Source organism: Cryobacterium sp. MP_3.1 (assembly GCF_035984795.1).
Classification (GTDB): domain Bacteria; phylum Actinomycetota; class Actinomycetes; order Actinomycetales; family Microbacteriaceae; genus Cryobacterium; species Cryobacterium zongtaii.
Genome location: NZ_JAXCHV010000003.1, coordinates 56292 through 166562, shown reverse-complemented (window position 1 = coordinate 166562; position 110271 = coordinate 56292). Strand labels below are relative to the sequence as shown.

Sequence of the window (110271 nt, the reverse complement as noted above, 5' to 3'; positions counted from 1 at the left end):
TGCCGGCGAGTGTCGCCCGTGCGGCCGGCTCGGTCATCGAGGCGGCCTGGCGGGTGTTCCCGGGCGAGGATGAACCGCCGATGACCCGGTTCCTCGCCGAGCAGCTCTCCACCGCGCACTGGTTCGATCAGCGCCGCACCCGCGCTGACCTGCACTGGACCCCGGCGGTCTCCCTTGACGAGGGCCTGGCCCGCCTCGCCGAGTCCTACCGCACCGCCTGAGCCCTCGACTAACGGCGCCTCACCCGCACTGCGGCGCGTGGCCCGCATAGCGGCGCGTGGCCCGCATAGCTCGGCGGGCGGGGTAGGCGCCGCTGCGCGGGTGGCACGCCACCCGCCTAGCGGCGCTTTACCCGCATATCGCTCTCAAAGCCCCGGATGCCCCCGGCGCTACACCCGCACAGCGGCGCCTCACCCGCACAGCGGCGCCTGACCCGCACAGCGCGCGCGAGCGGGGAGGCCGTGAGTCGCGCCAAGGTGCCCCTTCGGGCGTGCTGAAGGGGCGCAACGCCGCAATTCGCAAGCGATGCGCGCAGCGTGCTTGTCGACATCCGACCGACGGCGGCATACTCGCACCATGGACTTTCGCACCGTCATCGAGCAATCCGGTGCCACCGCCACGGGCATCCCCGTGCCAGAGGAGGTGGTCGCGGCGCTCGGCCCCGGCAAGCGGCACGCCATCACCGTCACCCTCAACGGGCACAGCTACCGCAGCTCGGTGGCACCGTACCGGGGCGCCTACATGATCCCCCTCAGCGCCGAGAACCGCATCAAGGCCGGGGTGGCGGGCGGCGATGAGGTGGACGTGACCATCGAACTCGACGATCAACCGCGCACCGTCGATGAGCCCGACGTGCTGCGGGCCGCGCTCGCCGCGGACACGGCAGCACGCACCGCCTTCGACGCCCTCTCCTACAGCAACCAGCGCAAGCACGTGCTCGCGCTCGAAAGCGCCAAGACCGACGCCACCCGTCAGCGCCGTCTCGACGCGCTTCTCGCTGAGCTGCGCGGTGCCTGACCTCAGCTACGCGGTGCCGGACCTCGCCCGCCCGGTCGGCTCAGCCCGGCAGCCCCAACGCCCCGCGCACGATGGTCAGTGCCTCACCGGGGTCGACCCCGAGCGATTTCGCCCGGTCGGCGTAGGCCACCGCGGCGAGCTGCATCTGCCGCTGCGTCGCATCCCCGGTGGCAGCCACGAAGGAACCCAGCCGCCCGCGCGTCTCGATCACCTCGTCCTGCTCCAGCGCACGGTAGCTGCGCGCCACGGTGTTGGGGGCGAGGCCCAGGTCTTCGGCCAGACGGCGCACCGTGGGCAGCTTGTCGCCGGGCGTCAGGGTGCCGGTGCGCACGGCCTCGATCACCTGGATGCGGATCTGCTCGAATGGGGGCGTGGTTGAGCGTGGGTCGACGACCAGTCTCACGGGCGGCCGCTCTCGACCGGGGCGGCTACTCCGTGTGTGCCGCGGCGCAGCTCCGCGGCCACGTCCGGCCAGAGCCGGGTGAGGTAGTGCGGCGGACGGCGTGACCCCATCGAGAGTAGAGCCACACCCACCGAGCCCATGACCAGTGGCACGATGGAAAAGGCCACAGATATGGCGGTTCCGGTTCCCGACGAGGGTGTCACCGCCGAGCTGACGGAGGTCAGCACCACGACCACACTGCAGAGCGCCCCCAGCGCGGGAGTCTGCACCAGTGCACGCAGCGTCCAACTGCGGAGAGCGTCGGACCGCGCCAACTCCATGTCGTTGCCGGCGGGCTGGCCCCGCCCCACCAAGCGAGTCGACAGGATGCGGCCGACTCCGGCCGATGCGAGCGAGATGATCCACAGCACAAAGCCGGGCCACCACAGGGAAGGGATGCTCGCGTCACTGAGCGCGTCGTCGGGATCGACCAGGATCAGCGCGGCCACGGCGGCCAGTGCCACTCCGCTGACGCCGATGGCAACGGGACCGCACCAGAGGTCGACGGTGGAGAGATAGTCCGCACGGCGCGGCGTGGGCGCCCGCGCCACGCGAGGACGATCGCCGAGCGAGACGAACGCCGACCTGAACTCCGCAACGCACAGCCCGACGGCGCCACCCAGGCCGGTCAGAACGATGAGCATCAGCCCGGACCATATGCCGCCGTCCGGTGATTCCGGTAGCGCGATAAGAGAAGCTGTCGAAACGAGCAGAGCGATCAGGGTGCCGACCAACACGCCGCGGGTCCGCGAACGGATGCGCGCGATCAGGACAGGCTCGACCTCCGGTGTGATGGCCAGGCCGGCGCGTCGGGCGGTATCTCGCAGCGCATCCGGGCGAATGACGGCACCTGGCCGAAGCTGCCACGCGAAGACGACCGTCAGCAGTCCGGCCACGACCAGCAGGGTGATCTCGTACGTGTCCACGGGCATCCTCGTTTGTTTGGTATTTGTACCAAGCTAACAAGCCGGGGTGCGCCCGTCAAGGGCCGTGCGGCTACTCAGCGCTGCGGTGGATCAGCCGGGTGAGCACGATTGCGCTGCGGGTGTGGTCGACGTTGGGGGCCAGCCGAACTTTCTCCAGCGCCGCCTCGAGGCCGGGGATGTCGCGGGCCCGGATGTGCACGATGGCGTCGGCACTGCCGGTCACGGTCCCGGCATCCACGACCTCGGGCACGCCGGAGAGGATGCGCAACAACTCGTCGGGGGCGACGGTGCCCCGGCAGAAGAGCTCGACATAGGCCTCGGTGCTCATGCCGTCGATCGACGGGTCGACCTGGATGGTGAAGCCGCGGATGACCTTGTCGGCGACCAGTCGGTCAACACGCCGTTTCACCGCGGAGGCAGACAGGCCCACGATGGAACCGATGTCTCCGTAGCCCGCCCGGGCGTTCTGGCGGAGGAGGTCGAGGATGCCGCGATCGAGGTTGTCCATTCGACCAGTGTACGCGCCGAAGTTGCGTGTGTGCCGCTCGCAACGCGCATTACATGCGCCGATTCGCACGAAACGTTGATTCATGCTGTGTGAGACTAGAACCGGCGTCCCTGTGTCATCGGCCTCACCGTTGTACAGGGCTCACGAGAGCGACCTGGTCCGCCACCCACCCGCGTTCCGCCAACGCCCTGGCAGGCGGACCGCCAACAGAGGAGCTCCAGTGTCAATAGATGTCGCATCCGCTACCCCGAACGAGTCGGTCGCGCCAGCCGCGGTGACTCGTACGCCGGTCAAACGCACAATCCTGATGTGCAAACCGGAGTTCTTCACCGTGGTCTACCGGATCAACCCGTGGATGGACCCGGCCCTTCCGACCGACACGAGCCTGGCCGTCGCCCAGTGGCAGACGCTGTACGACACCTATATCTGCCTCGGCTTCGATGTCCACCTGATCGACCCCATCGACGGTCTGCCCGACATGGTCTACGCCGCCAACGGCGGTTTCGTCATCGACGGCATCGCCTACGGCGCCAAATTCACCTACCCGCAGCGCCAGCCCGAGGGCCCCGCCTACATGGACTGGTTCGGCGCCAACGACTTCGACGTGCGCGAGCCCGTCGAGATCAATGAGGGCGAGGGCGACTTCCTGCTCGTCGGCGACGTGATCCTGGCCGGCACCGGCTTCCGCAGCGCGTCGAACAGCCACGAAGAGGTCTCGGCCATCTACGATCGCCCGGTGATAACCCTCACCCTGGTGAACCCCAGCTTTTACCACCTCGACACCGCCATCGCCGTGCTTGACGCCTCCCCGACATCGGGGAACGGCGAGATCGCTTACCTGCCCAGCGCGTTCGACGAACCCAGCCTGGCCATCCTGCGCGAACGCTTCCCGGATGCCATTCTCGTCACCGAGGAAGACGCCGCGATCCTCGGCCTCAACTCCTACTCCGACGGTTACAACGTCGTGATCGCCGCCAAAGCGAAGGACTTCGAACGCCAATTGCGTGCACGCGGCTTCAACCCGATCGGCGTGGACCTGTCCGAGCTCTTGCTCGGCGGAGGAGGAGTCAAATGCTGCACTCTGGAGCTGCGCCGATGAGCGCCCTGACCGATGCGACCGGCCTCACCGCTCAGGTGGGCCTGACCGACCAGAGCGCGGCGATCGCGCTTGAGAACCAGCACGCCGCGCACAACTACCACCCGCTGGCCGTCGTGGTCGCGTCCGGCGACGGCGCCTGGGTCACCGATATCAACGGCAAGCGGTACCTCGACTGCCTCGCCGCATACTCCGCCGTCAACTTCGGTCACTCCAACCCGGTGCTGCTGGATGCCGCGCGCGCGCAGCTGGGCCGGATCACCCTCACCAGCCGCGCCTTCCACAACGATCAGCTCGGCCCGTTTGTGACCGCCCTGGCCAAGCTGGCCGGCAAGGACATGGTGCTGCCGATGAACACCGGCGCGGAGGCCGTGGAATCCGGTGTCAAGGTAGCCCGCGCCTGGGGCTATCGGGTGAAGGGCGTCGCGGCAGGGATGGCGAACATCATCGTCGCCGGCGGCAACTTCCACGGCCGCACCACGACCATCATCAGCTTTTCCGACGACGAATCGGCGCGCGCCGACTTCGGCCCGTTCACGCCGGGCTTCCGCACGGTGCCCTACGGGGATGCCGCCGCGCTGGAGGCGGCCATCGACGAGAACACCGTGGCGGTGCTGCTGGAGCCCATCCAGGGTGAGGCCGGCATCGTGGTACCGCCGGCGGAGTACCTGCCCGCCGTGCGGGAGATCACCTCCCGGCACAACGTGCTCTTCATCGCCGATGAGATCCAGTCCGGCCTCGGCCGCACCGGCGCCACCTTCGCGGTGGAGCAGGCCGGTGTGGTGCCCGACCTGTACCTGCTCGGCAAGGCCCTCGGCGGCGGCATCGTGCCCGTCTCCGCGGTCGTCGGCAACACCGACATCCTGGGCGTGCTGCGCCCGGGTGAGCACGGGTCCACCTTCGGGGGCAACCCGCTGGCCGCCGCCGTGGGGCTGGCGGTGGTGAACATGCTCGCCACCGGCGAGTATCAGCAGCGAGCCAGGGACCTCGGCGCCCACCTGCACGAGAGGCTGCTCGGCCTGGTCGGCCACGGTGTGCTCGAGGTGCGCGGTGCGGGTCTATGGGCAGGCATCGACATCGACCCGGCGCTGGCCTCAGGGCGCGCGGTCTGCGAGGCCCTGATGGAGCGCGGTGTGCTGGCGAAGGACACCCACGGCTCCACCATCCGGCTCGCCCCACCCCTGGTGGTGTCGGCCGAAGACCTGGACTGGGCGGTGGACCAGCTCACCGCGGTGCTCGAGGAGTTCGGCGCCTCCGTTCGTTAGGCCACCTAGCTCGGAGAGAATCCGGCTGGCCCGGTCGACGCCGGGTCAGCTCAGCGGGATTGGCGGCGCTTGCCGGGCGCGGCCTGGCCCTTGACGGCGGGCGCGCGACCGCGGCCCTTGGACGCCTTGGCCTTGCCGCCGCCGGATCCGCTGCTGTTGCCCGATCCCTGGGACGGGCCGCCGGCCGGCGGCATGTGAGCGATCAGCCCCTTCGCTTCGGCGAGCAGGGCGATGCCGGCCTCGGTGAGATACGGGTTGTCGGCGGCGGGCTCGAAGAGGGGAACGCCGAGCTCGGCTTCCAGGGCGGCGACCGATTTCATCAGCGTCGTGCGCGACACGTTGAGGTTCTTGGCGGCGCGCGCGATGTCCAGTTCCTCGGCGACGGCGACAAAACGCCGGAGCAGTGTGGTGTCCACGGGCATCCTCTCTGCCGCACGCGCGGGTCGCGTGCCTCAGTACAGGCTACGCGGTCGTGACGGCCTTCACTCTTCGGGTCAGACGAAGAGCAGCACGATCCCTAGAACCGCCGAGCCGAGGCCGAGGCTGGTCAGGATCAAGCCGGTCAGCCGCAGGGCCTTGCCGTCGTGGTCCGGCGAATGCGTGCGGCATCGTTCAGGGGCCCTGGCGTTGAACCACAGGGTCACGTCGTCGCCGGGCTCCAGGTGCACGGTCTCGTGGCTGTCGGCGCGGGCCTCGTGCACCTCGCCGGTGGTGTCGAACCAGCGGATCACCGGGCCGGACGTGGTGGCCGCCACGACGCCATCCGCCTCGACCCACCGGCCGCCGAAGCCGCGCACCGAGAGGCCGATGATGTAGAGCGGAACGCCCACCAGGAGCCCGACGATGGTGAAGATCTCGCTGAGCATCGAGACGATGTCGTGAAGGTCCACCCGTGCCGCCGTTTCCCGTCGTCTGCCTAGGGTGAAATGTTAGCGCGTGGCACGCCCCTGGGTCAGCGTGGAGCGGTCGCCTCGACGATCGCGATCTCGCGGGTGGCCGTCTCCCGGTCGCGGTCCTGCCGTGCCGCGTCGGCCTTCACCGTGACGACGCGGATGGCCGAGGTGAGCGGATGGCCGTCGCCGCGGTGCCGCACGTGCAGCCGCGCGGTGCGGGGTGAGGTGCGGGGGCGGATGCGGACCCGCAGGCGCTGGTACCTGATCATCCAGAACAGCACCGCCGCCGCCGCGAGCAGGCCGGAGACCGCGGCGACGCCGATGGCCCAGCGCGGGCCGTACTGGTCGGCGACCCAACCGACCAGTGGGGCGCCGAGCGGGGTGCCGCCGGCGAAGATGGCCATGTACAGTGCCATCACCCGGCCGCGCATGGCCGGCTCTGTGGTGGTCTGCACGTAGGCGTTCGCGGTGGTCATCAGGGTCAGCGAGGTGAGGCCCACGAAGGCGAGCGAAATCGCGAAGGTGATGTAGCTGGGCATCACGGCGGCGATGGCGCAGGTGAGGCCGAAGAAGAACGCGCCGCCCACCACCAGGCGCATCCGGGGTCGGCTGCGCCGGGCCGAGAGCAGGGCGCCGACCACGCTGCCCACCGCCATGATCGAGCTGAGCATGCCGAACTCGCTGGCGCCCATGCCGAACTCCACGGTGGCCATGGTGGAGGTGAAGATGGCGAAGTTGAAGCCGAACGTGCCCACCAGGAACACCGTGATCAGCACCGCGACAATGTCGGGCCGATCCCAGACATAGCGGAAGCCGGCCATGAGTTGGCCCCGTTCCCGCGGTGCGCGGGGCTGCTTGCGGAGCTGCTTGGTGCGCAGCAGCGTCATGGCGGCGACGGTGAAGGCGAAGGTGACGGCGTTGATCATGAAGACCCAGCCGGCGCCGACGGCGACGGTGAGGAGGCCGGCCGCGGCGGGGCCGATCAGACGGGCGCCGTTGAACGAGGCCGAGTTCAGCGCCACGGCGTTCGAGAGGTTGTCGTCCGGCACCAGCTCGGAGACGAACGTCTGCCGGGCGGGCGCATCGATGGCGGCAACGACACCGAGGCCGAGGGCAAAGAGGTAGACGTGCCAGAGCTCGACGACGCCGGTGATGGTGATCAGGCCGAGGCCCAGGGCGAGAGCGCCCATCAGGGCCTGGGTGAGCGTCAGCAGCTTGCGGCGGTCGAATCTGTCGGCGATGAGGCCCGACCACGGCATCAGCACCAGCTGCGGCCCGAATTGCAGGGCCATCACGATGCCCACTGCGGTGGCGTTGTAGTCGGTGAGCTGGGTCAGCACGATCCAGTCCTGGGCCGTGCGCTGCATCCAGGTGCCCACATTGGACACCAGGGCGCCGACGAACCAGATCCGGTAATTGACCACGCTCAGGGAGCGGAACATTGCACTCAACTGTTGGCGAGCTCCTTCATGATTTCGGTGGCGGACGCCAGGACCTGGCGTTGTTCGGGGGTGAGCCGCAGGATGCGCGTGGCTATCCAGTCGTCTCGGCGGCGGCGGGTCTCGCGTACCAGGGTCATCCCGGTGTCGGTGACGGTGAGCACCACCTTGCGGCCGTCCTCTGCGGAGCCGGCGCGGTTGACCAGACCGGCCTCGACGAGGGCGTTCACGGTGCGGTTCATCGAGGGCGGGGTGACCCGTTCCTCCTCGCTGAGCGCGCTCAGGGTCATCGGGCCGAGTCTGAACACCGCACCGAGGGCCGAGAACTGGCCGCTGGTGAGTTCGTTGTCGGCCTGCTCCTGGCGCACCCGGCGGGCGAGCCGGCCGTTGGCGAGTCTGAAGTCGTGGCTCAACTCGGCGACGGAGCGGCGTTTGGTATGGGCGTGCGCGGGTGCTGGCGCTGGCGCTGGCGCTGGCGCTGGCGCTGGCGCTGGCGCGTGGGCGGTTGCGGGTGCCGGGGGACTGGGCGCAATGGGACTCTCTGACATGATTACTTAGCCTAACAAATTAGCCATGCTAATGATTCCCAGTTCACGGAATCGCCACCGATTCGCCGCAACTGTTCCCGAAGCGGACAATTGCGCCCGGTGCGCCGGGCGCAAATGTCCGCACGGGCAACAGTTACGGCAGAATAAGCCCGTGCCCACCTTCATCGATGAACACGGCGTCCCGATCGTCTACTACGCCTGGCCGGTCGACAACCCGCGCGCGATCGTGCAGCTCGTGCACGGGGTCGGCGAACACTCCCTGCGCTACCGGGAGGTGGCCCGCGCGCTCAACGCGGCCGGCTACTCCGTCTACGCCGACGACCACCGCGGGCACGGCCAGACCGGGATGCTGCAGCACGGTGGCGACGCCGGCCAGCTCGGTCGGCTCGGTGTCGGCGGGCTGCGCGCGACCGTCGCCGCCGTGCACGCCTTCACCGGCGTGATCCGGCAGGCCACCCGCCACCAGACCGTTGCGCAGGGCGAGGGACCGGCTGCGCAGACGCAGACGCAGGCACAGCCGGTGCCTCTGGTGCTGCTCGGGCACAGTTGGGGATCCTTCATGGCGCAGATGATCCTCAACCGGTATCCCCAGGACTACCAGGCGGTCGTGCTCACCGGCACCGCCTACCGCTGGCCCGGCTACCTCAACAGCGGGGATCTCAACGCCAGGCACAAGCACCTCGGCTCGACCGGTGCCGAGTGGCTCAGCCGTGACCCGGCGGTCGCGGCGGCTTTTGTGGCCGACCCGCTCACCACGAGCGTGCCGCTCGCCAAGCTGTTCGGCCTGCGCGACGCCGCCCGCATCCTCGGCCGCCCCGCCCGGCGGCTGCCCGCGGACCTGCCCGTGCTCATCCAGGTCGGCGGCGACGACCCCGTGGGCGGGGAACGCAGCGCCCGCAAGCTTGTGGACGCCTTCCGGCGCCGGTCCGGCCTGCGGGATGTGCGCCTAGTCGTGTACCCTGGCGCCCGGCACGAGGTCTTCAACGAGATCAACCGCGACGAGGTGCTGGCGGACCTGGTCGCCTGGCTCGACGCACATCTCCCGGCCGCCGTCTCCGAGTCCGCTGCCGACGATTAGGCTGATCACATGCATGGTGAATACAAGGTTCCAGGCGGCAAACTCGTTGTGGTCGATCTGAATGTCGTCGACAATCTCATCACCGATTTTCGCCTGGCCGGTGATTTTTTCCTCGAGCCGGACGACGCGCTGGAGGACATCAACGCCGCGGTGAACGGCCTCGCCGCCGACAGTGACGCCGCCACCATCGCGGCCGCGGTGCGGGCCGCGTTGCCGCCCCAGGCCACCCTGCTCGGGTTTTCCCCGGAGTCGGTCGCCGTCGCCATCCGTCGTTCGCTCGCCCACGCCAGCGGTTGGCGGGACTACGAGTGGCAGATCATCCACACCAAGGCCGTGCCCCCGGTCATGCAGATGGCGCTCGACGAGGTGCTCGCGGTCGAGGTCGGCGAGGGCCGCCGCAGCCCCACCCTGCGCATCTGGGAGTGGAATGAACCGGCCGTCGTGATCGGCAGCTTCCAGTCGCTGAAGAACGAGGTCGACCCCGTCAACGCCGAAAAGCACGGCTTCACGGTGGTGCGCCGGGTCTCCGGCGGCGGCGCCATGTTCATGGAGGCCGGTTCGGTGATCACGTATTCGATCTACGCTCCCACCGAGCTGGTGCACGGCATGAGCTTCGCCGACTCCTACGCCTTCCTCGACGAGTGGGTCATCACGGCGCTCAAGTCCCTGGGCATCGACGCGCACTACCAGCCGCTCAACGACATCACGAGCCCGACCGGAAAGATCGGCGGTGCCGCCCAGAAGCGCCTCGGCAGCGGCGCCGTGCTGCACCACGTCACCATGAGCTACGACATGGACGGCGAGAAGATGGTGCAGGTGCTGCGCATCGGCCGGGAGAAGCTCAGCGACAAGGGCATCACCAGCGCCGCCAAGCGGGTGGATCCGCTCCGCAGCCAGACCGGCCTCAGCCGCGCCGAGATCATCGACCGCATGAAGCAGACGTTCACGAGTCTGTACGGGGCGAAGCCCGGCGACATCACCGACGAGGAATACGCCAAGGCGGCCGACCTGGTGGAGAGCAAGTTCAGCACCGACGCCTGGATCGGCCGCGTGCCCTAACCAGGACGGCCCTGGCCAGCACAGCGCGTGGCGAGCACAGGATCAGGTGCCGCGGATGAGCAGGTCCTGGTATTCGGCGTGCTGGTCGATCCAGTCCGCGACGAACGGGCAGGCCGCCACCACGGTGAGGTCGGTGCGGGTGCGCACGTCGTCGAGCGCCTGCTCGATGAGGATGCCCGCGAGCCCGTGCGCGCGCTTGGCCGGGTCGACCTCGGTGTGGGTGAAGGTCAGTGCCTGGCCAGTCAACCTGTAGTCGGCCAGACCCACCGGCTCGCCGTCCTGCCACAGCGTGTAGCGCGAGAGGTCCGGTTCGTGCTTGACGTGCGCGGTGCTGTCGGTACGCGTCATCTCTTCACTTGTCATCGGATCAGCGTAAGCCGACTGACAGAATGAGGGAATGCCAAACGCGTGGACTCAGTCCTCTCCCAGCAGGGTCATCGAGGCAGACAACCTGGTTGTGCTGCCGACGCTGCCCGACGGCGCGTTCACCCTCATCTATCTCGACCCGCCGTTCAACACCGGCCGCAGCCAGAAACGGCAGTCGACCACCTCGGTGCGGACCACCCTGGCCAGCGGTGCCCACGCCACCGGAACCATCACCGGGTTCAAGGGCCAGCGCTACGAGCGCATCAAGGGCGATCTACTCGGCTACGACGACCAGTTCGAGGACTACTGGGCGTTCCTGGAGCCCAGATTGATCGAGGCCTGGCGCCTGCTGGCCGATGACGGCACCCTCTACCTGCACCTGGACTACCGCGAGGCGCACTACGCCAAGGTGCTCCTCGACGCTCTCTTCGGCCGGGACTGCTTCCTCAACGAGCTGATCTGGGCCTACGACTACGGCGCCAAATCGAAGAACCGCTGGCCTACCAAGCACGACACGATCCTGGTCTATGTGAAGAACCCCAAGGGCTACTACTTCGACTCCAGCACCGTGGATCGGGAGCCCTACATGGCGCCGGGCCTGGTCACCCCCGAGAAGGTTGCCAAGGGCAAACTGCCCACGGATGTCTGGTGGCACACCATCGTCTCGCCCACGGGCAAGGAGAAAACTGGCTACCCCACCCAGAAGCCGGTCGGCATCCTGCGGCGAATGATCCAAGCCTCCAGCCGGGAGGGCGACTGGGTGCTGGACTTCTTCGCCGGCAGCGGCACGACGGGTGCCGTCGCGGCTGCCCTGGGGCGCAAGTTCCTGCTCATCGACCAGAACCCGGAGTCGCTCGCGGTGATGCACGAGAGGCTTGGCGCACTGCCCGGCGTGGATTTCGTCGACGCGGAGCTGGCGACAAGACTGGGAGCATGAGACTCCGCATTTTCACCGAGCCCCAGCAGGGCGCCAGCTACGACGACCTCCTCGCGGTCGCGCAGGCCACCGAGACTCTCGGCTTCGACGCCTTCTTCCGGTCAGACCATTACCTCGCCATGGGCGATCACGTCTCCGGGCTGCCCGGGCCGACGGATGCCTGGACCACCCTGGCCGGGCTGGCGCGCGAGACGCAGCGCATCCGCCTCGGCACCCTGGTGTCCTCGGTCACCTACCGTCCGCCGGGGGTCCTGGCGATCCAGGTCGCCCAGGTCGACCAGATGTCGGGCGGCCGCGTGGAACTGGGCCTGGGTACCGGCTGGTTCGAACAGGAACACCTGGCCTACGGCATCCCCTTCCCGGCCAAGCGGTTCGGCATGCTCGAGGAGCAGCTCGAAGTGATCACCGGCCTGTGGGAAACGCCCATCGGCGAGACTTACAGTTTCGCCGGCGAGCACTACACCCTCGTCGACTCTCCCGCCCTGCCCAAGCCCACGCAGGCCCGTGTGCCCGTGATCGTGGGCGGTGGCGGAGCCAAGCGCACCCCGGCGATGGCCGCGCGGTTCGCCACCGAATTCAACCTGCCCTTCCCTGACTTCGCCGACATCCCCGGCAAGTTCGCCGGGGTGCGCTCAGCCTGCGAGGCCATCGGCCGCAACCCGCAGGAACTGGTCTACTCGACGGCACTGATCGCGGTGGCCGGCGCCGACGAGGCCGAGTTCGCCCGCCGCGCTGCCGCCGTGGGCCGGGAGCCCGCCGAACTCCGCGAGCACGGGATCGCCGGGACCACCGGGGAGGTCGTCGACAGGCTGGGAGCCCTCGCTGCCGACGGCGTGGAGTGCGTCTACCTGCAGATCATGGACCTGGCCGACCTCGAGCATCTTGATTTTCTGGCCAGAGAGGTTATGCCGCAGCTCGACTGAACGGATGACCTGGGCGACTCAGGCCGAGTCGCGAAACACCAAGCGCGTCGGCATGAAGTTATGGTGCGGCACGGTCTCGTCGCCGGCGAGCAGCCGCAAGAGCAGGTCCGCCATCGCGAAGCCCATCTCCATCGATGGCTGGCTTACCGTGGTCAGCGAGATCGGACCGGAGGTTGCGGCTGGGCTGTCGTCGAACGAGACCACGGCGATATCACCGGGCACCGAGCGGCCCTGTTCGGCCAAGACCCCCATCGTGCCCACAGCCATGAGGTCGCTGGCGACGAACAAAGCATCCACGTGCGGGCTGTGTTCAAGCAGACGGCGAGTTGCCGCGGCGGCGCCCGCGGCCGTGAAGTCGGCGTGCTCCACGGCATCTGACTCGAGCCCGGCGGCCGCGAGTGCGTGCCGGAAGCCATTGAGTCGGTCGATGCCGGCGGGCATGTCGACCGGTCCGGTGATGGTGCCGATCCGGTGCCGGCCGAGGTTGATGAGATGCTGCACGCCGCTGATGGCGCCGGCCACGTTGTCGACGTCCACGAAGTAATTGTCCGGGCCGGAGTGGTTCGTGGGTCGGCCACCGAAGACCACGGGCATGGTGGTCTCCAGGTTCGCCACGAAATCATCTCCGGTGTGGTGCGAGATGACGATGGCGCCATCGACGTTACCCGAGCGCAGATAGCGCATGGTCTTGTGCCGGGGGTCGCTCGACGCGACGAGGAGGTTGAGCGTGTAGTCACTCTCGTCCAGGCGCTTAGTGATGCCCTGCACGACAGCGGCGAAGTACGGGTCGCCGAAGAACTTGGTCATGTCTTCCGGCACGACCAGGGCGACCGACTGGGTGTGGTGGCTGGCCAGTGACCTGGCGGCGCGGTTGGGTACATAGTTGAGCTGTTCGATCGCGGCGTTGACGGAATCGACGACCTCCTGCCTAACCTTGGGGGAGCCGTTGACAACCCGGCTGACCGTTGCTCTGGAGACTCCGGCCGCCGCGGCGACCATCTCGAGGGTCGGCTGGGGCGGACGCGCACTCCGGATTCCCATTGTCATGGGGTCAGTCTATTTGCGCTCGGGCCATTGGTCCCGCGTGAATCCGGTGCGCCCGTGCCCGGGCCGCCCTTCAGTGCCCCCGTTCGAGGTCCCGACGCGCCGTCAAATCACCGGTACGTCGCGGTCGTATTGACAAGCCTGCTTCTCCTGCTCTATGGTGACGGTGATTGATGAGAGCGCTCTCACGTTCAAATGAGAGCGCTCTCATTCCCGCACGTATGTCTTGCAATCGCACAAGCACACGCACACAAAGGAGTGAAAGTGAAGTTCTCACAACGCACCAAGGTTGGCGCCGCAGTAGCCTGCGCCGCATCCTTCGCCCTCATCGCCACAGGCTGTTCGTCGGCGGGCACCGACGGCGCCTCCGGCGGTGACATCGAGCTGACCGTCACCACGTTCGGCAGCATGGGTATGGCTGACCTGTACGCCGAGTATGAGGCAGCCAACCCCGGCATCACCATCAAGGCGAACAACATCGACACGGGTGGCAACGCTCGCACGGATGCCTTCACCAAAATTGCCGCCGGCAGCGGCCTCTCGGACGTTGTCGCCGTCGAGGAAGGCTGGCTGGGTTCGATCATGGCCGTCTCCGACCAGTTCGTCGACCTGTCGGAATACGGTGCCGACGACATCAAGGACCGCTGGGTTCCGTGGAAGCTCGAACAGGGCACCGACGCTGAAGGCCGCATCATCGGTTACGGCACCGACATCGGCCCGGAGGGACTCTGCTACAACAGCGCAGCCTTCGAAGCCGCCGGGCTGCCCACCGACCGTGCCGAAGTAGCCACGCTTCTCGGCGGCGACGACGCAAGCTGGGAAAGCTACTTCGCCCTGGGCAAGAAGTACCAGGAGGCCACCGGCAAGGCGTGGTTCGACCAGTCCGGCTTCATCTGGAACTCCATGGTGAACCAGATGGACGAGGGCTACTACACCGCCGACGGCGAGCTCAACGTTGTTGACAACGCCGAGCTGAAGGCGGCCTGGACGCAGCTGGCCGACGCCAACGCGGCCGGCCTTTCCGGCAAGCAGGCTCAGTGGGACTGGAACAAGGGCTCGTCGTTCACCGACGGAACCTTCGCGACCTTCATGTGCCCGGGCTGGATGCTCGGAGTCGTTCAGGGCCAGGTCGAGACCGCCGGCGGCGACGCCACCGGCGCGACGGCCGGCTGGGACTTCGCCGACGTGTTCCCCGGCGGAGCGACCAACTGGGGCGGAACCTTCCTGACCGTCCCGACGCAGTCCAAGCACCCGCAGGAAGCCGCGGACCTGGCTGCCTGGTTGACCGAGGCCGACCAGCAGGTCGCCGAGTTCAAGGCCGAGGGCCCGTTCCCCAGCGTCACCGCTGCACAGACGGACCCCGCGCTGTCTGAGGCAACCGGAGTCTCCGCGTTCTTCAACGACGCGCCGATCGCTGAAATCCTCACCAAGCGTGCCGACGGCGTGAAGGCCCAGTTCAAGGGTCCCGATGACTCCACGATCCAGGAGCAGGTCTTCGGCCCGTCCGCGATCGCGCTCGACCAGGGTGTCGCGGGTGACAAGGCATGGGACGACGCCATGACCCTGTTCGACCAGCTCATCGTCAACAAGTAGTAGCAGCACCAATCCGCTCTTGCCGGGCTTCCGGCGCCGCGACGCGGCACCGGAAGCCCGGCTCGAAGGCAGAAAGTCACCATGACACGCACACTTGAACCAGAGACCAGCGCTCCCGCGCCTCTCAAGCGTCCCGGCCGCGCGAGCGCCCTCACCTACAAGCACCGGCTGAGCCGCCTGGATGTGAAAGTCTCGCCCTACCTGTACGTCGCACCGTTCTTCGTGCTGTTCGGCCTGGTGGGCCTGTTCCCTCTCGTCTACACCTTTGTGGTGTCCCTGAACAACTGGAATCTGCTGAGCGGACCGGGGGAGTGGGTCGGCTTCGACAACTACGCCGCAGAGCTCAGTGACCCCTTGTTCTGGAATTCACTGTTCAACACCATGAGTATCTTCCTGCTCTCGAGCATTCCGCAGCTCGTGGTGGCCACGGCCATCGCCGCGATCCTCGACCAGAACCTGCGCGCCAAGACCTTCTGGCGCATGAGTATCCTCATCCCTTACGTCGTGACCCCTGTCGCGGTCGCCCTCATCTTCTCCAGCATGTTCAGCGAGCAGAGCGGTCTGGTGAACCACCTGCTCAGCTTCGTCGGCGTGGACCCGATCCTTTGGAAAACCGATGTGTTGCCCAGCCACCTGGCCATCGCCGGCATGGTGAACTGGCGCTGGACCGGCTACAACGCCCTGATCCTGCTCGCCGCCATGCAGTCGGTGCCGCGGGACATCCACGAGTCCGCCGCCCTGGACGGCGCCGGGTTTGTCCGCCGCTTCTTCTCCATCACCCTGCCGAGCATCCGCCCCACCATGATCTTCGTCATCATCACGGCGACCATCGGTGGGCTGCAGATCTTCACCGAGCCGCGCCTGTACGACGCGACCAGCTCCACGGCCGGTGGTGCGCACCGACAGTTCCAGACCACGGTGCTCTACCTGTGGGAGATGGCCTTCCAGCGCCAGAACTTCGGCAAGGCCTCGGCGATCGCCCTGATCCTGTTCGTCATCATCGTGGCGTTCGGAGTGCTCAACTACCTGATCTCGCAACGGATCGCCACGGCAGACAGCCGGTCCGACGCCAAGAACAACAAACGCGCGGTTCGCCGCACGCTCCGAAACGGCGCGAAGGAGCCCCGAGCATGACCGACACCATCGCCCGCCCAGAAACCACCCCGGAGGTACCGGGCCAGACGGTCACCGTCAAGCGGGGCAAGACCAAGCACAAGGGCCTCGGCATCGACCGCCGTCCAGGCTTCCTTACCTACGGCATCCTGATCGCGCTCTTCGCCGGCGGAACCTACCCGCTCTGGTGGTCGGTTGTCGTCGGTGCGAGCCCGTCGTCCGTGCTGTCCCAGGACTGGCCGCCACTTCTTCCTGGCGGGCAGTTCTGGACCAACGTCGCCGCGGTCTTCGACACCATTCCGTTTTGGCAGGCCCTGCTCAACAGCGTGATCGTGTCGACGATCATCACCGTGTCCGTCGTGTCGTTCTCGACTCTCGCCGGGTACGCGTTCGCCAAGCTCAAGTTCCGTGGCAGCAACGGGCTGATGGTCTTCGTCGTCGCGACGATGGCGATCCCCACCCAGCTGGGCATCATTCCCCTGTTCATCCTGATGCGCGAGTTCGGCTGGACCGGCTCCATCGGTGCGATCATCGTCCCGACCCTGGTGACGGCCTTCGGCGTGTTCTTCATGCGCCAGTACCTCGTCGACGTGATTCCGGACGAGCTCATTGAGGCGGCCCGCGTCGACGGCGCGAACATGATCACCACGTTCTGGAACGTCGCGGTTCCCGCCGCCCGTCCGGCGATGGCGATCCTGTCGCTCTTCACCTTCATGATGGCGTGGACGGACTTTCTCTGGCCGATGATCGTTTCGCCGCAGAACCCGACACTGCAGGTGGCTCTCAGCCAGCTGCAGTCCGCACGGTACATCGACTACTCGGTCGTACTCGCAGGTGCCGTGCTGGCAACACTGCCGCTGCTCGTGCTCTTCGTGCTTGCGGGCAAGCAGCTTATCTCCGGCATCATGGCGGGCGCCGTCAAGGGCTGATCCAGCCGCCTCACGTCGCTCCCCTGAATCGGTCAGGGGAGCGACGTGTGTAGTGCCTCAGGCGAAGACGGCCACGGCCTTCGCCACCGGCGTCGGGCCGGAAATGAGGTGCAGCACCGTGTGGCTGCCTGCTCCGGTGCGGAGCAGCTCGGCCAGTACCGCTGCCACATCGGCCCGGGGCACGCTGCCCTGGGTCTCCGGCTGCACGGTTCCGCTCTCGTCAGGTCCCGTGCGCTCAAGCCGAACCGAGCCGATGGGGTCGTGATCAGTCAGGGTGCCCGGCCGCACGATGGTCCAGTCGAGGTCTCTGCCCGCGAGGTCTTCCTCTGCGCCGAGCTTGGCCTGGAGGTAGGCGACGAAGTCGGCGGGGACGCTGTCGGGGGTGGCTCCGTCACGCACCAGATCCGCTCCGGTGGAGGAGATCTGAACGAACCGGCGCACCCCGGCGGATTCGGCGGCATCCGCCAACAACACCGAAGCCCCCAGATCGACCGAGTTCTTACGTGCGTCGCCGCTGACCGCACCCGCGCCGGCCGCGAATACCGCGGCGTCAGCGTCGGCCATGACCTCGGCGACGGCGTCGACGGAGCTGTTCTCGAGATCGAGGACAACCGGTTGGGCTCCATCGAGGAGGAGGTCTTCCTTCTGCTCAGCGTTCCTGATCAGCCCGATCACAGTGTGTCCGTCGAGGGTCAACTCCCGGGTGAGGGACCGTGCAATTTTTCCGTGTGCTCCTGCTATAACAATTCGCATACGGGGTGAAACAGACTACGGGGCGCTGGAATTCCCCGGCGGCGATGATACCGATGCCGGGGAGTGGCGTCGGCGCAGGATATGCTCGGCAGCGTGTCAGTTCAATCGCGCCGGGGGGCGTCGCCGCGCGTACGCCGTCGACGCGCACTCGTCGCGGCCGCCGCCGCACTGCTGCTGGTCGCCGGAGGTGGAGCCGTCATCCTGGGCCAGCACACCGGCCGAGCCGCATCAAGCGAGACCACGCCGACCGCATCCGCATCGCCCGGCCCGTCGGCCAGTACGCCGACCGAACCACCTCGCCCCTCTCCCTCCGCCTCACCCGACCCGGCGCCGGCCCCCACCTTCGACCGCGCGGCCCGGTCGATCGACGACCCGAACAGCATCTGGGTGGTCGTCGACAAGCTCCGTCCGCTCAACCCCACCGACTACACCCCCGACGACCTCGTCGATGTGCCGATCCCGTTCGCGAACCCCCCGCAGTTGCGGCAGGAGGCCTCCGACGCCGTCGTGGCCCTGTTCTCCGCCTTCACGGCCGAAACCGGCCTGGCCTTGCAATCGCAGAGCGCGTACCGCAGCTTCGAAGCGCAGACCCGGGTCTACAACAACGATCTCGCGAACCTCGGTCAGGCCGGTGCCGACCTGAGCACCGCGCGACCGGGTACGAGTGAACACCAGACCGGTCTCACGATCGACATCAGCGCCCAACCCGGACAGTGCTCCCTCAACGCCTGCTTCGCCGACACCCCACACGGCCAGTGGCTCGCCGCACACGCCTGGCGTTTCGGCTTCCTGCTGCGCTACCCCGCCGACAAGACCCCGGTGACCGGCTACGAGTTCGAGCCCTGGCACTTCCGGTACATCGGGATCGACCTGGCCACGGAAATGCACGACCAGGGCGTCACCACGCTCGAAGAGTTCTTCGGCCTACCGGCCGCACCGTCCTACGGCTGAAGCCCTGGGCTGAATTCACTCCCACGCGACCCCCACAGTCTCGGCGGATCGAGAAGACCCTGCCGGTGATGGGGTCTACTATGCCCTGGCACGCTCACGACCCCGCCCGAAGATCGGTGGCCGTTCCGGTCCCAGACTCTTCACCAAATAGTGTGGTTGGCTTGTGGTTTTCACCCCCCGAATAGAGGTAGTTGTGGCTGTAGCTCGACCAGCACGGATCGGCGTCATCGCCCTGATCCTCGGCGGACTCGTCGTGGGAACCGTGGCCCTGGCGACGTCCGGCGCGGATCGAACCGGTTCGGCTCAACGCGGGTCCACTGCGGCGGATGCCGCTGCCACGGCCGAGACCGCGCCACGCGAGACTCCGGCGATAACGGCCGCGCCCGTCGACGTTGACCCCGCCGTGCAGGCTCAGCTGAGTTACGCACTGGCGCACTGGAAGGATTACAACACCGACGAGTACGGTGTGGTCACCGGAAACGACTGCGTGAACTTCACCAGTCAGTCCCTGGTGGCCAGGGGCTGGGCCATGGACGAGACCTGGTGGACCAGCGGAACCGGCTCCGACTTCGAATTCTCCTCACCGTGGGTGAGTTCGACCGCTTTCATGAACTACCTCGCGGACTCCGGCCGTGCCACCGCCCTGACCGACGACCAGCGCGATCAGGTGAAGCTCGGTGATGTCGTCCAGTTCGACTGGGACAACACGGGTGACCGTGACCACACGGCCGTCGTCTCCCGCATCGAGGGAACCGGCGACGACATCGTGATCTACTACGCCGGGCACACCGACGACACCGACTACCTCTCGGTGGACTTCGCGATCACCGAGAAGCACCCGGGCGGAACCGCGTACTACTGGAGCATCCCGTAGCCCACCGAGCCCGGTGACCGGTCGAGGCTAGCTGATCGCCGCGTCGACGATGGCCTTGGCCTCGATCTGCACGAGCTTGAGGTGCTCCGGACCCTTGAACGACTCGGCGTAGATCTTGTAGACGTCTTCGGTGCCGCTCGGGCGGGCGGCGAACCAGGCGTATTCGGTGAAGACCTTCACCCCGCCGATGGCGGCGCCGTTGCCCGGGGCGTTGCTGAGCGCGCCGATGATCTTGTCGCCGGCGAGCTCGGAGGCGGTGATTGCGGCGCCGTCGAGCTTGCCCAGGGCGGTCTTCTGCGCCGGCGTCGCGACGGCGTCGATGCGCTCGTACGCCGGGGCGCCGAAGTGCTCGGCCAGTTCGGCGTACCGCACGCTGGGCGACTTGCCGGTCACGGCGACGATCTCCGCGGCGAGCAGGGCCAGCAGGATGCCGTCCTTGTCGGTGGTCCAGACCGTGCCGTCGAAGCGCACGAAGCTCGCGCCGGCGCTCTCCTCGCCACCGAAGGCGACCGAGCCGTCAATCAGGCCGGGAACGAACCACTTGAAACCTACCGGGACCTCCCACAGCTCACGGCCGAGGAACCCGGCGACGCGGTCGATCATGGTGGAGGAGACCAGGGTCTTGCCGATCGCGGCATCCGCCCGCCAGCCGTCGCGGTGGCTGTAGAGGTATTCGATGGCCACGGCCAGGAAGTGGTTCGGGTTCATCAGGCCGGCGTCCGGCGTGACAATGCCGTGCCGGTCGGCGTCGGCGTCGTTGCCGGTGAGGATGTCGAAGTCGTCCTTGTGCGCCAGCACCGACGCCATCGCCGAGGGGCTGGACGGGTCCATCCGGATCTTGCCGTCCCAGTCCAGCGTCATGAAGGCCCAGGTCGGGTCGACCAGCGGGTTGACCACGGTGAGGTTGAGCTCGTAGCGGTCGCGGATGGCGCCCCAGTAGCCGACGCTCGCGCCGCCCAGCGGATCGGCGCCGATACGGATGCCGCTCTTCTTGATGGCCGCCATGTCGATGATGTTCTCGAGGTCGTCGACGTACTGGCCGCGGAAGTCGTAGGTCTCCACAGCGCTGGGCTCGGCCATGAGCACAGCCCGCATCTCGTCGGCGATGATCTCATTGGCGCGATTGGCGATCCAGGAGGTGGCGTCGCTGTCGGCCGGTCCCCCGTGCGGCGGGTTGTACTTGAAGCCGCCGTCCATGGGCGGGTTGTGGCTCGGGGTGACGACGATGCCGTCGGCCTGGTCGTCGTGTCCGGCCCGGTTGTAGGCGAGGATCGCGTGCGACAGCGCCGGGGTGGGCACGAAGTCGTCGAACTCGTCGACCAGCACCCGCACGCCGTTGCCCACCAGAACCTCGAGGGCCGTGGTGGTGGCCGGGGCGCTGAGGGCGTGGGTGTCGGCGCCGATGAACAGCGGCCCGGTGATGCCCTGGGCGGCGCGGTACTCCACGATCGCCTGCGTTGTGGCCAGGATGTGGTTCTCGTTGAACGCGGTGTTCAGCGAACTGCCGCGGTGCCCGGAGGTGCCGAAGACGACCCGCTGGGCGGGCACCGACACATCCGGCTTGAGGTCGTAATACGCCCTGATGAGGGCCTCAACGTCGATCAGATCGGATTTCTGGGCCGGGGTGCCTGCGCGTGCGTTCATAGTGCCCAGTCTTGCACTCCAACTAGGCTGTGAGCCATGCCAGAGACTCCCGATGTGCACTACAGCTTCCTGGGACCGGCGGGAACCTTCACCGAGGCCGCCCTCGCCCAGGTTCCCCAGGCCAGGGGCTTGCCGTGGCGCGCGGTCAACAATGTGGGAGAGGCCTTCGCCGACGTCGTGAGCGGGCGCAGCGTCGCCGCCATGATCGCCATCGAGAATTCGGTCGACGGCGGGGTGAGTGCCACCCAGGACGCCCTGGCCAGCGTGCCGAACCTGCGGATCATCGGCGAATACCTGGTACCGGTCAACTTTGTGCTCGTCGCCAGGCCCGGAACCGCCCTCGAGGACGTCAAGATCGTCAACGCGCATCCGGTGGCCTACGCGCAGTGCCGCAGCTGGCTCGAAACAACGCTGCCCCGGCACGGGCACATCCCCTCGTCGAGCAATGTCTCCGCCGCCGCCGCCCTGTTCGAGCCGGGACCAGCGGATGCCGCCGTCGCGCCGCCCGGCATCGAGAAGCACCACGACCTGGTCGTGCTCGCCCGCAACATCGGTGACAACCCCAACGCCGTCACCCGGTTCGTGCTCGTCGGACGCACCACCGTGATCCCGGAGCCGACCGGCGCCGACAAGACCAGTGTGATCGTGGAGCTCCCGGAGGACCGGGCCGGCGCCCTGCTGGAGATGCTCGAGCAGTTCGCCACCCGCGGCGTCAACCTCAGCCTGATCCAGTCCCGGCCGATCGGTGACGCCCTCGGCCGGTACCGGTTCGTCATCGACGCCGACGGGCACATCCTCGACGAACGGGTGGCGGACGCCCTGCTGGGGTTGCGACGGTTCAGCCCCAAGGTGATCTTCCTCGGTTCGTATCCACGAGCCGACAAAGCGGCCAACGTGTTCACCGACCGGTACGACGACGGTGTCTTCATCGAAGCCAGGGACTGGCTGCGCGGTCTGGTCTCGGGGGAGCCGACAGCGTGACCGCGCCTGGGGGGCCCGACCGGCCGGCGTTCGACCCGCGGCACGACGCCAGGTTCCAACGCGGCTACCAGCCCGGTGACGCACCCCGGCCGGCCGCTCACCCCGGGCTGATCGGCGCGCCGCCGGCGAGACCTGCCGCCGCGGCCGGCGAAGCCGCAGCGCCGTTCGATGACCTCGTCGTCGGCACCGACGACGCATTCGACGATCTCGACCCCCTGGCCTTTGACGGCGACAGCTTCCAGGACGAGCTGGAGCCCTCGGGGTGGAACCCATTCATCGCGCTGCTCTGGGTGGTGGCCCTCGCGCTTCCGGCGGGTGGCATGGTGTTGCAATGGCAGGCCGTGAGCGGAATGTTCGGGAACAATTCGTATTCGGGAAACGGGGAACCGCCGGTCGCGTTCGTCCTCCAGCAGTTCAGCTACCTGGTCGCGCCGCCGCTGATCTCGAGCGGGATCGTGATTCTCGGTGGACTGCTGTTCTGGCACGCCTGGGGCTGGCGGGCTCGCCGGCGCCGAAGCGCCCAGGGCCTCTGACGGTTCACCGGACTCCGGCCGATCCGTCCGTCGGCATCGGCCGTCCGGCCGGTACCCGCACCAGCAGGGCGCCGGCATCCGCCCGGAGGAACACGCTTATCACCAGCCCGAATTCGTCGCCGTCCAGCTCGAATTGCTGCGGGTGGTCCGGCACGATCCGGATGTCGGTGCCGACCAGCGTCGTCATCGCACGTTCGCTGTCGGTATCGGTGAGCTCGATGATCCGCCGGCCCACGGCGGAGCGCCGCAGGACCCCGTTCTGCCAGGTCACCCGGCGCCAGATCATGAGCCAGCCGAGCACACCCTTGGGCTGCAACACGGCGATGTCCAGGACGCCGTCGTCGAGGAGGGCGTCGGGCAGGAACTGGATGTTTCCGGGCAACACCCCGCAGTTGGCGATCAGGATGGTGCTCACCAGAGCCTGGTGCTCGCTGCGGGTGCCCAGGCTGTAGCGGATGCGGAACTGTTCGGCCTTGGGGATGGCGCGCATCCCCGCATCCACGTAGGCCAGCCAACCGACCTGCTTCTTCAGGTCCGGGCGCGTCTCGGCGATCATCTGGGCGTCGAGGCCGAGCCCGGCCATCACCAGGAAGACGTGGTCGTTGATGCTGTTGTCGGCGTAGGTGACCGACGCCACGCCGAGGTCGATGGCCTTGTCGGCCCCGGCGAAGGCGATGCTGATGGCGTCGTCGAGGCTGTTCAGGGGCAGCTGCAGATTGCGGGCCAGCAGGTTGCCGGTGCCCACCGGCAGGATGCCCAGGCTCACCTCCGACCCACGCAGCGCCTCGGCCACCGCCCGCACGGTGCCGTCGCCACCCGCAGCGAGCACCATGGTCACACCCTGGCGCAGCGCCTGCCGGGTGACCCGCTGGCCGGGGTCGGCCACGGAGGTCGCCAACCAGAGCGGTTGGGCCCAGCCCGCCGCGGCGGCCGCGGCGTTCACGACGAGGCGAAGCCTGTCGACATCCGTCTTCACGGGGTTGTAGACCACCGCGGCACGGCGCACGCTCGAGGGGATGTCGCTGGGTCCGGAACTGGAGGCTGGCACCCGCTCAGGCTAGCAAGGGGGCAACGGCTGGCGCTTGTAGACTGACCGAGTGATTGATCCGGTGCTGCTACGCGAAAATCCCGACCTCATCAAGCGATCGCAGGAGGCGCGGGGCGACTCTGTCGAGGCCGTCGACGCCGCGCTCGCCGCGGACGCCGACCGGCGATCCTCGATCACCGCCTTCGAGGCGTTGCGGGCCTCGCAGAACGCCTTCGGCAAGACCGTGGCACAGGCGCCGCCCGCCGAGAAGAAGGCCCTCGTCGCCCAGGCGCAGAGCCTGGCCGCGGAGGTCAAGGCGGCCGGGGTGACCGCCGCGGAGGCCGAGGCGCGTTTCACGAGCGTGATGCGCACCATCGCCAACCCGATCATCGACGGCGTGCCCGCCGGCGGCGAAGACAACTTCGCCACCCTGCGCACCCACGGGGAGATCCCCACCTTCGACTTCGAGGCCCGCGACCACCTCGAACTGGGCGAGATGCTCGGCGCCATCGACATGGCGCGCGGCGCCAAGGTCTCCGGTGCCCGGTTCTACTTCCTGCGCGGCATCGGCGCCCGGCTCGAGATCGCGTTGATGAACATGGCGCTGGACCACGCTCTCGCGGCCGAGTTCATCCCGATGATCACGCCCACCCTGGTGCGCCCGGAGATCATGGACGGCACCGGGTTCCTCGGCGAGCACGCCGACGAGATCTACCACCTGCCCGCCGACGACCTCTACCTCACCGGCACCAGCGAGGTCGCCCTCGCCGGCTACCACAGCGATGAGATCCTCGACCTGTCCGACGGCCCGCTGCGCTACGCCGGCTGGTCCACCTGCTACCGCCGCGAGGCCGGGTCGGGCGGCAAGGACACCCGCGGCATCATCCGGGTGCACCAGTTCAACAAGCTCGAGATGTTCACTTACGTGCTGCCCGAAAACGCCGAGGCCGAGCACAACCGCCTCGTCGCCCTGCAGGAGGGCATGCTGCAGGCCCTCGGCCTGAGCTACCGGGTGATCGACGTCGCCGCAGGCGACCTGGGGTCCAGCGCCGCCCGTAAGTACGACATCGAGGCCTGGGTGCCCACCCAGGGTGCCTACCGGGAGCTCACCAGCACCAGTAACTGCACGACCTTCCAGGCCCGGCGCCTCGACATCCGTTACCGCACCGAGACGGGCAAGACCGCCCCGGTCGCCACCCTCAACGGCACCCTCGCCACGACCCGCTGGATCGTCGCCATCCTGGAAACGCACCAGCAGGCCGACGGTTCGGTTCTCGTGCCGGAAGCACTGCGCCCCTACCTCGGCGGGCTCGACGTCCTCACACCCATCCGATGAGCCCCACGACCGACGCGCCCTGGCTGGTCGCCCTCGACATCGACGGCACCACCCTGCACGAGGACGGCACCATCAGCGAGGCCGTGATCCGCCAGGTGCGCCGGGTGCACCAGGCCGGCCACGAGATCATGCTCGCCACGGGCAGAAGTGCCGCCGCCACCCTCCCGGTGCTCGAGCGTCTCGGGATCACGCCGCAGTTCGTGGTCTGCTCCAACGGCGCCATCACGCTGCACCGAGACCCGGATGCCCCGACCGGGTACCGCCGCGAATGGGTCGAGACCTTCGACCCCAGCGACGTGTTGCTCTCCATCCGCTCGCACCTCACGGATGCCCGCTACGCGGTGGAGGACGAGCACGGCTTCTACCGGTACACGGAGGTGTTCCCCGACGCCACGATCGGCATCGACAGTGAGCACGTCGCCTTCGACGAGCTGTTGCGCCACGACGCCACCCGCGTCGTGGTCGTCTCGCCGGACCACGACATGGAGGACTTCCTCGCGGTGGTCGAGCAGATGGGTCTGAACCGGGTGAGCTACGCGATCGGCTGGACCGCCTGGCTCGATATCGCCCCCGACGGTGTGAACAAGGCCACCGCCATGGAGCGGGTGCGCGCCGAGTGCGGCATCCCGCGCAGCCGGGTGATGGCCGTCGGCGACGGGCGCAACGACATCGACATGCTGCTCTGGGCCGGCGCGGAGGGCCGCGGTGTGGCCATGGGCCAGTCCCCGGACGACGTCCTCGAGGCCGCCAGCGAGCTCACCGTGAGCGTGCAGGACGACGGCCTGGCCGTGGTCCTGAGCAGCCTCTAGGGCTCTAGTCCGCACGGTAATTCGCGGGGGTCGCCCGCCGTGCAGGGCGTTGCCAGTTTCGCGTGTCAGGCTACTTATTCCGTGATCGGCTAAGATCGGGCGAAGTTCGATGTTGGATCCGGCCCGTCACGGGGCGGTCCCGCGTTGAATCGGGAGGGCTGTCCGAGCGGCCGATGGAGCCAGTCTTGAAAACTGGTGGGCAGAAATGTCTCGTGGGTTCGAATCCCACGCCCTCCGCGCCGCGAGGCGCTGCACCTGCATAACGACGAAAGGATCTGCGTGAGCGACCAATTGCGCCCCCGCTCGAAACGATCGAAGCAGACCAGCCCGATCGCCCGGCACGGCAGGCTCAAGCGGTCCAACGCATTCGCCAACATCGCCAAGGTGCTCGCCGCCGCCCTCGCCGTGGTCATGGTCAGCGGTGTCTCGGTCGCGGCCCTCGCCACCCTCAACGTTGCCACCAGCGTCAAGGACCCCATCCGCCTGGACAGTGAGACCGCCGGTCCGATCCCGCAGATCAGCTCCATCGACGGTGGGGCCAACCTGCTTCTCGTCGGCAGCGACAGCCGTGTCGGTCAGGGCGGCGGCTACGGCGATCCCGAGGAAGAGACCGCGGTCCTCAACGACGTCACCATGCTGCTGCACATCGCCGAAGATCACAGCAGCGCCACCGTGGTCAGCTTTCCCAGGGACACCTACGTGCCCATCCCGGAATGCACCGGCCCCGACGGGGAAACCTACTCGGCCATGAGCAGCCAGAAGATCAACACCACCCTCAGCTACGGCGGGCTCAACTGCACGGTCTCGACGGTCGAGGAACTCACCGGCCTGCCGATCCAGTACGCCGCCGTCGTGCAGTTCAACGGCGTCGCGGCCATGTCAGAGGCCGTCGGCGGGGTGCCCGTCTGCATCGCGGAGCCCATCGTCGACGAACACACCGACCTGGACCTCGCGGCCGGCGAGCACGAGCTCAAGGGCCTGGAGGCCCTGCAGTTCCTGCGCACCCGCTACGGCGTCGGCGACGGCAGCGACCTCGGTCGTATCAGCAACCAGCAGGTCTTCCTGTCCTCACTCGTGCGCACCCTCAAGAGCGCCGAGACGCTGAGCGACCCGATCAAGCTGTACTCGATCGCCAAGGCCGCCGTGGACAATATGGAGCTGTCGACCTCGCTGCAGAGCATGGACACGATGGTTTCCATCGCGATGGCGCTCAAGGACATCCCGCTGGAGAAGGTCGTCTTCGTGCAGTACCCGGTCTACAACGTCGACGGGGGCGTCGAACCCGACGAGTCCGCCGCCGACGACCTGATGGCGTCCATCCTCGCCGACGCGTCGCCGACCCTGGCACCCGGTGAAGCCGACTTCCGCTCGGTGGCCGACCCTGCCGCCGCCGCGACCGAAGCGCCCGTTGAGCCGGTTGACCCTGCCGTGCCCGCGCCGACCGACCCTGCCGCGACCGATCCGGCCACCACCGAAGAGGCGCTGCCCAGCAACGTTTACGGGCAGGACGCGTCCCAGTACACCTGCTCGGCCGGACGCACTCTGGCCGACCAGTAGCACCGCCGGCACCCGCCCGTGGGGATGGTGTTCAAACTGACGCCGCGGTGCGGTTAGTATGGTGGATGTGTGTTTGCGCAAGCAGGCATCCGGGAGACGTCGCATAGCCCGGCTTAGTGCACCACCCTGCTAAGGTGGAGTGCCCTTCACAGGGCACCGAGGGTTCAAATCCCTCCGTCTCCGCACTTCGAAAAGCCCGCCAGACCCCCGGTCAGGCGGGCTTTTCTGTGTTCCGTTCAGGGAGTGGTCGAGAGCTTCACGATGGTGGCCGGGGTCAGATCGACGGTCACCCGATCGGGATGGATGCCCGCCGCCGCGAGGGCGGCCTGCAGCGCGGCGGTGTCGGGCACCGGCGGTGCGCCCACCACCCGCAGGGTCACCTCGGTGCCCCGGGTGGAAACGCCGGTGACCGTCCAGCCGACGCTGGCGGCCCACTTCTCGCTCACGGTCTGCACGGTGCCCTCCACGTTGCTGCGGGCCGTGACCTCGACGCTGGTGAGAGTGAGGGGGATGCCGATCAGCAGCAGCATCACGGCGAGCACCGCCACCGGGCGCAGCAGGCCGGGCGCTCCGGGGGCGCCGGGCGCTTTCCGGCGAGTGAGCCGGCTCACGCCGTAGACCGACATCACCACGATGCCGGTGCCGAGGATCGCGACAACGTTGGTGACGAAGAGCAGCAGCGCCCCCAGGAACTGGGGGACGGAGCCCGACTCGAGGACCAGGCCGGCCACGGTCAGCGGCGGGACCAGGGAAATGGCTATCGCGACGCCGGGCAGCGTATCGGAGATGTCTCGGCGCACCAGCGCCACCGAGCCGACAATGCCGGTGCCGAGGGCGGCCAGCAGATCGATCAGACGGGGATTCACCCTGGCCGAGACCTGGGCGTTCGTGCTGGCGAGCACGTCGGTCTGCACGAGGAGGCCGACCGCGAAGCCGATCACCACGGCCGCGGCGGCGCCGCCCAGCACCAACACCAGGGAGCGGATCAGGTTCGTCCGGTCGCCGAGCACCGTCGCGAGCATCGTGCCGAGGATGGGTGTCATCAGCGGAGCGACGATCATCGCGCCGATCACCGTGGCGGTGGAATCGCCCACGATGCCCGCCGAGGCGATGATCGACGCGAGCACCAGCAGCATCCAGAATCTGGAGTACCTCGCGCTGGACGCCGGCCCGTCGAAGAAGACGGAGTCGCGCATGCTCTCGGTGGTGTTGAATCGGTCGGCCACGCTGCGAACCTAGCCTTCGTGCGAACCGGACGGTAGGCGGGGCAGAATGGGGCATGGCCACCAGACTGCTGCTGATCTCCGATACGCACGTTCCCCAGCGGGCCCGGCGGCTGCCCGAGCAGGTCTGGCGGGCTGTCGACGAGGCCGACCTCGTGCTGCACGCCGGGGACTGGGTCGACCTCAGCCTGTACGAGGAGCTGACCCGCCGGGCACCGGCGCTGTTGGGCGTGTTCGGCAACAACGACGGCGCCGACTTGCGCCGCGTGCTGCCGGAGATCGCCCGGGACACCATCGAGGGCGTCCGCTTTGCGATGATCCACGAAACCGGTGCCGCCACAGGGCGCCAGAAGCGCATGGACGCGGCCTTTCCGGACACCGATGTGCTCGTCTTCGGGCACAGCCACATCCCCTGGGACAGCGTGTCGCCCCGGGGTCTGCGGCTGCTGAACCCGGGGTCGCCGACCGACCGGCGGCGGCAACCCGCACACACCTACCTGACGGCTGTTGCCGACAACGGGCAGCTCACCGACGTCACCCTCGTGCCGGTTCTGCCGGACGAGGTCAGGCGCGGGTGACGGGCTGGACGAGGAACCTGGCCACGAACTCGTCGGCGGCCACCGGCCGCGAATAGAGGAAGCCCTGCGCGAGCAGGCAACCGCGCTCGCGCAGCCACTCTGCCTGCGCCTCGGTTTCGACACCCTCGGCGATCACCTGCAGTCCGAGGGTCGCCGCGAGTCGGATCGTCAGGTCCGCGACCGGGGAATCCCGTTCGGTATCGATCGCGGCCACGAAGGACTGATCGATCTTGATCACGTCCAACTCGATCTCGGTCAGCCTGGACAGGCTCGAGTGGCCGGTACCGAAGTCGTCCATCGAGATGATCACGCCCGCGCCGCGCAGCACCCGGATGGTGTCGCGCACGGCCGCGGCATCGCTGCCGAAGTGGGTCTCGGTGACTTCGATGTGCACCAGGGCGGGCGGCAAACCCGCGCTGGCGCACTCGGCGAGAACGAACTCGCCGTAGCCGGCCGAGGTCAGTTCGCGCGCCGAGGCGTTGATCGCCACGCTCACAGGGTCGGCGTCTCCCCGCAGCCGGCGCCAGTTCGCGGCCTCCGCGACCGACTCGCGGACGACCCATTCGCCGAGGACCACGATGGACCCGCTCGCCTCGCAGAGCGGGATGAACTCGGCGGGTGACACCAGTCCCCTGGTGGGGTGCTGCCACCGCACCAGGGCCTCTGCGCCGATCGCGGCGCCGGTGACCAGATCGACCACGGCCTGGAAGCGGAGGAAGAACTCACCGTTTCGCAGACCGTCCCGCACGGCTGCCGGGGAGGCGTAATAACCACCGTGGATGATCATCTTGCCGCGGCCGCCCACACGCTGGGCCTCGAAGAGCGCCTTGCCGGCACGGCCGAAGAACTCGCTCTCGGACTCGCTGCCCTCCCTGGACGAGATGCCGGCCGAGAACTGGGCCACCTGACCCTGCACCCGCTCCATCAGTTCGCGGGCAGCGGCGGCGGTGAACCCGGGCAGCAGGATCGCAAACGCATCGCCCTCCACACGGCCCATGGTGGCCGCGTTCGGTAGCGCCTTGACCACATCGGCGACGAAGGTGACGATGGCCATGTCGCCGCCCTCCCTGCCACGGCGCCGGTTCACCAGGGCGAACTCGTTGATGTCCAGCCTCACGAGGGACAGGGGCTCTGTGGGTGCGGTATCCCGCATGGCAGCGCTGAGCACCTGTTCGAATCCGGCGAAATTGTTGATGCCGGTGAGTTCATCGGTCTCCGCCAGAAGTGCACTGCGGGCGAACCAGGAGAGTCCCAGGCCGGTCGCCAGCATGAGGAGCGACGTCATGGCGACATCCGCCGGGTCGGCGCCGGGGTGGAGCGCCAGCACGATGAGCGACAGGGGGATGAACACGGCCGGGTAGAACAGGGATTGCGCGGCGGGAATGACCGCGAAAGCGATCAGAGCCAGCAGGCTGGGGGTCCACGCGAAGGTGAAGGTGATCGGCTCGGAGCCGGTCGCCGTCTGGCAGAGCAGGCCCATGACGCCCATCCAGCACAGGGCGAGGTGGCGCAGCGGCACCCGCATCCGGCGGCGGAACCCGGCGCCGAGGGCCCCGGTGACCAGAAGAGACGCTCCGACGGCCAGAAGCACGACATTCGGATCATCGTTCTGCACCCAGTCGTGCCAGGCATACAGGAACAGGGGCAGCCCGAAGCCGAGCTGAGCGACACCGAGCAGGAAACCGGCAGACTCGGCGGCGTTGAACAGCCCGGGACGGTAGCCCACCGATAGGCGCTGCGCAGAGCGTGCCATGCACCCACCCCCTGCCCCCAGTTGTCGGCGTCTTCGTCGAGTGGTGACTAATCTACCCCTCCACCCCCGAAGACGTGACAGGCGACTACTCCGCGGGTTTCAGGACCTCGTTCGTGAACCCCTCGAGACGAGCCAGCAACCCGGCACCTCGGGAGTTGATCATCTCGGCGGGGTTGGGTTGCATCTGCGACGCCGGCGGCAGGATGCGGATGAGCGTGGAGCAGGCCAGGTCGGAGCAGATGTAGGTTCCGACGGTGTTGCCGTCCCGACCGGCCTGGCCGGCCTTGGGCACGCTGAACAGGCTCACCTGGTGCGCCGGCTGCTGTGTGCGGCACAGCGAACAGAACGCCGACATCGACCGACCGGGCCCCCGGGCGGCGGCCCGCAGCATCATGCCCAGCGGAGCGTCTCCCCGCCAGAACACTATGTAGCCGCGGTTCGCGGCCTGCGGGTCGCGCCAACCCAGGTATTCACGTTCATCCCAGATGGTTTCGTGCAGCCCGGGGAGCGGCATCCGGGCGATCTCGTCGGCGCTGGCGTTCACGATGGAACCCCGGATTTCGGCAGCAGAAAGCGGTTTCATGATCTCCCTCCGATAATCCGTACAGCGTAGTCGAGGCCTCCGGTGCTCTCAACGGCTGCGCCCCGGTCGCGGCGAGGGTTACGCGACCGCGCGCAGACCGTCCAGCAACGGGGTGGTGGGGCGGCCGATCAGGGTGGCCAGGTCGCTCGACCCGCCGGCCAGCAGGCCGTCGCGGGTGTTGCCGTCCAGGGCCACCACAAAGCCGACGGTGCCGCCGTCCAGGCCGGCTCCGGTGAGGATGGCCGTGTGCTCCTCCGGGGAGACCGGGGTGAAGACGACGGGCCGGCCGACGACCTCGGTGAGGGCGGCAGCCATGTCGGTGCCGGTCCAGGCGATATCTCCGGCGAGCTCGTAGACGGCGTTCTCGTGGCCGGGGGTGGTGAGCACCACGGCGGCGGCCTCGGCGTAGTCGTTGCGCGAGGCGCTGGCCACCCGGCCCGCACCGGTGCTGGTGAGGTAGACGCCCGTCTCCCGGGCCTGCTGCACGGCGGCCGCGTAGTTCTCGGTGTACCAACCGTTGCGGAGGATCGTGAACGGAACGCCGGATGCCACCAGTGCCTCCTCGGTGGCCTTGTGCTCGGGGGCGAGGATCAGGGCCGAGGTGTCGGCCTTCGGGGCGCTCGTGTAGACGATGCGGCCCACGCCGGCGGCGACCGCGGCGGTGATGGCGTTGGTGTGCTGTGCGACACGCTGACCTACTTCGCTGCCGGAGACGAGCATCAGCACGTCGGCGCCGGTGAAGGCTGTGGCCAGGCTGGCCGGGTCGGTGTAGTCGATGACCGCCGTGGACACGCCCGTCGCGGCCAGGTCGGCCAGGCGGGCGGTGTTCCGGCCGACGGCGGTGATCTCGGCCGGGGCGACGCCACGGTTGATGAGGTGCTCGACGATGAGGTGCCCGAGCTGGCCGGTTGCTCCGGTGACGACGATAGACATTGGATGTTCCCTTCGCGACCCGCAAGATGCGTGCCTTCTGGTCGGTGCAACCCGCCGGCCCGCCCAATACTTCCCAACCGCAGGTACCCACCTTTAGGTAAGCTGGTTTCCATGACCGCTGCTCTGTCTCTCCCAGCCGCTCCGTCCACCGCCGACGCAGTCGTGCGGGAGCGCCTCGCCCAGTTGGTCGGCGATCCGGCACCGGCCGGGGCCGGGATGCCGGCGGCGAACGTTTTCGCGGCGGGCTGCGCCAGCCGGGTGGTGCTGGACCACATCACCAGCAAGTGGGGCGTGCTCGTGATCGTGGCGCTCACCGAGACCAGCCTGCGCTGGGGCGAACTGCGCCGCGGTATCGAGGGCATCAGCGAGAAGATGCTCGCGCAGACCTTGCGCACTCTCGAGGCCGACGGTCTCGTGCACCGTGACGCGCAGCCCAGCATCCCGCCCCGGGTGGACTACAGCCTCACCAACCGTGGCCACGAGCTCGCCGCACATCTCCTGCCGCTGGTGCGCTGGGTGGGCGTGAACGCCGGCGACATCGTGGGCGGTCGCTGAGCCGGCGGGGACCGCGGCGCCTACAGGTTGGGCAGGAACTGCAGCCAGGCCACCCGGCGCTCGCCGCGGGGGTCGGATTCCACCCGGTCCTCCTCGTCGAAAATGAGGGTCAGGCGATCACCCTCGGTGTAGACCGGCCAGCCCGGCCCGGTGAGGCCGGTGGCCGCAAAGTGCAGCCAGTGCGCGCGCATCCGGTCGCCGGTGCGCAGAAAACTCGCCCGGCCGCCCAGGGCCGTGAGTTTGCGCAGCTGACTGTCGGTGCCCGACGTGGAAAGGGCGAGCAGTTCGAGACCGTGCGTGGCGTCGAAGCCGAGGAGGCGCAACAGCCGGGGAGCCAGGTCGAAGCGGTAGAGGTAAACCGGTGCCGACCGGGAGTGCAGCTCGGCGACCTGCACGCTGGGAAACCAGAACGCGTAGTCGCCGCTGAAGTCCACTTCGGCGCGCAGGGCCGGCAGGGCGGAGTACACCGCCCGCATGTCCCGATGGGAGCCGGGCGGGGCCTCGTCGAAGAGCGACTGGATGCGCTGGATCGACCGCGGCAGAATGTCGATCCGGCCGCGGAACATCGAGCCCTCCCTGTCGTTGGTGCCGATGATCAGTGGCACCGGGTGAGCGTGCCCTTGGCGGAAAGCGTCAAGGGGGCGTTCGGGCAAAAAGCTCCCGTCGACGACGGGGGCCATGCAGAAGGTGCCCGGGTCGACATCCGGGGTGCGCCGCTGCAGCACAAGGGCGGCACGGACCAGGGCGGGCCACGTGGCGGTGTCCAGCAATTCGGCGGCGGGCCGCCGGCCGCCGGCCAGCTCCGGCGCGCGGCCCTGCCGCAGCACCTCGATGAACTCGGAGGCCCAGCGGCCGGCCAACGCGGGGGAGTACGCCGCGTTCGACGGCGGGCTCTGGGCGATCGCCCTGGCGAACAGGCCACGGGCCGCGGGCGTCGCGAGCAGCGTCACCACGGCATTGCCGCCGGCGGACTCGCCGATCACGGTGACGTTGTGCGGGTCGCCGCCGAACGACCGGATGTTGTCCCGCACCCATTCCAGGGCGGCCACCTGGTCCCGCAGCCCGAGATTGCTCTCAAAGGGGCGGTTGGGGGTGCTGAACCGGCTGAAGTCGAGGTAGCCGAGGGCGCCCAGCCGGTAGTTGAGGGCGACGTAGACCGTGCGGCCGCTCCGCACGATGGTCTGGCTGCGTTCCGTGAAGTCCTGTGAGGAACCGGAGGCGTAGCCGCCGCCGTGGATGAAGACCATCACCGGCAGATCGGCCTCGTCCGGCCGGTCGGCGGGCCGCTGCACGTTCAGGCTGAGGCAGTCCTCGCCCATGCGGGTGCGGCGGCTGACGCCCTTGAACTGGGTGCCCCGGTCTTGCGGGGCGACGGGGCCGTAGCTGCCGGCGTCGCGGACGCCCGTCCACGGGATCACCGGCTGGGGTGCGCGGAACCGCAGCGGCCCGACCGGCGGGGCCGCGTAGGGGATCCCGCGCCAGGTCTGCACCCCCGCGACGGGGAGGCTGCCCCGAACCAGGCCGCCGGCGACGAGAACCTCCAGGGGCCAGGGCCGGGATGCGGACGGTGACTGGTGCGCCGGGGCGTTGTCCGGCAGGGGGCGGAGCATCGTGTGTCCCTCCTGCCCCGGTTCGCGTGCTCGGGGCCTGTCGTGCCCTAGCGGTACTTACGGATTCGGTTCGAACCCGAAGCGTTCGCCGGCGTCCCACTCCTGGCGCAGGTTGCCGTAGGCGGGGATGCCGCGGTTGGCCTTGAGGATCGCGGCCAGGTGCATCAGGTTCCAGGTCATGAACGTGGTGTTGCGGTTGGTGAACTCGTTGTCAGGGCCGCCGGAGCCCGCATCCAGGTAGCTCGGCCCTGGACCGATCTCGCCGATCCAGCCGGCATCCGCTGCGGGCGGGATCGTGTAACCGATGTGCTGCAGGCTGTACAAGATGTTGGACGAGCAGTGCTTCACGCCGTCCTCGTTGCCGGTGATGATGGCGCCGCCCACCTTGCCGTAGTAGATGTACTGGCCCTTGTCGTTGTACTCGGACGACATCGCGTACAGCCGTTCGATGACCCGTTTGGTGACCGAGCTGTTGTCGCCGAGCCAGATGGGCCCGCCGAGCACGAGGATGTCGGCTGCTGCGACCTTGTCGAACAGGGCCGGCCAGGCATCCGTCGCCCAGCCGTGCTCGGTCATGTCGGGGTAGACGCCGGTGGCGATGTCGTGATCGATGGCGCGGATGACCTCGACGTGCACACCCTGCTCGCGCATGAGGTGTGCGCTGAGGGAAATGATGCCCTGGGTGTTGCTGATCTCCGGGCTGCGCTTGAGGGTGCAGTTGATGAACAGGGCGCGCAGGCCCTGATAGTCGAACGAGGCCTGCGTGTTTCTGAGCGTGTGCACCATGGGGGCAGTCAAGCACCTGGCCCCGGCAGCGTCTAGCCCGGTCCCTGCGCGGAAGTGCGGGCCGGGCGCGGCGCGAACCGCCGGGCCAGGAACAGCACCGGGATGAGCAGCGCCATCGGCAGCAGGAACGCCTGGGCGAGCCCGGTGGAGTCGGCGAGGAGACCCACCAGCACGGCGCCGAGCACCGCCCCGGCGTAGTTGAACAGGTTGACCCTGGCGATCACCTCGTCGCTGCGGGCCTCGTGCAGCTCGCCCGCAGCGCTGAACGCCAGCGGCACCAGGGCGCCGACCCCGAAACCGGCCAGGGCGAAGCCGGCCACGGCGGCCCAGGTGACGGGCACCGTCGCCACGACCAGGCAGCCGAGGATCGCCAGCACCGTGGTGCAGGCGGCCAACACGACCCGGCCGAACCGGCGCACCAGCACGTCGGCGCCGATGCGGGTGAGCAGGATGGCGGCCTGGTAGGCGGCGTAGCTGAGCGGAGCGATCGCGGCGCCGGTGAGCAGCACATCGTGCAGGTACACGGTGCTCCAGGTGCTCACGGCGGAGTCCACCACGAAGGCGGCCAGCACCACGGTGCCGAACAACACGATGCCGCGGCGCGGCAGCTTGCCGTGCGGGGCCGCATCCGGGGCCGGTGGAAGCTTGGTACGCCGCGGGTCGAAGCCGCGCACACCCACGACGGCGACGGCGAGGGCGACGACGGCGCCCGCAACCAGGGCGATGCCGGCGTTGGCCGCGGTGCCGGCGACGGCCGACATCAGCAGGGCGCCGGCGATGGCGGCGCCGGTGTACCAGGCGAAGAATCCGGCCATCACGGAGACGCCGATGCGCTGCTGCACCAGCACGCCCTGCATGGCGCCGGCGGCATCGACGATGCCCAGGCCCGCGCCGTAGATCGCGAACGCGGCGATGAACGCGGGCAGCCCCACCGGGGAGGCGATCAGCGGCAGGGCCACGGCCTCGAGCAGCAGTCCCACCACCAGGGCCACCCGGCTGCCCCAGCGCACCGCGAGTCGATCGGCCAGCAGCGAACCGCCGGCCGCTGTGAGGCAGACCAGCAGAACGATGAGCGATACCACGGTGTCGTCGATGCCGTACCGGGTCTTCAGGTTGGGCAGCGAGGTGACGACCACTGCGTAGCCGAAGCCCTGCGCGGCGTAGCTGGCGCTCACCGCCACCCGGGAACGACGGATACCGACCACGGGGCGGATGGTGGTCGGTGCGCTCATGCGGTCGGCTCCAGATCGTCGGTGGTCGGGCCGCACGAGGACGACGGCGCATCGGTGCAACAGGGCGGTGCCCGGAGGTTATCAGGGTGCAGCCGTGTTCGGCGGTTGCAGTGGAGATGTCGGTGGAAACGGAGCCGAGAGCGGGGCTCGGCGGCATAACCTGCCGGAAACATCCGCCTCGTACGCTGTGGGGTCTCGGCCTCGCGCGGTGCGGCGCCTCTGACGGAAGGTCCCCATGGAAACCACATTCACCCTGGCACTGCCGTCATGGCTGACCGAGCTGATGCCCGGACTCCCGCAGACGCTGCCGACCCTGGACGAGCGGATGGCACTGGTGAACTCCCTCGCCGCCCGGAACTATCGGGAGGGCAACGGCGGACCGTTCGCCGCCATCGTCGTCGACGCCGGCACGGGCGAGCTCGTGTCGGTGGGGGTGAACGTGGTGCTGTCCACCGGCGTGGCCGGAGCTCATGCCGAGGTCATGGCCCTCGGGCTGGCGCAACGTGCGACGGGCTCCTGGGACCTCGGCGCCGATCCGGCCCGTCCCCTGGAACTCGTGGTCAACTGGCGCCCCTGCGTGATGTGTTACGGCGCAACGATGTGGTCGGGGGTGCGCCGACTGGTCGTGGCCGGCTCCGGCGCCGAGCTGGAAACTCTCACCGGCTTCGATGAGGGCCCGATGCGTGAGGACTGGGCGGAGCAATTCGAGGCCCGGGGCATCACCGTGGTGCAGGACATCGGCCGCGACGAGGCGCTCCGGGTGTTCCGGGAGTATGGCGAGGCGGATGTGCTGGTGTACAACGCGCGCGGTGGTGTTGACTGATCGGGTGACCTCCAGCCAACGGCGCATCCTGATTGTGGCCATCCTGTCGTCATTCGTGGCGTTCCTGGACGGCTCGATCATCAACGTCGCGCTGCCGGCCATCTCCCGGGAACTCGGCGGTGGTCTGCCGCTGCAGCAGTGGGTGGTCGACGGGTACCTGCTCAGTCTGGGCGCGCTGATCCTGGTGGCCGGGTCACTCTCCGACACCTTCGGCCGGGTGCGGGTGCTGCGCGCCGGCCTGATCTGGTTCGGGATCACGTCCCTGGCCTGCGGATTGGCGCCCACCGGAGTCCTCCTCGTCGTCGCCCGACTACTGCAGGGGGTGGCGGCGGCGCTGCTGGTGCCCAGTTCGCTGGCGCTGATCACCTCCACCTTCCGCGGTGTCGCTCAGGGTAAGGCCATCGGCGCGTGGACCGGCTGGACCGGGGTCGCCGGCATCGCCGGCCCGTTGCTCGGCGGCATCCTGGTGGATGCGGTGAGTTGGCGGCTGGTCTTCTTCATCAACGTCATTCCGATCGCGGTCACGATGTTCCTGCTGCGCCGGGTGCAGGAACCGACCCGGCCTGTCGCCGGCGCCCGCGTCGACGTGCTCGGCGCCTGCCTGGCCGTCGTGGGGTTGGGCGGGCCGGTCTTCGCGCTGATCGAACAGGGCCGGTTCGGCTGGGGCAGCCCCATCGTCTACCTCCCGATGGCCATCGGCCTGATCGCGTTCGCGGCCTTCCTCTGGTGGGAGGCGCGGGCGCCGCAGCCGATGATGCCGCTGGGCCTCTTCAGGGTGCGCAACTTCGCGGTGGGCAACATCGCCACCGTCGGGATCTACGCCGCGCTCAACCTGGGCTTCTTCCTCTTCGCCCTCTACCTCCAGGAGGTCGGCGGTTTCTCCGCCACCCTCGCCGGGCTCGCCGGAATCCCGGCCACCGTGATGATGCTGCTCTTCGCCACTCTCTTCGGCACCCTGGCCGGTAGGTACGGGCCGCGGCTGTTCATGACGATCGGCCCGTTCGTGGCCGGTGCCGGCTTCCTGCTGGTGACCACGGCGGTGCCGCCGGTCAACTTCGCCCTGCAGGTGCTGCCGGGAATCGTACTGGTGGGACTCGGCCTGGCGATCACCGTGGCGCCGCTCACCTCGGCCGTGCTCGGCTCCATCCACTCCGGCCAGGCGGGCATCGGTTCGGCGATCAACAACGCCGTGGCCCGTGTCGCCGGCCTCGTCGCGATCGCCCTGACCGGCACCATCGTCGGGTCTGCGCTGGATGTCGCCGGTTTCCAACGCGCGATGGTGCTGGTGGCCGCGTTGATGTTCGCGGGCGGCATCGTTTCCTGGCTGGGCATCCGCAGGGCGGTACCCGCTGCGGATGCGCCGGTCGCGGCCGTCGGGGAGTCCGGGTAGTCATGGAACATCCGCTGCTCTTCGACGAACCCGATGCCGCGTTGGAGCGCCTGCGCGCCCTGTGCCTGGCCTTCCCCGAGGCCGTCGAGGTGCTCGCCTGGGGGCGGCCCACCTTCCGCGCCGGCAAGAAGATCTTCGTCACCGTCGGTGCGAGCATGGACCGGCCGCACAGCATGGTCTTCAAGCCGGACCCCGAGGAGCGGCGGGCTCTCGTGCAGGATGCGCGCTTGTTCATCCCGCCCTATTTCGGCCCGGCCGGCTGGCTCGCCATCGACTTCGATTCACCCCGGACCGACTGGGTGGAGTTGGCGGAACTGGTGGAGACCTCGTATCGACAGGTCGCGCTGAAGCGCCAACTGGTGCAATTGGACCGTTGGAGGGCCCCAGGCGCACCAGAGGGCTCAAAATAACTGTTATAGTTTCTAAGTTGTCTTCGAGGGTTTCGGTCCCGAATTCATCACTGCGCCCGTAGCTCAACGGATAGAGCATCTGACTACGGATCAGAAGGTTGGGGGTTCGAATCCCTTCGGGCGCACAGATTGAAAGCGGTTCACTTCGGTGGGCCGCTTTCGTCGTTTCCGGCCGTGACAGGATGGGTTGATGAGCCGCTCCTCGGACCCTCGCACATACGACCTCGATTCGCTCCGTGACCGGGTGGCCTCCGAAGGCGGGGGAGCGGTCGATGACAGCATCCCTCAGTTGGCCGACGCCGACCCGGGGTTGTGCGGAATCGCGCTCGTGCTGCCGGACGGCACCGTGCGGAGCAGTGCGCAGGCCGACGTGCTCTTCAGTGTGCAGTCGGCCGTGAAGCCCTTCCTCTTCGCCCTGGCCCTGCTGGACACCCACGGCGACGCGTTTGATCGCATCGGCATCGAACCGACCGGTGAGGCCTTCGACGCCATCAAGCTCGAAAGCGGCACCGGCCGGCCACCGAATCCCATGGTCAACGCCGGAGCGCTGCTCACCGCCGCCCTCGTCGACGGTGACGACGTCGCCGCCCGGAACGACCGCATCCTGCGGGGCCTGTCGGCTTTCGCCGGGCGCCCGCTCGAGGTGGACGAGGGCATTGCCCGCACCGAACACCTACTCGGCGACCGCAACCACGCTCTGGCGCACCTGATGCGGTCGGAGGGCACCCTGCGGGTCAGCGCCGACGACGCCGTGGAAGTGTACGCCAGGGCCTGCGCCGTGCTCGTTGACGCCCGGGCCCTCGCGGTGATGGGCGCGACTTTGGCCTGCCGGGGCGTGAACCCCGTTACCGGCGAGCGGGTGGTGCCGGCCGGGATCGCCCGCGACGTCGTGTCGGTGATGGCCACCTGCGGGGTCTACGACGGGTCGGGCCGGTGGATGCAGAGTGTCGGGATTCCGGCGAAGTCGAGCGTCTCCGGCGCCATCGTGCTGGCAGCACCCGGTCGGCTCGGCGCCGCCGTGGTCAGCCCGCCGCTGGACGCGCAGGGCACCAGTGTGCGCGGGCGTCTCGTGAGCGATCTGCTCAGTGTCGACCTCGACCTCCACGCCTTCGGCTGATCCCCGGTCGGGGCTTAGTGCGTCGCCCGCTGCCGGTTGCCGAGCTCGGCGAGCACACCGGCCAGGCGGAGCGCGAACTGCGGGGGAACGTTCTGCGGCAGCGCAGCCACCGGCCACCACGCGACATCGTCGCTTTCGTCGCTCGCCACCGGGGCGGCCTCCGGTCTGGCGATCGCCGCAAAGCCCACGTCCCAGTGCGTACGGCAGCTGAAGCCGCCACCCAGGGCGTGCCGGTCCAGATCCAGGATGCCGCCGCCGACCGGATCGAGGTCGTCGATGCCGCATTCCTCGCGGGCTTCCCTGAGGGCGGTGTCGACAACGGAGCCGTCGGCCGCCTCGACGTGACCGCCCAATTGCACCCAGAACCGGCCCTTCTTGTGAAAGCACAGCAGCACCTGCGCCAGGTCGGGGGTGAAGACGAAGCAGCTCCCGGTGACGTGTTCGGGGCCGCCGTGGCGTTCCAGCGCCGCCTCGGGCGAGCCGAGGACGAACCCGAGGTACTCGTCCCGCAGCACGGCCTGCCCGGGTGCGAGCGGCATCCAGGCCCGAAGCCGGTCGATCAGGTCGGCAGCGGGGGAGCGGAGGTCGGGATCGGGCATACCTGAGGGTAGCCGCCGGCAACAGGTGTCCGCGGCGGCAACGGTTGCGCCGCTCAGCGGGCGTGCTCGACCACGAAGTCGGTGCCGGGGAAGACCAGGGTCTCGTGACCGTCGTCGAAGGAGACCAGGTAGGGCGGCTCGCCCTCGGGGCCGCGGACCTCGCGAATGGTGCCGTGCCGGTCAGGCGTTGAATCGGTTTTGCCGCGGATGATGATCCGGTCGTTCTCTGCTGCGCGCATAACGCACCTCCTGTCGGGCAGAGTACGCTCGCGGTCTCCGCCTGCACAGGGGCGGTGGCGCTCAGCGAGATTCCCGCAGCCCCGCAGCGGGCACGAAACTGAGCTAACCTTAGTTTTGTCCAACGCGCCACACGGATTCTCAGTCAGGCAGCGTTCGGGTCGTCTGGCCGAGATGGCAGTCCTGCAAGGGAGTGCCACGGCGAGGTGAGGGGTAGGGCCCTTGCCTCGCCGGCACCCGCAGCGGCTCAGACCGGCTGGTCCGGTCCCAGCCGTAGCCGGTCGCACAGGGCGGTGAGCTGCAGGAGCTCATCGTCGCTCAGGCTGTCGCCCACCCGCGTGCTGATCGAGCCCATGTGGTCCAGCGCCACCCGCCGAAAGAGCGCGAAGCCGGCATCCGTCAGCTGCACGATGGCGCCGCGGCCGTCGTCGGGGTCGGCGTGCTTGAGCACGTACCCCCTGGACGCCAGTCGGTCCACCAGCCGGCTCACGCTGGGCTGGGTGAGCAGCACGTGCTTGTTCAACTCCCGCAACCGGATGCTGCGTTCGGGCTGGCGGGACAGATTGAACATCACGTCGTACTCGTTGAAGGAGATCTCGCGGGACGGGAAGTCCTCGGCCAGACTGCGCATGATGGCGACCTGGGCGCGAAACAGCGACTCCCACGCGCCGACGGCTATTGCACGATCGACCATGTTGCCTCCTCACCGTGCCCCCGGGCATCCCGTGTTCAACAATATGGGATCGGCGCGGCGTCCCCGGCAGCCTAGCCCGGTCGATCACGCATTGCCGCCCGTGCAGCGAGACCGTTCTATAGTGCGCGTATGGATGCCTCGCGAAGTCGAACCCCGTCCGTCGCCGTCGTCATCAATCCGAGCAAGTTCCCGGATCTTGCGGAGACGAAGGCTCAGGTGGGCGCCGCGGCGAGCCGCCTCGGCTGGGATGACCCGCTGTGGTTCGAGACGAACAGGGATGATTCGGGCGTCGCCGCGGCGCGGTCGGCGCTGGCGCTCGCCCCTGACCTCGTCTGCGTCATGGGCGGCGACGGCACGGTGCGGGCGGCAGCGGGCGTGCTGCGCGGCACCTCGGTGCCGTGCGGCCTGCTCCCCAGCGGCACGGGAAACCTGCTCGCCCGCAACCTGGGCATCCCGGTCGATTCTCTCGACGACGCCCTGGAGATCGCGTTCCTGGGGCAGAACCACGCCATCGACGTGGGACTGGCCACCTTCGACGATGGCGAAGAACGGGTGTTCGTCGTCATGGGCGGAGTCGGCCTGGACGCCGACATCATGGCGCAGACCGATGACGGCCTCAAGAAGAAGGTGGGCTGGGGCGCCTATGTCGTCGCCGGTGGAGCGACGATGTTCCGCGAGGGTTTCGGGGTGACCCTGTCTGTCGACGGCGAGGAGCACACGAGCCACGAGTGCCTCATGGTGTTGGCCTGCAATTGCAGCTCGGTGGTAGCCAATATCGAACTCGCCACCGGCGCGAAGGTCGACGATGAACGACTGGACCTGGTGGTGCTGCGGCCCAACGTCGTTGCCGGTTGGCTGGGTGTGGCGGTCGAGGTCGCCGCGCGGATTCGCAACGGGGCCGCATCGCTGCGCCAATGGTCGGGTCGCGACTTCGGGTTTCAACTCGACCGCCCGGTGCTCGCGGAGATCGACGGTGACCCGGTCGGCGAGACCCGTGCCGGTCGGTTCAGCGTGGATCCTGGGGCCCTGGTTGTGCGGCTGCCCGTTCCCGCCAGGCTCGGCGGGCGCTGAGCGGCCCCTGAGTCAGCGTTGTGACGGGGCATGGTGGGGTTAGCCCGCCTGCGAGTACGGGAGCCAGCTCGATGGTGCGTGCTGGAGCGCATCCGTAGCGTCGGAGACAGACGAAGTCCCACCTCACCGCCATCGCTCTGGGGTGGCCTTCCCGGCAGATCGGATCCCCGTGGAGACGCTCAACGAGCTCATACTTTCCTGGGCGGCATCCCCCTTCGTGCTCGTCGTCGTTCTGCTGCTCGTGTCCCTCGACGGGTTCTTTCCACCCATGCCCAGTGAGCCCGTCGTGGTGGCCGTCGCCGCGATCGGGGTTGCCACCGGGACCCCGAATCCCTGGGCGGTGTTCCTGGTGGCGGCCATCGGGTCGTTCGTCGGTGACAACCTGGCGTTCTCCCTCGGCCGCCGGGTCGACCTTGAACGCTTTCGCTGGACACGCGGGCCGAAAGCGTCCCGGCTGCTCGATCGTGCTCGCGGCGCCCTCGACCGGCGTGCGGCGTCCGTCATCCTCACGGCTCGATTCGTGCCGGTCGGCCGGGTCGCGGTGAACGTCATGGCCGGCTCGAGCGGGTTTGCCCGACGCCGTTTCGTGCCGCTCAGCGCCGTGTCTGGGGCGGCATGGGCCGGCTACTCGGTCCTCGTCGGCGTCTTCGCCGGCGCCTGGTTGCGGGATCAACCGGTGCTGGGCGCCGTGGTCGCGGTTTCGGCCGCGCTCGCCGAGGCGTGATCATCGACCTGGTGGTCAGAAGGGCCCGTCGGTCTCGTGACCGCCGGTCCTATGACGGCAGTTTGGCCGCGATCACGCTGACTTCGATGAGGGCTCCCGGAACTCCCAGTCCCGCCACCCGTGCCGCGGTCACCAGCGGTGGGACACCGGGCCCGGCGAGCCGCGGCGCGATGGCGCCGTAGGCGGCGCCCAGATCGGCATCCGCGGCGATCAATACAGTCCACTGCACGACGTCGACAAGGGATGCGCCGGCCGCTCCGAGCGCGACAACGACGTTGTCGACCGCCCGGCTGGTTTGCTCGGCGATATCCGCGGAGATGACAGTGCCGGTGTCGTCAACGCCGTTCTGACCGCCCACATAGATGGTCGTGGCGCCCGCGGGAACGATCGCGACGTGACTGAACGCCGGACTCTTGACGAGTCCGGCGGGTTGCAAGCGGATGATGTCCACGGTGTTTCCTCCGATTCTTCCTGGACGACACGCTACGCCCGCAACCACGAGGGCGGACGCGCAGCCTGCCGGCACGCAGGGGGCATGTATCGCGATCCAAGCGAACGCACTGTGAACTCGCAGGAAAATAGCGATTGGATAACTGGCGCTCCGTTACCTCTTCGTTATATATTCGTAGTGCGTCAACCGTTTGCTGTGGCGGAAGATGCGAATGTGATTGCAGGACACTCTTGGTGCAAGGGAAGAGGGTCGGTCGTTTGCCTCTACGACCGGCCCTCAATCACGTTAACGGCCGGTGAGTGCGCCCGTTGCTCGAGCGTGGCGAGACCTCGCGGGTCGACCTCGGCAAACGAGCGGGTGCGACCCAGCGGCCGGCGACGGTTAGAAGCGGTCGGGGCTGGGCGTGCTGGCCTGGCGGATCGATACGTCGGCGTGACGGTCGAAGCGGTAGCCCACGCCGCGCACAGTGCGCACGATGTCTTCGTAGCGGCCCAGCTTGGCGCGCAGACGACGCACGTGCACGTCGATGGTGCGCTCGTTAGGCGCATCCTCTTCGCTCTCGGCGTCCCACAGCTTGGCGATGAGCTCGGCGCGCTCGATGGTGCGGCCCTCGCGCAGCACCAGGTACTGCAGCAGCTCGAACTCCTTGTAGGTGAGCGCGGCGGTCTCGTTGTCGAGGATCACGCGCTTGCGGGAGATGTCAACGACCACGCCGCCGGGCGCCCGGTCGGCGTCGTCGGCCGTGGTGCGGCGCTTGGCGAGGGCGGCCGGGTCCTGCAGGGCCAGGCGCACGACGTCCACGTCCCGGCCGCCGACGCCGTCGGGAGCCAGGGCCACGGCGGCGTGAGTCTCGGACGAGGGGGCGATCGCCTGGGTCAGCTTCTTGAGTTCTTCGACGATGCGGTGCAGGCTCGTGCCCGCCGCGGCGGCCTTGGCCTCATCGATACCGACGTAGAGCACGAACCCGCGGGCCTGGCTGCCGTCGGGTACGGCGCGGATGCGCGGTGCGGCCGGTGCGGGCGCCGGGGCCAGGGTGAGCTCGGGGCGGTAGGACTGGACGGAGCGGGCTGAGTCGATGTGTGCGAGTGACATGATCGGAATCCTTGGGGGTGATGATGCGCAGGGAACCCGGCGCATCCGCGCTCATGGGTTCGAGAAAGGGCGGCCTAAGCGGCCGGTGGAGCGGGCGGCCTCGGTAGCGAGGGCCCTGGAGTCTCCCTGCCGCGATGGCGGCGTCCTCAGCGGCTGCAGATCAGCGGGTGAGGGGCGAGTGACTCGGCGAGAGTGCCTGTCTGGTCTAGCGGCACATTCGGCAACACGCCATAACACTGCCGGGCATCATCATGCCGGCAGTCCCCAAAGCCTCGGCGGAGGTCGGGATGCGTGTGGTGGAAGTCATGAGTGTGAGTAAAGCCGACTGTGACAAGTTGTGTCAATTCAGTGACGGCGGAAAGCGCCCGGTGGCCTGCATCAGGTTCACGAGGGGCTGTGCGAGTTCGTAGGATCTCGCACGAAACGGCGATCCATCAAAGAAATCCACCGAGAAACGAACTATTTCAAAGTTTTGTGAATCTAACCGCGGTCGGCGCGCCGGGCGTCGCAGGATCTGCGTACTGCGGGCGCGCCGAATGTGACGATGCCCGCAGCCGGTTGAACAGACCGGGCCGGATCAGACCAGGCCGTAGAGCCTGTCGCCTGCGTCGCCGAGGCCGGGCACGATGTAGCCGTGCTCGTCGAGGCGTTCGTCGACGGCGCCCAGAACGATGGTGACCTCACGGCCGGCCAAAGCGGCCTCGACGGCGGCGAGACCCTCGGGGGCGGCCAGGATGCAGATGGCGGTGACATCGACGGCGCCGCGGTCGAAGAGGAACTCGATGGCCGCGATCAGCGAGCCGCCGGTAGCCAGCATCGGGTCGAGCACAAAACACTGACGGTCGGACAGGTCGTCCGGCAGGCGCTCCGCATAGGTGGTCGGCTGCAGGGTCTCTTCGTTGCGTGCCATGCCCAGGAAGCCCACTTCAGCGGTGGGGAGCAGCTTGACCATGCCCTCGAGCATGCCCAGGCCCGCGCGGAGGATCGGCACCACGAGCGGCTTCGGGTCGCTGATCTTGACGCCGCGGGCGATCGCCACCGGGGTCTGCACGGTGACCTCGTCGACGCGCACGCCTCGAGTGCCCTCGTAGGCCAACAGCGTCATCAGCTCTTCCACCAGCGCCCGGAACATCGGTGACGAGGTGCTCTGATCACGCAGCACGGTGAGCTTGTGGGTGATGAGCGGATGGTCGGCTACGTGGACTCGCATAGGCTCAATCTACTAGCTCAACGGGCATCCGGCTCTCGTGGGCTACTCGGAAATGGGGTGGGGTGGTGCGGCAGAGCGAGGAACACCTGGCCTGGATGCGGCTGGCCCTCCACGAAGCGCACGGCGCCCTGGCCAGCGGCGACGTTCCGGTCGGCGCTGTCGTGCTGGACGCCGCCGGCCGGGTGATCGGTCGGGGACGCAATGAACGGGAACTCCACCAGGACCCGACCCTGCACGCCGAGGTTGTCGCCATCCGTGAGGCAGCCGCCGCCACCGGGGACTGGCACCTGACCGGTTGCACCCTCGTGGTGACTCTGGAGCCCTGTGTGATGTGCGCCGGCGCGATCGTGGCGGCCCGTATCCCCCTCGTGGTCTTCGGGGCCTGGGACGAGAAGGCCGGCGCCGCCGGCTCGCTCTACGACGTGCTGCGGGACCGCCGGCTCAACCACCGGGTCGAGGTGGTGTCCGGGGTGGCCGAGGGCGAGTGCGGCCTTCTGCTCACCGAGTTCTTTGAGGACCCGCTGCGTCGCCCGGCAGGGCCGACAGCCACTCGCTGAACATCGCGCTGGACGCCTGCTGCATGGCAGCGGAGTGCTGGGCGCGTTCCTGCCGCAGGGCGTCGGGCTCCAGACCCTCAGCGCGGACCTCGGCCTCGGAGGAGCTCAGCCAGGTCTCGTGCATCTCCGCGGTCACCTCGGGGTGGAACTGCACGGCCAGGGCCCAGTCGTCGATGGCGAAAGCCTCGTTGCCGTAGGCGGCCGACCCCGCCAGGCGGATGGTGCCCGCCGGCAGGTCGAAGGTGTCACTGTGCCACTGCATCATCGGGATGCCGCTGACATGGCGGAGCGGGGAGGCCTGGCCGGCCTCGGTGGGCTCCACCAGGCGGAAACCGATCTCGTTGCTCTGGCCTCGGTAGACCGGGGAGCCGAGGGCGCTGGCCATCAGCTGGGCGCCCAGGCAGACGCCGAAGACCGGGCGGCGGGCGGCGAGCCGGCGGGTGAGCAACTCGATCTCGTCGGTGAGTATCGGATAACTCTCGGTCTCGTATGCGCCCATCTCACCGCCGAGCACCACCAGGAGGTCGGCCGCGGCCGGGTCGATGCCGCGCACGCCGTCGGCGCCGAGGGTGTCGATGTAGTGCACGGTGTAGTCGTGGTCGAGAAGCACCTGCTCCAGGTTGCCCAGGTGGATATCGTCGGCGTGCCGCAGGACGACGGCGATACGGCTCGCACTCATTCGCGTCCCTTGATGAAGATCGTGTCGGTGGGCGGGTTGACCGTGGCCGGGTCGATGTAGAGGTCGGGCTCGAGGTAAACCACCCTGGCGCTGGGCACGGCCTCGCGGATGCGGGCCTCGATGGTGTCGATCCCGGCGGCCACGTCGGAGAACCGCTGAGCGGAGTCGAAGGAGAGCTTGGCGGCCACGAGGAGTTCGTCCGGGCCCAGGTAGAGGGTCTTGAGGTGGATGAGGTTCTTGGTCTCCGGGCCGGCCAGGATGGCGGCCTTGATGGCGTCGACATCCTTGTCGCTGGCGCCCTCGCCCACCAGCAGGCTCTTGGTCTCGATGCCCAGGACGATGGCCACCAGCACGAGCAGCACGCCGATCGCGAGGGTGCCGACGGCGTCCCAGGTGGCGTCACCGGTGAGCACGGTCAGGCCCACGCCGCCCAGGGCCAGCGTCAGGCCGGTCAACGCCGCAACGTCTTCGAGCAGCACCACGGGAAGCTCGGGGGCCTTGGCGTGCCGAATGAACTGCACCCAGGTCTCGCCCTTGCGGGTGTGGTTGGACTCCTTCACGGCGGTGCGCAGCGAGAACGACTCCAGGCCGATCGCAACCAGGAGCACCAGGATCGGCAACCAGGCGTTCTCGAGTTCGTGCGGGTTCTGGAGTTTCTCGATGCCCTCGTAGATCGAGAACACGCCACCGACGGAGAACAGGATGATCGACACCACGAACGCGTACACGTAGCGTTCACGCCCGTAGCCGAACGGATGCTCGGTGTCGGCGGCCTTCTTCGACTTGCGTCCGCCGATCAGCAGCAGGACCTGGTTGCCGGAGTCTGCGAGCGAGTGCACGCCCTCGGCCAGCATCGAGGAGGACCCCGAGACGAACCAGGCGATGAACTTGGTGATCGCGATACCGAGATTGGCGAGCAGCGCCGCCACAATCGCCTTGTTTCCGCCTGATGCGCTCATGCGACCAATCCTAGAACCGTCCATCTTCTCGAGCGGCCAGATGCCCCGGGTCGGCCTGGCGCGAAAAACTACACTGGGGGGATGACTTCGACCGCACCCGTCACCCTGCCCGCCATCGCCTTCCTGGGCGCCGGATCGATGGCCAGGGCCGTCCTGGCCGGACTGCTCAAGCCCACCGTCACGGTGGACGGCGGCATCCGCACCACCAACCGGTCAGCCGCCAAGGCCGCCGAACTCGCCGGCACCGCCGGGGTGACCGCGTGGGCGACCGAGACCGAACCCAACGCCAACCGTCTCGCGGTGAAGGGGGCCGGCATCGTCATCGTGGCCGTCAAGCCCGCGATGGTGCCCGACCTGCTCGCCGAGATCGCCGACAGCCTCGAGCCCGGCACCCTCGTCGTGAGTGTGGCCGCCGGAGTCACCATCGCCACCTTCGAAACGCACCTGCCCGACGGTGTCGCCGTGATTCGGTCGATGCCGAACACTCCAGCCGTTGTGGGTATGGCCGTCACCGGGCTGAGCGCCGGCACCCGCTCGACGGCGGTGCAGATGGAGCTGGCGACCGCCCTGTTCGAGACGGTGGGTGAGGTGTTGGTGGTGCCAGAGGACAAGATCGACGCTCTGAGCACCATTTCCGGATCCGGCCCGGCTTACGTCTTCTACCTCATTGAGCAGCTCACCCAGACGGCCATCGACAAGGGCTTCACCCCCGCCCAGGCGGCGACCATGGTCAACGGCACCTTCCTGGGCGCGAGCGCACTCCTGGCCGTGTCCGACCTGACCCCCACCGAGCTGCGCCGCCAGGTGACCAGCCCTAAGGGCACCACGGAGCGGGCCGTGCAGCAACTCGAAACCGGCGACGTCAAGGGCCTGTTCGACCGGGCGACGGATGCCGCGCTCGCGCGGGCCCGGGAACTCGCCGCCTCGTAGCCCCGCGTCGCACCGGGTTTCGACCAGCTCAACCAGCGGATGGGTCGCGTCAGTCTCGACCCGAGCTTAGGAGCCGAGGGCCGCGAAACGTTCTATGTCGCCCTCGGTGCCGGCGACGATGATGAGGTCATGGTCGGAGACCACCGTCTCGGCCGTGGCGTAGGTGAACGGGCGCCCCGGGCTCTTCACGCCCACGACGGTCACGTGATGCTTGGTGCGCACCCCGGACTCGGTGAGGTTCAGGCCCCGGATCGGCTTGGGCGGGTACATCTTCACCAGGGCGAAGTCGTCGTCGAACTCGATGAAGTCCAGCATCCGCCCCGATACCAGGTGGGCGACACGTTCGCCGGAATCGGCCTCGGGGTAGATCACGTGATTGGCGCCGATGCGTTCGAGGATCTTGCCGTGCGACTGCGAAATGGCTTTGGCCCAGATCTGCGGGATCTTGAGGTCGACCAGGTTCGCGACGATCAGCACACTGGCCTCAATCGAGGAGCCCACGGCGCAGACCGCAACAGAGAAGTCCTGGGCGCCGATCTGGCGCAACGCGTCAATGGACTTGGCGTCGGCCTGCACGGCGTGCGTGACTCGTTCCGACCACTTCTGCACGAGCGCCTCACTGCTGTCCACGGCGAGCACTTCGCGGCCCAACCGGTCGAGCTTGCCCGCGGTCGCTGCGCCGAAACGGCCCAGGCCGATGATGAGCACGGGAGCGTTCTGCTTGATCCGGTCAACCAACTATCGGCCTTTCCTCGGGGCGTTTGAACAACTGTCTGCTCTGGCTCGCTGCCAGCGCCGCCGCGAGAGTCACTGTACCAACCCGGCCCATGAACATCGTCGCCGCCAGCACATAGACACCCTCCGGGGGGAGCTCGGCAGTGAGCCCCGTCGACAGCCCGACGGTGGCGAACGCCGAGATGACATCGAACAGCACCACATCCAGTGCCTGCTTGGAGATGTGCAGGATCAGGATGCTCGACACGGCCACGGTGGTCGCTCCCCAGAGCACCACACTCACCGCCAGGCGCAGGATGTCGCTGGGGATGCGGCGGCCGAAGGCCTCCATCTGCTCCTTGCCCTGGGCCTCGGCGAACGCGGCCAGGAACAGCACCGCCAGGGTGGTGACCTTGATGCCGCCGGCGGTGGAGGCCGAGCCGCCACCGATGAACATCAGCATGTCGCTGAGCAGCAGGCTGGAGCCGTGCAGGTCGGCGATGTCGATGGTGGCGAATCCGCCGGATCTGGTCATCACCGACATGAACAGGGACTGGAAGATCGTGTCGCCGGCGTTCAGGGACCCGAAGGTCTTCGGGTTGTCGAATTCCAGGATGATGTAGAAAATCATTCCCGACACCATCAGCAGCGTGGTCGTCCAGAGTGTGAGCTTGACGTGCACGGACCAGCGGCGGGGTGAGCGCCAACTGCGGGCGAAGGTCATCAGCACCGGGAAGCCCAGGCTGCCCAGGAACACGCCGACCATCAGCGCGCCGAGGAACCAGTAATCGTTGGCGAACTGGCCGATGCCGCCGGCGTTCGGGCTGAACCCGGTGTTGGTGAACGCCATCGCGGCGTAGTAAATGCTCTGCCAGAGCGCCTCGCCGGCGGGCACGCCGTCGATCAGCATCCGCGGGAACAGTAGCAGGGCGACGGCCGCCTCGATGACCAGGGTGCTGATGGCCACGGTCAGCAGTAGGCTGCCGACCTCGCCGAGGCGCACGGCCTGGCCCTCGTTGACCGGGCCCATGTGGATGCGCGACGGGTTCGAGTCGCTGGCCGCCATGAGCTTGGCGCGCAGGCCCAGCCGGCGGGAGATCACCAGGCCCATCAGGGAGGCCAGGGTCAGCACGCCGACGCCGCCGATGTTGACCCCGATGACCACCAGCGCGTTGCCGAACGGCGACCAGTGCGTGGCCATGTCCACGGTGCTGAGTCCGGTGACGCAGATCACCGACACCGCGGTGAACACGGCGTCATGCAGCGGGGTGTCGGTGTCGCCGGCCGAAGCGATCGGCAAGGAGAACAGCAGGGTGAAGAGCAGGATCAGCGAGGTGAAGACGAGAAGCGCGAACCTGGACGGGGACCTGCGCACCAGGCCGTCGACCGAGTCCCGGAGGTGCCCGTACCAGGTGTTGGAATGCTGCGTGAAGCGTGCGGTGGGGGCCTGCGTTTTCATTCGAATCGCCTTGCCTGACCTGGGGTCGCTGACAACTTGTCATAGCACCCGCACCCGGAATGACTAGCCTTGGGGCATGGCAGACATCTTTGGCGTAGTGGCGGACTCGACCCGACGCGATATCTTACGCATTCTCCTCGAGCGCTACAACCAGTCCAGTGCCGCCCAGGGGGAGCTGAGCGTCTCCGACATCGTCAGTTCGCTCGGGTTGAGCCAGCCGACGGTGTCCAAACACCTCAAGGTGCTGCGTGAGGCCGGGCTGGTCGGCGTGCGCGAAGAGGGCCAGCACCGCTACTACCACCTCGACTATGCCCCGCTCGAAGTGATCGAGGATTGGCTGATCCCGTTCCTCAGTATCGACGTGGACACCGTGCTCGCGGGGGTCGTCGATGACACCGAGGTCCTCAAGGATGAGCAGCGCGCCTTCGCGGCGGCGATCGGTAAGGCTTTCGCGGATACCTCCTTCCAGATGCAGCACGTGGTCAAGGACTCCGGGGTGAAGAAGAGCGTCAAGAAGTGGCGCAAAAGCGACTAGCGGGCGGCCGGGCTTCGCTTTACAGTGACGGGCACACTCACTCGTCGATAGCAGGGAGCCGCCCATGTCACGTGCGCTTCCCGACTCGCGACTCGACGATCTGCGCTTCCTCACCGTCGCCGAGGTCGCCGAGGTCATGAGGGTGTCCAGGATGACCGTGTACCGCATGGTGCATGCTGGTGAACTGCCCGCCGTGCGCTTCGGACGCTCCTTCCGGGTGCCGGAATCGGCGGTCCTGAGGGCAATCGAACCCACTCTCGGAGGAAGTGAGTCGGACGGGACTTTCTTTATCCGTTAGAATGGGGTTTTCGTGTCGGTCGCGAATCCCGCGGCTAAACCAAATCTTTGTGAGGTCCGTGTGGGTTCTGTAATCAAGAAGCGACGCAAGCGTATGGCGAAGAAGAAGCACCGCAAGCTGCTTCGTAAGACTCGCCACCAGCGTCGTAATAAGAAGTAGACGGTCTCGACCGTTCTACCTGAAAAAGCGCTAGGTCACTGACCTAGCGCTTTTTGCTTGCGTGTGCGGCCTTGATCTGCGCGATCTTCATGTGCATGATCGGCCAGCCGCGTGCCAGTGCGTAGCGCCGCAGCGTGGTGTCCGGATTCACGGCGACGGGGTTGCCGACGAGTTCGAGCAACGGAATGTCGTTGTGCGAATCGGAGTACGCCCAGCAGAGTGCCAGGTCGATGCCGCGATCCTCGGCGAGCCCACGAGCGACGACGGCCTTGCGGCCGCCGTGGCAGATGCCGTCGACGAGCTGACCCGTGAAGATGCCATCGACGGTGGCGAGTTTGGTGCCGAGCGCGCCGGTGAGGTCCAGGCGTTCCGCGATCACATCCGCGACCTCCTGGGCCGTTGCGGTGACCAGCCACACCTCGCGACCTGCCTTGAGGTGGGCGTGCGCCACGGCGACGGTTTCCGGCCAGAGCCGGTGGATGAGCCGGCTGTCGAAGATGTCGTGGCTGAGGCCGACGAGTTCGTCCCTGGTGTGCCCGGTGATGATGTCCATGGCCCGCATCCGCAGCCGGGCGATATTGACCCCGTCTTCGCCGACCGCCAGGAACCGGGTCTGATTCCAGCCGAACGCGAGGATGTCGGCCAGCGAGATGAACCGCAACCGCCAGGCGCCGACGCCCAAGTGATAGAGGCTCGCGTCGCGCAGCAGCGTGTTGTCCACGTCGAAGAACGCGATAGCGCGGGGACCGGATTCGTCGGACATTGCGCTTGAGTCTACCCACGGTGTCCGCAGCGCAGCGGCCTAGGCTGGGGGTATGTCCACCGCGCACCTGACCCTGATCGGCAAGCCGGGATGTCACCTCTGTGACGACGCTCTGGCCGTGGTCACCGCGGTGCTCACGGAGCTGACTGCCGAACCCGGCTCCCCGACCGTGCTGCTCGAGGAGAAGTCGATTCTCGATGACCCCGAGCTGCACGAACTGTATGTCGAAGACATCCCGGTGCTGCTCATCAACGGGCTGGTGCACAACTACTGGCGCATCGACCCGGCGCGCCTGCGCACCGCACTCCTGGAGGTCCGATGACCATTCTGCATATCGTGTCCTGGAAGCTGGCGGCCACTGATCCCGCCGAAAAGGCCGAAAACGGCGCCCAGATGTCGGTTCGGCTCGGCGCTCTCGTGGGTGTGGTGGACGAGATCCGCTCGCTTCGCATCGGACCCGATGTGGTCGGCGGCGCCAACTGGGACGTGGCCCTCGTCGCCGAGTTCGACGACGAGGCGGCGCTGGGTCGTTACCAGCTGCATCCGGCCCACGTTGCAGCGGGCGCCTACGTGCGCTCGGTCACCGCCGAACGGATGGCCGTTGACCTCGTCGTCTGACTGACGCCCGGTCCCGCCCCGAGGCCGCGAGAGCGGGGTTGTGGTTGCTTCAGGGGTGTTGTGGTGACCGTTGTGCCGCTTTCGCGGTCTGGGCACGGGGTGTGTGGTGTTTGTGGCGCGAAAAAACGGCCGAGCGGGTGCTCGGCCGTTTTTCGTGTGGTGCGGGGTGTTACTTGGTGTTGACGGTGATGGTGGCGATGCCGACGAGGAGCTGGTCGGCGACGGCGTCGGTGTTGAAGGTGGTGTTGAGCAGGGCGGCGGCGTCGGCGCTGATGTGCACGGTGGTGCCGGTGAGGATGGCGTTGTCGCCGTCCATCTTGAGGGGTTCGAGGGTTCCGCCGTAGAGGTCGAAGAGCTTGACCTGGGTGGCGGCGGATTCGCCGTTGGCGGTGACGTCACCGAAGAGTTCGGAGGTGCCGGGGTCGATGGTGAAGTTGGTCAGTTCGACGACGGTCTCGCCGGCGGTGAGGGAGAAGCCGCTTCCCTCGTGCTCGATGTTGCCCTGGACATAGGGGCGGTAGTCCTCGGCCGGGTCGTAGTAGTCCACGTTGCCGCCGGTGATGGGGAAGTGCAGGCTGCCTTCTTCGAGGGTGGCGGTGCCGACGGTGCCGGGGGTCAGGCCCAGGCTGGTGAGGGCGGCGGCGAAGTCGGCGTCCAGGAGCACGGAGGTGTCGACACCGGTGAGGGTGGGGATGGAGGCGACCGGGGTGGGGGTGGCTTCGGCGGAGCTGCTGGAGGACGAGGAGCTGGACGACGACGTCGACGCGGTGCCCTCGTCGGTGGAGCAGGCGGCGAGGCCGGCGACGAGCAGGCCTGCGGTGGTGAGGCCGAGTGCGGTCTTGGTGAAGCTGCGCATGATGAAGTCCTTTGCTGTGGAGTGTGGGGGCTTGCTTGGTATGCAGGTGGTTCGGCCCCACGTCAGAAAAGGTTTGGTCTTAACGAAAAATCGCGCCTGTCCGTGAGACAGGCGCGATTTTCGCGAGCGGGAGGAGAGGTTACGGCTCCAAGCGGGTCGGCCCGCGGAACAGGTAGGTGACCTCACGGATGGATGCCTGGTGCAGCATCAGCATCAGCACGCGGGCCAGACCCATACCGAAACCGCCGTGCGCGGGCACGCCGTAGCGGAAGAAGTCCAGGTAACCCGCGATCTCTGCGGGGTCGACACCCTTCTCGATGGCCTGCTCCGTCAACACGTCGATGCGGTGCTCACGCTGCGCGCCGGTGGAGATCTCGGTGCCGTTGAAGATCAGGTCGTAGCTGTTGGTGAGGCTCGCGTCGCCCTCGTGGCGCATGTGGTAGAACGGGCGGATGCTCGAGGCGTAGTCGGTGAGGAAGACGAATTCGTGGCCGTAGGTCTCGGCGACGTAGGCCGCGATCTGGCGCTCGCCCTCGGGGTCCATGTCATCGTCGTCGCGGGGAACTTCGTAGCCGCGGCTCTTGACGATTTCCTTGGCCTCGGCCAGCGGGATGCGCGGGAACGGCGTGCTCGGTACGGTGACCTCGACACCGAACAGGGCGAGCACCTCCTCGCCGTGCTTGGCCTTCACCGCGGTGAACGCGGCCACGAGCAGGTCCTCGTGCAACTGCATGACGTCGTCGTGGCTGTCGATCCAGCTGATCTCCGAGTCGACGCTGGTGAACTCGGTGGCGTGCCGGCTGGTGAACGACGGGTCGGCCCGGAATGCCGGCCCCACCTCGAAGATCTTGCCGAAGCCGGCGGACTGCGCCATCTGCTTGAAGAACTGCGGGCTCTGCGCCAGGTAGGCCTTGCGGTCGAAGTAGTCCACCTCGAACAGCTCGGCGCGGGACTCGCTCGCGCTGGCCATCAGCTTCGGGGTGTGCAGCTCGATGAAGTCGTGCTCGATCCAGTACGTGCGCAGGGCGTGCTCGAACGTGGTCTGGATGCGGAAGATGAGGCTTGCCTTGGGCTGGCGCAGGTCGAGGAAGCGCCAGTCCATGCGCTTGTCCAGGCTGGAGTCCGCCGCGATCGGGGTCTCCGGGATGGCGTGGGTGACGACCTCGAGGGACGCCAGCTTGATCTCGATGCCGCCGAGCTTGACGCGCTCGTCGTGCTTGAGCTGCCCGGTCACCGTGACGAAGCTGCCCTGGGACAGGCCGGAGATGGTGGTCGCCGGCTCGTCGTCGACGACGACACCCTCGGCATCCGTGGTGCGTGGATTGACCAGCTGCACGGCGCCGGATTCGTCGCGCAAGACGACGAATTGCACCTTCTTCTGGTCTCGGACGGTTTCAACCCATCCGGACACGGAAACGAGACCGTCGTCGAGGGCAGCAAGGTTCTTGATCAGTACGCGCGCATTCACCCCCTGAGTTTAGCCGCACAGCTCTCGGCGAATTCGCGGGTGACCTCTCCGTAGACTGGAGCGTGTGGTAGCTAGCCAGGTACATCTCGTGCGGCACGGTGAGGTTTTTAACCCCGAGCGCGTGCTTTACGGCAGACTTCCCGGCTTCCGGCTGTCCGATTTGGGGCAGCAGATGGCCGAGGCGGCTGCCGCAGACCTCGTCGAACGTGGGCGACCCGTGGGGCGGATCATCGCGTCGCCGCTGCAGCGCACCCAGGAGTCGGCAGCCCCGATCATGGCGGCCTTCGGTCTGCCCATCCACCTCGACGAGCGCATCATCGAGCCCGCCAACCGCTTCGAGGGCAAGCGGATGCGCGGCCCCGGCGGCGCCCTGCGCGACCCGCGCACCTGGCCCAGCCTGATCAACCCGGCCCGGCCCAGCTGGGGCGAGCCGTTCGCGTCCATCTCTGCTCGGATGCTCGCCGCCATCGACGATGCCTTCCATTCGGTCGACGACGGTGACGTCGTTCTGGTCAGCCACCAGCTGCCGATCTGGATGGTCCACCGCACCCTGGCCCACGAACGCCTTGCCCACGACCCGCGCAAACGCCGCTGTGACCTGTCCAGCATCACCACGCTGTCGTTGCACGACAATGTGCCCGCCGAGGTCGGCTATGCCAGTCCCGCCGCCGCCCTGCTGGTGCCGGCCAACGATGTAGGTGCAGTGTGAGTCGTCGACCACGCCTGATTCCGGCCGCCCTGATCGGCCTCGTCAGCCTCGGCCTCGTGCTGACCGGGTGCACCAGCGACGACCCGCTCGCCGCGCAGTACCGGGAAGGCAGCGGCAAGGGCTACATCGCCGGCGACGGCAGCGTCACCGAAATCGCCGCCGACGATCGTGGCGAGTCCGTCGTCTTCGACGGGACCCTCGAAGACGGCTCAACGGTCAGCTCCGCCGACTACGCAGGCGAGGTCCTCGTGGTCAACTTCTGGTACGCCAGCTGCGCCCCCTGCCGCGCCGAGGCCCCGGACCTCAAGACGATCAGCGAGGAATTCGCCGGTCAGGGCGCCAGCTTCCTCGGTGTGAACGTGCGCGACCAGGCGCCCAGCGCCATCGCCTTCAACGAAAGCTACGAGATCAGCTACCCATCGGTGATGGATGTCGACGACGGCGGCCTGCAGCTCGCCTTCAGCGGCAGCATCCCCCCGAACGCCGTGCCCACCACCCTCGTGCTGGACTCCTCTGGTCGGGTCGCCGCGCGCATCCTCGGCCAGGTCAACTCGCCGTCCATCCTGGAAACCCTGATCAAGGACACGATTGCCGAGGACGGCTAGGCGTGGGCAATCCCTTCGGCGAGATCGTCTTCAGCGGGCAACTGTTCCTGGCGATCCCGATCGCCGTGCTGGCCGGTCTCGTCTCGTTCGCGTCCCCGTGCATCCTGCCGCTCGTGCCCGGCTACCTGGCCTACATCGGCGGGTTCGCCGACGGGAGTAGCGGGTCGAAGCTCTCCGCGCGCCGGGGACGCAACCGGCTGCTGCTGGGCGTGGCCCTGTTCATCCTCGGCTTCACCCTGGTCTTCGTGCTCACCGGCGTGGTGTTCGGCGTCGCCGGGTTCTGGCTCAACCAGTACCGCGACCTGATCACCCGCGTCGCCGGCGCCGTCGTGATCCTGCTCGGCCTGGTCTTCGTCGGTCAGTTCGGCGCGATGCAGCGCACCATCAAGACCTCCTGGCGGCCGCGGATGGGCCTGGCCGGCGCTCCGGTGCTCGGCGCGGTCTTCGCGGTCGGCTGGACCCCGTGCACCGGCCCCACGCTCACGGCCATCAACTCGCTCAGCCTGAGCACCGGCTCACCGCGGCAGGGCGGCCTGCTGGCGCTGTTCTACGCGCTCGGCCTGGGCATCCCGTTTCTGCTGATCGCCCTGGGCCTGAACTGGGCCACCGGGGCCGTAGCCTTTCTCAAGCGTCATATCCGAGCGATCAACCTGTTCGGCGGCGTGCTCCTGATCGTTATCGGGGTGCTCATGGTGAGCGGCGTGTGGAATGCCTGGCTCCTGAACCTGCAAGGGGTGATTGGCAGTTATGTCCCGGCCATCTGACCACATCGACTCCGCCCCGGCGCCCGCCGGCGACGGGGTCACCCAGCCCAAACTCGGTTTTGCCGGCACCCTGCGTTGGTTCTGGCGTCAGCTCACCAGCATGCGCACCGCGCTGTTCCTGCTGCTGCTGCTCGCCATCGCGGCGGTTCCCGGCTCGCTGGTGCCCCAGCGCAGCTCCGACCCGAACGGCGTCACCCAGTACTTCACCGACAACCCCGACCTGGCGCCGGTGCTCGACAAGATCCAGGCGTTCGACGTGTACTCCTCCGCCTGGTTCTCCTCCATCTACCTGCTGCTGTTCGTCTCGCTGATCGGCTGCGTCATCCCGCGCACCAAGCACCACCTGCAGGCCCTGCGCGCCAAACCGCCCAAGACCCCCGCGCGCCTCGGCCGGCTGGCCGGCTTCACCACCCGCACGGCCCCGGCCGGCACGGATGCCGCCACCGCCGTCGCCTCCGCCCGCACCGTCCTCAAGCAGGGCCGCTACCGGGTGGCGCTGTTCGAGAGCCCCACTGAGTTCTCGGTCTCGGCCGAGCGCGGCTACCTGCGTGAGACCGGCAACCTGGTCTTCCACTCCGCCCTGGTCGGTCTCCTCGTGGTGGTCGGCTTCGGCAGCGGCTTCGGCTTCAGCGGCCAACGAGTGCTCGTGGAGGGCCAGACCTTCGTCAACACGCTGCTGGCCTACGACTCGTTCAACCCCGGCCGGTTCTTCGACGACACCGAACTGGACCCGTACACGCTCACCCTCGACGACTTCACGGTGAGCTACGAGACCGCGAACCTCGAGGCGTTCGGCCAGCCCGTCGACTTCACCGCCGGCGTCACGGTCACCCCGCGCGGCGGCGAGGCCGAGCCAGGCGCGGTGCGAGTCAACGATCCGCTGCGTACCGGCGGCACCAGCGTCTACCTGCTCGGCAACGGCTACGCGCCCACCATCACGGTGAAGGACCCTGAGGGCACAGTGGTGTTCACCGACTCCGTGCCGTTCCTGCCGCAGGACGCCAACCTCACCTCGCTGGGCATCGTGAAGGTGCCGGACGGCCTCGCCGAGCAGGTGGGCCTGGTCGGCTTCTTCTACCCGACCCAGGACGAGAGCAGCACCGGCTCGTACTTCTCCAGCTTCCCCGACCTCGAGTACCCGGTGCTCACCCTCAACGTGTACGCGGGGGACCTGGGCCTGGACGAGGGTGTGCCCACCTCGGTGTACTCCCTCGACACCGACTCCATGGAGCCGCTGGCCACCCGCACGAGCGACATCCAGCCGCTCGAACTCAAACCCGGTGAGACCCAGGAACTGCCCAACGGGCTGGGCTCGGTGACCTTCGAGAACGCCACTCCGGATGCCGCGGCGGGAGACTTCTCGGGCTCGGTGCCGCGGTTCGCGTCGTTCGATATCCACCACGACCCCACCCAGGGCTGGGTGTTGCTGTTCGCGGTGCTCGTGCTCGGCGGCCTGCTCACCTCGCTGTTCGTGCCGCGCCGTCGGCTCTGGGTGAAGGCCATCGACCAGGCGGATGGTTCGGTGCGGCTCGAATACGCCGGCCTCGCCCGCGGGGAGGACCCGGCCCTGGAGTCGGCCGTCACCGCCCTCGCCGACCGGCACATCGCCCTGCTGGAACGCTCGGCCCCGGTCGTTTCACCCATCGAACCCGCTTAGGCTGTACTGGTGAATCTGAACGAGCTCTCGATCCTCAGCCTGTACTCGGCCATGGCCGTCTACGCGTTGGCGTTCATCGCCTTCTCGATCGACCTGGCCAAGCGCAGCTCTGCGGTGGACGCGGCCGATGTCGAGTCCGCCAAGGCCCGAGCGGGCGAGGCCGCCTCCGTGGGTTCGGCCGGCGGTACCAGCACCCTCACCCGCATCAGCGCCCGGATGGTCAACGATGCGGCGACGCCGTACGGCCGCTCCGCCAGCCTGCGGGTGGGCGTCTCGCTGACCGTGCTCGCCTGGGGCCTGCAGCTCGTGGCCACGGTGTTGCGCGGCATCGCCGCCGAGCGGGTGCCGTGGGCCAACATGTACGAGTTCGCGATGACCGGAACTCTCCTCATCGTCACGGTGTACCTGCTCCTGCTGACCCGCATCGATCTGCGGTTCCTCGGCACCTTCGTCACCGGACTTGTCCTGATCCTGCTCGGCATCGCCCAGCAGTACTACGTGGAAGTGGCCCCGCTGCCGCCGGCTCTGCAGTCGGTGTGGCTGGTCATCCACGTGTTCGTGGCGTCTCTCGCCACCGGGTTCTTCGCCCTCGGCTTCGCGCTCTCGTTCGTGCAGCTGCTGCAGTCCCGCCGCGAGGACCGGGTGGACACCGACACGCCCGGCCGGCTCAAGTTCCTGAGGACCCTGCCGTCGGCGGTCACCCTGGAGAACCTGGCCTACCGCACCAACATCATCGGCTTCATCCTGTGGACCTTCACCCTCATGGCCGGCTCGATCTGGGCCGAGCGGGCCTGGGGCCGGTACTGGGGTTGGGACACCAAAGAGGTCTGGACCTTCATCATCTGGGTGATCTACGCCGGGTACATCCACGCGCGGGCCACCAGGGGCTGGCGCGGATCGCGGTCGGCGTGGCTGGCGATCATCGGCTTCGCCGCCGTGATGTTCAACTTCGGCGTCGTGAACGTGTTCTTCAAGGGCCTGCACGCCTACTCCGGCCTGTAGCCCGCGGCGAGGCGCGCCGCCTGATTACTCGGCGAGCAGGGCGTGCACGCGGCTGATGCGGGCGAGCCACCAGTCACGGCGCTCAGGGCTGGCCGCATAGGTGTCGAGAAGGTCGGCATCCGGCACCACCCGGCGCACCGGGATGCTGCCGTCAACGGGCAGCAGCGGCTCGTGGGTGACGTCGGCGGCCAGCAACGACGCGGTGGCCAGGCCGCAGTCATAGTCGAGCTCGGGCAGGGCAGCCGCCAGGAACGCGCCCATCGAGATGCCGACCGAGGTGTCGAGGGCGCTGGAGACGATCAGCGGCAGGCCGGTCTCGGCCTGGATCGCGAGCACAGCGCGGATGCCGCCGAGCGGCTGCACCTTGACCACCAGGAGGTCGGCTGCGCCGGAGCGGGACACCAGCAGGGGGTCGGACTCCTTGCGCACGCTCTCGTCGGCGGCGATCGGCAGGTCGAGGTAGTCGGTGCGGCGACGGATCTCCGCCAGCTCGTCGATCGACGCGCACGGCTGTTCGACGTACTCGAGGTCGAACTCGGCCAGGGCGTGGATCGCGTGCTCGGCCTCGTCTAGGTTCCAGAGCCCGTTGGCATCCACCCGGATGCGTCCCTCTGCGCCGAGTGCCTTGCGCACCGCGCGCACCCGCTCCACGTCTTCGGCGAGGGTCTGGCCGGGGTCGGCGACCTTCACCTTGGCGGTGCGGCAACCGGGGAACCGGGCCAGCAGTGCGGGCACGTCGGCGGCGTCGATGGCCGGAACCGTCGCGTTCACCGGAACCCGGTCGCGTCGAAGGGCCGGGCTCTCTTCCCAACCGAACTCGAGCGCAGCCCGCAGCCAGGCCGACGCCTCTTCGTCGTCGTACTCCACGAAGGGGGAGAACTCGGTCCAGCCGGCCGGCCCCTCGATCAGCACGGCTTCACGGCTGGTGAGGCCGCGGAAACCGGTGACGAGGGGGAGGTCGACCACGCGGGCGGTGGCGAGCACGTCGTGCAGTGAAGGGAGCATGGCTCTAGTGTGCCAGCATCCGCGGGTCCGCCCCTGAGCCGTTCATTCGGTGGAATCGGCGACGAACGTCTCCTCGGGAGTCAGCGTCACGTCCGGACCGTTGGGCTGCACGTCCACGATGGCGATCGCGGTGCCCGGAGAGATGAGCAGATAGGCATCCTGATAGCGCCCGGCGCCGCTGTTGACCCGCAGCCAAGTGGGCACGCCGGCCGCCGCCGCGTCGGAGATCTCGGCTCGGAGTGATTCGAGCGTGCGGTCGCCGAGCGTGTACGGCTTACCGCCGTAGACGATGTCGATGCGGGTCACGAATCATCCTTACCATTCGACGTGGATCCCAGGCGGTGCGGCTCCGGCACGATCTGCAGGCCACCCGATGAATTCGCGGTGAGCATCAGCGCCTCGATCCAGTCGCGGTTGAGGCTGGGCGAACGACCGCCGAAATACTTGTAGGCCAACGGGATGCTGGGGTGCATCCAGATGGTGCTCCGTCCGTCACCGCCCTGCGGGTCGTCTCGCCAGGTGAAGTAGAAGCACTCACCCCGGCGCAGTTTGGCGCCGATCACCACCTGGATGTGCGCGAGCACGCGATCATCGAAATCCGCCGTGAGGCTCGAATCGTACGTCAGCTTGCCCATTGCACCACTCCGTTGATAGGGGTAGGTGTCACGCTACGCCGGTTTTCATTTCTAGTCCCTGAGATATCGCTCGAGTCGTGGCACCTTTAGGAGGGCCAAAGCTCGCTTCTCGATCTGTCGGACCCGCTCCCGCGTCACGCCCTGGATGACCGCGATCTGGTCGAGGGTGCGAGGTTCCTCACCGGTGAGACCGAACCGGGCCGTGAGGATGGACCTCTCCCGGTCGGGCAGGGCATCGAGATAAAACGTGATGTCGGCAGCCCGCAGTGTGATGGTGGCGCACTCGTCGGGCTGGGGCAGGTCGTCGTCGATGATCAGCTCGGCGATGTCGCCGATGCCGTCGCCGACCGGTGCGTGCAGTGAGATGGGCTCGTTGTCGTACTGCAGCAGGCGGGACACGTCCCGCACCGCGATCTGCGACAACTCGGCGATCTCCTTGAGCGTCGGTTCCCGGTCGAGGGTGCTGGTGAGGTCGCGGCGGATGCGCTTGATCTTGTTGAGCTTCTCGGCGGTGTGCACCGGGATGCGGATCATGCGCGACTTGTCGGCCATGCCGCGGTGGATGGCCTGGCGGATCCACCAGGTGGCGTAGGTGGAGAACTTGAAGCCGGTCATGAAGTCGTACTTCTCCACCGCCCGCACCAGGCCGATGTTGCCGTCCTGCACGAGGTCCATGATCGGGACGCCGCGGCCGGAGTAGTGCTTGGCGATGCTCACCACGAGACGCAGGTTGGCCTCGATGAAGTGGTTCTTCGCCCGCCGGCCCTCGAAGACCAGACAGGTGAGTTCGCGCTTGAACTCGGGGTTCACCGGGGTGCCCTCGGCTTCCGCCCGGTTCATCTTCTCCTCGGCGAACAGGCCCACCTCGATCTTGCGGGCCAGATCCACCTCGTCCTCGGCCGAGAGCAGGGGGCCCTTGCCGATGCGGCGCAGGTAGTCGCCGAAGGCATCCGTGGACGCCCGGCTGTAGCGGGAGGTGGCCGCGGCGCTGGCGGCGGCCGACGGAGAATACGACGACGGGGTCGACTCCGGCGGCGCTGCCGGGGTCTGAGTTGTGGCGCGAGCGCTCGCACGGGTGGTGGGCGGCTGGACGATGGTTGTCATGCGAGGACCCCCCGGGGGAGAAGACTGGCTGTGGCACGGTCAAAGGAAGTGAAGTAGGCGCGTTCCCGCGGACGACCGAGGTTGGTCACCTCGAAGGCGCTGCCGACGATCTGGATGAAGCCGAGTAGGGCGGTCGGGTCGTCATGCTCGATGCCATGGTCCGCGACGCGCCACTCCGTGGGGGAGAGTTCGGTGATCTCGACGTCGCCGAGGCCGAGGGCCGCGTCGTCGACGGTGCTGCCGGGTGAGGGTCTGGGGTTCAGGACAGGAGCTGTGTAGGTTTCGGCGCTGGTGACGGGTGCGTGTTCGGGTAACGCGGTGTCGGGTGCCGAGGGGCTGTTGTGAAACATGACCACCTCCAGGTCTTTCGGGTGACATAAGTACACAGCTCGGCATCTAGCCCGTTCAAGGGGTTGACGGGGACTCCACCGAGGAGGTACACCTGAATAGCCCTCATGTCTGGTGTGAGCGGTCCCAGCTGTGGATGGGTCCACGCCCGTGCCCCGCCCGGACCCGGTGACCTACCCGGCAGCCCGAGCCCGCCGCGTAGTCTGGGGGCATGCCCGAACTGGTTTCAGAGATCTTCGACCCGACCCAGTGGCGTTCGGTGGATGGCTTCGGCGCTCTCGCCGACATCACCTATCACCACGACCTCACCGGGCGCATCGCCCGCGTGGCCTTCAACCGGCCGGAGGTGCGCAACGCCTTCAGGCCGCAAACCGTCGACGAACTCTACGCCGCCCTCGAGGACGCCCGCACCAATCCGCACATCGGCGTGGTGCTGCTCACCGGAAACGGCCCGAGCGCGCGCGACGGCGGCTGGGCGTTCTGCTCCGGCGGCGACCAGCGTATCCGCGGCAGGGACGGCTATAAGTACGGTGAGGGCGAGACCGCCAGCGGCATCGACAAGGCCAGGGGCGGCCGGCTGCACATCCTCGAGGTGCAGCGTCTGATCCGTTTCATGCCCAAGGTCGTCATCGCCGTGATCCCCGGCTGGGCGGCGGGCGGCGGGCACTCCCTGCACGTGGTCTGCGACCTCAGCATCGCCAGCGCCGAGCACGGCAGATTCAAGCAGACCGATGCCGATGTCGGCTCCTTCGACGGCGGCTACGGCAGCGCATACTTCGCCAGGCAGGTGGGCCAGAAGGCGGCACGGGAGGTCTTCTTCCTCGCCCGCGAGTACTCGGCCCAACGCGCCCTCGAAATGGGCGCGATCAACGCCGTCGTGCCGCACGCCGAGCTGGAGAACGAGGCGCTGGACTGGGCGCGCACCATTCTGACCAAGTCGCCCACGGCCATCCGGATGCTCAAGTTCGCCTTCAACGCCGTGGACGACGGCATGGTCGGGCAGCAGGTCTTCGCGGGCGAGGCCACCCGCCTGGCCTACGGCACCGACGAGGCCGTCGAGGGCCGGGACTCGTTCCTTGAGAAGCGCGAACCGGACTGGTCGCCGTACCCCTGGCAGTTCTAGGGGATCCGGTGAGGGCCGTCCGCGTCGTTCCCGTCGGGGATCCGCTGCACCTGCTGACCGAGTTGCGCTTGGCGCTCTCCGCCACCGGTGACGCGCTGCTGCCGGTGCCGGTTCCGTCGCCTACGGCCGAGAACGGAACCGGGGCCGACCGGGCCGGGCTCGGACCGGTGCCACGCCGAGTGGCCGTGGTGATCGAGACGTCGGGCTCGACGGCCGCGCCCAAACGGGTGATGCTCAGCACCGACGCGTTGCTCGCCTCCTCGGCGGCGTCGAGCGTGGCCCTCGGCGGCGACGGCCAATGGTTGCTCGCCCTGCCCGCCCACTACATCGCCGGGGTGCAGGTGCTCGTGCGGTCGATCGTGGCCGGCACCGAACCCGTTCTGCTGCCGCCCGGCCACTTCGATCCCGTCGTCTTCGCCGAGCACGCCCGCCGCCTCGTCGAACCGTTGCGGTTCACCTCGCTGGTTCCCGTGCAGCTGGTCCGGCTGCTGGATGCCGCCGACGCCGACCCGGCGATCCTGACCGTGCTGCGGCGCTTCACCGGCATCCTGGTGGGTGGCCAGGCCGTGGCCCCGGCACTGATCGACCGGGCCGAACGGCAGAAGATCCGCGTGTTGCGCACCTACGGTTCGTCCGAGACCGCCGGCGGCTGCGTGTACGACGGCGTCCCGATCGGCAACACCGTGGTGCGTGCCGTCGACGGTCAGCTCGAGATCAGCGGCGCGGTGCTCGCCGACGGGTACCTCGGCGATGAGGATCGAACCCGTGACAGATTCCGGGACGAGGATGGCGTGCGCTGGTACCGAACGGGCGACCTGGGTGCGGTCGCCGCCGACGGCACCGTGAGCGTCACCGGCCGCGCCGACAACGTGATCGTCTCCGGCGGTGAGAAGGTGTCGCTCGACGCCGTCGAGGCCCTGGTGCGCAGCCTCCCCGGGCTGGGCGAGGCCGTCGTGGTGCGCGCCGCCGACCCGGTCTGGGGGCAGACACCGGTGGTGGTGCTGGTAGCCGCTGCGTCGCCGGCGTTGGAACCCGTGCGCGCCGCCGCGGCCTCGGCTCTGGGCCGCGCCGCCCGCCCCTCTCGCATCGTGACCGTCGCGGCCCTCCCGCTTCTGGCCTCGGGCAAGCCGGACCGGCAGGCGTTGGAAGCGTTCATCGCGCGCTGAGGGTCCGGCCGGAGGGCTGCCCGGCGGTCAGGCGGAGACCCGGCGGAGACCCGGATGCGGCCGGTAACATGAGGGCGTGGCACATGGAGCGCGGCCGAACGAGCCGAAACAACAGAAGTCCCGTCAGACCGGCCAGAACGGCGCCCGGAACACGGCACCGACCGGGCCCAAGTACCCGGCGAAGTCGGGCAACCCGGCCCGGAAGAACGCTGCGAGGACCGGACCCGCACGCAGCGGGCCGGCAACTGCCGGTGACTGGATCTCCGGCGCGCGCCTCCGCACCCTGCCGCTGGCCGTCGCGCCGGTGGCGCTGGGAACCGGAGCTGCTGTCGTGGCCGGTGGCGCCGGCGAGTTCCACTGGGTGCGGGCGCTGCTCGCTCTGGTGGTGGCGGTGAGCCTGCAGATCGGCGTGAACTACGCGAACGACTATTCCGACGGCATCCGCGGCACCGACAACCACCGGGTCGGCCCGGCTCGCCTCACCGGCGGCGGAGCCGCCAAGCCCCGCGCCGTGCTCACCGTGGCGCTGGCCTTCTTCGGCATCGCTGCCGTCGCCGGCCTGGTGCTCGTGGTCGTGAGCCAGTACTGGTGGTTGCTCGCCGTGGGCGCCCTGGCCATCGTGGCGGCCTGGTTCTACACCGGCGGCAAGAAGCCGTACGGCTACCTGGGCCTGGGTGAACTGTTCGTGTTCGTCTTCTTCGGCCTGGTGGCCACGGTCGGCACCACCTACGTGCAGGTGGGCACCGTCAACCTGGAGAGCTGGCTGAGCGCCGTCGCCATCGGCCTGATCGCCTGCGCGGTGCTGATGGTGAACAACCTGCGCGACATCAAGCCGGACAAGGCCGCCGGCAAGCGCACCCTGGCCGTGTGGATCGGCGCCAGGGCATCCCGCGTGGTGTTCTGCGTGTTCCTGCTGGTGCCCTTCGCCATCGCGGGTTTCTTCGCGCTGTTCTACCCGCTGGCCTGGTTCACCTTCTTCGTGCTGCTCCTGGTTCTGCCGGCTTGCCTGATCGTGGCGACCGCGAAGACCGCGAAGGAACTGATCCTGGCCCTCAAGCTCACCAGCATGGCGGCGCTGCTCTACGGCATCACGCTCGGGCTGGCCTTCGCCCTCTAGCAGATGGCCGGTGCGACGCCGGCTCAGCGGATGACTACGAGCGGATGACTACGGCGCGGGCGGGGTGCGGCCGACGTTGGTCTGGGTAGCCGCAGCGCGGTCGACGGCGGCGTCCTCCGACTCGGCATCCGGGTGCACGGGCTCCTTGTCGCGGTGCCGCACCTCGTAGAGACCGCGGGCCACGGTTTCGCGCCGGGCGCGCAAGAAAATGTAGGACAGGCACAGGCCGATCACCGCGGCGAGCAGCGCCGCCAACCAGCCCTCGATGCCCAGCAGTGACAGCACCACGAAGGGCACGACGAACATCAGGACGCGGAGCACGGTGAAGACCAACCAGGCCGGAACAGCTTTCATACCTGCAGCTTAAACCGTGCCGCTGAGAGTACTCACCGATCTCTCGGCTGACCGGCCTACAATTAGCAGCATGTTCCGCCTGTTGTTCGGCCTCGGAGTCGTCGTCGTCATTCTCACCGTGTATGCGGTGGTGGATTGCGCGCTGTTCGACCGCAATCGCATACGTGGCGTGCCCCGGTGGGCCTGGATCCTGATGATCATCCTGCTGCCGGTGATCGGTGCCGTGCTGTGGCTGGTGATCGGTCGCGGCCGCCGCAGCACCGCCGCGAACACCGGCGGCCGGGTCACCCGGTCGATGGCCCCCGACGACGACCCCGACTTCCTGCGCGGCCTGGACCGCGTGAAGGACCAGGACCAGCGCATCCGCGACCTCGAGCAGGAACTGGCCGACTTCGACAAGATGGACCCGCCGGCCGACGACACGTCCCACCCCGGCACCGCCGGAGTCGACCCCAAGAAGACCGAACCCGGTGAGGGCGACCAGCCGGGCCGACGGGATGCCTGAGACCACCGACGTCTCCGGCTCGACCACCCTGCCTGACACCGCACCCGTGCGTCAGGTCACGCCGAGCGGCAGCCCGGCCACCGACTTCAGCGTGGCGTTGCTCGCCGAGTTCGTGAGCCTCGGTGTGCGCGACATCGTGCTCAGCCCGGGGTCACGATCCCAGGCGCTGGCGCTGGCCGCCACCGAATTCGAACGGCTCGGCCTGCTGCGCCTGCACGTGCGCATCGACGAGCGCGGGGCAGGCTTTCTCGCGCTCGGGCTCGCCATCGAGAGCGGTCTCCCCGCGCTGGTGGTCTGCACCTCCGGCACCGCCGTGGCCAACCTGCATCCCGCGGTGCTCGAGGCACACCACTCCGTGGTGCCCATGATCCTGCTCACCGCCGACAGGCCGGCCGAGCTGCGGGGCATCCGTTCGAACCAGACCACCGTGCAGCCGGGGATCTTTGCGGACGCCGTGCGTCTCTGCGAGGACGTGGCGGCCCCCGACGGAACCGTGGGGGAGTCGGACATCGCAATCGCCCTCGCGCGGCTGGCCTACACGACTGCGCAGGGTACCCAGACGAACAACCCCGGCCCCGTGCAGCTGAACCTGGCGTTCCGCGAGCCGCTGTCGGCCGCCGTCGAGCTCGAGGCCGTCGCCGCTGCTGCGTCCCTGCCGGGCCGGCCGGATGCGGCGTCGGCCGCCGATCCGCCGCATCCGTTGCCACCGGGTCCCCGCACCGTCGTCGTCGCCGGCGCCGGCGCCGGCCCGGCCGCGGAGGAGCTGGCCCGCCTCGCCGGCTGGCCGCTGATCGCCGAGGTCTCCAGCGGCGCCAGGTTCGGCCCGAACCTCGTCGTGGCCTACCGCGAACTGCTCGGGGACGCCGACTTCGGCGGTCAGGTGCAACGCGTGATCGTGTTCGGCCACCCCACTCTCAGTCGGGAGATCCCGGCGCTCGTGCTGCGTGACGACGTGGAGACCATCGTCGTGGCCCCGGCCGGCCTCGAGTGGTACAACCCTGGGCACCGGGTGGCGAAGTTCGCGCGCGCCGTTGCCGCCACCGACGAGGCTGTCGCCGTGGCGGGAACCCACGAGGCCAGGGCCTGGGCGGGCCGGTGGGTGATGGCGAGCCGGAGCATCCTGGCCGAGGACACCGAGCTCGACGCCCCGGCCTTCAACACCCACGGCCTGTCCAAGGCCGAGTTCGCAGCGATGAAGGCCCCGGTCACCCGGGCAATGCTCGCCGACGCGGTGTGGCGCGCCTCCTGGCCGCACGACCGCCTGGTGCTGGGCGCGTCCAGGCTGATCCGCGAGCTGGACAGCCGGGTGACGGGCAAGAAGATCCCCGTGCACGCCAACCGGGGTCTGGCCGGCATCGACGGCACCATCGCCACGGCGCTGGGCATCGCGTTGGCCAGCCAGGCGGGCCCGCATCCGCTGTCGACGGGCACGACCCGGCTGCTCGTGGGCGACGTGACCTTGCTGCACGACGCCGGCTCACTGCTGATTGCGCCCGGTGAGGTGCGGCCGCGGCTGCAGGTGATCGTGGGCAACGACGGTGGTGGCACCATCTTCGACGGCCTCGAGGTGGCGACCACCGCCGCCCCGTCCGCCATCGACAGGGTGCTCTTCACCCCGCAGCAGGTCGATCTCGAGGCTCTCGCCACCGCTTACGGCTGGGACTACGCGCGGGCGGCGACCCGCAGCACCCTGGAGAGCGCCCTGACGGCGCCGGTGGCCCGCCCGACCCTGCTCGAGGTCCCCCTGGCCCGCTAACTGGAAGCTTGCCTTCTGTTGCCGGTGCGGACACCCGCGCCCGGCTGCTCTCTGCGCGACAGGCGGTGCGGGGCGGTGGCGGGTTTGGTACCGTTGCACTCATTCCGTGCCAGACGCGCGGGAACGGCCAAGGAGTGCCCCATGCCCGGTAGGACCGCACCACCCGCACCCGCCGCCTCTCCGCCGGCCAGGGTCAAGGCAGACACGCTCGCCCTGTCCGCCATGATCGTCGGCGTTGTCGCATTCCTCTGCGGCTGGATGCCCGTGCTCGGCCTGATCGTCGGCAGCGTCGGCGTGATCCTCGGCCTCCTGACCAGGCGGCGCTCGAACCGTCCGGAGCTCGGCCTGACCGCTCTGATCCTCTCGATCCTGGCGGTGTTGACCAACATCGTGGTCGACGTGATCGTGGTCGTCCTCATTGTGACCCAGGCCAACAACCTGCCCGCCTAGGCCCGGTCGGCACCGGCTCGGGCGCGCGGAACATCCGCTAACTGTGCCCGAAGCGGACAAGTGCGCGCGGTGTGCCGGGACCATTTTGTCCGGAGCGGGAACAGTTGCGGGCTACGACCGGCCCGGAGAGCCCCGAGTGGCGGTCAGCCGAAGGCCTCGACAACGGGGCGGAACTTCATCTTGGTTTCGGCCAGCTCGCGGTCGGGGTCCGAGTCCAGGACGATGCCGCAGCCGGCGTACGCCGTGATGTCGCCGGTGGGGGAGACCTGTGCGCAGCGCAGCGCGATGGCCCATTCGCCGTCGCCGTCCGCGCCGACCCAGCCCACCGGACCGGCGTAGCGTCCGCGGTCGAACGGCTCCAACTCGCGGATGAGCGCGAGAGCGTCCAGCGTGGGGGTGCCGGCGACCGCCGCGGTCGGGTGCATCGCCGCGATCAGGTCCAGGGAGGTGGACCCGTCGCTCAGGGTGCCCTCGACGTCGGTGGCCAGGTGCCACAGGTTGGGCAGCTTCACCGTGAACGGGATCTCACTCGTGGTCAGCACCGAGGTGTGCGGACGCAGCGCGGCGAGCACACTCTGCACGGCGAACTCGTGTTCGTCGCCGTCCTTGCTCGAGGTGGCCAGCGCGAGGGCGGCCTCGAGGTCGGCGGCGGCATCCGCCCCGCGGGAAATGGTGCCGGCCAGTACGCGGGCGTTGACCTCGTTGTGATCGGCCCGGATCAACGTCTCCGGGCTGGAACCGACGAGTCCGTCGACGGCGTAGGTCCAGCAGTCCGGGTAGCCCAGGGCCAGTTCGGTCAGCAGCAGACGCAGGTCGGACTCGGCGGGCAGCCGGCCGACGAGGTCGCGGGCGAGCACCACCTTGCTCAGCTCCTGGGCGCCGATGTGGTCCACCGCGGCGGCGACGGCCGCCCGGTAGTCGGCCGGCTTCAGGGCGCCGGGCAGCAGGGAGATGCGGTACTCGTCACCGAGCGGGTGCAGCGCCAGCGGAGTCTCGGGGGCGGCCTGGCCGGTGGGCCAGATCCGGGTGACCCAGCACTGACCGTCCTCGCGGCCCACGATCAGCTCGGGGACGATGAGCACGCTGGTCTGGCTGGAGGAGTCGTCGAAGGCGAAGGTGCCGAAGGCCAGCAGGCCGGTGCCCGTGCGCGCCAGCGGGTCGGTCACCGTGGCGGCCGCGACGACATCGCGCCAGGCGGCGGCGGCATCCGTCATGCGGGTGGGCCCGGAGAACTCGAGCCGCAGGGCAGTGCCGATGCCGGCGAGGCCCTGGTTGCGGCGCATCCAGAGCAGCGGCTGGCGCTCGTCGAGCAGCAGGATCAGCTGGCGAATGTCGGCAATCGGGGAGGTCTCAACCGTTAGAGCTGGCGCATTCACTTGTCTACCCTAAGCCCGCGCCCGCGGATACCCGGGCCGCGCGTCGCAATCTAGACTGGACCGGTGAGTAGAGCAGATCTAAATAAGCAGCCCGCGCAGGTCGCCGCCATGTTCGATTTGGTCTCGACCCACTACGACCGCACCAACGCGTTGCTCTCGGTGGGCAACGCCTCGCTGTGGCGTGTCGCCACCACCAGGGCCGTCAACCCGCGCCGCGGCGAACGGATCCTCGACATCGCCGCCGGCACCGGCACCTCCAGCGTGGCCCTCGCGCACACCGGCGCGCACGTGGTCGCCGCCGACTTCTCCGCGGGCATGATCAAGGTGGGCCGCGAACGGCACGCAGACAACCCCAACGTTGAGTTCGTGCAGGCTGATGCCACCCAGCTGCCGTTCAAGGACGGCGAGTTCGACGCCGTCACCATCTCGTTCGGCCTGCGCAACGTGGTGGAGCCCAAGAAGGCCCTCGCGGAGTTCTACAGGGTCACCAAGCCCGGCGGCCGCGTGGTCATCTGCGAGTTCTCCACCCCTCCCGTCGCGCCCATCCGGGTGGGCTACTTCGCCTACCTCAATCACGTGATGCCGCGCATCGTGAAGCTGGCGTCCTCCAACGCCGAGGCCTACGACTACCTGGGCGAATCCATCGCGGCGTGGCCGAACCAGCCCACCCTCAGCGCCTGGCTGCGCGACGCCGGATACGATGCCGTGGCGTACCGCAACCTCAGTCTCGGTATCGTGGCTCTGCACCGCGGAATCAAGACCGAGCACGCCCCCGCTTCAACCTCCTGAAACTCCCAGATCCGATCGTTAGGCTGACAGAGTGAAATTGACCGCCCCCGTGGCCCGCCGGAGCCCGTCGGTAACGTCGCAGCTGGGCCTGAGCGATCGAATCTTCTCCACCCCCGCCGACCGCGGCCTGGCTGCCAGCATCGACAAGGGCCTCGAAGAGGTGAAGACGACCCTGCTGGGCGAACTCGTCTTCGCCGACGAGATCGCCGCCGTGACCAGTCGGTACCTGCTCGATGCCGGCGGCAAACGCGTGCGCCCGATGCTCGCGCTGCTCACCTCCCACCTCGGCGACGGCACCATCCCCGACGTGGTCCGCGCGGCCGCCGCCATCGAGATCACCCACCTCGCCTCGCTGTACCACGACGACGTCATGGACGACGCTGAGAAGCGCCGCGGCGTGCCCAGCGCCCAGGTGGTCTGGGGTAACTCCATCGCCATCCTCGCCGGCGACCTGCTCTTCTCCCGTGCCAACCAGTTGATGGGCCGGCTCGGCGAACGCGCCGTGCGCCTGCAGGGCGACACCTTCGAACGCCTGGTGCTCGGCCAGTTGCACGAGACCGTCGGACCCAAGGACGGCGAGGACCCGATCGAGCACTACATCCAGGTGCTCGCCGACAAGACCGGCTCCCTGATCGCCGCCGCCGCCCAGGCCGGGATCATCTTCTCCAACGCGCCCGAGAAATTCGAGGAGCCCGTCGTGCTGTTCGGCGAGCGGATCGGTGTCGCCTTCCAGCTCATCGACGACGTGCTCGACCTGTCGCCGCAGCCCGAGGCGACCGGCAAGGTGCCCGGCACCGATTTGCGCGCCGGGGTCGCCACCCTGCCGCTGCTGCGTCTGCGTGAGCGTGCGGTAACGGATGTGCGCGCCGCCGACCTGGCCGCCCGCCTCGAGGCCGATGTGATGAGCAGCGCCGGCGTGGCCACCGAGGCCGCCGACTCCGCCATCACGGCTCTGCGCGAACACGACGTGACCACCCAGACCCTCGCGGAGGCCCACGGTTGGGCCCGTGATGCCGTTGCCGCCCTTGCCCCCCTGCCGAACGGCTCGGTCAAGAAGGCGCTCACCCGCTTCGCCGAGACCATCGTCGAGCGATCCAGCTAGAAAGGCTTCCATGACCAAGTTGCGATTGGCCATCGTCGGTGCGGGCCCCGCCGGCATCTACGCCGCAGACATCCTCTTGAAGGCCGAGCGAAACTTCGACGTTTCCATCGACCTGTTCGACCACCTGCCGGCCCCCTACGGGCTGGTTCGGTACGGCGTGGCGCCGGACCACCCCCGCATCAAGGGCATCATCAACGCGCTCCGCGACGTACTGGACCGCGGCGACATCCGCCTGTTCGGGAACGTGCGCTACGGCACCGACATCACCCTCGACGACCTCAAGAAGCACTACAACGCGGTGATTTTCGCCACCGGCGCCGTGCACGACGCCAACCTGCCCATCCCCGGCATCGAACTCGAGGGCTCCTATGGCGCCGCGAGGTTCGTGAGCTGGTTCGACGGCCACCCCGACGTGCCGCGCACCTGGCCGCTGACGGCCACGTCCGTCGCGGTGATCGGCAACGGAAACGTCGCCCTCGACGTCTCCCGCATGCTCGCCAAGCACGCCGACGACCTGCTGCCCACCGAGATCCCGGCCAACGTCTACGACGGACTCAAGGCCTCCCCGGTGACGGATGTGCACGTGTTCGGGCGCCGAGGCCCCACCTCGGTGAAGTTCACCCCGCTGGAGCTGCGCGAACTCGGCGAGCTGCCCGACGTGGACATCATCGTCTACGACGAGGACTTCGAGTACGACGACGCCGCCCGCGCGGCGGTGGCCAGCAACAAGCAGGTCTTCGTGATCGACAAGGTGCTCAACCAGTGGCGGAAGCGCGAGACCGGCCAGGCATCGCGTCGGCTGCACCTGCACTTCTTCGCCCGACCGGTGGAGGTCACCGACGACGGCAACGGCCACGTCGGCGGCTTCCGGTACGAGCGCACCGCACCGGATGGCCACGGCGGTGTGCACGGCACCGGCGAGATCCGCGAGCTGCCGATCCAGGCCATCTACCGGGCGGTCGGCTACTACGGCTCGTCGTTGCCCGGCATCCCGTTCGACAAGAAGCGCGGCGTGATCCCCAACCGCGAGGGACAGGTGCTCTGGAAGGGCGAGCCCGGCTTCGAGTCCAGCACCGGCAGCCAGCAGATGTACGGCGTCTACGCCACCGGCTGGATCAAGCGCGGACCGGTGGGCCTGATCGGGCACACCAAGTCCGACGCGATGGAGACCGTGCGGCACCTGATCAACGACGTCGGCAACTGGTGGCGGCCAGAAGCGCCCGAGGAGCAGAGCATCGTGGAGCTGCTCGAGTCCCGTGGCGTGGCGTACACCAACCTCGACGGCTGGCACCGCCTCGACCAGCACGAGCTGGCGCTCGGCGCCGAGCAGGGCCGCGTGCGCGTCAAGGTCGTCCCGCGCCACGAAATGGTCGAGGTCTCCCGAGCCCAAGTCCCCGCCGAACTGTAGTCAAGCCGCGAGCCGTGAGCAAAGCACCGAAAATCGAACGATTCGGGGGCTCGGCTCACGGCTCGCGTGCTGTGGCCTGGCAGGACGACATCCTGGGCAGTGACTACCAGGCGGCCACCCTGCCGCTGGGCAGCGACGGCGAAGGGGAGGTCGTGGCCACGCTGGTGCGGCACCGCCCGCCCCTGACCGACCTGGTATCGCCGGTGGCTCCGGCGCGGGGCACCGATGTGCTCTACCTGCACGGATGGTCGGACTACTTCTTCCAGACCGGCCTCGCCGAGCACTGGCACGGTCTTGGCGCCCGGTTCTACGCCCTCGATCTGCGGAAGTACGGGCGCAGCCTGCGGGAGCATCAGACACCCGGCTTCGTGGCCGACCTGGCCACCTACGACGCCGACATCGAAGCCGCCCTTGCCGCGATGGGCCACGGCGAAAACGCCGAACGGCCCTCGCGGCGGCGGCTGGTGCTGATGGGGCACTCCACCGGCGGCCTCACCCTGAGCCTGTGGGCCTCCAGGCACCCGGGCCGGGCCCATGCGCTCGTGCTGAACAGCCCGTGGCTGGAGTTTCAGGCCGGCGGTGTGGGCCGGGCCTTCATCACGCCCCTGGTGCAGCTGGGCGCCCGCGTGCAGCCGCTGGGCACCCTGCCCCAGGTGGACCTGGGCTTCTACAGTCGCTCCGTCTCGGCCGAGTTCGACGGCGAGTGGTCCTACGAACCGCGCTGGCGCCCGCCGCGCGGTTTCCCGCCGCCCCGGGCCTGGCTGAACGCGGTGCTCGAGGGGCACGCCGCCGTGGCGGCCGGACTGGGCATCGAGGTGCCCATCCTCACGCTGCTGTCGGCGCGGTCCACGATCTTGCCGCGCTGGAGTGAGCAGATGCGGCACAGCGACAGCGTCCTGGTGGTGAACGACATCGCCAGGGCCGCCGTGCGGCTGGGTACGACGGTGACGGTGGCGCGCATCGAGGGAGCGCTGCACGACGTCGTCCTGTCCGCCGAGGCACCGCGCGAAGCGGCCTACGCCGCCCTCACCCGGTGGCTCCGCGCCTACGCGCCCTGACCATCCGCGAACCGTGGGAAAAGCCCCAGGTCTCGCACGGTGCTTTCTAGCGGAAGTTGACGAACTGAAGGGCCACGTCGAGGTCCTTGCCCTTGAGCAGGGCCATAGTGGACTGCAGGTCGTCGCGGCTCTTCGAGCTCACGCGCAGTTCGTCGCCCTGAATCTGACTCTTGACGCCCTTGGGGCCCTCGTCGCGGATGATCTTGTTGATCTTCTTCGCGTTCTCCTGGTCGATGCCGGCCTTCATGCTGGCCTCGATGCGGTACTCCTTGCCCGACGGGTACGGCTCACCGGCGTCGAGGCTGCGCAGCGAGATGCCGCGCTTGATCAGCTTCGACTCGAACACCTCGAGGATCGCCTTGACGCGTTCCTCGGTGTTCGCCTTCATGAGCACCTTCTCGCCGCTCATCTCGATGGATGCTCCGACGTTCTTGAAGTCGTAGCGCTGCGCCACCTCTTTATGAGCCTGGTTGAGCGCGTTGTCGACCTCCATGGGGTCGACCTTGCTGACGATGTCGAACGTAGAATCTGCCATGAGAGCCATGTTACCGAGAAGGGCCGGATGCCGCCCGACGGCGCTCTGATCAGTCGCCGGGGCGTGCCGTACTCGAGCGCACGATCAGTTCGAACGGCATCGGGGTGTTCAATGCCGCCTGGTCGTGCTGGCCCGGGTGCAGCTGGTCCATCAGGATCTCCACGGCCTTGGCGCCCTGGCCCTGCGGGAACTGCGCGATGGTGCTCAGACCGAAGAAGTCCGCCAGTTCGTGGTCGTCGATGCCGATCACCGAAACGTCCCGTGGCACGACCAGGCCCAGGTCCCGAGCGGCCAGGATGCTGCCGATCGCCATCTCATCCGACGCCGCGAAGATGGCCGTCGGACGGTCGTGCGGGCTGCCCAGCAGCTGCTTCGCCGCCTGGTAGCCGCCACGGATGGTGAAGTCGGCCGGTTGGAACAGCTCGGGGGCCACGCCGATACCGGCGGCTTCCAGGGCAGCCTCGTAGCCGAAGCGCCGGTTGGTGGGCAGGTGGAAGTCGAGGTCGAAGTCCTTGGTGCCGCCGATGTGGGCGATCCGGGTGTGGCCGAGCGCGAGCAGGTGCTCGGTGGCGAGCCGGGCCACGGCCGCGTCGTCGATGGTGAGGGTGCGCACGCCCGTGATCGGGCCGCCGACGCCCACGAGCGGCTTGCCGAGCGCGTGCAGCCTGGCCACCTCGCTCTCGGTCAGTTCCAGCGAGATCGCGATCACGGCATCCACCCGCTGGCGGAGCAGGAAGTGCTCGAAGACGCTGCGGCGCTCGTCGCCGCCGCCGGTGAGGTTGTAGAGGGTGAGGTCGTAGCCGTTGTGCAGCAGTTCCTTCTGGGCGCCCTCGACGACGCTGGAGAAGAACCACCGATTGAGGAACGGCACGACCACGCCGATGTTCTTCATGCGACCCGACGCCAGGCTGGACGCGTTCGACGACACCACGTAGCCCAGCTCCAGCGCCGCGGCCTTGACCTTGAGCCTGGTCGTGGGCGACACGTGGCCGTTGCCGCTCAGGGCGCGCGAAACCGTGGCGGTGGAGACGCCCGCGCGACGGGCGACCTCGTCGATTCCGACCATTCGGGTTCCTAACCGGCGTGCAAGAGGGGGTGTGAAGTGATCATATCCACCGGTTTGACGCCCGGCCGCCCACCCTGATTTCGCACTTGGGCCCTTCGGCTTGTATTCTGTCTGAGCGTCTCCGGTCACGTGGCTACATATGGCCGGGTATGCACTGGCGAGTTACCCAAGCGGCCAAAGGGATCTGACTGTAAATCAGACGGCGTAGCCTTCGTGAGTTCGAATCTCGCACTCGCCACAGCAAGAATGGGGCAAGACCAGCACTACCTGCACCACCACAACGCGCCGGGCCTCCGGCGCGTTTGTGCGTTAACCCGCCCGTTACCGCTCGGGCGTACCGTGGTCAGATGACCCCATCCGCCACGACCGAACTGCTCACCCTCGCCCAGGAGACCGCCATGGTCGCCGGAGAGCTCGCCCGTCGCCGGCGGGCGGAAGGTGTGCAGATCGCCGCGTCGAAGTCGTCCCCGGAGGACGTGGTCACGCTCGCGGACCGGGAGACCGAGGCGCTCATCCGCGGCCTGCTCGCGGATGCGCGACCCGACGACGGCTTCTACGGCGAGGAGTCCACCGCCACCGCGGGCACCTCCGGACTGACCTGGATCGTGGACCCCATCGACGGCACCGTCAACTACCTCTACGGCATCCCCTGTTACGCCGTGAGCATCGCCGTGGTCGAGGGCGACGCCGACCCGACCAGCTGGAGCGCCCTGGCCGGCGCGGTGCGCAACCCGGCGATCGACGAACTGTTCTCCGCCCGCTCCGGAGGCGGTGCGCACCTGAACGGGCGCGCGCTGCAGGTGACGAGCGGTGTGCCGTTGTCGTTGGCCCTGTTCGGTACCGGATTCTCCTACGACTCGGTCCGGCGAACCCGCCAGGCGAAGGTCCTGCACGGTCTGATCAGCCGGGTCCGTGACGTGCGGCGGATGGGCGCGGCCTCACTGGACCTGTGCTCGGTGGCCGCCGGCCGGCTGGACCTGTACTACGAGCGTGGATTGCACCCCTGGGATCACGCCGCCGGGGCCCTCGTCGCCAGGGAGGCCGGTGCCCGGGTGGGCGCGTTCGGCGCGGACCGTGAAGGCCTCAGCCTTCTCATCGCGGCCGCGCCCGATCTGTACGCCACCGCCGAGCCGCTGCTCGCGAATCTTTTCGAGCAATTTATGGCCGACGACGACATTTGAGTATCGGGGTGCCGCTGACGGCTCCGCACCCGCTGGATGGCGGGGCAGACGCCCGATCCGCTATCACGCCTGGCCCTCATTGCGCATCCTCCACAGGGTGGGATGCACCCCGTGTTCGGGTGTGATTTGCCGACATCAAATGGCCATCCGGCGCTCCGCAAGCTAGCCTTTATCTATTCGTTACTTTGGCTCACGTCAAAACGCGAGCCTCCAGCCCTGTCCAACGCGCCGAAAGTACCCGTCCTTTGTCACGTCACACCCCGTTGTCGGATGCCCCCGCAGCCGACTCCAGTGACCTCTCACAGAGCGACCTCGGCAGCACCGATTCGACCGAGCCGGCCCCCGCGGCCGCCGAACCGCACCGCGCGCTCACGCGTCGCGAACAGCGCGAGCTCGAGCGTCGCGCGGAGCTCGCCGCCGAACCGGCACCGGTAACCGAGCCGGCACCCACCGAAACCGCCGACTTTGTTGCCGTCTCCGACGTGGAACCCCAGCCGGTCACCGAGCTGTCGCCCGCGGCGAACCTCCTGGTCGGTGCCGGACTGGCCGAACCTCACCTCGAGACCGTCGTTCTCAAGGAACGCGACCTGGCGCTGCCTGCCGAGCCGGCCTACGAGCAGATCCCGAGCGACGTTTCCCCGAACACCACGACCACGACGATCATCCTGCCGTCGCGCGCGGCCCTGCGTGCCCAGCTGCGCGCCGTTCAGGCGAGCGACGACCAGGCGCCGGCCGATGAGCCTGCTACGGCGTCACAGGCCCGCACGGAGCCGAGTGAGCCGGAGCGGCCGCTGCCCGCCTTCGTGCCCCGCACCCGCGCCCTGCCGTCCTCCGCCAAGCCCGGTGTGGCATCGGCACGCTCGGGACACCACCGCATGCGGATGCTGGCCACCAAGGGTGGTTCGATCATCGCAATGACCTTCGTCGCCCTGATGGCCGTCGCCACCTCGATCCCCGCCGACGCACTGCTGTCCTCCAGCGACGTGCAGGCCGCGGCCCTCGAAGCCAAGAAGCCCACGAGCGGCGCCGACCCCGCCCAGATCATCAACCTGGCCAACGGCACAGACACCATCACCGTCGAGCAGGACAGCTACCAGTCGCAGTCCATCGCCGAAGTCGCGGCGGCGAGCGGCATCCGCATGGAAGACACCTTCAGCAACAACCCGAACGGAACCATCCAGTGGCCGTTCGCGGTCGGCGTGCACGTGGGCGACCAGTTCGGCTACCGCAACTGCGCAGGCTGCTCGGTCAACCACGGCGGCCAGGACTTCAACCCCGGCCTCGGCGCCCCCACCCAGGCAATCGCCGACGGCGTGGTCAGCTTCACCGAGGACGGCGAGGGCAGCCTCGGCGTGCACATGATCATCGATCACATGATTGACGGCAAGCTGGTCTCCAGCGTCTACGCGCACATGATCCACGGCTCGATGCTGCTGAAGACCGGTGACGTCGTCAAGGTCGGCCAGGTCCTCGGCAAGGTCGGCTCCACCGGCATGTCGACGGGCCCGCACCTGCACTTCGAGATCCGCCTCGGCGGCATCAACGGCACCAAGACCGACCCGCTCGCCTGGCTCTACGCCAACACCAACTAGCGCTCGCTTCGCCTGATCTCGACAGGCTCGATCAACGCCGGTCTCTGCGCCCTCAGCGTCCCGCGAGAGCGGTCAGGTGGCTGCTTCGCGGACGTCGAGGCGATCTGACGCCCGCTTTCGCGAGGTCCGGGTCAGGCTTCTTTGGCGAGAAACGCCTCGAGCAGCGACCGGGGCAGCGGGAACGGTGCGACGCCGTCCGCCCCGTGCTGGGCCGGCCGTGCCTCTCGCGGCGTCACCGGCTCGGACGCTTCGCCCAACGACACGACCTGGTCGTGCAGGCGCTCCATATCGATGTCGAGCCGGTTGGCGACGTCGGCGGCCTGCTTGAGCTCACCCACCAGCGCGGTCGGCACCGCGCCGTCGTACTTGTAGAAGATCTTGTGCTCGAGGCTCGCCCAGAAATCCATGGCCACGGTGCGGATCTGCACCTCGACGGTGACGGGCTGCACCCGGTCGGACATGAACACCGGGATCGCCGCGATCAGGTGCAGGCTCTTGTAGCCGTTGGGCTTGGGGTTCTTGATGTAGTCCTTGACCTGCAACACGGTGATGTCCCGCTGGCCGGTGAGCATCTCGAGCACCCTGTAGGTGTCCGAGATGAAGCTGCAGGTGATCCGGATGCCCGCGATGTCCTGGATGTTCTCGCGGATCCCCTCGAGGTCCAGCGGGTAACCCTTGCGGTTGGCCTTCTTGAGGATGCCCTCCGGAGACTTGAGCCGGTGGCTGACGTGCTCGATCGGGCTGTAGTCGTGGATCGCGCTGAATTCTTCCTTGAGGATGTTGACCTTGGTCATCATCTCGTCGGTCGCGAACTTGCACGACATCATGAACCGGGTGAGCTCGGTCCGGATTTCCCGGAGGTCGCTGGGCCATTCGACAACCTGGTCAGTCACGAGCGCTCCCCAATCAACGGCGGCCCAGCGAACGCCGGTGGCCACCTCGAGTCTGCCATCCCCCGCATCGGTACTCGCTGGGAGCGAGCTGCGAGCGGGGGAGTGGCGACTACTCGGTAAGGCGAGGTGGTCAGCCCTGGAGCCAGGCCGTGGTGTCACCCGGCAGCGTGCGCCCGGTGAGGGTGGCGCTGGAAAGCAGCACATCGCCGGCGGGCAGCTCGACGGGCTGGTCGCCGGTGTTGGCGACCACCACGACATTCCGGTTGCGGAATACGAGCACGTCGTCGCTGGGCGAGGGCAGCCATTCCACCGAACCGAAGCCGAGCTCGTTCGCGCGACGCAGGGCGAGGGCGTCGGTGTAGAGCTCGAGGGTCGAGCCCTCCACACCGGCCTGCGCGTCGCGGGCCAGGGTGGCCCACTCGGCCGGCTGGGGCAGCCAGCTCTGCGCGCTCGGCCCGAAGCCGTACGACGGCGCGGCGCCTTCCCACGGGATGGGCACCCGGCAGCCGTCACGGCCGTAACGCTCACCGTTGGTGCGGAACCAGGTGGGGTCCTCCCGCGACGAGTCGGGCAGGTGGATGACCTCGGGCAGGCCGAGTTCTTCGCCCTGGTAGATATAGCTCGACCCCGGCAGCGCGAGCATCAGGGCGGATGCGGCGCGGGCGCGACGCAGTCCGACCTCGGTGTCCGGCAGGCCGACGGTATTCGGGCCGATGCCGTGACCCTGCAGGTTGTCGGCGGTGAGCGCGAGCCTGGACGCGTGCCGCACGACATCGTGGTTGGAGAGCACCCAGGTGCTCGGCGCCCCGACGGAGCTGAACGCGGCGAGCGAATCGTCGATCACGCGGCGGAGCGCGGGAGCCTGCCACGGGGTCTCCAGGTAGGCGAAGTTGAACGCCTGGTGCATCTCATCCGGACGCACCCACTGCGCCACTCGCTCGAGCGGGTCGACCCAGGCCTCGGCGGCCAGGATCCGGTCACCGTCATACTCGTCGAGCACGATGCGCCAGTCGCGGTAGATGTCGTGCACGCCGTCCTGGGCCCAATACGGGGCTCCGGCGACGGGCTCCGCCACAACGCCGGGCTCGAGCGCGGTGGTCGCGCCGCCCATGCTGCCGCCGTCGACGGGCGGGGTGTAGTCGGGCAGGCCCTTGGCCTTGATCATGCCGTGGGCGACATCCACCCTGAATCCGTCGACGCCGCGGTCCAGCCAGAAGCGAAGCACATCCCGGAACTCGGCGCGCACCCACTCGTTGTCCCAGTCGAAGTCGGGCTGGGTGGTGTCGAAGAGGTGCAGGTACCACTGGCCGGGGGTGCCGTCCGGGTCGGTCGTGCGGGTCCAGGCGTTGCCGCCGAACACGGACTCCCAGTTGTTCGGCGGAAGCTCACCGTTCTCGCCCAGGCCGTCGCGGAAGATGTAGTGGCCGCGCTCTTCGCTGCCGGGGCCGGCGGCCAGTGCGGCCTGGAACCACGGGTGGTCGCTCGAGGAGTGATTCGGCACGATGTCGACGATCACCCGGATGCCCAGGTCGTGCGCGGCGGCCTGCATCTTGTCGTAGTCGGACAGCGAGCCGAACAGGGGATCGACATCGCAGTAGTCGGAGACGTCATAGCCGGCGTCGCGCTGCGGCGACGTGTAGAAGGGTGACAGCCAGATGGCGTCCACCCCCAATTCGGCGAGCTGCGGCAGCCTGGAGCGGATGCCGGCGAGGTCGCCCATGCCGTCGCCGTTCGCGTCAGCGAACGACCGTGGGTAGATCTGATAGATAACGGCGTTACGCCACCACTCTGTGCCTGTCATGACGGACAGACTACGGCATTTTGTGATGCGTGCAAGCGCTTCCACAAATGACGCTGGCGGATCTGGCATCAGAACTGTCGATAACCGCATACTGGGTTGCCAATCGAGGAAATGGCAGGTATACATGTAACCGCTTGCACAAAATGTCAATGTTGATTATGAAAGGCACACCAATGATGGTGAAGAAGAATGGCCTGCTGGCCGCCGGCGCAATTGCCGTCGCAGCGTCCCTGGCCCTGGCCGGCTGCTCGGCCGGTTCGAACTCGGGCGACGCCTCGTCGGAGGCCGACTCCAGCGCCCTGACAGTGTGGGTGGACGCCGACCGCGCCGCCGTGCTGAAGGACGCCGCCGCGGCCTTCACCAAGGAGTCCGGCGTCGAGGTCAAGCTGGTGCAGAAGGACTTCGCGAAGATCCAGGAAGAGTTCATCGCCCAGGTCCCCACCGGCAAGGGCCCGGACATCACCGTCGCCGCGCACGACTGGCTCGGTAACTTCGTCAGCAACGGCGTGGTGCAGCCCGTCGAGCTCGGCGACACCGCGGCCGACTACCAGCAGGTCGCCGTCACCGCCATGAGCTACGAGGGCACGACCTACGGCGTCCCGTACTCCATCGAGAACATCGCCCTGCTGCGCAACACCGCGCTGGCCCCCACCGCCCCGGCCACCTTCGACGAGATGACCGCCGCCGGCGTCGCCGCGGGAACCGAATTCCCCTACCTGGTGCAGGTCGGCCCCGAGGCCGACCCGTACCACCTGTACCCGTTCCAGACCTCCTTCGGGGCCCCGGTGTTCGGCACCAACGCCGACGGCAGCTACAACCCCGAGGACCTCACCGTCGGCAACGCCGGCGGAGAGGCCTTCGCCACCTGGCTCGCCGCCGAGGGTGCGGCAGGCCGCATGAGCGTGAACCTCACCGGCGACATCGCCAAGGAGAAGTTCTACGCCGGTGCCTCGCCGTTCCTGCTGACCGGACCGTGGAACGTGCCGGACGCCCAGGCTGCCGGCATCGACGTGTCCGTTGACGCCGTGCCGTCGGCCGGCGGCCAGGCTGCCCAGCCCTTCGTGGGCGTGGCGGGCTTCATGGTGAGCGCCAAGACCAAGAACGCCATCGCGGCGAACGAGTTCCTGGTGAACTACATCGGCAGCGAAGACGTGCAGACCGCGCTCTACGAGGTCGGTGGACGTCCGCCGGCACTGACCGCCGCGTTCGAGGCCGCCAGTTCCGACCCGATCACCGCCGGATTCGGCGCCGTCGGCGCCACCGCCGTGCCGATGCCCAACATCCCGCAGATGGGCAAGGTCTGGCAGTTCTGGGGCGTCACCGAGGCTGCGATCATCAGCAACCAGGGTGACCCGGTCCAGCTGTGGCAGAAGATGACCGCGGACATCGCGGCCGCCATCGAATAACCAGCATTACCGAGTGCGCCCGGCCCCACCGGGTCGGGCGCACCGCACCATCCGCACGCAGCACCCGCACGATCACCGCTTGGCGGCTAGAGAGCAGACAATGATGACTACCCCCGGAACCGAGCGCGATCGGGCCCAGATCGTCGCCGCCAAGAAATCCCGGCAGGCGGGCCGCATCGCCGAAGCCGCATCCGCGGGCATCAAGGTGCTGCTGGTCAAGGTGCTGCTGCTCGGCATCGTCGACGCGATCAGCGTCTACGCGCTCTTCGTGCTCTTCATCAAGCAGGACTGGCTGGTCTTCAGCCTCGTGCTGCTGGTCACCATCGTCGTCAACGGAATCTACTTCCGCGCCAAGGGCCTCCCGGCCAAATACCTCACGCCGGGTTTGATCTTCCTGATCATCTTCCAGATCTTCGTCATCGGCTACTCCGGCTACATCGCCTTCACCAACTACGGAACCGGCCACAACAGCACCAAAGAAGACGCGGTCAACTCGCTGATCCTCTCCTCGCAGGAACGCGTGCCGGACTCGCCCAGCTACGCCGTCACCGTGCTCGAACAGGCCGGCGCCTACAGCTTCCTGGTCACCGACCCCGACGGCGAGATCAGCGTCGGCAACCCTGAGGCGCCGCTTGAGCGGGTCTCGGATGCCGAGACGGATGCCTCCGGCCAGGCCATCGCCCTGCCCGGCTACACCACATTGAACTTCTCCGACATCGTGAACAACCAGGAGGCCATCGCCGCCCTGGCGGTCCCCGTCTCCGACGACCCCAACGACGGCAGCCTGCGCACCCCGGACGGCTCCGCCGCCTACCTCTACCTCTCCGACCTCGTCTACGACGAGGCGGCCGGCACCATGACCGACGCCAGCACCGGTGTCGTCTACACCGAAGACCCCTCCCAGGGCTCGTTCATCGCCGAGGACGGCGCCGACCTGCAGCCCGGCTGGAAGGTGGAAGTGGGCCTGGCCAACTTCGCCAAGGCCTTCGGCACCGACTCCATCCGCGGTCCGCTGATCAGCGTGACCCTGTGGACCTTCGCCTTCGCGTTCCTGTCGGTGGCCACCACCTTCGCCCTGGGCCTGTTCCTGGCGATCGTGTTCAACGACCTGCGGATGCGCGGCCGCAACGTCTACCGCGTCGTCATGATCCTGCCCTACGCCTTCCCCGCCTTCCTCTCGGCACTGGTCTGGGCCGGCATGCTCAACCCGCAGTTCGGCTTCATCAACCAGGTCCTGTTCGGCGGGGCGGAGATTCCCTGGCTCACCAACGAGTGGCTGGCGAAGTTCAGCATCATCTTCGTGAACCTCTGGCTGGGCTTCCCCTACATGTTCCTGGTCTGCACCGGAGCACTGCAATCCATTCCCGACGAACTGCAGGAAGCGGCCACCGTCGACGGCGCCAAGCCCTGGCAGGTGTTCAGGCTGATCAAGCTGCCGCTGCTGCTCGTCTCGGTCTCCCCGTTGTTGATCGCCTCGTTCGCGTTCAACTTCAACAACTTCAACCTCATCTACATGCTCACCAACGGTGGGCCGCGAGACGTGACAGCGGGGGTGAACGTCGGAGCCACCGACATCCTCATCTCGATGGTCTACAAGGTTGCCTTCGTCGGCGCCAACCGGGACTACGGACTCGCGAGCGCTTTCTCGATCCTGATCTTCGTGCTCGTCGCCCTCGTGTCGATCATCAGCTTCAAACAGACCAAGGCGCTAGAGGAGTTGAACTGAGATGACCATCGCCCCGAACATCGCAGCCCCGGACAACCAGGAATACATTCCCGTCAAGCAGCCCTTCAACTTCGGCCGGTGGTTCCGCGCCACCGGCTGGCGCCACCTGGTCGGCGCTGTCATGGTGGTCTTCTCCGCCTTCCCGCTGCTCTACGTGCTCTCCGCGTCGTTGCACCCCGGCGGCACCCTGATCACCGCCAACGGCCTGTTCAGCGAGGTCGACCTGGGCAGTTACGTCACCCTGTTCAACCTGCCGCAGCAGCCGTACGCGGCCTGGTACGGCAACACCCTGCTGATCGGCGGCATCACGTCCGCCGGCACCGTGTTCCTCGGCGCGCTGGCCGCATACTCGTTCTCGCGGATGCGTTTCACCGGCCGCCGGGCGGGCCTGCTGATGCTGGTGCTCGTGCAGATGTTCCCGCAGCTGCTCGCCGTGGTGGCGATCTTCCTGCTGCTCAACGGCATCTCCGACATTTTCCCGGCCATCGGCCTGGACACCCAGATCGGCCTGATCATGGTGTACCTCGGCGGCGCCCTCGGCGTGAACACCTACCTGATGTACGGGTTCTTCAACACGATCCCGGCCTCCATCGACGAGGCCGCCAAGCTGGACGGCGCCGGCCATGCCCGGATCTTCTTCACGATCATCCTGCGCCTGGTCGCGCCCATCCTCGCCGTGGTCGGACTGCTGTCGTTCGTGGGCACCACCAACGAGTTCGTGATCGCCAGCATCGTGCTGATCACGCCCGAGAAGCAGACCCTCGCGGTGGGCCTCTACCAGTTCGTCTCGCAGGAGTTCTCGAGCAACTACTCGGTCTTCGCGGCCGGTGCGGTGCTCGCGGCCCTGCCCGTGATGGCGCTGTTCCTCTGGTTGCAGAAGTACATCGTCGGCGGCCTGACGGCCGGATCGGTCAAGTAACCGCCGGATGCTCCCGCACCAGCCGCTCCCGCACCACCTGCTTCCGCATCAACCCAAGCCGCTCCTCGCCCTTCCGCACCATGACGGCTCGCCGCTCTACGTCTCGACCCAGGCGCCGGCCCTCGGCGACACCGTCACCGTGCGGCTGCGCATCCCGACCGCCTTCGGGGACGTGGCGACGGTGCGCACCCGGGCCAACCCCGACCGGGAACCGCGCTTCGAGGACGCCCGGCGACTCGGGGGCGCCGGTGCGCCGGACCACGGCTACGTCTGGTGGGCCGCCGAGCTGCGGGTGGAGAACCCTGTGCACGGCTACAGGTTCCTGATCGGCATGGCCGACGGCGGCCACTGGTGGCTGAACGCGAGCGGTCTGCACGACATCGAGACCCTCGACTCCGAAGACTTCAAGCTCGTCGCCCACCCGGCCCCGCCTGCGTGGGCGGCGACCAGCGTCATGTACCAGGTCTTCCCCGACAGGTTCGCCCGCTCCAGCGCCGCCGCCGTCCGCGACACACCGGACTGGGCCATCCCCGCCGAGTGGGACGACGCCGTCGACCAGCTCCCGCCGGGCCGCTCGCAGCAGTTCTACGGCGGCGACCTCGACGGCATCACCGACCACCTCGACCACCTCGAACGCCTCGGCGTGACCCTGATCTACCTCACCCCGGTGTTCCCCGGCCGCTCCAACCACCGCTACGACGCGGCCAGCTTCACCGAGGTAGACCCGCTGCTCGGCGGCGACGCGGCCCTGATCCGGCTCGTCGAGGCCGCGCACGCCCGCGGGTTGCGGGTGATCGGCGACCTCACCGCCAACCACTCGGGCCACGGCCACGAGTGGTTCCAGGCCGCGCACCACACCCCGGCGGCCCCGGAGAGCGCCTTCTACTACTGGCTCGACCCCGAGCAGCGCGACTACCAGTCCTGGCTGGGGGTGCCAGAGCTGCCCAAGTTCAACTGGGCCTCCACCGAGCTCCGCCGTCGGTTCATCGACGGGCCCGACTCGGTGGTGGCCAAATGGCTCAAGCCGCCATTCCATCTGGACGGCTGGCGCATCGACGTGGCGAACATGACCGGCCGACTCGGCGACGAAGACCTCAACGCCGAGGTACGCCAGGCCATCCGCCGCACGATGATCGAGGTGAACCCCGACACGATCCTGCTGGGCGAATTCACCAACGACGCCTCCGGCGACTTCCAGGGCGACGCCTGGCACGGCGCCATGACCTACGCCAACTTCACCCGGCCGCTGTGGTCGTGGCTGTGTCGGCCCGACCAGGTGCCGTCGTTCTTCGGGCTGCCGCTGGGCAGCATCCCGGCCCACACCGGCGAGCAGTTCCACCGGGCGCACACCCGCTTCGCCGCCGGGTTCCCGTGGCGCACCCGGCTGGCCACCATGAACGCCCTCGACACCCACGACACGGCCAGGTTCCGCACCCACGCCGCCGCCGAGGCAGTGCCGGTGGCCCTGGGCCTCTCGGTGACCCTGCCGGGCATCCCGGTGGTCTTCGCCGGCGACGAATTCGGTCTGACCGGCGTCGACGGCGAACACTCCCGCACCCCGATGCCGTGGTCCAGTGCGGCCGAGCCGCCCGTAGCCTCGACCATCGATCTGTACGCGTCCCTGATCGGCCTGCGCCGTGCCCACGAGGCCCTCAGCACCGGCGGACTGCGCTGGCTGCACGTGGGCGACGACGCGCTCGTGTACGTGCGGGAGACCGGGCACGAGTCGGTGTTGCTGCTGGCCACCCGGGCCGCAGCAGAGGTGACCCTGCCGGACTGGGTGCTGCCGGTCGGCGGCCGTGTCGGCCAGCTGCCGCCCGAGGCCGGAACGGCTGTCTGCACGGTCTCCGACACCGGGGTCCGACTGGTCGCCACGGGCGCATCCTTCACGGCCTGGGTGCTGCCCGGCGTCACAATTGCACCGGATGGCCCCGCTGTGTCACCGAGGGGTCTCGCGAGGTGATAATGTTTACCGGTTGCCAAAAGCACGGTTCAGCTTCAGATGTTTGAGGTTTTGCCCCCTTAGCTCATTGGTAGAGCACTTCCTTGGTAAGGAAGAGGTAGTGGGTCCGATTCCCACAGGGGGCTCAGGCTTGAGAGCTAGGCTCTGAAGGTCTAAGGCGGGGTAGCTCAGTTGGTTAGAGCACACGGCTCATAATCGTGGTGTCGCGGGTTCAATTCCCGCTCCCGCTACACATAAAGGCCCTTTGACCAGGAATTTGTCCGGTCACGGGGCCTTTCTTCTTTTCGCGCATTCTCGCAGCAGCCACGGAGCCAGGCACGGAACCCGCGATCCGCGGGCGTTTCGACCGGTACCGCGGCGGATCCCGGGCGGGTACGAGCTGCCTCAGGCGGCAGGTACTTTCAGCGGAACCTTGGAGACGGCAAGTGAGCTGTCCATGATGACGCGCACGAGCGCCTGGAGGTCGAGGCCGGCGCCTGTGGCCATCTCGAGCAGCTGCTGGATAGCGACACCGTACGATGCCGGCCAGAGCTGCGGGTCGGGAGCATAGCGTCGCAGCGAGCCGCTGACGTTGGCCCACAGTGCGTCGGCGTACTCGAGAGGCGTCGAGCCGACCCCTGTGCCGGGAGCGAAACGCGGTACCCCGAAGGCCGGCCCACCCAACGACCGCGCGCTGTGCGCGAAGAACTCGTGAGCATCGGGGATCGGCTCTCCCACGCTCTGCAGGTAGCCCGCGATGAGCGCGAATACCGAGTACGGGCCCTCGGCGAGCTGCCAGTTTATTGCGTCGCCGGCGAGGTAGGTGCCGCCGTCTTTGGTGCCGATTGTGTTGAGGGTCAGCCTGCTGAGTGTCGGATCGTTACCCGCCTGCCCGGAAAGGCCGGCGAGTAGGCATGCGCGTCCGGCGAGGCCGCCGAGAATTGTCGCTACGACCTCGACCTGCACCCCGCGCTCGTCTTTGACCAGGGTGAGGATATTCTGAAAGATCTCCTGTCCCGCGATCTGCGCACCGAGTCGCGGCTTCTCGGCGAGCTGCGATTGCACCTGGCGCATGAGCGCCTGGGTGCCGGGGCTTTCGAGTGGCTCTGCGGGCTGTTCCCGTGGGGGTGGCTTGCGTCGTCCGAACATGCTGCTCACGCTACCGACGCGCGCGCGTCGGGTCAGGTCCCACTCCGAGGGGCTCCGACGGCCCGGGCCGGTGGCAACGGCTCGACTCGAGGGGATGCCAGAGCTCCACGTCGGCCACCGCGGGTTTCACACTCGGCGCCCCTCATGGACCGCCCCGAGCCACTCGGCGCGGGGCGTCAGCGGTACGGAGGCAGGTCGGTCGGCGGCGGTCGTTATGTCCACGCGGCGGCCCTCCGACGCCGCGCGTTGCAGGGACTCCATGACGTCGAGCACGTGCAGGGCGAGTCCTCCGTTGGCGCGCGCCGCAGTACGGCGGGGCGCCCGGATCTGGTCGACAAGACCGATTCCGCGTGTGCCGTCGACGTAGCCGGCCAGCGGGTCGAGCGGGTGGAAACTGCCATCATGCGCCCGACGGAGGCCGGTGGGCGCGTCGAAGGTGTCGGGGTCGCCCACGGACAGGGTGCCCTCGGTGCCGTACACCTCGAGCGGTGACCTCACGGTGGCCGCAGCGTCGAAACTCATCGTGATGGTCGAGAGTGCACCGCTGTCATGTTCCAGCACTCCGGTGACGTGAGTGTCGACGAGGACCGGGATGCTCTCGCCCGCCCGCGGCCCGGTGCGGATGACCCGGTGGTCCTGCGGCCGGCTGGAGGCTCCGGTGACCGACCGGATGGGTCCGAGCAGGTGGATCAGCGCGGTGATGTAGTACGGGCCCATGTCGAAGAGCGGGCCGCCGCCCTCGCGGTAGTGGTCGTCCGGGTTCGGGTGCCAGAGCTCGTGGCCGGCGGTGACCATGACGGCCGATGCGGCCACCGGGCGGCCGATCAGCCCGTCGTCGATGGCGGCGCGGGCGGTCTGGATGCCGGTACCGAGCACGGTGTCCGGCGCGGACCCGACCCTGACCCCGGCGTGGGTCGCGGCCGCGAGGATGCTGCGGCCCTCGGCCAGGGTCACTGCGAGCGGCTTCTCGCCATAGACCTGCTTGCCCTGGGCGATGGCGCCTAGCGCGATCTCGGCGTGGGAGGCCGGGGTGGTGAGGTTCAGCACGGTATCGACCTCGTCGGCGGTCAGCAGCTCGGCGACGGTCATGACGCGCGCAAACGGCAGCCCGGCTGCCACCGAGCGGGCGCGCGCGGCATCCAGATCGGCCACGGCCGTGATCACCACGGCATCACTGGCCGTCAATGTCTGGAGGTAGGCCGCTGAGGTGACGCCGAGGCCCGCGATGCCCAGACGGTGCGGTGTCTCGTCGCCGGTACGCGACTGGCCCACGGCGTTCCCCTTTCGATGGCGAACGGTCGGAGACGTCACCGGCCGGTTCCCGGACGCCTAGCCTGAGCCGGATGTCGCGAGCACGTGCGGACGTCGCCGTGCAGCGCCCAGTATTGCCCGGTCCTGAGGCTGAGGCGAGGCCCCCGATGACCGGATGCGCCGACCGTGCTCTCGCGCACCGTGACGCACCGCACCCGCCAGGCGAAAGCTCAGCTCTGGGGCGGCGCCGTCGTCGCCCGGCGCACGAGCCCGGTCGGCAGTCGGATGTGGTTCTGCGGCAGAATCTCGCCGTTCAGCAGCGAGACGAGCATCCCGGCCGCGGTGGCGCCGAGTTTCTTCATCGGCTGACGGATGGTGGTCAACGCCGGGTTCATCTGGGAGGCCTCTGGAATGTCGTCGAAACCGATCACCGACAGGTCGCGCGGCACGTCGATTCCGAGCTCCGCGGCGACCTGGATGATCGCGATCGCCGAGAGATCGTTCGCGGCGAACACCGCCGTCGGGCGGTCCGTCATCGACAGCAGCGACGCGGCGGGCGCCTTGGCCGTCTCCCGCTTGTACAACCCGACCCGAACCAGGGCGGGGTTGAACTGGATGCCCGCATCCGTGAGGGCCTGCCGGTAACCGGCCTCGCGGAGGGTGGCGCTGCGGAGGTCTGGTCGGCCGGCCAGGAAGCCGATCCGGCGATGGCCGAGCTCGATCAGGTAGCGGGTGGCCTGCAGGGCACCGCCGAAGCTGTCCGACTCCACGGTGGGGAGGTCGGCCCGGCCGGTGTGCGGGTCGATGGCCACCACGGGGATTTCCGCTGAGGCGGTGTCGACGGTGGGTGTGACCATGATGGCCCCGTCGATCAGCGTCCCGCTGAGCCGGCTCAGGGAGCGCCGTTCCCAGCCGTTGGTCTCGCGCTGCCGGGAGCCGCTGTAGGCGAGCAGGTCGTAGCGGGAATCCGCCAGGGCCACGCCGACGCCCTTGAGGATCTCGGCGCTGAACGGCTCGAAGTCGGCGACGAGGATGCCGATGACGCTGGTGCGGCGGGAACGCATGCTGCTGGCCACGAGGCTGGACTCATAGCCCAGCTGCTGCACCACATCGAGCACCCTGGCGGTAGTCGCGGCCGAGATGCCGTACCGCCCGTTCACGGCCTTGGAGACCGTCGCCACCGATACGCCGGCTGCTGCGGCGACATCGTGGATCGTGGCACGGGGGGTCATGGGTTCAGCATAGGGTGATTTGGAAAATGATTTCGAAAACGTTTGACACTCCATTTTTCCGCTGTGACACTGAGGCCATCCGGAACCTACAGGGCAGCCCTGTCGGAGTCCGAACCGAACAGCAGCCCGTCAGGGCGCGGCTTCACACCAAGACCATCGACCACCGATGGTGTCCCTCAATGAAGAGAAAAGGTTGAACCAATGAAGGTGAACCACACCACCACGGCGAAGAGGATCTTCGCGGGAACGATGGTCCTGGGCCTCAGCGCCCTGGGCCTCACCGCCTGCAGCGCCGATTCGAACGAAGGGTCCTCTGGCGGCGACGTCACGATGAGCCTCTGGCAGAACTCCACCACCGGCCCCGGCCAGGAATTCTGGGACAAGACCGTCGCCGATTTCGAGGCCGACAACCCCGGCGTCACCATCGACGTGCAGGCGATCCAGAACGAAGACCTGGACGGCAAGCTGCAGACCGCGCTGAACTCCGGCGACGCACCAGACATCTTCCTGCAGCGTGGTGGCGGCAAGATGGCAGCCATGGTCGCGGCCGGCCAGCTGATGGACATCACCGAAGGCATCTCCGACCAGGTGCATGAGGAGATCCCCGACGGCTCGTTCATCGCGAACAGCCTCGAAGACAAGGTCTACGCGATGCCGGTCGCCGTGCTCCCCGGCGGCATCTTCTACAGCCAGGACCTCTTCGACGCCGCGGGTATCACCGAAGCACCGGCCACGATCACCGACCTCGAAACCGCGGTCGACAAGCTCAAGACCACCGGGGTCGCCCCGATCGCACTCGGCGCCAAGGACGCCTGGCCCGCCGCGCACTGGTTCTACTTCTTCGCGCTGCGCGAATGCAGCCCCGATGTCCTGGCCGAGGCCGCAGACACCAAGGATTTCTCGGATGACTGCTGGATCAAGGCCGGTGAAGACCTCGAGAGCTTCGCCGCCACCGAGCCCTACAACCAGGGCTTCCTGACCACCGCCGCCCAGCAGGGCGCCGGCAGCTCCGCCGGCCTCCTGGCCAACCACCAGGCAGCCATGGAACTCATGGGCGCCTGGAACCCCGGCGTGATCGCATCGCTGACCCCGGACGAGAAGCCGCTGGCCGACCTGTCCTGGTTCGCGTTCCCCGAGGTTGACGGCGGCGAGGGCGAGCCCGGCTCGATCCTCGGTGGCGTTGACGGCTACTCCTGCTCGGTCGATGCTCCCGCTGAGTGCCTCGACTTCCTCAACTACATCGGCAGCGCCGATGTGCAGAAGGAGTACTACGCGGCCTTCAACGCCCCGCCGGTGAACACCGTGGCGCAGGAAGCCGTCACCGAGCCCTACCTGAAGGAGATCATCGCGGCCTACAACGCGGCCCCGTACGTCTCGCAGTGGCTTGACACCGTCTACGGCCAGAACGTCGGAAACGCGCTGAACGTCGGCGTTGTCGACCTGCTGGCCGGCAAGGGCAGCCCGGAGCAGCTGATCCAGGCTGTGAACGACGCGGCCAAGAAGGCCTAGGCACCACTCATGTCAGTTCGCGAGAACACTCCGACGCGATTAGAGGTGGATCTCGCGAACGGCGGGGCCACGGGCACCACGCCCGTGGCCCCGCCCGTGCGGCGCCGCCGCAGCAGTTCGGTCGGGGCCAGGGTCGAGATCGCGGTCCTCGTCGGTCCCGCTCTCATCGTCTTCCTCGGCTTCGTGATCTTCCCCGTCGTGATGGCGGCGTACTACGGCTTCTTCAGCTGGCAGGGCTACGGCCCGCCGACCGACTTCGTCGGGTTCCGCAACTACGTCACGATCCTTCAGGACCCCACGTTCCAGGAAGCCCTCACCCACAACGGCGTCATCGTCGTTCTCTCCCTCGTGCTCCAGGGGCCGGTCGCGATCCTCCTCGCGCTGCTCCTGAACCGCAAACTCCGCGGGCAGTCCCTCATCCGGGTGCTGATCTTCGTGCCGTACGTGATCTCCGAGGTCGTCGTCGGCACCGGCTGGAGCCTGATGCTGCAGTCCAACGGCGCGGTCAACGGCATGCTGGAGAAGCTCGGGTTGGGCGCGTTCACCCAGGATTGGCTGTCGAACCCTGACATCGCCATCTGGACCCTCATGGTGATCATCACCTGGAAGTACGTCGGCTTCGCCGTCATCCTCTTCCTCGCCGGTCTGCAGGGCATTCCGGAGGAACTGCCGGAGGCCGCGGCCATCGACGGTGCCTCGTTCTGGCAGATCCAACGGCACATCACCCTGCCGCTGCTCGCTCCCACCCTGCGCATTTGGGCGTTCCTGTCGATCATCGGCGCCCTGCAGCTCTTCGACCTCGTCTACATCATTTGGGGTCAGTACATCGCGTCAACCGCGGGCACGTCGACCATGGCGACCTACCTCGTCGCCAACGGCCGGAACGCCGGCAACTACGGATACGGAAACGCCGTCGCCGTCGTGCTCTTCCTGATCTCCCTCGTCGTCGCGCTGATCTATCAGCGCTTCGTGCTGAGTCGGGACACCGAAGGCGCAATCACCGAGAAGGGGACGAGCAAATGACCGCGCTCACGACGCCCGCTGTGGCGCTGCCGCCGGCCAACCCGCCGGCTCCGATCAAGACGAGCCGGCGCTGGGGCACTCCCGTCGCCTACGTCGTCGCGGTGTTGGTGATCGGCCTGATGCTCGCCCCGGTGCTGTTCATCATCATCGGCGGGTTCCGCACCAACGCCCAGATCACCACAGACCCGTCCGGCTGGCCGAGCGTCTGGAACATCGGCAACTACCTCGACGTGTTGACCGGCGGCACGTTCTGGCGGCTGGTGGGCAACTCCCTGATCGCCGGGTTCGCCACCACTCTCGGCGTCGTGGTGCTCGGCCTGATGGCCAGCTACGTGCTGGCCAGGTACAAGTTCCGCGGCCGGGGCATCCTCTACGCCACCTTCGCGGCCGGTCTGATGTTCCCCATGACGGTGGCCATCACCCCGCTGTACCTGGTGGTGAAGAACCTGGGCCTGATGAACTCGCTCGGTGGCGTCATCCTGCCGCAGATCGCGTTCGCGTTGCCCACGACCATCATCATCCTGGTGCCGTTCCTCCGGGCCATCCCCGATGAGATCCAGGAGGCCGCCTTCATCGACGGCTGCAGCCGGCTCGGTTTCTTCTGGCGGATGATCGTGCCGCTGGCCATGCCCGGCGTCATCACCGTGGGCATCCTGGCATTCATCGCCAGCTGGAACAGCTACCTGCTGCCCCTGTTCATCCTGAACAACGACGCCGTATTCACCCTGCCGCTGGGTGTGCAATCGTTCGCGTCGCAGTACTCGGTGGACACCGCGAAGGTGTTGGCCTTCACCTCGCTGTCCATGATTCCGGCGCTGGTGTTCTTCGCCCTGTTCGAACGCCGCATCGTCGGCGGGCTGACCGGCGCGGTCAAGGGTTGATCGGCTGCCCGCGATACGCGCAGCCTGATTCGTCGACGTTGAAGAAGTAGAGAGAGACCGTTGTGACTAACCCAGAACTGCCCCAGGCATCCGACCGCGTGCGCGAACTGCACGCCCGGATGACCCTCGAAGAAAAGCTTGCCCAGCTGGTCGGCTACTGGGTCGACCAGGGCGGCGAGGTCGTCGCCCCCCTCGCCGGGGAAATGGCCACCTCGACGAAATACGACGAGGCGACGCAGCACGGGCTCGGCCACCTCACCCGGGTGTACGGCACCCGGCCGGTCGACCCCGTGGAGCGGGCCGAGTGGCTCTGGGCGGAGCAACGCCGCCTCACCGGAGAGACCCGGCTCGGCATCCCCGCCATCGTGCACGAGGAGTGCCTGACCGGACTCGCGGCGTGGAAGGCCGCGACGTTCCCCACCCCGCTCGCCTGGGGGGCCGCGTTCGATCCCGCCCTGGTGGAGGAGATGGGCCGCCTGATCGGCGGATCGATGAAGCAGCTCGGCATCCACCAGGGGCTCGCCCCGGTGCTCGACGTGATCCGCGACCCCCGCTGGGGCCGGGTCGACGAGTGCATCGCCGAGGATCCCTATGTGGTCGGGACCATCGGCACCGCCTATGTCACCGGTCTGCAGTCGGCCGGGGTGCACGCCACCCTCAAGCACTTCGTGGGCTATTCGGCCACACAGGCCGGCCGGAACCACGCCCCGGTGCACGCCGGGTCGCGGGAGATCAACGACGTGTTCCTGCCCCCCTTCGAGATGGCCGTGCTCGACGGCGGGGTGCGGTCGGTGATGAACTCGTACGCCGAGATCGACGGCGCCCCGGTGGGCGCCACCCCGGAGTACCTCACCGAGATCCTCCGCGACCGGTGGGGCTTCGACGGTGTCGTGGTGTCCGACTACTTCTCGGTGGCATTCCTGCAGCTGATGCACGCCGTCGCCGCCGACCGCGGTGAGGCCGCGGAACTCGCCCTGACCGCGGGGATCGACGTGGAGCTGCCCACCGGCGACGCGTTCCTCGCGCCCCTGGCCGAGCGGGTGCGTGCCGGGCTGACGGATGAGGCGCTCATCGACCGGGCCGTGCTGCGGGTGCTCTCGCAGAAGGAGGACCTGGGCTTGCTCGATGAGACCTTCACCATGGCGCCCACCGAGGTCGACCTGGACTCGCCAGAGCACCGGCGGGTGGCGCGGGTTCTGGCCGAGGAATCCCTGATCCTGCTGACCAACGACGGCGTCCTTCCGCTCCTGGGCACCGGCGACCGGGGCCCAGGCACCATCGCGGTGCTCGGCCCGAACGCCGACTCGACCGAGGCCCTGATGGGCTGCTACTCGTTCGTGAACCACGTGCTGGCGCACCACCCTGACGTGCCGGCGGACCTGACCATGCCCACGGTGCTGGAGGCGCTCCAGCAGGAGTTCCCCTCGGCGGAGGTCGTGTGGGCCGCGGGCTGCGAGGTGGAGGGGTCCGACGCTTCCGCGATCGCCGCCGCCGTCGAGACGGCGCGCGCCGCCGATGTGGCCGTGGTCGTCGTGGGCGACCGGGCCGGACTCTTCGGTCGTGGCACCGTGGGTGAAGGCAACGACGCGGAAAGCCTTGAGCTGCCCGGGGTGCAACGTGAACTCGTGGAGGCCCTGGTCGCTACGGGCACTCCCGTGGTGATGGTGCTGATGACGGGCCGGCCGTATGCGGTGGCGTGGGCCGTCGACGGCCCGCACGCGCCCGCGGCGGTGCTGCAGGCGTTCTTCCCCGGTGAAGAGGGCGGAGTCGCGATCGCGTCGGTGCTGTCCGGCGCGGTCGCGCCGACCGGGCACCTGCCCGTGTCGCTGCCCAGGTCTGCCGGGGCGCAGCCCTACTCCTACCTGCACCCGATCCTGGGTGGCCCGTCTGACGTGACCAGCGTGGACAGCACCCCGGTGCTTCCGTTCGGGCACGGGCTGAGCTACACCACCTTCGACCGAACCGGGCTGGTGGCCGACGCCGAGGTCGCGGCCGGCGGCACGTTCTCGGCGAGTGTGCGGATCCGCAACACCGGCGAGCGGGCCGGCACCGATCTCGTGCAGCTCTATGCGCGGGATGTGCACGCCAGCGTCACCCGGCCGGTCGCCCAGCTGCTGGGCTACCACCGCGTCGCTCTCGAGCCCGGCGAGGAGGTCGTGGTGCGCTTCGCCGTTCCGACGGCCCGGCTGGCGTTCACCGGCCTCCGGCACGAGCGCATCGTCGAGCCCGGCCAGGTGGACCTGTGGGTGGGCGCCTCCTGCGCCGACAAGCAGACCGTGGCGGAGATCACCATCACCGGTGCCGTGCACCGTGTGACGGTGGCGGATGCTCGACTGGTGCAGAGCCAGGTCGAGCGGGTGACCGAGCTCACGCGGGGGACCGCGGCGGTGCCGGTCTAGCGGCGGGCCCGCGCACCTGCGCGTGAGCAGCATCCTCCCGCGGACGCGAAGGCCCCGATGGGCAGAGGAAGGGGCAGGCCACCCCGATGACGGCCCGCCCCATGCGGTGGTGTTTCGGGTGTGACCTCGGTCGGGCCCTATCAACGGTGCCTCAGGGTCACACTTCGGGGAACACCCCCGTATGGGGGATGGTATCCCCGTTCTTCCGTCTTCGTAAGGTGTCGGGCACGGATTCCTGCCGTCGCAGGGCGGGATGTTTGGCAGGATGATCTGACACGTATCGCCACGCGGCCCCGGATGCTCCGGGCTGCCGCCGTGCCGGATCAGGGGGAGAGCCATGACGACGCAGCCAGGCCCCGCGGCCGCACCCGCAGTGCTGACGGTCGGGGGAGTGAGCAGGAGCCGCGGTTCCCGGCCGCCGGAGGATCTCGAGCGGCTGGCCCACCTCGTCGAGGCGGCCTGGGCGGTGGACGGGAACGCGGAGCGGGCCATCCGGTTCGCCGTCGCGTCGGCCGGGACCCTGCCGCAGCCCGGCTCCGGCCGCACCGATGCCCTGTTCGACGCGCTCGCCACCGTGGCGGCAGCCGACCTCACGGCCGCCCGGGTGCTCGAGGCGCACACCGATGCCCTCGCGATCCTGCAGCAGGCGCCGGGCGGCACGGCCGAGGCGGTCGCCGTCCTGCCGGGCGCAGGCGGCGAGGGGCCGTCCAGCTGGGGCGTCTTCGCGGCGGAGGGCCCCGGCCTGCGGGTCGGCGCCACCCGCAGCGCGGGGGGCTGGCAGCTGAGCGGCCGGAAGCCCTGGTGCTCGCTGGCCGGCTCGCTCAGCCACGCGCTCGTGACCGCGCACACCACGCCGGACGGTGAGCAGCCGGCCCGTCGGCGGCTCTTCGCCGTGGACCTGGCCGATGCCGGCGTCGCCGTCCAGGAGGACGCCTGGTTCGCGACCGGACTCAGCCAGGTGCCCAGCGGTCCGGTGGACTTCACCGGCGTCCCGGCGGTGCCCGTCGGCGACGACGGCTGGTACCTCACCCGGCCGGGTTTCAGTTGGGGCGGCATTCAGGTGGCCGCCTGCTGGTGGGGCGGCGCCGTTGGCGTTGCCCGGCAGCTGCGGCAGGCGGCAGAGCGACGTGAACCCGACCAGATCCTGCTGTCCCAGCTGGGCGCCGTGGACCTGGCCCTGGTGGGTGCGGGCGCGGCGCTGGCTGACGCGGCCGCGGCGATCGATCGGGGTGAGGCCGAAGGCGCGGCCGGCGGGCTGCTCGCCGCCCGGGTGCGCGGCCTCGTCGCGCGCACTGTGGACGAGGTGCTCGGCAGGGTCGGGCACGCGCTCGGCCCGGCCCCGCTCGCCCTGGATGCCCGGCACGCTCGCCGGGTGGCTGATCTCACGCTGTACGTGCGCCAGCATCACGCGGAGCGAGACGATGCGGCGTTGGGTCGACGGCTGCTCGTCGAGGAGGCGGCCTCGTGGTGAGCTTCACGCACGACACCGGCGGCACCAGCGAACGGCGCTGGGACGAGGCCGACTGGTCGGACCGGATCCGGCCGCTCACGCTGGAGGGTTGTGCCCGGCTGATCGTGGTGGCCGCCCACCCCGACGATGAGTCCCTCGGTGCCGGTGGGCTGATCGCCGTCGCCGGGCAGCTCGGACTGGCGATCACGGTGATCGCCGCCACGAACGGTGAGGCCTCGCATCCGCGTTCGCCCACCCTGACCGCCGCCGATCTCGCCGCGGTACGCCGGGTGGAGATGGTGAACGCGGTGCGGGCACTGGCCCCGACGGCGACGGTGCGCCTTCTCGACCTCCCCGACGGTGACCTGTCCCAGCACCGCAACAGTCTGGAGGAGGCGGTGTCGCAGGTGGTCGCGGCGGACCAGGCGGCCCCCGGGCCGGCCGGCGGAACCTGGATCGTCGCCCCGTGGCGGTTGGACGGGCATCCGGACCACGCGGCAGCTGGCGAGGCGGCTGCCCTCGTCGCCGGCCGCACCGGCGCCAGGCTGTTGGAGTACCCGATTTGGGCGTGGCACTGGTCGTCGCCGGAGGACCCGGTCTGGCCCACGGGTGCGGACGGCACGGCACTGTGCCGCCTCGACCTCGACGCGGCGGCCCGGGAACGCAAGAACACCGCCATGGCGGCGCACACCAGCCAGGTGCAGCCTTTGTCAGACCGGCCCGGTGACGAGGCCATCGTGCAACCGGGTTTCGCCGCCCACTTCGAGCGGGACCATGAGGACTTCGTCGGCGCCGCGGCCGACGTCCTCCCGGCAGCACCGGTCGCCGGGTCGCCCCTGGCCAGCCTCACGGCCGGCTTCTTCGACGAGTTCTACGCGGGGTCGGCGGATCCCTGGGGATTCGAAACCCGCTGGTATGAGGCCCGCAAACGCGCCGTCACCCTGGCGGCGTTACCACTGCCGCGCTACGGCGCCGCCCTCGAGCTCGGCTGCTCGATCGGCGTGCTCAGCCGGGACCTCGCCGACCGCTGCGACACCCTCCTGGCCACCGACATCAACGAACAGGCCCTCACCGTGGCCCGCGAGCGGCTCGCCGGCCTGCCCGGCGTGACAGTGGAACGGCGCGCCCTGCCGGCCGAGTGGCCCGCCGGCACCTTCGACCTGGTGGTGCTGTCGGAGATCGGCTACTACTGCTCACCCACTGACCTGGCCGTGCTGCTGGAACGGTGCCGGCGAAGCCTCACCCCGAACGGCGCTCTGGTGGCCTGCCACTGGCGGCACCCGGTGGGGGAATACCCGCTCGGGGGCGACGAGGTGCACGCGGCGCTCGCCGCCCTGCCCGGACTCGACCGCACCGTGCAGCACGTGGAGCGCGACTTCGTGCTGGAGGTCTACGAGCCGTCCCCGGCCCCCTCCGTGGCGCAGCGAGAGGGGCTCGCGGAGTGACGACTCGAATCGACAGACTCATCGTGGTGGTCCCGGCCCGCGATGAGGAGAGCCGGCTGCCGAGGTGCCTGGCCGCGCTCGCCGACGCCGTGCAGGCCGTAGAGGACGAGTTCGGCACGGACGCCCCGGCCATCTCGGTCGTCGTGGTCCTCGACCGCTGCACCGACGGGTCTGCCGAGGTGGTGGCGCAGTGGCCGCAGTTCAGGGCGTTGGAGTGCTCGGCGGGATCGGTCGGCTCGGCCCGCCGGGCGGGCGTGGCCCACCTGTTGACCGACGCCGCGGCGGCGCACACCTGGGTGGCCACGACGGATGCCGACTCCGCGGTTCCCCGGCGCTGGCTGACGGCGCAGCTGGCCCTGGCCGAGGCCGGCACCGAACTGGTGCTCGGCACCGTGCTGCCCGACGACGAACTGCCGGTGCAGGAGCGTGACCGCTGGCACGGGTCGCACACCCTGGTCGACGGTCATCCGCACGTGCACGGCGCCAACCTGGGTGTGCGCGCGGACCGCTACCTGCAGGCCGAGGGGTTCAGCGACGTCGACTCGGACGAGGACGTGCTGCTGGTGGAGGCGCTCCGCACCCTCGGCGCGCGGGAGTGCCGCACCGCGCTCATCCCGGTGCTCACCTCTGGCCGGCTGGACGGCCGGGTGCCGGGCGGATTCGGCGGCTACCTCGCCGACCAGGTGATGACACGCTGATGAAAACTCAGAAATAGCTCGCGATCAGCGCCGTGACGGGTCTAGCATCTCGAACACGAGGAAACCCTCGGTTCTAGGAAAGGTTTGACACATGAATCTTCTAGTCATCATCATCGCCGTCGTGGCCGTGGTCCTGCTCATCACCGGCGGGCTCGTCGAGTCGCTGCAATTCCTGCTCTGGGTCGGTGTGGTCCTCGCAGTGATCGCCGTCATCGTCTTCCTGCTCCGGACGATCTCGGGCCGCAAAGTCTGATTCGTCCTCGACACCAAAAACGGGCCGCGTGGGCAACCACGCGGCCCGTTCTTGGTCCTACGGCGTCTCGACGACGGTGAGCTCGGGGCGCTTGGGCGGGCGGCCGTCACCGGAAGACCGGCCGGTGAGCCGGCGTCCGATCCACGGCAGCACGTAGGCGGCGTAGTACGCGGCGGTGTCCTGGATGCGTTCCCGCGGCGGGGCCTCGCCGGCCGCGCCCTGGGCCCACCCGGCGGGAATCGGCACGTTCAGTGCGGTGAGCACATTCGTCGCGACCCTGGTGTGCCCGCGGGCGTTCAGGTGCAGCTTGTCGGCCGACCAGAACCGGCCGTTCATGAGCTCGGTATCGATCCAGTTGTCGACCAGGGTCACGCCGGGCTTGCCGAAGGTCTCCCTGGCGGCCTCGGCGAGCCTGTCGCCGCGCTTCTGCATCAGGGAGCCCAGGGGCAGGTGCCTGGACGGGTTGCCGCCGCTGAGTACCACAACGTGGATGCCGTCGGCCACGGCCTTGTCGACGACGTGGTCGAGCAGATCGACGACGTAGGAGATCTCCACCCGTGGGCGCATCATGTCGTTGCCGCCGCCACACACCGTGAGCAGGTCGGGTTTCAACGCCAGAGCCGGCTTGAGCTGGTCGCTGACGATCGGACCGAGCAGCTTGCCGCGGATGGCGAGGTTCGCGTACGAGACCGGTTCGGGGGTGGCCGCAGCCAGCCCGATCGCCACGAGGTCGGCCCAGCCGCGCACCTGCCCGTCGGGCAGGTCATCGCCGACGCCCTCGGTGAAGCTGTCACCGATCGCCACATACCGTCGGTACGGCTGTGCGTTTCGGCGCGGGGTGCTCTGATTCGGAGTGGGGATGGCGTTCGTGGGTTACTCCTTGGGGAGGTTGAGCCGGGTCATGATGGCGTCCCGGGCCTGCTGGGCGGCGCGGCGCACATCCTTGTCGGGGTCGCGCAGACGCACCACGATGGTGGGGATGTCCTGTTCGCGACCCTGCTCGGCGAGGGCGTTGAGGGCGGCGACCCGCACGCGGGGCACCTCGTCGGTGGTCGCCTTGACGAGCTTGGGCGCGACATCCAGTTTGCGCAGCATGACGACCTTCGCGCACATCTCGCGGATGCGCCAAGCCTCGTTGTTCAGGCCCACCACAACGTACGGTGCCGCGGAGTCGTTCCAGACGTGTAGCAGCGCACGGGCTCCCCACAGCTCGGGCCAGTACAGCGCCGGCGCTCCCTCGAGGATGCCGAGCGCGTGCCGGCCGCCCACGTAGAGCAGGAAGTCCTTGCCGGCGTTCTTGCCGCGCATCAGGGCGACGGAGTGGTCGACGACGGTGGACTCGCCGTAGTGTTCGACGGCCTTGGCGAGTCGTTCGGCCGTGGGCAGGTCGATCGGAAGATCGGGGTGTGGGGTCAATTTGTTATGCATAACGAGTCAACGTTATCCCGCGCGGAGGGTCGGTGCGGCTTCCCGAGGCCCGGCGACTTATTTCGTCACAGTGATTTGGCCCGCGGCGTTGCGATTGACACACTCGGAATCACTGCGGTACAAGGCCGCTGAGAACCCTCAGGACCACCGTGATCTCCGTACAGCACGTCTCCAAGACCTTCCGCTCCGGCGGCACCGTCACCGCTGCCCTGCAGGACGTCTCGCTCGAGGTCGCCGAGGGGGAGATCTTCGGGGTGATCGGTCAGAGCGGTGCCGGTAAGAGCACCCTGATCCGCGCGGTCAACCTGCTCGAACGGCCGGACGCCGGCACCGTGACCGTCGACGGCGACGAGCTCACCGCGCTCTCGCCCGCCGATCTGCGTCGTGCCCGGCGCAAGATCGGCATGGTCTTCCAGCACTTCAACCTGCTGGCCGGCCGCACGGTGCGCGGGAACGTGGAACTGGGCCTGGAGATCATCGGCGTCGACGGCGACGCCCGCCGCCGCCGTGCCCTCGAGATCCTCGACCTGGTCGGCCTCGCCGACAAGGCCGGCGCCTACCCGGCGGAGCTCTCCGGCGGTCAGAAGCAGCGTGTCGGCATCGCCAGGGCCCTGGCCGGCAGCCCCAAGGTGTTGCTCTCCGACGAGGCCACCAGCGCGCTGGACCCCGAAACCACGCGGTCGATCCTCGACCTGGTCAAGACCATCAACACCGACCTGGGCCTGACGGTGCTGTTGATCACGCACGAGATGGATGTCGTCAAGCGCATCTGCGATTCCGCCGCGCTGATCGAGGGCGGCCGGATCGTCGAGCAGGGGCGTATCGTCTCGCTGATCTCCACCGCCGGGTCCCGCCTCGCGCACGAGCTCTTCCCGCTCGGCGCCGTGCCGAGCCTGCCGGGCGACACCGTCATCGACATCACCTTCAGCGGCGGGTCGGCCGACCGCCCCGTGATCGCCCAGCTGGCCCGCACCTACGGTCTGGACGTGTCGATCCTCGGCGCGGCCATCGAGACCATCGGCGGCAACCAGGCCGGCCGCACCCGACTGGCGCTGCCGGGTAGCGCGGCTGGCAATGCCGCGCCCATCTCAGACCTGCGCAGCCAGGGCATGCTCGTCGAAATCGTGGGGGAGTAACCGTGCTTCTGGATCCATCGCTGCCGCAATTCTGGTCTGATCTGTTCCAGGTGCTGCTCATCGGCACCGGCCAGACCCTCTACATGGTCGGCGTCTCGCTGCTCATCACCATCATCGTGGGCCTGCCGCTGGGCATCGTGCTCGTCGGCACCGAACCCGGCGGCCTGTTCGAGAGCCCGTTCGGCTCCCGCCGGCTCGGCCGGGTGGTCAACCGGGTGCTCGACTTCATCGTCAACCTCGGCCGCAGCGTGCCGTTCATCATCCTGATGGTGGCCCTGATCCCGTTCACCAGGCTGGTGGTGGGCACCTTCATCGGGCCCACCGCCGCCATCGTGCCGCTGGCCGTTGTGGCCATCCCGTTCTTCGCCCGGATGGTGGAGATCGCGATCAAGGAGGTCGACACCGGCCTGATCGAGGCCGCGGAGTCGCTCGGTGCGACCCGTTGGCAGATCGTGTCCAAGGTCCTCGTGCCCGAGGCGCTCTCGCCGATGATCCTGGGCCTGTCGACCACGGTGACGTCCATCATCAATTTCTCGGCCATGGTCGGCACCGTCGCCGGCGGCGGCTTGGGCGACGTGGCCGTGCGCTACGGCTACCAGCGCTACAGCACCATCCACATGGTCGCCGTGATCATCGTGATCTTCGTGATCGTCATGGTGCTGCAGGGGCTGGCGACGATGCTGGCCAAGCGATTCGCGCACAGGTCCCGGCCGAATCGCGCGGAGAAGACAGTACCGGCCCTGCGCGCCAGCGCCGTCACCGGCGCGTAACCCAGACCCCACCCGACCGCGCCGCGTCAGTATGACGGCGTGGCCACCACCACCCACGAGAAGAGCCCTCCCATGCAGTTCACCTCCCGCGGAACGCGCCTTGCCGGTGCCGCCGTCACCCTCTCCGCCCTGTTCGCCCTCACCGCCTGCGCGGGAACGACCGACGAACCCGCCACGACCGGAGCCGGCGACGACCTCGGCACGATCACGGTGGGCGCCCTGGCCACCCCGGCCGGCGACATCCTCAAGTTCGTGCAGGACAACCTGGCCGCCGACGCCGGGCTGGACATCACCTTCCAGGACTTCACCGACTACAACACCCCCAACGTGGCCCTGTCCGACGGATCGATCGACGCGAACCTGTTCCAGAACGCCACCTTCCTGAAGACCTACAACGAGCAGGCCGGCGGCAGCCTGGTGAGCGTCGGCGAGATCTACCTGCCCAGCGCCGCGTTCTACAGCAACACCGTGGACTCCCTCGACGACCTCAAGGACGGCGCCACCATCGCCATCCCCAACGACCCGACCAACGAGGGCCGCGCGCTCAAGATCCTCGCCGCGGAGGGCCTGATCGAGACGACGGACGAGCCCACCTCGCTCGCCGACATCACCGACAACCCCAACAAGTACGAGTTCCGCGAGATCGAGAACGCCACCCTGCCGCAGGCCGTGCAGGACGTCGACGTGGCGTTCGTCACCATCTCGTTCGCTCTGCCGGCCGGCCTCACCGCCGACCAGGCGATCCTGATCGAGGGCTCGGACAGCCCGTACTTCAACGTGCTGGCCACCACGCCCGAGCTGGAGAACGACCCGCGCATCGTCAAGCTCACGGAGCTGCTGCTCTCCGACGAGACGCAGGCCTACATGGAGGAGACCTGGGGCGGACTGGTCATCCCCGCCGTCTGACCCTGACGACCCCGCGCTCGCACGCCCCGTCACTGCCGGCCGCTACGGCCTCAGTGGCGGGGCTTCGTCGTGACAGCGTCGAGGTCGAGCTCAAAGGCCGTCGCGTTCTCGTAGGGACCGTAGCTGCCGATCTCGGCGAATCCCAACCGACGGTACAGCGCCAGGGCTTCGGGCTGGGCATGCCCGGTTTCGAGCCGCACCGTCTGATAGCCGAGCTGGCGGGCGAGGCCGGCCAGTTCGCGCAGCATCCGGCTGGCGTAGCCCTGGCGGCGGTAGTCGGGGTTCGTCCACATGCGCTTGATCTCCACGACGGTGTCGTCGATGCGCCGGATGCCGCCGCCCGCGACCGTCGTGCCGTCGTCCAGGAGCACCACGAACGCTCCGGTCGGCGACTCGAACTCGCCGGCTTCGACATCCAGCACCGACTCGCCGGCGCCGTGCCCGTAGCGGGCGTCGTACTCCTGGCGCAGGCCGGTGAGCAGGGGGGGCAACCTCGGGGGCGGTCAGTGCGACCTGTACGTAATCCACTGGGCCAAGTCTGCCCTAACCGGCCCGACCGGACAATTCTGGCCCGTGCCACCACCCGAGTGGCGGCACGGGCCAGCGCCCGCTTGCGTGGCGCAAGTACACTCGATACGTGTCCGTGAATCCAGCAATCCAGGGTCGGGTCTTTCCCGCCGTGCCGCCGTATCTGGTCGGCCGGGAGAAGGTGCGCGAGTTCTCGCGTGCAGTCTTCGCGACCAACCCGATCAATTTCGACCCCGACGCCGCCCGTGCCGCGGGGCACAGCGACATCGTCGCGCCGCCGACATTCGCCGTGGTGGTGCAGGAGGCGACCCTCGCCCAGCTGCTTGCCGAGCCCGACGCCGGCATCGACTTCACCCGGGTGGTGCACGGCGACCAGCGGTTCAGCTACAGCCGCCCGATCGTGGCCGGTGACGAACTCACCGCCACGCTGCGCGTCGCCAGCGTGAAGAGCCTCGGCGGCCACTCGATGGTCACCGCGGAGTCGACAATCGTCGATGCCACCGGCGCCCACGTGGTCACCGCCACCTCCACCCTCGTCGTCAGGGGAGACGAATGACCACCAGCGCACCCGTCACGCCCAGCCTTGAGAGCCTCACCGTGGGCGACATCGTCGCCGAGAGCAGCTTCCCGCTGACCCGGGACTCCCTCGTGCGCTACGCGGGCGCCTCCGGCGACTTCAACCCGATCCACTACCGCGACGACGTCGCCCACGCGGTGGGGCTGCCTGGCGTGCTCGCGCACGGCATGCTCACCATGGGCCTGGCCATCCAACCCGTCGTGGACTGGGTCGGCGACTCGGCCCGGGTGCTGGACTACCAGGTGCGCTTCACCCGGCCGGTGCCGGTGGACCCCGACCTCGGCGCCGTGGTGACCGTGGTCGCCAAGGTGGGCGCGCTCGACGCGGATGCCGGCGTGGCGCGGATCGATCTCACCGTGACCTTCAATTCCGTCACCGTTCTCGGCAAGGCGCAGGCGCGCGTCTCGCTGGTCTAGGCGACCATGACCGACCCCGTAGCCGCGCCTGTTCCGGCGACCGTGACCCTGGCCGACCTGACGACCCTGCGGGTCGGCGGTGCCCCCACGCACCTCGTTGCACCGGCCGATGAGGCCGGCTTGATCCAGGCGGCCCTGGATGCCTGGGGCTCCGACGAACCGTGGGTGCTGCTCGGCGGTGGCTCGAACACCGTCGCGGCCGACACCGGCTTCGACGGCACCGTCATCCGGGTGTGCACGCGGGGTGTGGAGGTGCTCGCCCCGTCGGCCGAGACCGGCGCCGGCGCGGAAACCGACGGGGATGTCGACGGGCGCCCGGTGCGCATCCGCGTGCAGGCCGGCGAACCGTGGGACGACCTCGTCGCCCTCACGGTGGCCAACGGCTGGGCCGGCATCGAGGCCCTCTCCGGTATTCCGGGGACCAGCGGTGCGGCCCCGGTGCAGAACATCGGCGCCTACGGCCAGGACCTGGCCAACAGCCTGGCCGCCATCGACTTCCTCGACTTCGAGTCCGGCGAGGTGGAGCGGCTCAGTGCCGCCGAACTCGGCCTGGGCTACCGCACCTCGGTGCTCAAGCAGGGCCGCCGCGGAGTGGTGCTCGCCATCGAACTCGAGCTGCGCGACATGTCGGCACAGGCCGCTGTGCTCGGCAGCGCCCTGAGCCAGCCGGTGACCTACCCGCAGCTGGCCAACGCCCTCGGGGTACAGCTGGGCGACCGGGTGCCGCTGGCCGAATTGCGCCAGAGCGTGCTCGGCCTCCGGGCCGGCAAGGGCATGGTGCTCGACGCCGCCGACCCCGACACCTACAGCGCCGGCTCGTTCTTCACCAACCCGATCGTCACCGAGAGCTTTGCCCGCACCCTGCCCGACGAGGCCCCGCGCTGGAAGCAGGCCGAGATCGAGCTGCCTGACCGGGTGATCCCGCTCGACGAGTACGCCGGTGTGGGGCCGATGCCGGGCGTGGAGGTTCTGCGCACGGTGAAGCTCAGCGCCGCCTGGCTGATCGAGAACTCCGGCATCCACCGTGGCTTCCGGCTGCCCGGCTCCGGCGCGGCGATCTCGAGCAAGCACTCCCTGGCCATCACCAACACCGGTACCGCCACCGCGGACGAGATCGGCCAGCTCGCCCGGTTCGTGCAGCAGCGCGTGCAGGCCGACTTCGGCGTCATCCTGCACCCGGAACCCGTCTTCGTGGGCTTCTCGCTGCTCTAGCCTCCCGCCTCCCGCCTCCCGCCGCCGACTTGCCAGTTGAAGCCCCCTCCGGCGCTCCGAAAGGGCGAGAACTGGCAACTCGCGACTGACGCATCCGGTGAAGCCCCCGCGGGTGACTTGCGGCGAAAGTCCCTCTGGGAACAGCGCACGGGGGTGGTTTGCGGCACGTCGGCGGGCGGGCGGATGCGTCAGAGCAGGCGCAGCTCC

118 protein-coding genes and 6 tRNA genes (2 of these 124 running past the window's edge) are annotated in these 110271 nt (G+C 68.5%); 74 read left to right on the top strand and 50 right to left on the bottom strand.

The features are described 5' to 3' along the window. Together RCH12_RS03950 and RCH12_RS03945 are read left to right on the top strand one after the other, a co-directional pair. A protein-coding gene (locus RCH12_RS03950; protein WP_327016090.1) for an NAD-dependent epimerase/dehydratase family protein crosses the window boundary here: on the top strand, positions 1-221 show its final stretch. The gene continues 751 nt to the left of window position 1, outside the view; 221 of the gene's 972 nt are visible here — the last part of the coding sequence; the start codon falls outside the window, past its left edge; it ends in the stop codon at positions 219-221. 355 nt (positions 222-576) lie between these two features. Beyond that, the gene (locus RCH12_RS03945; protein WP_327016089.1) at positions 577-1017 is read left to right on the top strand and encodes a YdeI/OmpD-associated family protein; all 441 of its coding nucleotides are present in this window, start codon (positions 577-579) and stop codon (positions 1015-1017) included. A gap of 40 nt (positions 1018-1057) precedes the next feature. On the opposite strand, the gene RCH12_RS03940 is transcribed toward RCH12_RS03945, so the two are convergent. The 3 genes from RCH12_RS03940 to RCH12_RS03930 form a co-directional block, all read right to left on the bottom strand. Beyond that, a complete protein-coding gene (locus RCH12_RS03940; protein WP_088454893.1) occupies positions 1058-1420 on the bottom strand; it encodes a GntR family transcriptional regulator in 363 nt (120 codons plus the stop codon). Beyond that, on the bottom strand, positions 1417-2391 hold the full coding sequence (locus RCH12_RS03935) for a hypothetical protein (protein WP_327016088.1): 975 nt from the start codon (positions 2389-2391) through the stop codon (positions 1417-1419). Before RCH12_RS03935 ends, RCH12_RS03940 begins: the two co-directional genes overlap by 4 nt. A gap of 64 nt (positions 2392-2455) precedes the next feature. After that, positions 2456-2893: an Lrp/AsnC family transcriptional regulator gene (locus tag RCH12_RS03930; RefSeq protein WP_088454895.1), complete on the bottom strand. Its 438-nt coding sequence runs from the start codon at positions 2891-2893 to the stop codon at positions 2456-2458. Between the two features lie 307 nt (positions 2894-3200). Here RCH12_RS03930 and ddaH point away from each other — a divergent pair, with 307 nt between their 5' ends. Both ddaH and rocD read left to right on the top strand, forming a co-directional pair. After that, positions 3201-3992 (top strand): dimethylargininase, encoded by a 792-nt coding sequence (ddaH, locus tag RCH12_RS03925; RefSeq protein ID WP_327016099.1) that lies wholly within the window; start codon positions 3201-3203, stop codon positions 3990-3992. Further along, the gene (rocD, locus tag RCH12_RS03920; RefSeq protein ID WP_165787866.1) at positions 3989-5254 is read left to right on the top strand and encodes an ornithine--oxo-acid transaminase; all 1266 of its coding nucleotides are present in this window, start codon (positions 3989-3991) and stop codon (positions 5252-5254) included. Before ddaH ends, rocD begins: the two co-directional genes overlap by 4 nt. Positions 5255-5304: 50 nt before the next feature. Here rocD and RCH12_RS03915 read toward each other — a convergent pair whose 3' ends face one another. The 4 genes from RCH12_RS03915 to RCH12_RS03900 form a co-directional block, all read right to left on the bottom strand. Beyond that, on the bottom strand, positions 5305-5676 hold the full coding sequence (locus tag RCH12_RS03915) for a helix-turn-helix domain-containing protein (protein ID WP_243399055.1): 372 nt from the start codon (positions 5674-5676) through the stop codon (positions 5305-5307). Positions 5677-5748: 72 nt separating this feature from the next. Next, complete coding sequence (locus RCH12_RS03910) at positions 5749-6144, bottom strand: sortase (protein ID WP_240632329.1); 396 nt, start codon at positions 6142-6144, stop codon at positions 5749-5751. A gap of 62 nt (positions 6145-6206) precedes the next feature. Beyond that, positions 6207-7598 (bottom strand): MFS transporter, encoded by a 1392-nt coding sequence (locus tag RCH12_RS03905; RefSeq protein ID WP_442784553.1) that lies wholly within the window; start codon positions 7596-7598, stop codon positions 6207-6209. Further along, a complete protein-coding gene (locus RCH12_RS03900; protein WP_327016086.1) occupies positions 7595-7999 on the bottom strand; it encodes a MarR family winged helix-turn-helix transcriptional regulator in 405 nt (134 codons plus the stop codon). The genes RCH12_RS03905 and RCH12_RS03900 overlap by 4 nt, the downstream gene beginning before the upstream one ends. Positions 8000-8285: 286 nt before the next feature. Between RCH12_RS03900 and RCH12_RS03895 the strand changes: the two genes are divergently transcribed. Continuing rightward, the gene (locus RCH12_RS03895; protein WP_327016085.1) at positions 8286-9212 is read left to right on the top strand and encodes an alpha/beta fold hydrolase; all 927 of its coding nucleotides are present in this window, start codon (positions 8286-8288) and stop codon (positions 9210-9212) included. Positions 9213-9221: 9 nt separating this feature from the next. After that, positions 9222-10271, top strand: coding sequence for a lipoate--protein ligase family protein (locus RCH12_RS03890; RefSeq protein ID WP_088454901.1), 1050 nt, complete (start codon positions 9222-9224; stop codon positions 10269-10271). Between the two features lie 42 nt (positions 10272-10313). On the opposite strand, the gene RCH12_RS03885 is transcribed toward RCH12_RS03890, so the two are convergent. Then, a complete protein-coding gene (locus tag RCH12_RS03885) occupies positions 10314-10634 on the bottom strand; it encodes a GNAT family N-acetyltransferase (RefSeq protein WP_243399053.1) in 321 nt (106 codons plus the stop codon). Positions 10635-10668: 34 nt separating this feature from the next. Here RCH12_RS03885 and RCH12_RS03880 point away from each other — a divergent pair, with 34 nt between their 5' ends. Continuing rightward, complete coding sequence (locus tag RCH12_RS03880) at positions 10669-11574, top strand: DNA-methyltransferase (RefSeq protein WP_103430258.1); 906 nt, start codon at positions 10669-10671, stop codon at positions 11572-11574. Next, on the top strand, positions 11571-12497 hold the full coding sequence (locus tag RCH12_RS03875; RefSeq protein ID WP_103430257.1) for an LLM class F420-dependent oxidoreductase: 927 nt from the start codon (positions 11571-11573) through the stop codon (positions 12495-12497). Before RCH12_RS03880 ends, RCH12_RS03875 begins: the two co-directional genes overlap by 4 nt. Positions 12498-12515: 18 nt before the next feature. On the opposite strand, the gene RCH12_RS03870 is transcribed toward RCH12_RS03875, so the two are convergent. Beyond that, the gene (locus RCH12_RS03870) at positions 12516-13544 is read right to left on the bottom strand and encodes a LacI family DNA-binding transcriptional regulator (protein WP_103430256.1); all 1029 of its coding nucleotides are present in this window, start codon (positions 13542-13544) and stop codon (positions 12516-12518) included. 261 nt (positions 13545-13805) lie between these two features. Between RCH12_RS03870 and RCH12_RS03865 the strand changes: the two genes are divergently transcribed. The 3 genes from RCH12_RS03865 to RCH12_RS03855 all read left to right on the top strand — a co-directional run bounded on the left by RCH12_RS03865 (position 13806) and on the right by RCH12_RS03855 (position 17176). Next, positions 13806-15134: an ABC transporter substrate-binding protein gene (locus RCH12_RS03865; protein WP_088454906.1), complete on the top strand. Its 1329-nt coding sequence runs from the start codon at positions 13806-13808 to the stop codon at positions 15132-15134. A gap of 81 nt (positions 15135-15215) precedes the next feature. Continuing rightward, positions 15216-16268 (top strand): carbohydrate ABC transporter permease, encoded by a 1053-nt coding sequence (locus RCH12_RS03860; protein WP_103430255.1) that lies wholly within the window; start codon positions 15216-15218, stop codon positions 16266-16268. After that, the gene (locus RCH12_RS03855; protein ID WP_088454907.1) at positions 16265-17176 is read left to right on the top strand and encodes a carbohydrate ABC transporter permease; all 912 of its coding nucleotides are present in this window, start codon (positions 16265-16267) and stop codon (positions 17174-17176) included. The genes RCH12_RS03860 and RCH12_RS03855 overlap by 4 nt, the downstream gene beginning before the upstream one ends. Positions 17177-17233: 57 nt before the next feature. On the opposite strand, the gene RCH12_RS03850 is transcribed toward RCH12_RS03855, so the two are convergent. Next, positions 17234-17929 (bottom strand): SDR family oxidoreductase, encoded by a 696-nt coding sequence (locus RCH12_RS03850; protein ID WP_327016084.1) that lies wholly within the window; start codon positions 17927-17929, stop codon positions 17234-17236. 93 nt (positions 17930-18022) lie between these two features. Between RCH12_RS03850 and RCH12_RS03845 the strand changes: the two genes are divergently transcribed. Together RCH12_RS03845 and RCH12_RS03840 are read left to right on the top strand one after the other, a co-directional pair. Then, the gene (locus tag RCH12_RS03845) at positions 18023-18880 is read left to right on the top strand and encodes a M15 family metallopeptidase (protein ID WP_327016083.1); all 858 of its coding nucleotides are present in this window, start codon (positions 18023-18025) and stop codon (positions 18878-18880) included. A gap of 193 nt (positions 18881-19073) precedes the next feature. Continuing rightward, complete coding sequence (locus RCH12_RS03840; RefSeq protein WP_165788990.1) at positions 19074-19754, top strand: amidase domain-containing protein; 681 nt, start codon at positions 19074-19076, stop codon at positions 19752-19754. A 27-nt stretch (positions 19755-19781) separates the two neighbouring features. Here RCH12_RS03840 and pgm read toward each other — a convergent pair whose 3' ends face one another. Next, positions 19782-21398 carry a phosphoglucomutase (alpha-D-glucose-1,6-bisphosphate-dependent) gene (pgm, locus tag RCH12_RS03835; protein ID WP_327016082.1) on the bottom strand — a complete coding sequence of 539 codons (1617 nt, stop codon included), beginning with the start codon at positions 21396-21398 and terminating at the stop codon, positions 19782-19784. A 36-nt stretch (positions 21399-21434) separates the two neighbouring features. Between pgm and pheA the strand changes: the two genes are divergently transcribed. Together pheA and RCH12_RS03825 are read left to right on the top strand one after the other, a co-directional pair. Beyond that, a complete protein-coding gene (gene pheA / locus RCH12_RS03830; RefSeq protein ID WP_327016081.1) occupies positions 21435-22379 on the top strand; it encodes a prephenate dehydratase in 945 nt (314 codons plus the stop codon). Further along, positions 22376-22912, top strand: coding sequence for a hypothetical protein (locus RCH12_RS03825; RefSeq protein WP_327016080.1), 537 nt, complete (start codon positions 22376-22378; stop codon positions 22910-22912). The genes pheA and RCH12_RS03825 overlap by 4 nt, the downstream gene beginning before the upstream one ends. A gap of 4 nt (positions 22913-22916) precedes the next feature. Here the strand turns inward: RCH12_RS03825 and RCH12_RS03820 are convergent, their stop codons facing one another. Then, positions 22917-23960 carry a diacylglycerol/lipid kinase family protein gene (locus tag RCH12_RS03820; RefSeq protein WP_327016079.1) on the bottom strand — a complete coding sequence of 348 codons (1044 nt, stop codon included), beginning with the start codon at positions 23958-23960 and terminating at the stop codon, positions 22917-22919. A 49-nt stretch (positions 23961-24009) separates the two neighbouring features. Between RCH12_RS03820 and serS the strand changes: the two genes are divergently transcribed. From serS to RCH12_RS03795, 5 genes are all read left to right on the top strand, one after another. Then, positions 24010-25275: a serine--tRNA ligase gene (gene serS / locus RCH12_RS03815; RefSeq protein ID WP_327016078.1), complete on the top strand. Its 1266-nt coding sequence runs from the start codon at positions 24010-24012 to the stop codon at positions 25273-25275. Next, a complete protein-coding gene (locus RCH12_RS03810; protein ID WP_103430249.1) occupies positions 25272-26084 on the top strand; it encodes an HAD family hydrolase in 813 nt (270 codons plus the stop codon). Before serS ends, RCH12_RS03810 begins: the two co-directional genes overlap by 4 nt. Before the next feature lie 152 nt (positions 26085-26236). After that, positions 26237-26321: transfer RNA gene (locus tag RCH12_RS03805), tRNA-Ser, on the top strand. Between the two features lie 42 nt (positions 26322-26363). Then, complete coding sequence (locus RCH12_RS03800; protein WP_243399051.1) at positions 26364-27641, top strand: LCP family protein; 1278 nt, start codon at positions 26364-26366, stop codon at positions 27639-27641. 92 nt (positions 27642-27733) lie between these two features. Continuing rightward, positions 27734-27824, top strand: a tRNA-Ser gene (locus RCH12_RS03795). A gap of 53 nt (positions 27825-27877) precedes the next feature. Here the strand turns inward: RCH12_RS03795 and RCH12_RS03790 are convergent. Continuing rightward, positions 27878-28867 (bottom strand): DUF389 domain-containing protein, encoded by a 990-nt coding sequence (locus RCH12_RS03790; protein ID WP_327016077.1) that lies wholly within the window; start codon positions 28865-28867, stop codon positions 27878-27880. Between the two features lie 53 nt (positions 28868-28920). Here RCH12_RS03790 and RCH12_RS03785 point away from each other — a divergent pair, with 53 nt between their 5' ends. Further along, positions 28921-29442: a metallophosphoesterase family protein gene (locus RCH12_RS03785; RefSeq protein WP_103430248.1), complete on the top strand. Its 522-nt coding sequence runs from the start codon at positions 28921-28923 to the stop codon at positions 29440-29442. On the opposite strand, the gene RCH12_RS03780 is transcribed toward RCH12_RS03785, so the two are convergent. The 3 genes from RCH12_RS03780 to RCH12_RS03770 all read right to left on the bottom strand — a co-directional run bounded on the left by RCH12_RS03780 (position 29429) and on the right by RCH12_RS03770 (position 32711). Beyond that, on the bottom strand, positions 29429-31195 hold the full coding sequence (locus RCH12_RS03780) for a putative bifunctional diguanylate cyclase/phosphodiesterase (protein WP_327016076.1): 1767 nt from the start codon (positions 31193-31195) through the stop codon (positions 29429-29431). The genes RCH12_RS03785 and RCH12_RS03780 overlap by 14 nt on opposite strands. An 85-nt stretch (positions 31196-31280) precedes the next feature. Continuing rightward, complete coding sequence (locus RCH12_RS03775) at positions 31281-31778, bottom strand: FBP domain-containing protein (RefSeq protein WP_103430246.1); 498 nt, start codon at positions 31776-31778, stop codon at positions 31281-31283. A gap of 78 nt (positions 31779-31856) precedes the next feature. Continuing rightward, a complete protein-coding gene (locus tag RCH12_RS03770; protein WP_103430245.1) occupies positions 31857-32711 on the bottom strand; it encodes an SDR family oxidoreductase in 855 nt (284 codons plus the stop codon). A gap of 216 nt (positions 32712-32927) precedes the next feature. On the opposite strand from RCH12_RS03770, the gene RCH12_RS03765 reads away from it, so the two are divergent. Next, positions 32928-33266: a winged helix-turn-helix transcriptional regulator gene (locus RCH12_RS03765; protein WP_327016098.1), complete on the top strand. Its 339-nt coding sequence runs from the start codon at positions 32928-32930 to the stop codon at positions 33264-33266. Positions 33267-33286: 20 nt separating this feature from the next. On the opposite strand, the gene RCH12_RS03760 is transcribed toward RCH12_RS03765, so the two are convergent. From RCH12_RS03760 to RCH12_RS03750, 3 genes are read right to left on the bottom strand one after another with little or no spacing between them, the layout of a single operon-like run. Further along, a complete protein-coding gene (locus tag RCH12_RS03760) occupies positions 33287-34876 on the bottom strand; it encodes a carboxylesterase/lipase family protein (protein ID WP_327016075.1) in 1590 nt (529 codons plus the stop codon). Between the two features lie 57 nt (positions 34877-34933). After that, positions 34934-35662 carry a flavodoxin family protein gene (locus tag RCH12_RS03755; RefSeq protein ID WP_103430242.1) on the bottom strand — a complete coding sequence of 243 codons (729 nt, stop codon included), beginning with the start codon at positions 35660-35662 and terminating at the stop codon, positions 34934-34936. 32 nt (positions 35663-35694) lie between these two features. After that, on the bottom strand, positions 35695-36894 hold the full coding sequence (locus RCH12_RS03750) for an MFS transporter (RefSeq protein WP_327016074.1): 1200 nt from the start codon (positions 36892-36894) through the stop codon (positions 35695-35697). Positions 36895-37129: 235 nt separating this feature from the next. Between RCH12_RS03750 and RCH12_RS03745 the strand changes: the two genes are divergently transcribed. The 5 genes from RCH12_RS03745 to glsA all read left to right on the top strand — a co-directional run bounded on the left by RCH12_RS03745 (position 37130) and on the right by glsA (position 40634). Continuing rightward, complete coding sequence (locus tag RCH12_RS03745; RefSeq protein ID WP_327016073.1) at positions 37130-37717, top strand: nucleoside deaminase; 588 nt, start codon at positions 37130-37132, stop codon at positions 37715-37717. Beyond that, complete coding sequence (locus tag RCH12_RS03740) at positions 37704-39107, top strand: MFS transporter (RefSeq protein ID WP_327016072.1); 1404 nt, start codon at positions 37704-37706, stop codon at positions 39105-39107. Before RCH12_RS03745 ends, RCH12_RS03740 begins: the two co-directional genes overlap by 14 nt. A 2-nt stretch (positions 39108-39109) precedes the next feature. Then, positions 39110-39517 carry an MmcQ/YjbR family DNA-binding protein gene (locus RCH12_RS03735; RefSeq protein ID WP_103430238.1) on the top strand — a complete coding sequence of 136 codons (408 nt, stop codon included), beginning with the start codon at positions 39110-39112 and terminating at the stop codon, positions 39515-39517. 52 nt (positions 39518-39569) lie between these two features. Next, positions 39570-39642 (top strand) — tRNA-Arg (locus RCH12_RS03730). Between the two features lie 65 nt (positions 39643-39707). Continuing rightward, on the top strand, positions 39708-40634 hold the full coding sequence (glsA, locus tag RCH12_RS03725) for a glutaminase A (protein WP_103430237.1): 927 nt from the start codon (positions 39708-39710) through the stop codon (positions 40632-40634). 14 nt (positions 40635-40648) lie between these two features. Here glsA and RCH12_RS03720 read toward each other — a convergent pair whose 3' ends face one another. From RCH12_RS03720 to RCH12_RS03710, 3 genes are all read right to left on the bottom strand, one after another. Then, entirely contained in the window at positions 40649-41233 is a 585-nt protein-coding gene (locus RCH12_RS03720; RefSeq protein ID WP_103430236.1) for an NUDIX hydrolase, read from the bottom strand. A 53-nt stretch (positions 41234-41286) separates the two neighbouring features. Then, complete coding sequence (locus RCH12_RS03715) at positions 41287-41472, bottom strand: DUF1918 domain-containing protein (RefSeq protein WP_088454930.1); 186 nt, start codon at positions 41470-41472, stop codon at positions 41287-41289. A gap of 245 nt (positions 41473-41717) precedes the next feature. Further along, positions 41718-42164 (bottom strand): MarR family winged helix-turn-helix transcriptional regulator, encoded by a 447-nt coding sequence (locus RCH12_RS03710; protein WP_088454931.1) that lies wholly within the window; start codon positions 42162-42164, stop codon positions 41718-41720. Positions 42165-42293: 129 nt separating this feature from the next. Between RCH12_RS03710 and RCH12_RS03705 the strand changes: the two genes are divergently transcribed. Both RCH12_RS03705 and RCH12_RS03700 read left to right on the top strand, forming a co-directional pair. Next, entirely contained in the window at positions 42294-43235 is a 942-nt protein-coding gene (locus tag RCH12_RS03705; protein WP_103430235.1) for a diacylglycerol/lipid kinase family protein, read from the top strand. A 169-nt stretch (positions 43236-43404) separates the two neighbouring features. Beyond that, a complete protein-coding gene (locus RCH12_RS03700; RefSeq protein ID WP_327016071.1) occupies positions 43405-43959 on the top strand; it encodes a DedA family protein in 555 nt (184 codons plus the stop codon). Positions 43960-44008: 49 nt separating this feature from the next. Here the strand turns inward: RCH12_RS03700 and RCH12_RS03695 are convergent, their stop codons facing one another. The 3 genes from RCH12_RS03695 to upp all read right to left on the bottom strand — a co-directional run bounded on the left by RCH12_RS03695 (position 44009) and on the right by upp (position 46712). Then, positions 44009-44410, bottom strand: a complete 402-nt coding sequence (locus RCH12_RS03695) for a RidA family protein (RefSeq protein WP_327016070.1) — start codon at positions 44408-44410, stop codon at positions 44009-44011. 381 nt (positions 44411-44791) lie between these two features. Continuing rightward, positions 44792-45502 carry a winged helix-turn-helix domain-containing protein gene (locus tag RCH12_RS03690; protein WP_103461993.1) on the bottom strand — a complete coding sequence of 237 codons (711 nt, stop codon included), beginning with the start codon at positions 45500-45502 and terminating at the stop codon, positions 44792-44794. 577 nt (positions 45503-46079) lie between these two features. Then, a complete protein-coding gene (upp, locus tag RCH12_RS03685) occupies positions 46080-46712 on the bottom strand; it encodes a uracil phosphoribosyltransferase (RefSeq protein ID WP_088454956.1) in 633 nt (210 codons plus the stop codon). A 95-nt stretch (positions 46713-46807) separates the two neighbouring features. On the opposite strand from upp, the gene tadA reads away from it, so the two are divergent. After that, entirely contained in the window at positions 46808-47269 is a 462-nt protein-coding gene (gene tadA / locus RCH12_RS03680) for a tRNA adenosine(34) deaminase TadA (RefSeq protein WP_103462030.1), read from the top strand. Here the strand turns inward: tadA and RCH12_RS03675 are convergent. Both RCH12_RS03675 and RCH12_RS03670 read right to left on the bottom strand, forming a co-directional pair. Next, entirely contained in the window at positions 47211-47948 is a 738-nt protein-coding gene (locus RCH12_RS03675) for a glutamine amidotransferase (protein WP_327016069.1), read from the bottom strand. The two genes, tadA and RCH12_RS03675, sit on opposite strands and share 59 nt — an antisense overlap. Further along, on the bottom strand, positions 47945-48907 hold the full coding sequence (locus RCH12_RS03670; RefSeq protein WP_103461991.1) for a cation diffusion facilitator family transporter: 963 nt from the start codon (positions 48905-48907) through the stop codon (positions 47945-47947). Before RCH12_RS03670 ends, RCH12_RS03675 begins: the two co-directional genes overlap by 4 nt. An 81-nt stretch (positions 48908-48988) precedes the next feature. Between RCH12_RS03670 and proC the strand changes: the two genes are divergently transcribed. After that, the gene (gene proC / locus RCH12_RS03665) at positions 48989-49837 is read left to right on the top strand and encodes a pyrroline-5-carboxylate reductase (protein WP_088454959.1); all 849 of its coding nucleotides are present in this window, start codon (positions 48989-48991) and stop codon (positions 49835-49837) included. 66 nt (positions 49838-49903) lie between these two features. Here the strand turns inward: proC and RCH12_RS03660 are convergent, their stop codons facing one another. Then, positions 49904-50575, bottom strand: a complete 672-nt coding sequence (locus tag RCH12_RS03660; RefSeq protein WP_088454961.1) for a potassium channel family protein — start codon at positions 50573-50575, stop codon at positions 49904-49906. Further along, the gene (locus tag RCH12_RS03655; RefSeq protein WP_327016068.1) at positions 50568-52010 is read right to left on the bottom strand and encodes a TrkH family potassium uptake protein; all 1443 of its coding nucleotides are present in this window, start codon (positions 52008-52010) and stop codon (positions 50568-50570) included. Before RCH12_RS03655 ends, RCH12_RS03660 begins: the two co-directional genes overlap by 8 nt. 76 nt (positions 52011-52086) lie before the next feature. Here RCH12_RS03655 and RCH12_RS03650 point away from each other — a divergent pair, with 76 nt between their 5' ends. From RCH12_RS03650 to RCH12_RS03640, 3 genes are all read left to right on the top strand, one after another. Beyond that, positions 52087-52545 (top strand): ArsR/SmtB family transcription factor, encoded by a 459-nt coding sequence (locus tag RCH12_RS03650; RefSeq protein WP_088454963.1) that lies wholly within the window; start codon positions 52087-52089, stop codon positions 52543-52545. A 64-nt stretch (positions 52546-52609) separates the two neighbouring features. After that, on the top strand, positions 52610-52843 hold the full coding sequence (locus tag RCH12_RS03645) for a helix-turn-helix domain-containing protein (RefSeq protein ID WP_088454964.1): 234 nt from the start codon (positions 52610-52612) through the stop codon (positions 52841-52843). A gap of 60 nt (positions 52844-52903) precedes the next feature. After that, a complete protein-coding gene (locus tag RCH12_RS03640; protein WP_003792170.1) occupies positions 52904-53002 on the top strand; it encodes a 30S ribosomal protein bS22 in 99 nt (32 codons plus the stop codon). Between the two features lie 43 nt (positions 53003-53045). Here RCH12_RS03640 and RCH12_RS03635 read toward each other — a convergent pair whose 3' ends face one another. Further along, positions 53046-53765 carry an HAD family hydrolase gene (locus tag RCH12_RS03635; RefSeq protein WP_327016067.1) on the bottom strand — a complete coding sequence of 240 codons (720 nt, stop codon included), beginning with the start codon at positions 53763-53765 and terminating at the stop codon, positions 53046-53048. Between the two features lie 52 nt (positions 53766-53817). Here RCH12_RS03635 and RCH12_RS03630 point away from each other — a divergent pair, with 52 nt between their 5' ends. Both RCH12_RS03630 and RCH12_RS03625 read left to right on the top strand, forming a co-directional pair. After that, complete coding sequence (locus RCH12_RS03630; RefSeq protein WP_327016066.1) at positions 53818-54087, top strand: glutaredoxin family protein; 270 nt, start codon at positions 53818-53820, stop codon at positions 54085-54087. Beyond that, a complete protein-coding gene (locus tag RCH12_RS03625; RefSeq protein ID WP_103430226.1) occupies positions 54084-54383 on the top strand; it encodes a Dabb family protein in 300 nt (99 codons plus the stop codon). Before RCH12_RS03630 ends, RCH12_RS03625 begins: the two co-directional genes overlap by 4 nt. A 169-nt stretch (positions 54384-54552) precedes the next feature. Here RCH12_RS03625 and RCH12_RS03620 read toward each other — a convergent pair whose 3' ends face one another. Then, a complete protein-coding gene (locus tag RCH12_RS03620; protein WP_134493537.1) occupies positions 54553-55239 on the bottom strand; it encodes a hypothetical protein in 687 nt (228 codons plus the stop codon). Positions 55240-55378: 139 nt separating this feature from the next. Further along, the gene (gene aspS, locus RCH12_RS03615) at positions 55379-56692 is read right to left on the bottom strand and encodes an aspartate--tRNA(Asn) ligase (protein WP_442784555.1); all 1314 of its coding nucleotides are present in this window, start codon (positions 56690-56692) and stop codon (positions 55379-55381) included. Positions 56693-56771: 79 nt separating this feature from the next. Here aspS and RCH12_RS03610 point away from each other — a divergent pair, with 79 nt between their 5' ends. Genes RCH12_RS03610 through ccsB form a run of 5 tightly spaced genes read left to right on the top strand, consistent with a single transcriptional unit; the run spans position 56772 to position 61444 of the window. Continuing rightward, positions 56772-57416, top strand: a complete 645-nt coding sequence (locus RCH12_RS03610) for a histidine phosphatase family protein (protein ID WP_103430988.1) — start codon at positions 56772-56774, stop codon at positions 57414-57416. Next, a complete protein-coding gene (locus RCH12_RS03605) occupies positions 57413-58021 on the top strand; it encodes a TlpA family protein disulfide reductase (protein ID WP_327016064.1) in 609 nt (202 codons plus the stop codon). The genes RCH12_RS03610 and RCH12_RS03605 overlap by 4 nt, the downstream gene beginning before the upstream one ends. A gap of 2 nt (positions 58022-58023) precedes the next feature. Then, positions 58024-58785, top strand: coding sequence for a cytochrome c biogenesis CcdA family protein (locus tag RCH12_RS03600; RefSeq protein WP_327016063.1), 762 nt, complete (start codon positions 58024-58026; stop codon positions 58783-58785). After that, positions 58769-60442, top strand: coding sequence for a cytochrome c biogenesis protein ResB (gene resB, locus RCH12_RS03595; RefSeq protein ID WP_327016062.1), 1674 nt, complete (start codon positions 58769-58771; stop codon positions 60440-60442). Before RCH12_RS03600 ends, resB begins: the two co-directional genes overlap by 17 nt. 51 nt (positions 60443-60493) lie before the next feature. After that, positions 60494-61444 (top strand): c-type cytochrome biogenesis protein CcsB, encoded by a 951-nt coding sequence (ccsB, locus tag RCH12_RS03590; RefSeq protein WP_327016097.1) that lies wholly within the window; start codon positions 60494-60496, stop codon positions 61442-61444. Positions 61445-61468: 24 nt separating this feature from the next. Here the strand turns inward: ccsB and RCH12_RS03585 are convergent, their stop codons facing one another. From RCH12_RS03585 to RCH12_RS03565, 5 genes are read right to left on the bottom strand one after another with little or no spacing between them, the layout of a single operon-like run. After that, positions 61469-62449: an o-succinylbenzoate synthase gene (locus RCH12_RS03585; RefSeq protein ID WP_327016061.1), complete on the bottom strand. Its 981-nt coding sequence runs from the start codon at positions 62447-62449 to the stop codon at positions 61469-61471. Positions 62450-62491: 42 nt separating this feature from the next. Beyond that, positions 62492-62755, bottom strand: a complete 264-nt coding sequence (locus tag RCH12_RS03580; RefSeq protein WP_103430995.1) for a hypothetical protein — start codon at positions 62753-62755, stop codon at positions 62492-62494. Continuing rightward, positions 62752-63084: a DUF7882 family protein gene (locus tag RCH12_RS03575; protein ID WP_088454975.1), complete on the bottom strand. Its 333-nt coding sequence runs from the start codon at positions 63082-63084 to the stop codon at positions 62752-62754. The genes RCH12_RS03580 and RCH12_RS03575 overlap by 4 nt, the downstream gene beginning before the upstream one ends. Before the next feature lie 51 nt (positions 63085-63135). Continuing rightward, complete coding sequence (locus RCH12_RS03570; protein WP_103430996.1) at positions 63136-64188, bottom strand: sigma-70 family RNA polymerase sigma factor; 1053 nt, start codon at positions 64186-64188, stop codon at positions 63136-63138. Then, the gene (locus tag RCH12_RS03565; protein ID WP_327016060.1) at positions 64185-64538 is read right to left on the bottom strand and encodes a hypothetical protein; all 354 of its coding nucleotides are present in this window, start codon (positions 64536-64538) and stop codon (positions 64185-64187) included. Before RCH12_RS03565 ends, RCH12_RS03570 begins: the two co-directional genes overlap by 4 nt. A 209-nt stretch (positions 64539-64747) precedes the next feature. Between RCH12_RS03565 and RCH12_RS03560 the strand changes: the two genes are divergently transcribed. From RCH12_RS03560 to RCH12_RS03550, 3 genes are all read left to right on the top strand, one after another. Beyond that, positions 64748-65659 (top strand): 1,4-dihydroxy-2-naphthoyl-CoA synthase, encoded by a 912-nt coding sequence (locus tag RCH12_RS03560; protein WP_103430999.1) that lies wholly within the window; start codon positions 64748-64750, stop codon positions 65657-65659. 8 nt (positions 65660-65667) lie between these two features. Continuing rightward, positions 65668-66825, top strand: a complete 1158-nt coding sequence (locus RCH12_RS03555) for an AMP-binding protein (RefSeq protein WP_327016059.1) — start codon at positions 65668-65670, stop codon at positions 66823-66825. A gap of 76 nt (positions 66826-66901) precedes the next feature. Further along, on the top strand, positions 66902-67942 hold the full coding sequence (locus RCH12_RS03550; protein WP_327016058.1) for a 1,4-dihydroxy-2-naphthoate polyprenyltransferase: 1041 nt from the start codon (positions 66902-66904) through the stop codon (positions 67940-67942). Between the two features lie 48 nt (positions 67943-67990). Here the strand turns inward: RCH12_RS03550 and RCH12_RS03545 are convergent, their stop codons facing one another. After that, positions 67991-68296, bottom strand: coding sequence for a DUF4229 domain-containing protein (locus RCH12_RS03545; protein WP_327016057.1), 306 nt, complete (start codon positions 68294-68296; stop codon positions 67991-67993). 70 nt (positions 68297-68366) lie between these two features. Between RCH12_RS03545 and RCH12_RS03540 the strand changes: the two genes are divergently transcribed. From RCH12_RS03540 to RCH12_RS03530, 3 genes are all read left to right on the top strand, one after another. Beyond that, on the top strand, positions 68367-68801 hold the full coding sequence (locus RCH12_RS03540; RefSeq protein WP_103460562.1) for a PLD nuclease N-terminal domain-containing protein: 435 nt from the start codon (positions 68367-68369) through the stop codon (positions 68799-68801). Next, entirely contained in the window at positions 68794-70557 is a 1764-nt protein-coding gene (gene menD, locus RCH12_RS03535; RefSeq protein WP_327016056.1) for a 2-succinyl-5-enolpyruvyl-6-hydroxy-3-cyclohexene-1-carboxylic-acid synthase, read from the top strand. The genes RCH12_RS03540 and menD overlap by 8 nt, the downstream gene beginning before the upstream one ends. Before the next feature lie 141 nt (positions 70558-70698). Next, entirely contained in the window at positions 70699-71007 is a 309-nt protein-coding gene (locus tag RCH12_RS03530; RefSeq protein WP_327016055.1) for a hypothetical protein, read from the top strand. Between the two features lie 143 nt (positions 71008-71150). Here the strand turns inward: RCH12_RS03530 and RCH12_RS03525 are convergent, their stop codons facing one another. Next, a complete protein-coding gene (locus RCH12_RS03525; protein WP_327016054.1) occupies positions 71151-72383 on the bottom strand; it encodes an isochorismate synthase in 1233 nt (410 codons plus the stop codon). 63 nt (positions 72384-72446) lie between these two features. Between RCH12_RS03525 and RCH12_RS03520 the strand changes: the two genes are divergently transcribed. The 4 genes from RCH12_RS03520 (at position 72447) to RCH12_RS03505 (ending at position 76740) form a co-directional block, all read left to right on the top strand. After that, a complete protein-coding gene (locus RCH12_RS03520; RefSeq protein WP_241980050.1) occupies positions 72447-73172 on the top strand; it encodes a class I SAM-dependent methyltransferase in 726 nt (241 codons plus the stop codon). Between the two features lie 31 nt (positions 73173-73203). Next, positions 73204-74274 carry a polyprenyl synthetase family protein gene (locus RCH12_RS03515; RefSeq protein ID WP_103429506.1) on the top strand — a complete coding sequence of 357 codons (1071 nt, stop codon included), beginning with the start codon at positions 73204-73206 and terminating at the stop codon, positions 74272-74274. Positions 74275-74284: 10 nt separating this feature from the next. Continuing rightward, positions 74285-75682 (top strand): FAD-dependent oxidoreductase, encoded by a 1398-nt coding sequence (locus RCH12_RS03510; protein WP_103429507.1) that lies wholly within the window; start codon positions 74285-74287, stop codon positions 75680-75682. A gap of 71 nt (positions 75683-75753) precedes the next feature. Next, entirely contained in the window at positions 75754-76740 is a 987-nt protein-coding gene (locus RCH12_RS03505) for an alpha/beta hydrolase (RefSeq protein WP_103429508.1), read from the top strand. A 46-nt stretch (positions 76741-76786) separates the two neighbouring features. Here RCH12_RS03505 and RCH12_RS03500 read toward each other — a convergent pair whose 3' ends face one another. Together RCH12_RS03500 and RCH12_RS03495 are read right to left on the bottom strand one after the other, a co-directional pair. Then, on the bottom strand, positions 76787-77275 hold the full coding sequence (locus RCH12_RS03500; protein ID WP_103429523.1) for a YajQ family cyclic di-GMP-binding protein: 489 nt from the start codon (positions 77273-77275) through the stop codon (positions 76787-76789). A 49-nt stretch (positions 77276-77324) separates the two neighbouring features. After that, a complete protein-coding gene (locus RCH12_RS03495; RefSeq protein WP_327016053.1) occupies positions 77325-78341 on the bottom strand; it encodes a LacI family DNA-binding transcriptional regulator in 1017 nt (338 codons plus the stop codon). Positions 78342-78497: 156 nt separating this feature from the next. Between RCH12_RS03495 and RCH12_RS03490 the strand changes: the two genes are divergently transcribed. The 3 genes from RCH12_RS03490 (at position 78498) to RCH12_RS03480 (ending at position 81114) form a co-directional block, all read left to right on the top strand. Beyond that, positions 78498-78579: transfer RNA gene (locus tag RCH12_RS03490), tRNA-Tyr, on the top strand. Positions 78580-78688: 109 nt separating this feature from the next. Beyond that, positions 78689-79522, top strand: a complete 834-nt coding sequence (locus RCH12_RS03485; protein WP_327016052.1) for an inositol monophosphatase family protein — start codon at positions 78689-78691, stop codon at positions 79520-79522. Positions 79523-79767: 245 nt separating this feature from the next. Then, positions 79768-81114, top strand: a complete 1347-nt coding sequence (locus RCH12_RS03480) for a M23 family metallopeptidase (RefSeq protein ID WP_327016051.1) — start codon at positions 79768-79770, stop codon at positions 81112-81114. A 131-nt stretch (positions 81115-81245) separates the two neighbouring features. Here the strand turns inward: RCH12_RS03480 and RCH12_RS03475 are convergent, their stop codons facing one another. After that, entirely contained in the window at positions 81246-82007 is a 762-nt protein-coding gene (locus RCH12_RS03475; RefSeq protein WP_327016050.1) for a GTP pyrophosphokinase, read from the bottom strand. 130 nt (positions 82008-82137) lie between these two features. Then, positions 82138-83808 (bottom strand): glycoside hydrolase family 13 protein, encoded by a 1671-nt coding sequence (locus RCH12_RS03470; protein WP_327016049.1) that lies wholly within the window; start codon positions 83806-83808, stop codon positions 82138-82140. Between the two features lie 173 nt (positions 83809-83981). Between RCH12_RS03470 and RCH12_RS03465 the strand changes: the two genes are divergently transcribed. The 6 genes from RCH12_RS03465 to RCH12_RS03440 all read left to right on the top strand — a co-directional run bounded on the left by RCH12_RS03465 (position 83982) and on the right by RCH12_RS03440 (position 90052). Then, the gene (locus RCH12_RS03465) at positions 83982-85214 is read left to right on the top strand and encodes a sugar ABC transporter substrate-binding protein (RefSeq protein WP_103429513.1); all 1233 of its coding nucleotides are present in this window, start codon (positions 83982-83984) and stop codon (positions 85212-85214) included. Positions 85215-85314: 100 nt separating this feature from the next. Continuing rightward, entirely contained in the window at positions 85315-86940 is a 1626-nt protein-coding gene (locus RCH12_RS03460; RefSeq protein ID WP_103429514.1) for an ABC transporter permease subunit, read from the top strand. 1 nt (position 86941) lies between these two features. Continuing rightward, positions 86942-87859, top strand: coding sequence for a sugar ABC transporter permease (locus tag RCH12_RS03455; RefSeq protein ID WP_088454992.1), 918 nt, complete (start codon positions 86942-86944; stop codon positions 87857-87859). Between the two features lie 7 nt (positions 87860-87866). After that, positions 87867-89822: a glycoside hydrolase family 13 protein gene (locus RCH12_RS03450; protein ID WP_327016048.1), complete on the top strand. Its 1956-nt coding sequence runs from the start codon at positions 87867-87869 to the stop codon at positions 89820-89822. A gap of 53 nt (positions 89823-89875) precedes the next feature. Then, positions 89876-89947: transfer RNA gene (locus RCH12_RS03445), tRNA-Thr, on the top strand. Between the two features lie 31 nt (positions 89948-89978). Further along, a tRNA-Met gene (locus RCH12_RS03440) sits at positions 89979-90052 on the top strand. Between the two features lie 154 nt (positions 90053-90206). Here the strand turns inward: RCH12_RS03440 and RCH12_RS03435 are convergent. From RCH12_RS03435 to RCH12_RS03425, 3 genes are all read right to left on the bottom strand, one after another. After that, a complete protein-coding gene (locus tag RCH12_RS03435; RefSeq protein WP_327016047.1) occupies positions 90207-90950 on the bottom strand; it encodes a hypothetical protein in 744 nt (247 codons plus the stop codon). A gap of 126 nt (positions 90951-91076) precedes the next feature. Then, positions 91077-92222 (bottom strand): Gfo/Idh/MocA family protein, encoded by a 1146-nt coding sequence (locus RCH12_RS03430; protein ID WP_327016046.1) that lies wholly within the window; start codon positions 92220-92222, stop codon positions 91077-91079. Between the two features lie 209 nt (positions 92223-92431). Further along, positions 92432-93433 carry a LacI family DNA-binding transcriptional regulator gene (locus RCH12_RS03425; protein ID WP_103429519.1) on the bottom strand — a complete coding sequence of 334 codons (1002 nt, stop codon included), beginning with the start codon at positions 93431-93433 and terminating at the stop codon, positions 92432-92434. 249 nt (positions 93434-93682) lie between these two features. Between RCH12_RS03425 and RCH12_RS03420 the strand changes: the two genes are divergently transcribed. The 8 genes from RCH12_RS03420 to RCH12_RS03385 all read left to right on the top strand — a co-directional run bounded on the left by RCH12_RS03420 (position 93683) and on the right by RCH12_RS03385 (position 103091). Beyond that, positions 93683-94942, top strand: a complete 1260-nt coding sequence (locus RCH12_RS03420; protein WP_327016096.1) for an ABC transporter substrate-binding protein — start codon at positions 93683-93685, stop codon at positions 94940-94942. A gap of 9 nt (positions 94943-94951) precedes the next feature. Continuing rightward, positions 94952-95965, top strand: a complete 1014-nt coding sequence (locus RCH12_RS03415) for a carbohydrate ABC transporter permease (RefSeq protein ID WP_103429521.1) — start codon at positions 94952-94954, stop codon at positions 95963-95965. Continuing rightward, positions 95962-96846, top strand: coding sequence for a carbohydrate ABC transporter permease (locus RCH12_RS03410; protein WP_088454998.1), 885 nt, complete (start codon positions 95962-95964; stop codon positions 96844-96846). Before RCH12_RS03415 ends, RCH12_RS03410 begins: the two co-directional genes overlap by 4 nt. 119 nt (positions 96847-96965) lie before the next feature. Further along, complete coding sequence (locus tag RCH12_RS03405; RefSeq protein ID WP_327016095.1) at positions 96966-99245, top strand: beta-glucosidase family protein; 2280 nt, start codon at positions 96966-96968, stop codon at positions 99243-99245. A 337-nt stretch (positions 99246-99582) separates the two neighbouring features. Then, a complete protein-coding gene (locus RCH12_RS03400) occupies positions 99583-100716 on the top strand; it encodes an acyl-CoA dehydrogenase (protein ID WP_327016045.1) in 1134 nt (377 codons plus the stop codon). Beyond that, positions 100710-102140 carry a bifunctional PIG-L family deacetylase/class I SAM-dependent methyltransferase gene (locus tag RCH12_RS03395; RefSeq protein WP_327016044.1) on the top strand — a complete coding sequence of 477 codons (1431 nt, stop codon included), beginning with the start codon at positions 100710-100712 and terminating at the stop codon, positions 102138-102140. The genes RCH12_RS03400 and RCH12_RS03395 overlap by 7 nt, the downstream gene beginning before the upstream one ends. After that, entirely contained in the window at positions 102137-102838 is a 702-nt protein-coding gene (locus RCH12_RS03390) for a glycosyltransferase (RefSeq protein WP_327016043.1), read from the top strand. Before RCH12_RS03395 ends, RCH12_RS03390 begins: the two co-directional genes overlap by 4 nt. A 91-nt stretch (positions 102839-102929) precedes the next feature. After that, on the top strand, positions 102930-103091 hold the full coding sequence (locus tag RCH12_RS03385; RefSeq protein WP_165789152.1) for a hypothetical protein: 162 nt from the start codon (positions 102930-102932) through the stop codon (positions 103089-103091). A 57-nt stretch (positions 103092-103148) separates the two neighbouring features. On the opposite strand, the gene RCH12_RS03380 is transcribed toward RCH12_RS03385, so the two are convergent. Together RCH12_RS03380 and RCH12_RS03375 are read right to left on the bottom strand one after the other, a co-directional pair. Further along, positions 103149-103895, bottom strand: coding sequence for an SGNH/GDSL hydrolase family protein (locus RCH12_RS03380; protein ID WP_327016042.1), 747 nt, complete (start codon positions 103893-103895; stop codon positions 103149-103151). A gap of 69 nt (positions 103896-103964) precedes the next feature. Then, positions 103965-104519 carry a HEAT repeat domain-containing protein gene (locus RCH12_RS03375; protein ID WP_088455003.1) on the bottom strand — a complete coding sequence of 185 codons (555 nt, stop codon included), beginning with the start codon at positions 104517-104519 and terminating at the stop codon, positions 103965-103967. A gap of 149 nt (positions 104520-104668) precedes the next feature. On the opposite strand from RCH12_RS03375, the gene RCH12_RS03370 reads away from it, so the two are divergent. Genes RCH12_RS03370 through RCH12_RS03360 form a run of 3 tightly spaced genes read left to right on the top strand, consistent with a single transcriptional unit; the run spans position 104669 to position 107331 of the window. Continuing rightward, positions 104669-105655 (top strand): methionine ABC transporter ATP-binding protein, encoded by a 987-nt coding sequence (locus tag RCH12_RS03370; RefSeq protein ID WP_103432712.1) that lies wholly within the window; start codon positions 104669-104671, stop codon positions 105653-105655. Positions 105656-105657: 2 nt separating this feature from the next. Beyond that, complete coding sequence (locus RCH12_RS03365; RefSeq protein WP_279326960.1) at positions 105658-106425, top strand: methionine ABC transporter permease; 768 nt, start codon at positions 105658-105660, stop codon at positions 106423-106425. 39 nt (positions 106426-106464) lie between these two features. Beyond that, on the top strand, positions 106465-107331 hold the full coding sequence (locus RCH12_RS03360) for a MetQ/NlpA family ABC transporter substrate-binding protein (protein ID WP_243399356.1): 867 nt from the start codon (positions 106465-106467) through the stop codon (positions 107329-107331). Between the two features lie 50 nt (positions 107332-107381). On the opposite strand, the gene RCH12_RS03355 is transcribed toward RCH12_RS03360, so the two are convergent. Continuing rightward, entirely contained in the window at positions 107382-107822 is a 441-nt protein-coding gene (locus RCH12_RS03355; RefSeq protein WP_327016041.1) for a GNAT family N-acetyltransferase, read from the bottom strand. 146 nt (positions 107823-107968) lie between these two features. Here RCH12_RS03355 and RCH12_RS03350 point away from each other — a divergent pair, with 146 nt between their 5' ends. From RCH12_RS03350 to RCH12_RS03340, 3 genes are read left to right on the top strand one after another with little or no spacing between them, the layout of a single operon-like run. Further along, on the top strand, positions 107969-108415 hold the full coding sequence (locus tag RCH12_RS03350) for an FAS1-like dehydratase domain-containing protein (RefSeq protein ID WP_088455006.1): 447 nt from the start codon (positions 107969-107971) through the stop codon (positions 108413-108415). Next, positions 108412-108852 (top strand): MaoC family dehydratase, encoded by a 441-nt coding sequence (locus RCH12_RS03345; protein ID WP_088455007.1) that lies wholly within the window; start codon positions 108412-108414, stop codon positions 108850-108852. The genes RCH12_RS03350 and RCH12_RS03345 overlap by 4 nt, the downstream gene beginning before the upstream one ends. 6 nt (positions 108853-108858) lie before the next feature. Beyond that, positions 108859-110064 (top strand): UDP-N-acetylmuramate dehydrogenase, encoded by a 1206-nt coding sequence (locus tag RCH12_RS03340; protein ID WP_327016040.1) that lies wholly within the window; start codon positions 108859-108861, stop codon positions 110062-110064. 188 nt (positions 110065-110252) lie between these two features. Here the strand turns inward: RCH12_RS03340 and RCH12_RS03335 are convergent, their stop codons facing one another. Beyond that, positions 110253-110271: the 3' end of a response regulator gene (locus RCH12_RS03335; RefSeq protein ID WP_103432697.1), read on the bottom strand. It continues 605 nt past the right edge of the window; the window shows 19 of its 624 coding nt (coding positions 606-624); the start codon falls outside the window, past its right edge — the gene reads right to left on this strand; it ends in the stop codon at positions 110253-110255.

Bases quoted from the DNA above. Each gene is read 5' to 3' on its own strand.
- RCH12_RS03945 (WP_327016089.1), top strand. From the start codon at position 577: ATGGACTTTCGCACCGTCATCGAGCAATCCGGTGCCACCGCCACGGGC.
- RCH12_RS03935 (WP_327016088.1), bottom strand. From the start codon at position 2,391: ATGCCCGTGGACACGTACGAGATCACCCTGCTGGTCGTGGCCGGACTG.
- RCH12_RS03930 (WP_088454895.1), bottom strand. From the start codon at position 2,893: ATGGACAACCTCGATCGCGGCATCCTCGACCTCCTCCGCCAGAACGCC.
- ddaH (WP_327016099.1), top strand. From the start codon at position 3,201: ATGTGCAAACCGGAGTTCTTCACCGTGGTCTACCGGATCAACCCGTGG.
- rocD (WP_165787866.1), top strand. From the start codon at position 3,989: ATGAGCGCCCTGACCGATGCGACCGGCCTCACCGCTCAGGTGGGCCTG.
- RCH12_RS03915 (WP_243399055.1), bottom strand. From the start codon at position 5,676: ATGCCCGTGGACACCACACTGCTCCGGCGTTTTGTCGCCGTCGCCGAG.
- RCH12_RS03890 (WP_088454901.1), top strand. From the start codon at position 9,222: ATGCATGGTGAATACAAGGTTCCAGGCGGCAAACTCGTTGTGGTCGAT.
- RCH12_RS03885 (WP_243399053.1), bottom strand. From the start codon at position 10,634: ATGACAAGTGAAGAGATGACGCGTACCGACAGCACCGCGCACGTCAAG.
- RCH12_RS03880 (WP_103430258.1), top strand. From the start codon at position 10,669: ATGCCAAACGCGTGGACTCAGTCCTCTCCCAGCAGGGTCATCGAGGCA.
- RCH12_RS03875 (WP_103430257.1), top strand. From the start codon at position 11,571: ATGAGACTCCGCATTTTCACCGAGCCCCAGCAGGGCGCCAGCTACGAC.
- RCH12_RS03870 (WP_103430256.1), bottom strand. From the start codon at position 13,544: ATGACAATGGGAATCCGGAGTGCGCGTCCGCCCCAGCCGACCCTCGAG.
- RCH12_RS03860 (WP_103430255.1), top strand. From the start codon at position 15,216: ATGACACGCACACTTGAACCAGAGACCAGCGCTCCCGCGCCTCTCAAG.
- RCH12_RS03855 (WP_088454907.1), top strand. From the start codon at position 16,265: ATGACCGACACCATCGCCCGCCCAGAAACCACCCCGGAGGTACCGGGC.
- RCH12_RS03850 (WP_327016084.1), bottom strand. From the start codon at position 17,929: ATGCGAATTGTTATAGCAGGAGCACACGGAAAAATTGCACGGTCCCTC.
- pgm (WP_327016082.1), bottom strand. From the start codon at position 21,398: ATGAACGCACGCGCAGGCACCCCGGCCCAGAAATCCGATCTGATCGAC.
- pheA (WP_327016081.1), top strand. From the start codon at position 21,435: ATGCCAGAGACTCCCGATGTGCACTACAGCTTCCTGGGACCGGCGGGA.
- RCH12_RS03810 (WP_103430249.1), top strand. From the start codon at position 25,272: ATGAGCCCCACGACCGACGCGCCCTGGCTGGTCGCCCTCGACATCGAC.
- RCH12_RS03785 (WP_103430248.1), top strand. From the start codon at position 28,921: ATGGCCACCAGACTGCTGCTGATCTCCGATACGCACGTTCCCCAGCGG.
- RCH12_RS03780 (WP_327016076.1), bottom strand. From the start codon at position 31,195: ATGGCACGCTCTGCGCAGCGCCTATCGGTGGGCTACCGTCCCGGGCTG.
- RCH12_RS03775 (WP_103430246.1), bottom strand. From the start codon at position 31,778: ATGAAACCGCTTTCTGCTGCCGAAATCCGGGGTTCCATCGTGAACGCC.
- RCH12_RS03770 (WP_103430245.1), bottom strand. From the start codon at position 32,711: ATGTCTATCGTCGTCACCGGAGCAACCGGCCAGCTCGGGCACCTCATC.
- RCH12_RS03765 (WP_327016098.1), top strand. From the start codon at position 32,928: ATGCCGGCGGCGAACGTTTTCGCGGCGGGCTGCGCCAGCCGGGTGGTG.
- RCH12_RS03760 (WP_327016075.1), bottom strand. From the start codon at position 34,876: ATGCTCCGCCCCCTGCCGGACAACGCCCCGGCGCACCAGTCACCGTCC.
- RCH12_RS03755 (WP_103430242.1), bottom strand. From the start codon at position 35,662: ATGGTGCACACGCTCAGAAACACGCAGGCCTCGTTCGACTATCAGGGC.
- RCH12_RS03750 (WP_327016074.1), bottom strand. From the start codon at position 36,894: ATGAGCGCACCGACCACCATCCGCCCCGTGGTCGGTATCCGTCGTTCC.
- RCH12_RS03745 (WP_327016073.1), top strand. From the start codon at position 37,130: ATGGAAACCACATTCACCCTGGCACTGCCGTCATGGCTGACCGAGCTG.
- RCH12_RS03735 (WP_103430238.1), top strand. From the start codon at position 39,110: ATGGAACATCCGCTGCTCTTCGACGAACCCGATGCCGCGTTGGAGCGC.
- glsA (WP_103430237.1), top strand. From the start codon at position 39,708: ATGAGCCGCTCCTCGGACCCTCGCACATACGACCTCGATTCGCTCCGT.
- RCH12_RS03720 (WP_103430236.1), bottom strand. From the start codon at position 41,233: ATGCCCGATCCCGACCTCCGCTCCCCCGCTGCCGACCTGATCGACCGG.
- RCH12_RS03715 (WP_088454930.1), bottom strand. From the start codon at position 41,472: ATGCGCGCAGCAGAGAACGACCGGATCATCATCCGCGGCAAAACCGAT.
- RCH12_RS03710 (WP_088454931.1), bottom strand. From the start codon at position 42,164: ATGGTCGATCGTGCAATAGCCGTCGGCGCGTGGGAGTCGCTGTTTCGC.
- RCH12_RS03705 (WP_103430235.1), top strand. From the start codon at position 42,294: ATGGATGCCTCGCGAAGTCGAACCCCGTCCGTCGCCGTCGTCATCAAT.
- RCH12_RS03690 (WP_103461993.1), bottom strand. From the start codon at position 45,502: ATGTCACTCGCACACATCGACTCAGCCCGCTCCGTCCAGTCCTACCGC.
- upp (WP_088454956.1), bottom strand. From the start codon at position 46,712: ATGCGAGTCCACGTAGCCGACCATCCGCTCATCACCCACAAGCTCACC.
- tadA (WP_103462030.1), top strand. From the start codon at position 46,808: ATGCGGCTGGCCCTCCACGAAGCGCACGGCGCCCTGGCCAGCGGCGAC.
- RCH12_RS03675 (WP_327016069.1), bottom strand. From the start codon at position 47,948: ATGAGTGCGAGCCGTATCGCCGTCGTCCTGCGGCACGCCGACGATATC.
- RCH12_RS03670 (WP_103461991.1), bottom strand. From the start codon at position 48,907: ATGAGCGCATCAGGCGGAAACAAGGCGATTGTGGCGGCGCTGCTCGCC.
- proC (WP_088454959.1), top strand. From the start codon at position 48,989: ATGACTTCGACCGCACCCGTCACCCTGCCCGCCATCGCCTTCCTGGGC.
- RCH12_RS03655 (WP_327016068.1), bottom strand. From the start codon at position 52,010: ATGAAAACGCAGGCCCCCACCGCACGCTTCACGCAGCATTCCAACACC.
- RCH12_RS03650 (WP_088454963.1), top strand. From the start codon at position 52,087: ATGGCAGACATCTTTGGCGTAGTGGCGGACTCGACCCGACGCGATATC.
- RCH12_RS03645 (WP_088454964.1), top strand. From the start codon at position 52,610: ATGTCACGTGCGCTTCCCGACTCGCGACTCGACGATCTGCGCTTCCTC.
- RCH12_RS03635 (WP_327016067.1), bottom strand. From the start codon at position 53,765: ATGTCCGACGAATCCGGTCCCCGCGCTATCGCGTTCTTCGACGTGGAC.
- RCH12_RS03630 (WP_327016066.1), top strand. From the start codon at position 53,818: ATGTCCACCGCGCACCTGACCCTGATCGGCAAGCCGGGATGTCACCTC.
- RCH12_RS03625 (WP_103430226.1), top strand. From the start codon at position 54,084: ATGACCATTCTGCATATCGTGTCCTGGAAGCTGGCGGCCACTGATCCC.
- RCH12_RS03620 (WP_134493537.1), bottom strand. From the start codon at position 55,239: ATGCGCAGCTTCACCAAGACCGCACTCGGCCTCACCACCGCAGGCCTG.
- resB (WP_327016062.1), top strand. From the start codon at position 58,769: ATGTCCCGGCCATCTGACCACATCGACTCCGCCCCGGCGCCCGCCGGC.
- ccsB (WP_327016097.1), top strand. From the start codon at position 60,494: ATGGCCGTCTACGCGTTGGCGTTCATCGCCTTCTCGATCGACCTGGCC.
- RCH12_RS03585 (WP_327016061.1), bottom strand. From the start codon at position 62,449: ATGCTCCCTTCACTGCACGACGTGCTCGCCACCGCCCGCGTGGTCGAC.
- RCH12_RS03575 (WP_088454975.1), bottom strand. From the start codon at position 63,084: ATGGGCAAGCTGACGTACGATTCGAGCCTCACGGCGGATTTCGATGAT.
- RCH12_RS03570 (WP_103430996.1), bottom strand. From the start codon at position 64,188: ATGACAACCATCGTCCAGCCGCCCACCACCCGTGCGAGCGCTCGCGCC.
- RCH12_RS03565 (WP_327016060.1), bottom strand. From the start codon at position 64,538: ATGTTTCACAACAGCCCCTCGGCACCCGACACCGCGTTACCCGAACAC.
- RCH12_RS03560 (WP_103430999.1), top strand. From the start codon at position 64,748: ATGCCCGAACTGGTTTCAGAGATCTTCGACCCGACCCAGTGGCGTTCG.
- RCH12_RS03545 (WP_327016057.1), bottom strand. From the start codon at position 68,296: ATGAAAGCTGTTCCGGCCTGGTTGGTCTTCACCGTGCTCCGCGTCCTG.
- RCH12_RS03540 (WP_103460562.1), top strand. From the start codon at position 68,367: ATGTTCCGCCTGTTGTTCGGCCTCGGAGTCGTCGTCGTCATTCTCACC.
- menD (WP_327016056.1), top strand. From the start codon at position 68,794: ATGCCTGAGACCACCGACGTCTCCGGCTCGACCACCCTGCCTGACACC.
- RCH12_RS03530 (WP_327016055.1), top strand. From the start codon at position 70,699: ATGCCCGGTAGGACCGCACCACCCGCACCCGCCGCCTCTCCGCCGGCC.
- RCH12_RS03510 (WP_103429507.1), top strand. From the start codon at position 74,285: ATGACCAAGTTGCGATTGGCCATCGTCGGTGCGGGCCCCGCCGGCATC.
- RCH12_RS03500 (WP_103429523.1), bottom strand. From the start codon at position 77,275: ATGGCAGATTCTACGTTCGACATCGTCAGCAAGGTCGACCCCATGGAG.
- RCH12_RS03495 (WP_327016053.1), bottom strand. From the start codon at position 78,341: ATGGTCGGAATCGACGAGGTCGCCCGTCGCGCGGGCGTCTCCACCGCC.
- RCH12_RS03485 (WP_327016052.1), top strand. From the start codon at position 78,689: ATGACCCCATCCGCCACGACCGAACTGCTCACCCTCGCCCAGGAGACC.
- RCH12_RS03470 (WP_327016049.1), bottom strand. From the start codon at position 83,808: ATGACAGGCACAGAGTGGTGGCGTAACGCCGTTATCTATCAGATCTAC.
- RCH12_RS03465 (WP_103429513.1), top strand. From the start codon at position 83,982: ATGATGGTGAAGAAGAATGGCCTGCTGGCCGCCGGCGCAATTGCCGTC.
- RCH12_RS03460 (WP_103429514.1), top strand. From the start codon at position 85,315: ATGATGACTACCCCCGGAACCGAGCGCGATCGGGCCCAGATCGTCGCC.
- RCH12_RS03455 (WP_088454992.1), top strand. From the start codon at position 86,942: ATGACCATCGCCCCGAACATCGCAGCCCCGGACAACCAGGAATACATT.
- RCH12_RS03450 (WP_327016048.1), top strand. From the start codon at position 87,867: ATGCTCCCGCACCAGCCGCTCCCGCACCACCTGCTTCCGCATCAACCC.
- RCH12_RS03435 (WP_327016047.1), bottom strand. From the start codon at position 90,950: ATGTTCGGACGACGCAAGCCACCCCCACGGGAACAGCCCGCAGAGCCA.
- RCH12_RS03425 (WP_103429519.1), bottom strand. From the start codon at position 93,433: ATGACCCCCCGTGCCACGATCCACGATGTCGCCGCAGCAGCCGGCGTA.
- RCH12_RS03420 (WP_327016096.1), top strand. From the start codon at position 93,683: ATGGTCCTGGGCCTCAGCGCCCTGGGCCTCACCGCCTGCAGCGCCGAT.
- RCH12_RS03415 (WP_103429521.1), top strand. From the start codon at position 94,952: ATGTCAGTTCGCGAGAACACTCCGACGCGATTAGAGGTGGATCTCGCG.
- RCH12_RS03410 (WP_088454998.1), top strand. From the start codon at position 95,962: ATGACCGCGCTCACGACGCCCGCTGTGGCGCTGCCGCCGGCCAACCCG.
- RCH12_RS03405 (WP_327016095.1), top strand. From the start codon at position 96,966: ATGACCCTCGAAGAAAAGCTTGCCCAGCTGGTCGGCTACTGGGTCGAC.
- RCH12_RS03400 (WP_327016045.1), top strand. From the start codon at position 99,583: ATGACGACGCAGCCAGGCCCCGCGGCCGCACCCGCAGTGCTGACGGTC.
- RCH12_RS03385 (WP_165789152.1), top strand. From the start codon at position 102,930: ATGAATCTTCTAGTCATCATCATCGCCGTCGTGGCCGTGGTCCTGCTC.
- RCH12_RS03375 (WP_088455003.1), bottom strand. From the start codon at position 104,519: ATGCATAACAAATTGACCCCACACCCCGATCTTCCGATCGACCTGCCC.
- RCH12_RS03345 (WP_088455007.1), top strand. From the start codon at position 108,412: ATGACCACCAGCGCACCCGTCACGCCCAGCCTTGAGAGCCTCACCGTG.
- RCH12_RS03340 (WP_327016040.1), top strand. From the start codon at position 108,859: ATGACCGACCCCGTAGCCGCGCCTGTTCCGGCGACCGTGACCCTGGCC.